The organism is Streptomyces sp. CB00316 (assembly GCF_001905595.1).
In the GTDB taxonomy this organism is placed as follows: Bacteria; Actinomycetota; Actinomycetes; order Streptomycetales; family Streptomycetaceae; genus Streptomyces.
In genome coordinates, this window is sequence record NZ_LIXI01000008.1 from 227803 (window position 1) to 338443 (window position 110641).

Genomic DNA, 110641 nt, shown 5'->3' on the forward strand with positions numbered 1-110641 from the left:
CGATCGCGAAGGCCCGCTCGCCCAGGGTGCGGCCGCTCCGGCGGGTGTACCGGGCCAGCACCTGCTGGGCGATGATGTTGCCGACCGCCCAGATCGCCCAGAACTGGCTGATGAAGGTGGCCGGATGCTCGGGGTCGAGCAGGCTGGAGTAGACCGGCAGCGCGACGTTGTGCGAGGAGGACCCCAGCCCGTCCACGGCTCGCAGGGCGATCATCGCCATCAGCACCGGCGCCACGGCCCGCATCAGCCGGAGGGAACCGCGGCCGGCGCCCGGCGTGCTCTCCCCGGTGCCTTCGCCTTTCCCGGACCGCGCCCTCGTGCGGATCGGCAGCAGCGCGAGAAGGGTGGCGGACACCAGGAAGGTGCCCGCGTCCAGCACGAAGGCCGCCGCGTATCCGAGCTGCGCCACCACGACACCCGCCGACGAGAATCCGGCAATCATCGCCAGTGAACGGGCGGTCACCAGCAGACCGTTGGCGCGGGCCCGGTGCTCGGCCCCCACGATCTCCGGGATGCTGCTCCGCAGAGCCACCTGCGAGAGCGTCGAGCAGCCTCCGGTGACCACAGCGAGGCAGTACAGCAGGGGAAGCCGACCGGCCTCCGGGGCCATGAGGAGAGCCAGCAGAGCCACGGCCTGGCCGAGGTCCGCACAGATGATCAGGCGCTTCCGGTCGTAGGCCGAGACCAGCCGCCCGCTCACGAAGCCCGACGCCACGCTCGTCCCCAGCCGTACGGCCATGAAGAGCCCTGCGGCCAGGGCGCTCCCCGTGACGTCGTAGACGAAGACGCTCAACGCCACCATGTTCAGGTAACTGCCATACGCAGAGAGGCCGTTACCAAGAACAAGCAGCCGGAAGTGCTTCATTCACAACCTTTCGGAGACGCACTCGGCAGCAACGTCGGACGCCCGCCGGACCATCTGCAGATGCCGCGCCGACCCCCGGGCGAGGCTCCCTCTCCCCGGACACGAGCCACTCATGCACCTGCCAAGTCCGTCAAGCTCTGCCCATCCGTCACGGGGTTCACACCAAGCTCCCGAAGCTTCAGGTGCCACAGGCTTCGCCCCCTTCCGCTCGGGGCCGCGGCCGACGTCGGCGGGGCGGAATCGCTCAGCGCCACGGCGAGGACGACGACCCCGCCCCAGCCGGAGTTCAGCTGTCGGTGGCGGCCGGACGCAGGTCGAGCATGGCGGACATGGCAGCGACGACGGAGGGTGCGACCCGGTAGTAGACCCAGGTCCCTCGCCGCTCCGAGGTCAGGAGGCCGGCTTCGCGAAGCTTCTTCAGGTGGTGGGAGACGGTCGGCTGGGAGACGCCGACGTCCATGATGTCGCACACGCACGCTTCGCCTGCCGGATGCGAGGCAACCCTGGAGAACAGCCGCAGCCGCACCGGGTCCGAGAGCGCCTTGAACATCGCGGCCATCCGCTTCGCGTCCGGCACGGACAACTCCCCGGCCGTGATGGGCGGGCAGCACGGCACGACCACTTCCGGGCCCAGGACGGGCAGCGCGACACCCTCATACTTCGACATGTGCCTATGTTGACACTCATCGATACCGGTGACAAGCTCTATACATAGACACTAATCGAAACAGAGGCCGGACCTGCCGCCTCTCCCCGGAGGACATCATCGCCATGACCACCACCACCGCGGATCTGCCGGTCGTCGTGATCGGATCGGGCCCGGCCGGCCTTGCCGCCGCCGCCCACCTCGTCGAGCGCGGCCTCGTTCCGCTTGTCCTGGAAGCCGGGCCCGCCGCCGCCGCGCACCGGCCTTCCTCGCCATGACCGGCTACGAACAGGTCCGCTCCGTCGCCGCCGCCCTCGCCGGCGACCTCGAAGCAGCCGACCGCACCGAACTCACCCTCCCCGAAACCGGAGTCTGTGGCGGAGCCGGACTCTTCGACGACCCGGCCACACCCCAAGCCGACGGCGGCTGCGCGACGCCGGAACCCACCCTGGTCCAGCTCGGTACCGGTACACGGGCCGCTGCCGAAACCGTGGGCGAAGCACCGGCGGGCGGTTGCTGCGGCTCGTGACCGCGACTGCTGAGGTTGGATGCGTGGTGTCGTAGGGAGTGACGGCTGGCCGGTGGCTGAGGTATCACCGGAGGCATGCGGTATCCACAAGGGGGCGGGCTGACCGCCGAACGGCAGCAGTTCCGCGAAGAGTTACGGCTCCAGGCGGCCGAGCGGTTCGCCCGAGGCGAGGGCAGTACCGCGATCGCCAGAGATCTGCGGGTCAGGGTCCGCTCGGTCCAGCGATGGCGTCACGCGTGGGCCGAGGGCGGCCCGCGATCCCTGCGGTCGCATGGGCCGGCGTCACTGCCGAGGCTGAGCGACCGGCAGTTCGCTCAGCTGGAGGCGCAGCTGGCCAAGGGGCCGGCCGCGCATGGCGGTCGCGGGGTGGGTCAAGGAGGTGTGGCCCCGCGCGGAAGGTTGGCGGCGGCCCGACCGTCCTCGTCCCAGACAACCTCAACGTCCACACCTCAACCCCGTCGAAGGCATCTGGTCCCTCCTTCGGCGCGGCTGGCTCTCCAACGTCGCGGGTGCGCAGGGCGGCAGGTAGTGGATGGTCAGCCAGTCCCGGGTTTCGGCGAACTCCCGCAGACCTGCGGCTTCATCATCGTCCCGCTCCATGGCACGACGGGCCGGGACCTGGCAGGACCAGCCGTTACGCACCAACAGCTTCCGCACACCCTGAGGCATCGGTGCTCCAGGCCCGCTCTCTCACAACACTGCTAGCAACCAGTGAGGTGGTCTCCCTGCACCTGCCGCTCACTGCGCAGACCCGAGGGTTGATCGGGCGGGCGGAGATGGCCCTGATGCGCCCCGGGTCGATCCTGCTGAATACCGCCAGGGGCGGGATCGTTGACGAGCAGGCGCCGGCCGAGGCTCTGCGCGACCCCGCACACCCACTCATGGCGGCCGCCATCGACACCTTCGAGCGCGAGCATGCCGCCTTTACCTCGCCGCTCGTCGGTCTACCGCACGCACTGCTGACCCCCCATGTCGCCGGGATGACCAGGAGCGCCATGGCCACGGCAGCCCTTCGCTGCGCGGACCACATCGCGGCCCTGCTCGCCGACCCCCCGGACGGCGTACCCAAGATGGCACGCGGACGCGGCTCCAGGTCGATCTTCGATCTCGGCAACCTTGATCATCTGGCGTCGCGTTCCGTCGTTTCCACCCGGGCATGCCCCCAAGGACCACCGAAGCTGTGCTGTCTGGAGACACTTCCGCGGTGGGGAAATGAGTGCTGACGATGGCACTGACCTCGATCGAGCCCGTCGTGGCGGCCCATACCCGGACGCGGAAGGGGGCGGTGGCGAGCCGTCCCCTTCCACATGGTCCTGGCAGTCACTCCGCTCCCGCCCTGTCCTGGGCAGTCAGTCGGCCAGAGGCAAAGCGGCCGCTATCACGTTCCGCTCCTTGCGGCCGACCAGCGGGAAGATGATTTTCAGGCCTTGCTCACTGTCCGTCGAGGAGATGACGAAGGATGAGTTGAGCACCCGCTCCTTGATCTCCGAGCGGACGAGACCGGCGCGCGGGATCGTCATCAAATGTTCTTCGGGCCGGGCGAACGTCGGGCTCGCTCGGAAGATGAAGATGCGGCGGTCGGTCATCGCCAGGTACATGGGGGTCGGCACCGGGATCACGGCCATTCCACCGCCGCTCAGGATGGCCGAGGCTGCCGCGAACGCTGCCGTCCGGCGCACGGTGACGGAACTCAGGTTCACGATGGTCGTCACCTCAACCTGCTCATCGGGCTCGAGCATGGGGTCGATGGCGGCCAAAAGAAGTCGGCGGCGCTTGCCGTTCACGTGCGTACTCCTGAAAGGTCGGGCGTGACCGTACGGGACTGTCCCGTATGGCTTACGGCTGTCCGGCTCCCCTGGCGCCGCAGGGTCCAGGTCCCGGTGCCCCGAAGACAGGCGGGCCGAAGTCCCGCGCGGAGCCCGGCCGGCGTGAGTCGTCGGCATACCTTGCCATACGTGGTCAGGGACTCATTGAGATACCCCCGACACATGTCTGAGAAAGACGGTGAACGTGATCGTGAAGTGCGACACGCCGACCGGCAGCACCTCGTGGCGCTGGTCGGCCCCGCCTGACGGTGGGCCGACGCAGCAATACCGGCCCCGCGATCACCTTGTTCTCGTCATGGCCACAACCGACAGCCGACGATCCACCTGCAAGCCCAACCACGAGCTTCGTGCAACCGCCTACCCGGCCTTCTCCTCCGGTGCCGGTGCGATACCTGTGGGGCAAGGCGCCCCCAGTTCGTCCCGAACGGGGCCATTAGCTTGATCCTCGTCCTGCCGACCCCGGCGTACCTCTTCATCTCACCACGTGAGAACGCGTCAGCCCTGCCTCACCGTCCGGCGCGGGGAGTTCCTCGCCATTCTCGGGGGTCCAGCAAGGCCAGCAACTACGTGGTGCAGGTCGAGTTCGTCGACGCGTCCGGCACCCGTCTCGGCGAGGCGTCCGCAGCGGCGAGCAACGTCGCTCCGGAGCAGGAGGTGAACACGAAGGCGCAGGGACTGGACCAGATCACCACCAAGGTGACCTGCCGGATCACCGACGTGACCCGGTACGCCTCCTGAGCAGGCCATGCCGCCCCCGGCCCGCCGAGCAGCCCCGGGGGCACCGGAGGACATCCTCTATGGCCCCGAGCTGCACAGTCCGGTACTGACGTCGAGCGGCGGCGCGGGCTACGAGGAGTTCGGCGGCTACACCCAGCCCGACCGGCCCGAGATCCCCCGGCCCACCGCTTTCGCCCGGATCGAGCAGTCGGGCCGGCGGGCACGTGGGCCGCGCACCGTACGAGGTGAGGGGGCCGCCCACGGCGACATCAACGGCTACGGCAGCCGCGTCGGCTTCCTCAAGCTCATCTGGCCCCTCGGCCGGCGCCGGACCCTTCTGGCACCGACCGAGACGACGGAGGTACAGGCAGCCGGCGCCGCAGACCAACCCTGTGCCGCTATCCGAGCGCCTGGCGGTGGTGCGGCCGACGCCGAGTGCGCTCCACCGTGTCCGGAGCTCGGCCGGTGCCGACTCCAGCGCTCCATCGCAGCCAGGGCCGCGGGCGCCACCCCGTCCGGCGCCGCCACCGTGGTCCGCGCCGGGGCCATGCCGGGGAGGGCGGCGGCTGGTTCGGTGCGGACGAACCGGGCTCGACCCGGTGCGGGCCGTGTACCACCAGCAGACGAACATGCCGGAACCATCCGTCCGAAAGCTCACCTGAGGCAGCCCGGCAAGATGTCCGTCTTCGGGCTTGGAGCGATCCCACATGCTCCTTGGGCCAGCGAGCATCCCCGACAGGCCGAACGACCGCAACGCACCCCACATGACGCGTCTGCAGGATCATGGGAGACGGTCAGCAGCTCGCACCTCGCCCGGATCAGCAACTCGCCCCACCTGCTCACCAGGGAAAGCACAGGTCAACAAGGCTCCGCTCGGCTCGCTGCTTCCCTCGGGCTTGAAGGCCGAGTGGGCGTGACGGACATCAAGTTCCCCCAGCTCAGTGGATTGCCCCTTCCGATCTCCAGTGTGCGACAGGTGTCGTGGACGGAGGCGGTCTGATGCTGTTCTTCGAGAGCCTGCTGGCGCATCTGGCCGGTGACTACTGGGTTATCGATGCAAAGGGTGTGTCCGCCTTGCGCTGTGTCTCTTGAGCAGATGTTGCGCATGCCAGTGGAGGGGACGGGACTTGTCTCGCTGCGTCTCTGGAAAGAATCATGGAATCAGAGACCTAGTGACTGCCTGTCGTGACATGATCACTTCTCGTAATGAGCCATCTGCGGTGCAGGAGGAGTAAGCCATGACAGAGATGACGGACGTCAGCGACACGTGGATCACGACGAAGGTGAAGGCCGACTTGGTGACTGAAAGGGGCATCCCCGGTTCGGACATCAAGGTGGAGACGAACAAGGGTGTGGTCAGCCTCTCCAGCACCACGGTGTGGACGGATGCCCAGAAGGCCACGGCCGTAGCCATCACCCGGAAGATCAAGGGAGTTAGGGCCGTCAGTGCTGATGGACTGCGGTCTGAGTAACGACGTAGGACGCGGCAGGAGTGTCTCGGTTGGGTGGCCAGTTGAGGTCCACTCCGGCGGGTGAACGGAGCTCACGGCCGGCGCAGGGGAACGACGTCGAAGACGTCGTTCCCCTGCCGCTGTTCGGGGAGAAGGGCCGGGTTCAGCTGGCGACGGAGCCGCTGGAGCTCGTCGTCCTGGGCCGCCAGCGCGGAGAGGGCGAGCTGGTGCTGCATTTTGAGCTGGCTGAGCTCGGTATGGGTGCGGGCGAGTTTGTGGGTGAGCCTCTGGTTCTGTTCCCGTAGGCGGGTAATCCGGGCTTCACGAGGGTCGGGTTGTTGGCCTGCGGCCCAGGCAGCGGTTCGCCGCTTCTCGAACTCGTCCTTGAGGTGGCCCCAGGTTCGATAGAGGGCAGCGCGGGAGATGCCCGCTTCGCGGGCGAGGGTCTTGACGTCGCAGGCCCCTGCGGCTGGGATCTGCCCGGCGAGGAGCCGGTCGATGGCCGCCCGGATCCGCCGTTCGGTCTGATTGCGTTGCTCAGGACTCAGTGCCATGTCATCTCGCCTTTCCGGCGGCCTTGTCGATCTCTTCAAGGGCTCGCATGGACCGTTCGTGTTCGGCCTGCAACCGGCGCTTCTCGCCGGCCGGGATGCGCGGGCTGGCCAGCAGGGCGGTGCCGTTGTCCGCCGCGGTCTGCCAGACGGGCCGGTGGAGGAGATGGTGAGTGGCCTGCGGGCAACGGGAGCTGTCACACAAGCCCGCCAGCGGAGCCGCCGCTGACTTGGGCAGCTCGGCATCCACGTCGGCGACCTCGGCCTGGGCCGCCTCGATGGCGGCCTGCGGAAACCGCGGCAGGATCTCGGCAGACAGCCGGCGGGCATAGGGCGCGAACACCACGGCGAACTGCTCGCGCGGCATCGCCCGGAACTGACGGGCGAAGTACGCCTTCAACCGCAGCAGATTCGGCAGGTGCCGCGGAGTGAACACGGCAAGCGGACAGAGCAGGCAGACCCACGGCCTGGCAGGACACGGCTTGCCTTTGGGACCGTGGAGCCCGGCCAGCTGGTCCGCGCAGGAAGCGGTGAACACGTCTCGCTCTCCTCTCAGGAGCTCTTCCAGAACACCCTGGCCCAGGCCCAGACGCTCGACTTCCTGCGGCAGCCGTTCCGCGGCCACCGCGTCGTCGACGACCAGCGGCGTTCTTGCGCGCCGCAACAGGTCTCCTTGCGCGTCCGCGATGATCTCGCCGATGACCGCCTGCTGAGCGGGGGTGGCCGCCGACAGATAGTGATCACCTTCGACCTCGGGAGAGTGGTTGGGGTCGATAGTCGCCCGCAGTGACCACGTGCGCTGTCCGCGCTGAGCGATGAACGTGGTCCGCAACCGTCGCCTGTCCAGCCACATCGGTCCGCCGGCATCCGAGCGCACGTTGTGGCGCTTCACCCACGGCCGCAGCAGATACTCGGCGAACGTCGCCGCCTTGAACCGGCAGTGCGAAGTCACCAGCCAGACCTGTCCGGCCAGGTCCTCGGGAGCATGCCTCCTTGCCTGGGCGCTGTGTTCGATCCACTGCTCCAGCAGCCGTGATGCCCCCGCTGAGAGCACCAGACTCTCCTCGCCGGTGCGGCCCTTGGTGTAGGAGAGCAACATCGCCTGCTGCCCCGTCCAGCGGACGTCCTTCGTCTCCAGGCCCGTCAGCCCGTCAGGGACGATGCCCGTCCACGCCCCGAGCAGCAACAGATAGGGGACGGCGTCCACGTGCGTGGGGAACAGGGCATTGCGGACCTCTTCAAGCCCCAGAGTTCCCTGGCGCGCGTCCTTGAGTGCCAGGCCCAGGTGCTTCGCGATCTGAGCCCGGCTGAGGGGGCCCAGACGCAATAGCAACCAGGCCGCGTTCGCCTCGTTCCAGCCCCCGACCGCCGGGTCCTGACCCTCCTCCGCGAACGCGAGCACCTCCCGGTGCCTGGCCCTGAGACGACGTACCTCCGCTTTGCACAAGTCGATCAGCCGGTTCCACTCGGCTGGCTGGTAGGGCGGCAGCGGGGCTCCCACGACCGGCCTGGTGTAGTTCGTGCCGAACACCATCTGCCGCACCGGTTCCGTCAAGGCTCCGTGCCGCTCGTCGAGAGCCCGCAGCATCGTGCGGGTGCGGTACTCGACCAGATACTGCGAGCGCAGCCAGAAGGAAGCCAGCAGCGGCCGGGACAGTTCCCCCGCTGGCCCGGTGAACCCGTCGGCGGCCATTTCGCGGACCATCCGGCGCAGCGTGTAGGTGAAGCTCATCACCGTGGTCCGCTTGGCGAGCGGCCCGTGCGGGTGGACCAGAGCGGCCAGCCCCTCGGTGAGATCGGCGGCCAGCATCGGGTTCGGAAGGTCCCCGATCGCGATCAGCTCGGTCGGCTGGCCGGGCAAGGACAGCTTCAGCGCGAGCGGCTCGCGGACGACTTCGGCCGGCATCAGAGAGCCTCCTCGAACTCGGCCTCGGCCTCGGCCAGCACCGCCGGATCCAGCTGCCCGTGCGCCTTCTCCCAGGCGGCCCGGTAGATCCGGTGCACGTCCAGGCGCTTGAGGTAGACCTCCGTCGTCGTGACGCTGGAATGCCCCAACAGGTCCCGCAAGATCAGCAGCGGATCGGATTTCAGCAGGTAGAGCGCCAGCCCCGGCGCATCACCAGTAGCCGCGGCGACCTGGGCGGATGCCCGGTAGTGGCCCTCCACCAGCTTCTCCAGCGTGGCCATCGCGAAGGTGTGCCGGCAGCGGTGTGGAGCAACGTCCGGGAACCGCGGCTCGAACACCTCCCGGATCGTGCGGGCCGTGCGACGAAACAGCGTCCCCCAGTCCACGAACGGCCGACCGCCGTAGCTCAGCGCTAGCAACAGCGAACCTCCCTGCGGATCCACCAACCGCAGCCGCTCGACCGGAGCCAGCGACGACCAGCTCATCCGCCGGCCGTTGATCCGGCCGCCGAGGAAGTCCGCCTCCTCCACCACCAGCGGCCTCCGGGGCATCCACGAGCCACGGGCCAACTCCCGGTCCAGCGCGATGTAGGTGTGCACCGCCGTCAGCGACGCGTAGTCGATCCACGTCGTGCGGAACTTCCGGCCCTTGGCCCCCAGCTCCGGCACCGCCCACAAGATCGGAACCTCGGTCGGCTCCGCCGGAAGCGGCGGCACCTCGTGCGCGAGCAGATGCGTGAACTCCCGGCTCCGCATCCCGGTGCCCAGCACCAAGCGGCCCATGGCCGCGTTCCGCCCCGGAAACCGGCCCCGAAACGCCGCATCCTCCAGACCATCCGGACCCAGCCCGGCCAGCCCGCGACAGAACAGCTCGGCAAAGTCCGACTCCAGGTACTGCACCTTCACGTGCGGCTTCGCCCGCCGCAGCCTCGCCAGATTCCGCCCCGTCTCAACCAGCCGGCCATCGACCATCCGCATCCCCGAGGCCAGCGTGAACGGCACCGAACTCGCCAGGCCCTCCTCCACCGACCAGGCGTAGAACCGGGACAACGCAGTGACCTGAAGCTCCCACGAAGACGACGCCAACCGCTCATCCAACGGCCCCGACAACCGCCGGTCGGCGTACGTACCCAGCGCGGCCACCAGGTCCTGCGTGAGGCGAACACCCCGACCGCGTGTCGCCTCAGATGAGTCAGCCAATCCCGGGCCGCCAGCGCGTACGCACGCCAAGAATTCGGCGACGGAGCCCCGCTCGACGGCAGCGTACGCAGCCACGTGTTCACCACCCGCGTCGCCCGCGGCCCGTGCCTGTCCTCGAACAGGAAATCGTCGTCGATCAGGACCGGCATCCGCTCGGGGATCAACGGCTCGCCACCGAGCCCCCAGGACTGCCAGCCCTCAGCAGAGAAGAAGTGCACCAACACGCGCCGGGACGCTACGTGCGCGACACCGTTCCCACCAACTGCTAACCCCACACCAGATCAACGGAGATGAGGAATGTGAGACACGCAAAGAAGGCAGCGACAAATCTCATTCAGTCCGACTGGATGGCGACCGAGAAGGTCAAGCGCTGGTGGCCTGCGGTGGTTCACGGAACCACGTATGGACTGCCGTTCTTGCTGATCACGCAGTCCCGCTCGCTCTGTTCGTGATCGTGGTGACGCATATCGTGCTGGACCGCTATCGGGCGGCGAAGTACCTGGTCTGGGCGAGGAACCTACTGGCGCCCGCCTCGCGGTGGGTGAAGTGGGCTGACGTCCAGGTGAACCAAGGCTCGCCGGTGACCGTCCCGTCCGGTCTTGCGAACGCGCTGGTCATCGTCGCGGACAACACGGTGCATCTGGCGATCAACGCCGCCGCCCTGCGTGGTGGGGGTGATGGCGATGATGGGGTGCCGGTAAGAACCCTGTCACCTCACCGTCCGCAAACGGCAGTGACAGGGCAGCCCTCGCGGGCGATATCTCGCGAGGGCATCGACCTGGGTGTTCGCGGTTACTCGATGACTGTCGTCGCCGTTCCAACGGTGGTGGGTGGTGCGGCGAACGTCGCTTTGTACTTCTGGCCCCTCTCGATGCGCGCGTCCTGCCTGTTGTAGTCGTTGTGCGGTACTGCGAACCGGTAGGTGCCCTCTGGCGTACACCGCACCGCCGACGCCATGCCGTTCAGCGCTTCACCCTCGATGAACACGGTGAAGGTCTGGTGAGGTACAGGGCACGTACCGAACCAGTGACTGCGCATGTCGGCCCAGCTGGGAGTGGGGTCCAACCCGTCGAAGTTGAGCGTCCACTCCGCTGCCTCGGGCGCTGCCTGCGCCGTCGTTGGAATGCCAGCGAGGGCGGCAACAGCCGCCATACCAACCACAACGCGTGACGTGCGCTTCATGAAGAATCCGCCCTTCCAGCCCCGGACCACCCAGGGCGTATGAACCAAGATCCCCACATCGCGCGCTCCAAGATCCCGGAGCGGTTGTAGTTCACCCAGGTGAACGACGGGGCACCCAATCCGCTTGACCCTCAGTCGGCAAGGGGCTACCCACCGGTCTTGCGGCTGGTGACAGGATTCTTACCGGCACTGCATGATGCGGTCAGCGGTTGCGCTGAGCCATCAGTTCACGGTTCGCGGCGCGGGCGGCTTCGAGGTCCTCGTCCCGTTCCGCAAGCTCGCCGCGGAGGGCAAGAATCTGCTGTTCCAGCTCGGTGGCGCGGCGTGTGAGCGTCTCGATGTCGGCCGGGGCGCCGAGGCCGGATGCTTCCCAAGCCGTCTGGCCCAGAGCCGCGGACAGGCGCCGTTCGAGCCGGGTGATGTGCGCGGCCAGTCTTCCGTTGCGGGCCGTGAGGTTCGCGACGTCGGCCAGCAGCGACTTGCGGCTGACCTGCGTTCCGGCAGTCGTGCCGGGCGGGGGCTGGCCCGCGCGGGCGATGACGGCGTGTCGGAGAGGCCGTTGGGGATGTTCTTGCCGTAGCGGCGGGGGATCTCACCAGCACCCACGTCTTGCAGGCTCGCCGCATCCACTCCTGGTGCAACGGCGTGAAGTCCATCCGACGCCACTGGCCCAGTCCGAAGGCACCCATGTTCCAGACGTCCTTGATCTGCTCCAGTTCCGGAGTGGAGACGGCGGCCGCGAGCATGTGGCGCATGCGGTTGGCCATGCCGGCCAGGTGGGTGTTGCGGGGCACCTGGACGTCGTCGAACTGCTCGACGCGTTGCTCACGCAGGTGCCGGACGAGGCCTCGCAGCAGGGCGGGAGGGCTTTTGACCTCGGCGTCCGTGCGGGCCTGAAGGACGTAGAGGATCTCGGCAGTCACCAGGGCCGGCAGACCCCGCAGGCTCAGCGCGGTGGACTCCGCCGTGCCGGGCTCGGTGCGGCACCAGGTCTCGAATTCAGCGTCAGGGACTTGTGCCTCCTGCCACCTCACCCAGTGCGGGGGGGCAGAACGGGTTCGAGCTGTTCGGCATCCACCGAGCACAGGCCGAAGCCCGGCAGCGGGCGAACGCGAGGGTCAGCGAAGAACTCCTCCAGCGGGGGGGCGCCCCAGCCTCGTGAAATACTCGCGGTGCCGCATGCACATCCGCGTGCGGGACGACGTCCAGGGCCGTCGGCACTTGGGGACCGCGCATCCGCCCGAGACGTTGCTGATCTGTTTTGGCTCGCTGGCCAGGAAGTCGTCTGGCGTTTTGCCGCTCCGCTTCCAGACGCTGCGGCAGGCCGAGCACAACCCCAGTTCTGTCTTCCGGGCTGCCGCCCAGCAGCCGGAACGGGCGCAGATGTGCATGCCGAGGAAAGGGTGGTCCGGTGAGGGCCGAAGGATTCGGGATTTCTCGTCCCAGTGCAGAACGTCCAGCGTCTCCGGCCGGATCAGAGCGCGTAGCCGTTTCGCGCGGGCAGGCAGCAGATCCGATGCGGGCGCGGGCACCAGTCGCAGGGCCGTGGTCATCGGTTCCTCCTGGGAGCGAGAGCGGCGACCCGTTCGACGGCGGACCGCAGCCGCTGCGGATCGGGATGCAGGTAGACCTGCGAGCTGGCCGCGCTGGCGTGCCCGAGCAGGTCGGCGATCTCGTCCAGGACGGCGCCGGCGTCGGCCGCGTTGCTGGCGAATCCGTGCCGCAGAGCGTGGGGATGAACGCCGTCGGCCAGGCCGGCCCGACGGGAGAGCCGATCGAAGAGGTCGTTCAGGGCGCCCGGCGGCATGGGCGCCCCCAGTGGGGCCCGGAACAGGTTCACCAGCACGAAGTCGCTGTCGCGGGCTTCGCGGCAGGTGTCTCGCTCGACGACGTACTGGTCGTAAGCCTGAACCAGCAGAAAGTCGACCGGGACGGCGCGCGAACGCTTCGACTTCGCCCAGGCGCCGTTGTCGTTGTCCCGTCGCACCACGTGCAGGTGAGAGCCGGAAATCCGGCAGCCCAGCACGCTGGCGTCCAGGATGAAATGGATGTCCTCGCGCCGCATGCCCACGGCCTCGCTGCGGCGCAGCCCGGCCCTGGCGAGCAGGAGGACGATGAACCGGTCCCGGGCCGAGCGGCAGGCCCGCAGCAGGGCAAGGACTTCCTCGTCACTGGCGCGGCCGACCGGCTCTTGTGGTTCGGCGGCCCGGTGCCGGGCCTTGGAGTAGTAGCGAAGGTGGCGTCCCTCGCCGCGGGCCTGCATCGGCAAGTCCCGGTCGTCAGCGACCTCGTAGAGCTGGGACAGCACGAACGTCGGCACCGTGCCGAGCGTCGTGCCGTGAGTGAGGAACTCACGGACGCCGGCCAGCACGGTGTTGATCCGGCGCGGCCCGCGAACGGGTTCACTGCCCGGCCCGGCCGCCACCGGACTGCCGTCACCGGCCGAGTGCCGGAGCCAGAACATGAAGCCGCCCAGCCGGCCCGCCGCCGTCGTCCAATCCCGGCCGGTGCAGCGGCACCACGTCAGATAGAGCACGACCGCCCCGGCATATGTACGCGTAGTCGACTCCGCCTGATCACGGCCGAAGCGCACATGCCGCAAGAACTCGTCCGCTTCCAGTACGGGCGTCAACCGATCGTCGTCCAACACTGTCCAGTACCGCTGCCCCGACGGCATGTGTACCGGGAAGGGCCGTAGCCCTCTGGAGATCACCTGATGAGTCACGAGCCTTCAACGACAACTACGACGTGCACGACACGGCGACGCGAACCGTCGCACACTGCACCCCTCTTGGGCGCGATGCGACAGTGCACGACGCGGTCACAAACCCGAGAGAACACGAGGAGACAGACATGAAGATGCTCATCAACGTCCCGGAGACCGTCGTCGCCGACGCCCTGCGAGGTATGGCCGCCGCGCACCCGGAACTGACCGTCGACGTGGAGAACCGGGTCGTCGTACGGCGGGACGCCCCGGTGGCCGGGAAGGTGGGGCTCGTCTCGGGGGGCGGGTCGGGGCACGAGCCGTTGCACGCCGGGTTCGTCGGGCCCGGGATGCTGTCGGCCGCCTGCCCCGGGGAGGTGTTCACCTCGCCCGTGCCGGACCAGATGGTGCGGGCGGCAGCGGCGGTGGACAGCGGGGCGGGGGTGCTCTTCGTCGTCAAGAACTACACCGGTGACGTGCTGAACTTCGAGATGGCCGCCGAGCTCGCCGAGGACGAGGGCATCCAGGTCACCCAGGTCGTGGTGGACGACGACGTGGCGGTGAGCGACAGCACCTTCACGGCCGGGCGGCGCGGTACGGGGGCGACGCTCTTCGTCGAGAAGATCGCCGGCGCCGCCGCGGACGAGGGCGCGCCCCTGGAGCGGGTGGCCTCGGTGGCCCGGCAGGTGAACGGGTCCTCGCGGAGCTTCGGCGTGGCCCTCAGTGCGGTCACCACTCCGGCGAAGGGCCGCCCCACCTTCGATCTGCCCTCCGGCGAACTGGAGTTGGGCATCGGGATCCACGGTGAGCCGGGGCGGGAGCGGCGGCCGTTGATGGCCTCGGGCGAGATCGCCGACTTCGCGGTGGACGCGGTGCTGGAGGATCTCCGGCCGGCCGGCCCCGTGCTGGCGCTGGTCAACGGGATGGGGGCCACGCCCCTGCTGGAGCTGTACGGATTCAACGCCGAGGTCCAGCGGGTGCTCTCCGAACGGGGTGTGCCGGTGGCTCGTACGCTCGTGGGGAACTACGTGACCTCGCTCGACATGGCAGGCTGCTCGGTGACGCTGTGCCAGGTCGACGAGGAGCTGCTGCGGCTGTGGGACGCGCCCGTGGAGACGCCCGCGCTCCGCTGGGGCCGTTGAGCCCCGCCGGACCCGACCGTGCTCGTCAACCGTACGAACCGTGCCACCGTGCCGGACAGGCCCGGGGAACAGGAGTTCATGTGCTCGACGCCGACTTCTTCCGCCGCTGGATGGCGGCCACCGCGGCCGCCGTGGACCGCGAGGCGGACCGACTGACCGAGCTGGACTCGGCGATCGGGGACGCCGACCACGGCAGCAACCTCCGGCGCGGCTTCACGGCGGTGGCGGCCGTGCTGGAGAAGGACGCGCCCGCGACCCCGGGTACGGTGTTGACCCTGGCGGGGCGGCAGCTGATCTCCACCGTCGGCGGGGCGTCCGGTCCGTTGTACGGGACGCTGCTGCGTCGTACGGGCAAGGCGCTCGGCGAGGACGCCGAGGTGACGCAGGACCAGCTCGCCCAGGCGTTCGCCGCGGGTGTCGCCGCGGTGGGGCAGCTCGGCGGGGCGCAGGCCGGGGACAAGACGATGCTGGACGCGCTGCTGCCGGCCGCCGAGGCCCTGGCCTCGTCGTTCCGGGGGGCCGCGGACACGGCCCGCGCGGGCGCCGAGGCGACGGTGCCGTTGCAGGCGCGCAAGGGGCGGGCCAGCTATCTCGGCGAGCGCAGCATCGGCCACCAGGACCCGGGGGCGACCTCGGCCGCCCTGCTGGTCGAGGCGCTGGCCCGAACCGCGGAGGACGGGGGTGCGGAGGCATGAGCGACGAGCCGCAGGTGGGCATCGTGCTGGTCTCGCACAGCGGTCCGGTCGCGGAATCGGTAGCCGAACTGGCCCGGGGCCTCGCCGCCGGCGGCGTGACGGCCCCCGTCGCGGCGGCGGGCGGGCTGCCGAACGGCGGGCTCGGCACCAGCGCCGAGCTGATCGGCCGGGCCGCCGCGTCGGTGGACCGGGGCGCCGGGGTCGCGGTTCTCGCGGATCTGGGGAGCGCGGTCCTCACGGTGAAGGCGATGCTCGCCGAGGGCGACGAGCTGCCGGAGAACACGCGACTGGTCGACGCGCCGTTCGTGGAGGGCGCGGTCGCCGCCGTGGTGACCGCCTCGTCCGGCGGCGACATCGGCGCGGTGGAGGCGGCGGCCTCGGAGGCGTACGGGTACCGCAAGACGTAGAGAGTCGCGCTGTCTGCGGAAGGGGGCGGAGGAAGGGGGACGGAGTCCGTGCGGCTCCGTCCCCTTCCGCGTGTGTACCGCCCGTCGGTTGGCGTGCCGCCCATGGCAATTGCAGACTTGGCGACATGTCGGCAGGCAAACGCAGTGCGGGGCTTCTCCTCTTCCGGACCACGGGTACCGGCAGCGGCGGCGAGCGGGATGTCGAGGTGCTCATCGGGCACATGGGCGGGCCCTTCTGGGCTAGGCGGGAGGCTGCCGCCTGGTCGGTGCCGAAGGGCGAGTACGGCCATGACGAGGAACCGGCGGCGGCCGCGCGGCGGGAGTTCGAGGAGGAGCTGGGACTGCCGGTGCCGGACGGGGTCTGGCTGCCGCTCGGCGAGTCGCGTCAGCGCAGCGGGAAGACGGTGACCGTGTGGGCGGTGGAGGCCGAGCTGGATGTGGCCTCCGTGGTGCCGGGGGTGTTCACGATGGAGTGGCCGCGCGGCTCCGGCGTGCAGCAGGAGTTTCCGGAGATGGACCGGTTCGCCTGGTGCACGCCGGAGGAGGCCGCCGAGCGGCTGATCGTCGGTCAGCGGATCTTCGTGAAGCGGCTGCGCGCTCAGGTACGCGGAGAGGCTGCCGCTTCCCCGGAGACGTAGGCCTGTTCCGGCTGTGAGACGGGGCGGCCGACCCGCAACTCCAGTACGTCGCCGGTGAAGCGGGCGCGGAAGCTGCGGTCGTGCGACACGACGACGACGGCTCCCGGGTACTGCGCGAGCGCCGCCTCACCCTCCTTCACCAGGCTCAGCGCGATGTGGTTCGTCGGCTCGTCCAGCACCAGCAGGTCGGCCGGGCGGGTCACCGGCCGCGCCAGGGCCAACCTGCGCTGCTGGCCGATGGAGAGGGACGCGACCGGAGCACGGGTGAGCGGTGCAGCGCCTCCAGCCGGGTGCGTGCCGCCCTGACCTGGCCGGAGAGTCTGGCCTCGTGGGAGCGGCGGTGCTTGCCGAACCCCTGCTTCGGGTCCTTGCCGGAGGCCGCGAGCCGCTGTCCGGCCGCGTCCACCAGTTCCGCCGTACGGGCCAGGTCGCTCGGGTACTCCTGGTGCTCCTGCGCCCAGCGGCGACGGGCAGCCGCCTTGGCGGTGCGGCAGCCGTCCCAGCCGTCCCCGTACCGGGTGACCGTGCGCAGGTCACGGTCGCCCTCCAGGATCACCGAGGTGCCTTTTCCCTGGGTGACGGCCCGCGGCGGCGCGTAGGGAGACGCGCGGGGACGGGGCGTGGATGCCGGACGGCGGAGGGACAGCGGCGCACCGGGGCCGGATACGGCCGGATCCCGCCCGGTGAGGTCACGGGCGGTGCTCGGCGGTCGGCCGGTGAGCTCAGCCGGTGACGTCAGGCGTCGCGCGGCGGCTGTCCGGGCCGGGAATCAGCGGAAGAAGTAGTACGGACCCATGGCATCGAGTGCAACGGTGGGGCCGGGGTCGGGGCCGGGGGTCTTTCACCGGCCCCGACCCCGGCCGGCACTCAGCCGTTCGGCAGGATGACCGCGCGGCCGTTGATCCGGCCGTCGTGCAGCCGCCCGGGTGGCGAGCGGCGCCTCGTCGATCGTGTACGTCTCCACGTGGACGTCGACGGCCCCCGCGTGCGCCAGGTCGAGCACCTCGGCGAGCTCCTTGCGCAAGCCCCAGTAGGGGGCGCTGACGCTGGTGCCGTACAGGAGCGCGTCCCGAAGCCGGGTGAAGGGCTCCCCCGTCCGCCACCCGGGCGGTGTCACGGGGCGGAGTAGCCTCCGTCCACCAGGTGGTAGCTGCCGTGGCTGAAGGAGGCCTTGTCGGAGAGGAGGAAGACGGTGAGTTCGACGGCCTCCTCCGCGGTGCCGAGGCGCCCGGCCGGGTGCAGGGAGATCAGGTGCTCGCGAGCCTGCGGGTCGGCGTTCCGCAGGAGGGGGGTGTCGATGAAGCCGGGGCCGACCGCGTTGATCCGGACGTTCTGTGCGGCGTATTCGAGCGCCGCCGTCTTTGTGAGGCCGACGACGCCGTGCTCGGCGGCGACATAGGCGGGCGAGCTCGCGAAGCCGTTGGTGCCGAGGATCGAGGACATGTTGACAACGGAGAGGTCGAAGATCCGGGGGCGGCGGTGCCAGGGCTCCGCGTCGGGGTCGGCGAGCCAGGCGAGGACGGCGCGCCGGTAGGCCAGGATCGGGGGCTCCTCGGCCGGGCGGGACCGCAGGGCCTCGTTGATCCGGTCGCCGTCGCCGCGCAGGGAGTCGAGGGCGGCGGCTTCCTTGCTCGCGAAGTACCGGCTGAAGGTGCGGCGGTCGACGTCGGCGGCCTCCGCGATCTCCTCGACCGTGACGTACCGCAGCCCCCGGTCCAACACCAGCTCGAACGCGGCCTGCGCCAGGGTGTCGCGGGTGCGGCGGGCCTTGCGGCTGCGCCGCTCCGGCGTCTTCCGCTCCGGCGTCGGACCCTCCAGGACGTTCTTCCGGGCTCATATGTGCACCGCACACCTGAACATGTCCCCACGCGACATTAGTCCCGTGGGGACATTCGTCTCGTCCGTACGGGCAGCTCAGTCGCTCACGGCCCCCGCGACCGGTCGGACGTCCTCGGCGGCGGCCGCGGGCAGTGGTGTGCCGTCGCCCGGCACCCTGCCCAGGGCGAGCGCGGCGACGTCGTCGCGGCGGATGCCTCCGGTGAACGTCTCCAGGTCGAGGCGGAGCGCGTCCAGCAGCTCACGCGGGCCGTGTCCGGCCCAGCCCGCCAGCCGCCGGTCCAGCGGGTAGAAGGCGCGGGCCGCGTCGCGGGCCTCCGTCACCCCGTCGGTGACGACGAGGAGGGTGGCACCGGGCGGGAGGGCGAACGACTCCGCCCTGCGGATCTCCCGGCTGAGGGCGGCAAGGCCGAGGGGCACGTAGGTCCGGTCCAGCCGTACGGCGGAGGCGCGGCCCTCGTGCAGCAGTCGCGGCGGCAGATGACCGCAGTTCACCGCCTGTACGCGGTCCTCCTCGTCGAACCCGAGGACCAGCGCGGTCACGAACCGTTCGGCCTCTCCGGTCTGGGCGGAGAACGCGTTGTGCCGGACGACGGCGGCCTCCAGGGCCTCCACCACCCCGGTCAGCGTGGCCTCCCGGACCGCCGCCTCACGGAACGCGGCGATCACCGCGAACCCGGCCCCTATGGCCGCGATCCCCTTGCCCTGGACGTCCCCGATGATGACGCGGGTCCCGTACGGGGACTGGACGACCTCGTAGATGTCACCGCCGACGAAGCGGTCCTCCTCGATCGGCTCGTAGAGGCCGTACGCGAAGACCTGGTCGGTGATGACGGGCAGGGGGCGCAGGATCTGGCGCTGCAGGGCGACGGCGGCGGAGCGGAGCCGGTCCATCTCGGTGGCGTGGCGTATGCGGGCCGCGCAGGCGGCGACTCCGAGGGCGCAGGCCAGCACGGTGAAGCCGATGCCGAACACGAAGTCCCAGAAGGTGCCGTCCCTGCCGAGCCCGGACGCGAGGACGACCACCGTGATCCAGACCGCCACCCAGACCGTCTGCCGGAGGCTGCAGAAGACGGAGGCCAGGGCCGGGACGACCACGAGCAGGGGGATGACCCTGAGGTCCTCGCCCGTGACCAGGTCGAGAAGGATGATCAGCGCGCTCAGCAGGGCCAGCCCGCCGGCCAGCGCCCAGTTCCCGATCCGGCCCGTGGCGGCCGTGGCGCCCGCGTCCGTACCCGAAAGGACCGTCGCCCGGCCCGGGACCCTGCGCCCTTTCCCCAGAGACACGACCTCTCCTCCTGTTCGCCGCTCGGTGCCGCCCGTGGTCCGGACGGTCCCTTCCAGTTGACCGGCATCCGGGCCCCGGCGCAGGGGGACATAGGGCCCGGAGGCTGGGTCGAACGTCCCGACCGGGACGTTCGACCCAGGACCTTCGGCCCCCGGTACGGGTGCCCGTCGGCCCTGATCACCGCTGCGGGAAACTCACCGGGGCCAGGGCGGAGAGGAACTCGGGGTGGGCCGGGATAGCGCAGGATCCGGCCGCGGCGCTCGGCGAAGTGGGCGTGCGGGCCTGTGAGCGAGGCGAGCGCGGGGTCGTCCAGCGGGTGGGGGCCGCGAGGGCGGCGGTCTGTTTCCGCGTCGCGGGGTCGACGGTGCTCACGGGCCCACCTCGGCGATCGGATCGGGCCTTTCGACCGCACCCCGTGCCACCCCTTCGCGGCACTCGTCGTACGCGCACGGCTTGCGCGTGTTCTCCCTCGATCCGCTCCATCGCGCGGTTCCTTCCGGCGGGTACCCCGGTGCCCTGGCGCCGGGGTACCCGCCACCCGCGAAAAGCCGAGGGACGCAGGGCGTATTCCGTGCCGGGGAAGTGTTCACCATGCCGCAATCGACCGGAGTGTCCGGCCGGCTCCACGACCCCGGACGGAGAGGTTCCGGAGCAGCCGGGAACCGGCGTGCACCCGCCCCCAGGAGCGACGAATTCGACTCATCCGTCGGCCAATCCGCACCGGTCTGGTCCCAACTGCCTGCCGGTTGTGGCACTCTGGTGGCGACCGCCCCACCGGGCTCCCCCGTACCGGTGGGGCGGTTCTGTGCTCCCCCTGTGGCCCGGCCCGTCCCCATGACGGTGTTTCAGGGCCGAACTGGGCCCGTTCCCTGCTTTCTCCAGCCGCTTTCGGCCAACTCGCGACAGCCGGCCGGATCGAATCCCTTCCCGCACGCATGAGGACTGGGCGGCCGGGCAGGCGAATAGACCTCATGGCCTACGACCAGGGGAGCGTGACGAGATGACGGCGCACACCGCACAGACCACCGGTACCGAGCAGCGGAGGGGCACCACGGAGGACCTCCCGTGGATCGAGGACGCCGGGAAGGTCGCCCCCATGGACGCGCGAGCCCTGTCGAAGGTCTTCTTCGACCGCCTCCAGGTTCTGGAGGAGGGCACGCACGAGTACCAGTACGCGCGCAACACCCTCATCGAGATGAACCTGTCGCTAGTCCGATTCGCCGCCAACCGCTTCCGCAACCGGGGCAGCGGCGACATGGAGGACATCATCCAGGTCGGCACGATCGGGCTGATCAAGGCGATCGACCGCTTCGACCTCTCGCGGGAGGTCGAGTTCACCTCCTTCGCCGTCCCGTACATCGTCGGCGAGATCAAGCGGTTCTTCCGGGACACCAGCTGGGCCGTTCACGTGCCCCGGCGCCTCCAGGAACTGCGGGTCGACCTCGCCAAGGCGAAGGAGTCCCTCGCGGGCGACCTCGACCGGGACCCCACGGTGCAGGAACTGGCCGAGCACCTGGGGATGGACGAGGCGGAGATCACCGAGGGGATAGTCGCCTCCAACGGCTACACCGCGGGCTCGCTGGACATGCCGACCGACTCCTCGGAATCCGGCCCCCAGAACACCGGCGGGCGGACCTTCGCCGATGTCCTGGGCGAGCCGGATCCCGCAATGGAGACCGTGGAGAACCTGCACACCCTCGCACCCCTGCTGGGCGAACTCGACGAGCGGGAGCGGCGGATCATCGACATGCGGTTCGGCCAGGAGCTGACGCAGGCCCAGATCGGTGCCGAGCTCGGGATCTCCCAGATGCATGTCTCGAGGCTGCTGAGCCGGATGCTGGGCAAGCTGCGCAGCGGGATGCTCGTCCAGGAGTGACGGCGGGATACTCATCCGGGAATCATGAGACCCAACTCTCCGCAGGGGTGTCTGTTCGACGCGGTGGTCCGGCACCCGGTGACGGTCAGCTGAGGTCCCGGGCCGGGCGGGCGCCCTCGAGTACGGCCGTGTGCACGGCGCGGGCGATCCGTGCGCCCCAGGTGGAGCGGGGTCCGGCGAAGGGTTCGCCGCCGTGGGGCCCCGGTTCGGGGGCGGCGACGCACACGGCGTCCGTGGGGGTGCCCGAGCAGTCGAGTCCGGCGTCCAGGAGGGCCTGCACCTTGGCCTCGGTGGCGGTGGCGACGGCGTTGATCAGGGCGGCGTCGGAGAGGGCGGCGGGCAGCGTGAGGACGATGTTGACCGTGCCCGGCCAGTGCGGGGTACCGACTTCCACGTCGGGTACCGCCGCCCAGCCCCGTACGCCGAGACCCGTGGTGACGGTCGCGGTGGCACCGCCGTCGCGGCCGGTCGTGTACGCGGCGACGTCGGCGGCGGTCATCAGCCCGGCGCCGGGGCCGGTGAGCCCCTCGGAGGCGGCGATCTCGGCGAGGTGGCGGTCCGGGTCGAGGCGCGGGTATCCGCCGGGGACCTGGGCGTTGAGGATCCAGCCACGGGGGCCGATGCCGCCGCCGAGCACCGCGCTGCTGCACACCCGCACACCCGGGCCCAGCCGCCACACGAGGTGGTGGAGGCGGTGGCCGTCCTCGTGCCGTTCGTGAAGTTCCGCGCGGGTTTCGCCGCACGGTTCCCCGCGCCGGGCGGGCAGCTGGACGCGTGCGGAATCGATGGCGCACCCCTGGTGGTTCGGCGGGACCGGCGATGGCCCGTCCTCCCGGGGCTGCCGTGCTCCGCCGATCATATGCGGGCCCCGCACCCACTCACCCGATTGGCGTAACTGATCCGGGAGCCGCTCAGCGGCGTCGTACGGGGCCAGCAGGGACCGCGGGGTCTCCGGGGCCCCTCCGGCCGGGTGGCCGGGAGGTTGCGGCGTCCAACCGGATGAGGCGCGATGGAAGCCGGACGTGCCACATCTGGTGGAGCCACCCACAGGGCGCGCCCAGCGAGGAGGGTTCGGTTATGGGAGCCGCTGACGGTTTCACGGATTCCGGAGAGCTCGACGGTCTGACCGTGTACGACAACGACGGCGAGAAGGTCGGCAGCGTGGGCCGGGTGTACGTCGACGACGACACCGGCAAGCCCGACTGGATCACGGTCAAGACCGGCATGTTCGGCATGAAGGAGAGCTTCGTACCGCTCGCCGGAGCCCGTCGAGTGGGTTCCGACCTGCATGTCTCGCACTCCAAGGAAACGGTCAAGGAAGCGCCTCGCGTGGACGCGGACGCGCACCTGTCCGTCGCCGAGGAGGAGGAGCTCTACCGGCACTACGGCCTGACGAGGAAGTCCGGCAACCTCGGTGACACCGGCAAGGGCACCGGTGCCGACGCCCGGACCGTCGCCGGAACCGGTGCCATGGGCGCGGCCGGAGCGGGTGCGGCGGGCACGGCCCGCGGCACGGGCGCAGCGCCGAACGCCAAGGCGACCACGGACACCTCCGCCCGCCCGCTGGCGGGCGCGGGAGCGGGGACCCGGGCGGCCGACATGAGCGGCAAGCAGGAGATGATCCGTTCCGAGGAGCAGCTGCACGTCGGTACGGAGGAGTACGAGAGCGGCCGGGCGAGGCTGCACAAGTACGTGGTGACCGAGGAGGTCACCCGGTCCGTGCCCGTCTCCCACGAGGAGGTGCGGGTGGTCCGCGAGCCGCTGCGCCCCGGCGAGAAGGTGACCGGGACGACGGACTTCGGCGAGCAGGACGTGGAGGTCACCCTGCACGCGGAGCGCGCCACGGTCCGCAAGGAGGCCGTCCCCGTGGAGCGGGTCCGCCTGGAGACCAACAGGGTGACCGAGCAGAAGGAAGTCTCCGCCGAGGTCCGCAAGGAGAAGATCGACTACGGCGACGGGAAGGACATGGACACCGGCAAGGACACCGGTGGCGAGTTCGGGCGGGGACGCCGCCGCTGACGGCGCATCCCCGTTCGGCGGCCGGGAGGCCGCTCCCATGTCCTCGGCCTCCGGGCGGACCCGTGCCAACGGGTCCGCCCGGAGGGCTGTCCGGGACGGGACGGGGGGCGCCGGCGGTCAGCGGCACGGCCCTGGCCTCGCGGTCGGCGGCGCGGCGGGAACCGTACGGAGGGACCTCCGGCCGGCCCGTCCGGGGTGACGACCGCCCGGACCCCGTAGACGTCCTCGATGAGCTCCTCGGTGATGACCTCGGCCGGGGTGCCGCCCGCGATCACCCGGCCGGCCTTCATCACGGTGATCCGGTCGCAGAACATCGCCGCGAGGTTGAGGTCGTGCAGGGCGATGACGCTGGTGAGGGGCAACTCGGCGACGAGGGCCGGCAGTTCCAGCTGGCGCTGGATGTCCAGGCGGTTGGTGGGCTCGTCGAGGAGGAGTTCGCGGGTGCGGTACGGGCTCCGTCGCCGCCGCCGCTGTTGTCCTTGCCGATGCCGTCGGCGGACGAGATGGTGGACCCGCCGCCGCAGGCGGTGAGCAGGACGACGCCGACCGCGAACAGGGCGGCGTCGCGTATCGGGGCAGGGGTGGCCTTGGGCAGCACGGAGGACCTCGGTGTCTCTGGGCCCAGCCGCGGAGCCCGTCGTCCGATTCCCGTGCCCCGGTGCGGGGCGCGGGTGCCGGCAGGTCTTCGGACTCGGGTTCGTCCGGGCGGGACGCCTTCCCGGAGCACGTGTGTGCTCCAGTGGCCGTGGCCCCGCCCGTCCCCCTCACCGCTGCGCGTCAGTTCCGGTCTCGCACCGGATTCCCTGACCCCGTCGCTGGGGTTCGACTTGCCCCGGCGAGCTATCACGGGGCTTCGTGCAGCTCAGTGCCGGTGCGCGGACCACTCCCCCCGTGGGCCGGTGCGGCGCGGGGTCGTCCCGCCGCACCGGCCCGCCGCCCCTTACGGAGCCTGCAGCGCGATCACCGCGTTCTGTCCGCCGAACCCGAAGGAGTGGCTGACGGCCCGTCGTACGGGCAGTTCACGCGGGACCTTGGTGACGCAGTCGATGGCGAACCCGGGGTCGGGCGCGTCCAGGTTCGCGATCGGCGGGACGATGCCGTGCTGGAGCGTCAGCACGGTCAGCCCCGCCTCGATGGCGCCGGCCGCCCCCATGCAGTGGCCCAGTACGCCCTTGGGGGCGGTGACGGGCGGCCGGTGCGGGTAGGCCCGGCCGATGAGGGCGGCTTCGGTCGCGTCGTTCAGGGGGGTCGAGGTCCCGTGCGCGTTGACGTGACCGACGTCCTCGGCCCGCCACCCCGCGTCGGCCAGCGCCGCGTCGACGGCGGCCTGGGCGACCGCCCCGGAGGGGTGCGGGGAGGTCGGGTGGTGGGCGTCGGTCGTGGCGCCGGTGCCGGCCAGCATGGCTCGGGGGGCCGCTCCTCTGGCCCGGGCGTCCTCCGCCCGCTCCAGGACCATGATCGCGGCGCCTTCGCCCATGACGAGCCCGGCCCGGTCGGCGGCGAAGGGGCGGCAGAGGCGGGCGGGGTCCCCGTCTCGCAGGGCCGCCGCGCCGGAGCGGGCGAAGCCGGTCATGGCGACCGGGAAGACGATCGACTCGGTGGCTCCGGCGATCGCGATGTCGCACTGGCCCAGCGCCAGCATGTCGCGGGCAATTGAGAGGGCGGTCACCCCGGAGGAACAGGCCGTGCAGGGGGCGAGGCTGGGGCCCGTGGCCTTCATCTGGATGGCGATCTCGGCCGCGGGCATGCTCGGGATGGTGAGCAGGATGCCCGAGGGCGAGGTGGCCTCGGGGCCGCGCCGCTCCAGGGCGACGGCCTGTTCGGTGAGTCCGGCGGATCCCCCGCTGCTGGTGCCGACGACGACCGCGACCCGGGCGCCGTCCCAGTGGGCGGGGTCGAGCCCGGCGTCGGTCACCGCCTCCCGGGCGGCGAGGACGGCGAACTTCACGTACCGGCCCATGCGGAAGGCGTTGCGGCCACCGACCGCCTCGTCCAGGTCGATGCCGGAGACCGTGCAGGCGAAGTCGACGGCGCAGCCGTGCAGTTCGGGGACGGTGCGCGCGAGGGACTCCCCGCGGCAGACCCCGTCCCAGGTGGTGTCGGTGGTGTGGCCGGCCGGGGTGATCATCCCCAGGCCGGTGACGGCGATGGCGGGTCGGTTCATCGGGTGTTGCTCACCGGCACCGCGCTGCCTGCCGCCTCGCCGCCGATGGCCGCGTCGATGAACGCGGAGATGTCGGCCAGCGTGGCGTCCTTGTAGAGCTTCTCGGAGTCGGCGGCGACCCCCAGGGTCTCCTTGATGATGACGGCGAACTCGGCGACCGCCAGGGAGTCCATCTCCAGGCTGTCCATCGTGGACTCCGGCAGGATTTCGGCTGCGGGCACCTTGAACGTCTCGGTCAGCACCTCGGTGATCTTCGGGTGGATGGTCTGGCTCTTCACGGTGTTTCCTCTCATCGGCGGCCTTATGGACGGCGGGTGGCGGTACGCACAGGCCCACCGCCGAAGTAACTGGATGGCGATCTTCCGGTTACGCCCTGGGGTGAACCGATTCGTCTACGCTCACCTGCGGCTTCTCGAACCATCTCGACAGCACCGACGTGGTTCCCCAGTACGCCAGCAGCACTCCGCGGGTACCGAGCGCCGCCACCTTCTCGCGCAGCGGACGCCGCTTGCTGCCACAGGCGGGCCGCTGGAAATCCGCCGTGCGGGCCCCGGGCCCCCCCGCCCTGCGGTGCTGGTGCCAGGAGCCGTCCGGATCGTCGTAGGCGTCCGTGTAGCCGGGTCCGGCGATCGGCCAGTCCGACATCAGGCGCTCCGGCAGCGCGAACGACTTCACCAGGTCGGGCGCGTGCCGGGCCACGGTCGCGATGAGCCGCTCCACCGCGTCGGGCAGCGAGGACACCTGTTCGGCGGTCAGCCGTCCGGCCGCCAGCAGGTCGCCGCTGTTGCGGGCGATCCACCGGAGGGCGAAGAGCCGGTGCAGCTCGGTCAGCCGCTCACGGGCCGGCCCCGCGGACAGGGAGGCGGCGGCCTGCTCGTACGCCTCGCTCGCCTGCCGGTAGCCGTACGCCTCCACCCCGCGCAGCGCGGGTCCCGAGGCCGCGTTCCACCGGCCGAGCGGGTCGCCGGGCGGGGCGGAGCCGATCCGCTGGCGGGCGCGGTCGAACCAGATGTCCTCCAACGCCGCGAGCAGCCGGCCCAGGAAGCGGGGATCGTCCAGGTCGCCGGGCCCCTCCGTCTCCTCGTCGTCCCGGACCGTGACGCTGAACAGCATCTCGGCGGCGGCCTTGGCGTGGATGGCGAGGTTGTCGCCCTCGGCGGTGATGGCACCCTCGATGCCGGTGAACAGCTCGGTCATGCCGTTGTTCTCCAGCAGGCCCTGCGCCCCGCACCGCTCCCGGCACTCGACGATGACGCCCCGCGCCTGCCAGGTGATCCACCCCTTGGCGACGGCGACCAGGCGCTCGGCCTCGTCCCGGTCGGCGGCGGGGGCGGACTCCCAGCGGTCCAGCGCCCTGCGGTGGAGGAGGCTCATCGCGAAGACGGTGGCCATCGCCGCGGCAAGGGGGCCGTGGTGGGTGCGGTGCGCGTAGACGGGCACCCGTCGCGCCCTCCGCGATCCGGAGACCAGCCGGTGCCCCGCGTACCGGATCGCGATGGCGAGGATGACCCGGGCGGAGCCCACCGCACAGGCGCTCATGGAGAGCTTGCCGGGGGTGACCCGCCCGATGGAGAGGAGGAACCGCCTTCTGCGGTTGGCCAGTTCGCTGGTGAACCGCCCGTCCGTGCCGATGCGTCCCTGCTCCCCGGCGAGCAGGGCCTCACGCGGGACGAAGTACCGGTCGAAGGAGGTGAGGCAGTGGTCGACCGGGGAGCCCATGCGGGCGGGCAGCCGCCGCACCCGTACGCCGGGCAGGGCGCTCACGGCGTCGGTGAGCGGGGCGAGGAAGAGGAAGACCCCGTGGTCGGCACCGTCGGCGAGGAGCCGGGCGGCCACCACACCGGTCTTGGGGCCGCCGGCGGGACTGGTGTTGGGCATGAACTTCTGAGCCCCGGCGTGCGGGGTGTGCAGGACGAAGCCGTCGCGTTCGCGGTCGTACGTCGCGGTCGTCTCGACGGCCGCCGCGTCGTTGCCGTGGGCCACCTCCGTACAGAGGAAGGTGCCGATGGACCGCAGGTCCAGGAAGTCCGAGAGGTCGCGCAGCGTACCCGTGTCGTGGTCGAGGAGGGAGCCGAGGAAGAGGTTGTAGTGGATACCCGCGACGGTGGTCAGCGCCGGGTCGACCGGGCCGAGCCATTCGTGCAGGGCGGCCAGGGCGCGGGGGTCGGCGGCCAGCCTCGCGCCGCTGTCCAGTGCGTCGTTGAGGATGCGGAGCCGGTGGTAGGAGAGCGCGAGCCGTTCGTCGGGAGTGCCGCCACCGGAACGACGAAACGGTTCTGTTGTGAGCAGCCGCCGCCAGAACCCGTGCTCCCGGGAGAAGTTGTCGCCGTAGAGCACTCGGGTGAGCAGATCGTTCGTGTCGGGCTGGCGCGGTTTATGCGTGGATACGGTCACGACAGAGTAACGATCAAGGAACGGCGAGGACACCCCTCGCCGTTCCCGAACGGCCCTGCGGTGTCAGGTTCGTTGGAAGGCGAGCGCCACGTTGTGCCCGCCGAAGCCGAAGGAGTGGCTCACCGCGCGCTCGACCCGCTGGTGGCGCGGCTCCTTCACCACGCAGTCGAGCGGGAAGGCGTCGGGGAGCGAGTCCAGGTTGGCGATCGGCGGGATGAGGGAACGTTCCAGCGTCAGGACTGTGGCGACCGCCTCGATCGCGCCCGCCGCCGCGAGGGTATGGCCGATGACACCCTTGGGTGCGGTGACCGGGGGGTGGTGCGGGAAGAGCCGGGAGATGAGGGTGGTCTCCATGGCGTCGTTGAGGGGGGTGGAGGTGCCGTGGGCGTTGACGTGGTCGACATCGCCCGGCTGCCAGCCCGCCTGGTCGAGGGCCGCCTGCACCGCGCGCTGGGCGCCGCGCCCGTCGGGGGCCGGGGCGGTGGGGTGGTGGGCGTCCGTGCTGGAGCCGGCGCCGGTGAGCAGGGCGCGGGCCCGGCCGCCCCGGGCGCGGGCCGCCTCCTCGCGCTCCAGGACGAGCATGGCGGCACCCTCGCCGATCACGAACCCGTCCCGGTCGTCGGCGAACGGCCGCGACGCGCCCGCCGGATCGGCGGTACGGGTGGAGAGCGCGCCCATCCGGGCGAACGCGGTCACCACCAGCGGAGTCAGCACCGACTCGGCACCCCCGGCCACCACCACGTCGCAGCTGCCGCCGAGCAGCAGATCACGGGCGACGGCGATCGCGGTGGCCCCGGAGGCGCAGGCGGTCGCGGGCGCGAGGGAAGGGCCGCCCGCCTTCAGGGCGATGGCGACCTCGCCGGCCGCGGCGTTGGGGATCATCATCGGGACGAGCAGCGGCGAGACCGCCTCCGGCCCCGAGGCGGCCAGCTTCGCGGCGTTGTCCACGAGGACGGAGACACCGCCGACGCCGACGCCCAGCACGACCCCGACCCGGCCGCCGTCCCACACCGCCGGGTCGAGACCGGCGTCGGCGACGGCCCGCCGGGCCGCGACGACGGCCAGTTTCACGAACCGGGCCATCCGCCACACCGAGCGGCCGCCCACCGCCTCGTCCAGGTCGATGGAGTCGACCGGGCAGGCGAAGTCGACCGGGAGACCGGCCAGTTCCTCGCATCGTCGGGCGGTGGAGTGCCCGGAGCACAGCCCCTCCCAGAAGCTGTGCTCGTCAGCCCCTGCGGGTGTCACCAGGCCGACCCCCGTCACCGCGATGGCGGTGCCGGTGGCGGCTCCGGTGCCCTGATCAGCGGACTGCGACATGCTGTGTTCCTTCCGTAGAATCCGTCGAGATGGTCTGCGGGGTCCCGGGCCACCGAAGTGCCGCGGAACCCCAGGTCAATCCGCCCCCGAACGCGGTGAGCAGCACCCGGTCCCCGCCCCGGAGCACCCCCTGCCCCGCCGCGTCGGCCAGGGCGAGGGGGATGGAGGCGGCGCCGGTGTTGCCGACCCGCTCCAGATGGGTGACGCAGCGCTGCGGCCCGATGCCGACCCGGTCCGCGACGGCACGCAGGATCCGGGCGTTGGCCTGGTGCGGCACGAAGTGGTCGACCTCGGCCGGGTCCCAGCCCACCCGCTCCAGCAGAACGCGGCACGAGCCGGTCATCCGCTCCACGGCGTGCTGGTAGACGGTGTGGCCCTGCATCCGGAAGTACGCGTCCGACAGCGCGGGCGGCTTCCCGTCCGCCCGGGCCCGGGCGCCGCCGCCGGGAACGGTGATCAGGTCGTGGCCGGTGCCGTCGCTGCCCAGGTCGAAGGCGAGCAGCTCACCGGGGTCACCGGTCCGCCCGGCCGCCACCAGGGCCGCGCCCGCCCCGTCGCCGAAGACGACTCCGGCCGAGCGGTCGTCGGGGTCCAGCCAGGTCGAGTAGACGTCGGCGCCGACCAGCAGGACCCGCCCGTAGAGCCCGGAGGCGACCAGCCCGTGGCTCAGGGCGAGCCCGTAGACGAAGCCGCTGCACACGGCGGCGATGTCCAGCGCCGGTACGGTGCCGAGCCCGAGCCGGGCCGCGAGGGCGGGGGCGGTGCCGGGGCAGAGGTGGTCGGGGGTGGCGGTGGCGAGGACCACCGCGTCCACGGGGCCGTCCGCCGGGGAGCCCGCGAGCAGCCGGGAGGCCGCCTCGTAGGCGAGGTCACCGGTGGCGGTCCCGAACGCGGCGCGGTGCCGACTGCCGATGCCGGTCCGGCGGCGGACCCAGGCGTCGTCGATACCCCAGCCGGCCGGAAGCCGGTCGTTGGGGACCGGCTCGCCCGGCACCCAACCCGCCACGCTCTCCAGCACCGCCGTGCGCCCGCCGCCACCGCCCGCTAAGGCACGCTCCTGTGCCTGCGGCCCCGCCCCGGTGCCCACTGCCCGTCTGCTGCTCGCCACCCGCTACCCCGATCCCGTTGTCATACTGCGAACGGTTGACGAACGGCGGGACGCCTGGCGAGGGTGCGTTCGACTGGGCCGAACGGGTCATGACGGTTTGTCAGTTACGGGTGAGCGCCTCCGGAAGCGCCGTCACGGGTAAGCGCCTCCCGGAGCTCCGCCGCGTCGGGCGGGTTGGCGCCGGCCCGGGAGACGGTGACGGCGGCGGAGGCCACCGCGTGGCGCAGTACGTCGGCGACGGTGTCCCGGTCCACGGCGCGCAGCCGCTCCCGCACCCCGGCGCCGAGGAGCCCGTGCGCGGCGAGCGCGTGGAGCGTGCCCGACATGAACGCGTCGCCCGCGCCGACAGTGTCCACCACCTCGACCGGCGCGGCCTCCACCGTGATCCGCCCGCCGGGCAGTACGGCCAGGGCCCCGTCGCCGCCCCGGGTCACGAGGACGGCGGCGGGCCCGCCCTCCAGCCAGCGGGCGGCGACCTTCTCCGGCTCCTCCCCCGGGTACAGCCACGCCAGGTCCTCGTCGCTCGCCTTGACCAGGTCGCTCAGAGCGACGCACTCCTCGACCCGGGCGACGGCCGCCGCGTGGTCGCCCATGAGGGCGGGCCGCACATTGGGGTCGTAGCTGACGGTCGCGGTGGCCCGGGCGGCGCGCACGACGTCCAGGACCGCGCCCGACCCCGGCTCCACCACGGCACCGATCGAGCCGGTGTGCACATGGCCCGGAGCGGGTTCGACGGCGACCGGGGCGAGGGTCCAGGCGATGTCGAACGCGTACGAGGCCTGTCCGGACCCGTCCAGGGTGACGACGGCCGACGGGGTGGTGGTCGCGGAGCCGTCGGTACGGACGGTGACGCCGGCGGAGGCCAGGTGGTCCCGGATGAGCCGCCCGTTGGCGTCGGGGCCGAGCTGGGTGAGGAGGGTGACGCGGCGGCCGAGGCGGGCCAGGCCGTAGGCGACGTTGGCGGGACTGCCGCCGGGGTGGACCTTGTCCTCCTGATCCGGCTGCCTAACGATGTCGGCGACGCATTCGCCGACGACCAGCAGTTCGCTGTGGTCGAGCATGGGGGTGGATCTCCTCAACTGCTGTGACGTGGGTGCCCCGGCCTGTGCACCCATTGAGCCCGATCCGGTCCCTCGGGCGGAAGCCGCCCCGGGCATCGGGCACCGGCCGGTCACCGTTCGGACGCCGATCCGGCCGGAACGGGCAGCGCGGAGGCCAGGTCCCCTTGCGGGCTCCCGTCGGCCCGACGCACCCAGAGCAGGGCTCCACCCAGCACGACGGCGGCGGCCAGCAGCCAGGGCAGCGGGCCGAGCGGCAAAATCCCGACGGCCAGTCCGGCACCGGCGGCGACCAGTTGCAGGGCGAGCGACTGGACGGAGAGGGCGGTGGCGCGGCCCGAGGCGTCGACCCGGCGGTGCAGCAGGTCGTTGGCATTGGGGGCCGCGACACCCAGCCCCAGGTAGACCAGCGCGTAGCCGGTGACGGCCGCCGCCGTGGCGGAGCCGCTCGTCGAGCCGGTGGTGACGCCGAGCAGGGTGAGCCCCAGCACCACCACCCCGCGGCCCGCCAGCACCGCGCGCCCACTGCTGCGGGCCAACCGTGCGGCGAAAGGGCCCAGTTGGCTGCCGACGGCGGAGCAAACGAACCCCGCGCAGGCGAGCCCGGCGAAGACCACGGCACCGGACTCTGCCGTCCCCATGAGGGCGGCGGCCCGGCGCGGGGTGAGCAGTTCGACGGCCGCGAGCGCGGCCCCGGTGGTGCTGGCGGTCAGCAGGAGGCGCCGGATCACGGTGTTCCGGGCGCCGAGCCGGAGCCCGGCGGCGATGGCGGCGGGCACGCCGCCCACGACCCCACGCAGGGTGGCCCGGGGCCGAGGCGGTTCGGGCAGGGCGCTCACCACGTACAGCACGAAGACGATCTCGACGAGCGCGCCGAGGAGCGCGGGCACGGAGAGCGGGATGACGAGCCCGCCGGTCGCGTCGGTCAGCCACTCCCCCACACCGGGGCCGCGGCCCAGCAGCCACGGCAGCCCGCCGCCGAGCAGGGTGCCGAGCGCGAGGGCGGCCGACATGGCGGAGCCGCCGCGCGCCAGGCCCGTACGGATGTCGGCGTCGGGGCCCGCGTGGGCGTGGACGGTGTCGACGTACCAGGCCTCGGCGGGCCCGCTGGACAGGGCGCGGGCGCAGCCCATCAGGGCCATGCCGAGGGTGATGGCCCAGGCGGTCGCGGCAAGGCCGAAGAGGGTGAAGGCGGTGCAGTTGAGCAGCCCGGCGGTGGCCAGGACGGCGCGGCGGCCGATGACGTCGGAGAGGCCGCCGGTGGGCAGCTCCATCGCGGCGGCGGTGAGGGAGTGCACGGCGAAGAAGCCGGCGATGGCGGCGAGGCCCATGCCCCGGTCGGTGAAGAGGAGCACCCCGGTGGCGATGGACATGCCGATGGGGAGCCAGAAGAGGAAGGAGACCATGGCGAACCGGCGGCGCGCGGTCAGCGGGTCGAGGCCACGCCCGGTGGGAGCGGGCGACCTCGGTGTCGACGCGTCGCCGCCGGGCTCCGGGGTTGCGGTTCTGCCGCTCACGAGGCGTTCCCCTCCGCCTCGGGGGCGGGTTCCGGTGCCAGCGGAAGCCCGGCCGTGAAGACCACGACCTGTTCGGCGCGGGGGTCACCCTCGTCGCGGGCGGTCAGTTCGGCCGTCTTCGCCTCGACCGCCTCCCACAGCTCGGCCAGCGACTCGGGGGTCAGCCGGGGCAGGGCGTCGCTCAGACCCGACGGCTCCTGCCAGGCGCTGTCGAGTCGGCCACTCTCCAGGTCGGCCTCGTGGCGGGCCAGCGAGCGCTCCAGGTGTTCGAGCTGGCGGCGGCGGAGCGCGCTGAGCGCGGCCCGGCCGCCGGGTGCGCGGTGCATGGCCTCGTTGCTCCACGAGGTGAGGGTGTGCACGGCCTTCCAGCGGCGTTCGCGGCTGTCGCGGTGGTCGGCCTCGGCGACGAACGCGTACTTGGCGAGCACCCGCAGGTGGTAGCTGGTGGAGGCCGAGGACTCGCCCGTCCGCGCGGCCAGCTCGCTGGCGGTAGCCGGGCCGTGCTGCCGCAGCAGCCCGAGCAACTCGATGCGCAAGGGGTGGGTGAGGGCCTTGAGCGCGGCTCCGTCGCGGTCGGGATCGAGTACGCGGCGGGTGGGTTCGCTGTCCATGGCAGCAGCGTAGGACAGCTCGCAGGCTTTCCCAAAGAATTTTTGCAGAATATTTTTTGGAGAGTTGCGCCGGGCCGTCCCGTCAGGCGGACCGCGCCCGCAGGACCGCGATGACCTCCTGGCACCAGTCATGGTTGGCACGCTCGAAGTCCCGTCCGCGGCGGCACGTGAGATAGGGCCCGATCCGCTCGCCGTGCCGCAGGAACTCCCCCTCCGGCCGGTCGCCGCGCATCCCCTCCAGCAGCGCTTCGAACTGCGCGACCTTGGCCTCGGCGAATTCCGCCCGCTCGGCGAGACGTGCGATCAGCTCAGCGGCGTCGAGATGGTCCGCCGCCTGGACCTTGACGAGCAGATCGTCCCGGATGAACGAGGGCTTGGCGGTGACCGCCGCGAACCGCTCCAGCTCGGCGAGACCGTCGTCGGTGACCCGGAAGAGGCGCTTGTTGGGCCGGGCGTCCTGCACGACCTCGCGGCCGGCGACCAGGCCTTCCTTCTCCAGCTTGGTGAGCTCGGCGTACAGCTGCTGGGGCTGCGCGTGCCAGAAGTTCGCGACGCCCACGTCGAACGCCTTGGCGAGCTGGTATCCGCTCAGCTCCTCGTCGAGCAACGCCGCCAGCACGGCGTGACGCAGGGCCATCGGACCGCCCCCTCTCATGTCCACCCACCCCTGTCCAGGAGTTCGTGGCCCATGATAGTCATGAAAGTGACTACTCATATTCATGACTAGTCACTTTCGTGAACACCAGCCTTCGAGGAGACGTCATGACCGCCGCAGTAAACCGCTTCCGCACGGCCGTCGACACCCGCGACCTCAGCGCCCTGGGCGATCTCTTCGCGGAGGACATCCGGCTCTACAGCCCGGTGAAGTTCACCCCGTTCGAGGGGCGGCCCATGGTGGTGGGGGTCTTCGGGGTCCTCCTGCGCACCTTCGAGGACTTCCGTTACGTCGGAGAGCTCGCGGGCGCGGCACAGACCAGCGTGGACGGCGTCGAGGCACCGGCCGCGGTCCTGCTCTTCCGGGCGACCGTTAACGGCAAGGAGATCCACGGCATCGACCTGGTCCATCTCGCCGAGGACGGGCGGATCAAGGAGTTCACCGTGATGGTCCGACCCCAGTCCGCCGTGCACGCGCTCGGCGAGGCGGTCCTCGCCGGGCTCGTGGCCGACGGGCTGGTGCCGACGGAGTAGGCCCTAACCCTCCAGCGCGTCCGCGACCAGGCCGAGGAAGCGGGCGTGGTCGCGGGGCCCGTACAGCGGCTCCGGGTTCCACGGCACGACCGGCCCCCCGCCGTCCCAGCCCAGCTCGTCGAGCGGGGAGGCGTGGGCGCGGATGTCGGTGAGGATCACATCGGGGCGCAGCGCGAAGGTATCCGACCGGTCGAGGGTGGACCAGTTGGCCCCGGGGCCCGGGGCCGGCTCCACCAGGTGGACGCCGAGCCCGGTGAGGACGCGCAGCTCGGGCCACATCCTGGGGCGTGCGACGTGGGCCTGGTCGGATCCGGCCGGGGAGACGGCGAGCACGCGGGGCGCGCCGGCCGGGCCGGCGGCGGTGATCGTCCGCAGCCGCGCCCGGGCGGCGTCGAGGTCGGCGTCCGCGTCGGCGCGGTCCTCGGCGCCGAGCGAGCGGGCCAGTTCGGCGAACCGGTCGCCGATCTCCTCGAACGTACGGGCCTGGCTCACATCGATGACGACGACCGGGACCCGCTCCTCCAGCGGCTTGGCGGTCTCCGGCGCCAGCCCGTACACAGGGCCGTTGCCGTAGCTCACCGCGACCACCAGATCGGGCCGGCCGCTCAGCAGCCGCTCCACGTCCAGCGAGCTTCCGGCACCGACGTACGGGACCTGATCCAGCGGGAGCGTCCCGGTCTTGGCGCTGTCGGGGTCGGGGCCGTCGTGGTCGGAGCCGAAGATTGCCTGCGGCCGGATGCCGAGGCCCCACAGCGTCGCTCCGGCCTGGACGTAGGCGAGCACCCGCTCGGGCCGCCGGGGTGCCGTCGACAGCTGACCCCGGTCGTCGGAGAAACGCCATTCGCTCTGTTCCGTCACGCCACACACGCCCCTCTACCACCGACTGCCGTACCGCTTGTGCGAGTTCGTACACGTGTACCTGCCCACCTGGTCACCGCCGCACCCCTCGACCCGGCACCCACCTGCGTACCACCCGGTATGCGACGCGACGGGCGGACGAATTCACCGAGTGTTAGAAAGGAGCACGTTCAGTAATCAGGGCAGCCCCCTCCGCCCGCTCTCTCCGGATGGAGACAACTCCCCATGCGTGCACCTCTCTTGAAAGCGACTCTGGCCGTCGGCATCGCCGCGTCCCTGTGTGCCGCCCCGTTCCTCACCGACACGTCGGCGAGCGCCCCGGCCACTCCGGCGGCGGCTTCGACAGCGATGAGATGTCCCGTGATCGACGTGCTGGTGGTCCACACCCCCAAGGCCGCGGAGCGGCTCGGCGGCGAGCACCGGGTCCCTGCGTCGGCCCAGCGGCTCGCGACCCGGATGAACCGCTCGCTGGCCGCGGACGGGCTCTGCGGGATCATCCGGGTCGTCCATCCGTACACGGCGAAGGGCTACGACGGTTCGGAGGAGTTCCGCGCCGCGTACGCCGTGCTCAAGGACCACACCTCGGGGCTCGGGCGCCAGGTGCACGAGCAGCGTGAGCGGTACGGCGCCGATCTGGTGACGCTCGTCGTGGAGCGGTCGGAGCGGGGCGGCGGCACGGCGGACTACACGCCCGCCCTCGACAGCTCGACCCACGAGTACGCGTATGCGGTCGTCGAGGTCGACGGGATCGAGCTGGACTCGGCGAGCCACGAGATCGGGCACAACCTGGGCCTGGCCCACGACCGTACGACACTGGCGTCGGACACCGGCGGGTCGATGAACGTGAGCCGCACCCGCCCGTACAACACCGGCTGGATCACCGAGGACGGGCGGTACTACACGATCATGGCGTACCGCGCCTCGTGCGGCGCCCACTGCAAGCGCATCAGCCGGTTCTCCAGTGCAGTGGGGGGCTGGAAGGGGCACCGGCTCGGCGACGCCTCGAACGACAGTGTGCGGGTGCTGCGCGAGACGATGCCGATCGTGGCCGGATACCGTTCGAAGGTCTGACCGGCCGGGTCCCGCCCGCGACCGGAGTGAACCGTCACGCCGCCACGACAAGGACCCGCCATGGACCGCATGCGCGCCGTGCGCCTGCACCTGCCCACCCGCACGCTCTCCGTCGAGGAGGTGGCGAAGCCGGTGCCGGGCCCGGGCGAGGTGCTGGTGAAGGTGGGCGCGGCCGGGGTCTGTCTCTCCGATGTGCATCTCGTGGACGGCACGCTCACGCCGATGTACCTGGAGGGCGACTCCGTCACCCTGGGCCACGAGGTGGCCGGGACGGTCGAGGCGCTGGGGCCCGGTGCCGGCGGCTGGAGCGCCGGGCAGCGGGTGGTCCTCCAGGCGGGCGAGCGGCGCGGGGGCCGGACCCACACGCGGGGTGTCGACTACGACGGCGGCTGGGCCGAGTACGCCCTCGCCTCCGCCGCCACCCTGGTCGCCCTGCCCCTCACGCTCCCCCTCGACCAGGCGGCGATCATCCCGGACGCGGTCTCCACCCCTTGGGCGGCCGTCACCGTCACCGGTGACGTACGCCCGGCGCAGGCCGTCGGGGTCTGGGGGGCGGGCGGGCTCGGGGCGCACGCCGTGCAGCTGTTGCGGGCCGTGGGCGCGTACCCGGTGATCGCGGTGGACCCGGCCCCCGCCGCCCGCGACCGGGCCCTGCACTTCGGGGCCGACCTGGCGCTGGACTCCGGCGACCCGCTGCTGCACGAGCAGGTGCTCGGGGCGACGGGCGGCGGCGGCCTGGAGGCGGCCTTCGACTTCGCGGGCGTTCCCGCCGTCCGCGAGCAGGCGTTGAGCGTGCTGGCGCCGAAGGGGCGCCTGGTGCTGGTGGGGCTGAGCGACCAGCCGCTGACGGTGACCCACTCCACCCGGTTCAGCTACCTCCAGCACCGGATCCTGGGGCACTACGGCTCCGAGGAGCACCATGTGGCGCAGCTCGTCCGGCTCGCCGAGGGCGGGCGCCTGAACTTCTCCCGGTCGATCACCGGCGTACTGCCGCTGGAGGGGGCGGCGACGGCGGTGCGGCGGATGGAGACCAAGGAGGGCGATCCGGTCCGCCTCATCCTGCGGCCGTAGCGGGCGCCTCCTCCGGCTCGCGCACCGGGTGCGGGCGGTCCAGCTCCACGTTGAACTGGGCGCCGGCGAGCAGGGACAGGTTGGCGAACCAGACCCAGATCAGGAAGACCACCAGGCCGGCGAGGGAGCCGTAGAGCCTGCTGTAGCTGCCGACCTGGGTCGCGTAGAGGGCGAAGAGCGCCGATGCGGTGAGCCAGAGGAACGCGGCCAGCACGCCGCCGGGCAGGCCCCGGCGGACGCCGCGCGCGGAGCGGGGGCCGGTGCTGAAGAGGACCATGATCAGGCAGGCGACGAGGCAGAGCAGCACCGGCCACTTCAGGACCACCCACAGGGTCTCGCCCTCGTGGGGCAGGCCGACGCGGCCGGCGAGCCAGCGGGCCAGGGGGCCGGTCAGGACGAGGGCGAGGGCGCTGGTCATCAGGAGGACGAGCAGGCCGATCGCCGAGACGACGATGACGTGCGCCTGGCGCAGGGGCGGGCGGTTGTCCCGGACGCCGTGCATGGCGTGCATCGCGCGGCGGAAGACCGCGAGGTAGCTGCACGCGGACCACACGGCGCTGACGGATCCGGTCGCGACGAGCAGCCAGACGGCGGAGCGCTTCTCGGTGGCGGCCTCCAGAGGGCGTCGCAAAGCCTCCCCGGACTCGGCGGGGGCGAAGGCGGTGATGTCGGCGATCAGGGCGGTGGTCGCGTCGGGGTTGGCGAGGCCGATCACGGAGACGGTGACGAGGAGGGCCGGGAGCAGCGCGAGGTTGGCGTAGTAGGTGAGGGCGGCGGCCCAGTCGGTGATGTCGTCGTTCCACAGCGAGAGAGGGGTGCGGCGCAGGGCGGTCAGCCAGCGGCGCGGCGCGCGAGGGCCCCCGGCGGCGGGGTCGGTGCGCTCCGCGGCTGTGGCGGTCTGGGTGGGCAAGCTGGTTCTCCGGGGACGTGGTCGGACGCGGCGGGCGGGGTGCTCGTCCGTCGGACGCCCCGGCTTCCCTCGATCCTCTCCTGCCACGTCCCGGCCCGGACACACCTGTCCGGGCCGTACGGCCTTCCCGGATGCTCCGTGAATCGTCTACGGCGGTCAGTTGTTGACGGCCGTGAGCAGGACCACCGCGTCCTGGAGCGCCAGCAGCCCGTGCCGCTCCTGCGGGATCGGGTGGATCGTGCCGGCCGGGAGCTCGGCGTCGCCGGAGTCGGCGGTGAGGCGGACCGTGCCGCGCAGCACGAGGAGGGAGGCGGCGGGCGGGGCGTTGTGCTCGTCGAGCGCCGAGCCGGAGGTGAGGGCGATCACCGTCTGGCGCAGAGGCGGTTCCTGGATGAGGAGATGCGCGCTGCGACCGTGCGCGGACGCGCGGGCGGCGGTCAGGTGCTCATCGGCGAGTGCGTTGAGGTCGTCCATGCTGCCTACTCTGCCGCAACGCCTGCCGCCCCGCGATCGTGCCGGACACGGAGTGACCGTCCGACGGCACCCCGAGGCCACGCGCCTGCGGGCCGCCCGGACCGCGCCCAGCGCCAGTGGGTCACAGGCGCAGGTGATGGCGGTGACGCCCCGCTCCAGCAGCCGGGAGGCGGCGGTCCGGCCGCCCTCCAGGAAGAATTTCGAACGCTCGGTGTCCTCCTCCGCCGGCTGCCCCGGTGGCCTCGGCGACCGAACGGGCAGCGGCCGGATCGCGGCGCGCGGGAGGGCACATTCCGTAGCCGGAGAACGCGACTCTTCACCCAGTACGGCTTGGATTCGCGTTCTACTGTTCGGAGAGAGGCAGGGAAACGAGAGACCGTTTACCGTTCCGCCGACAGCCGGATGGTGCGGGCCGGTGAGCGGATCGTGTACCGCGATCACCGCTCACCGGCCCCACCTGGTGGTGTGTCAGAGGCCTCCGGTGTGGAGCAGCAGATCGGGCGAACCCTGGCCGAGGCCGGAGAGGACGTCCGGGGTGGCGGTGCCGGTAAGCCAACTCGTGACGGCGGCGGGCGTGGCCGAGGGATTGTCCTGCTTGTAGAGGGCGGCGACTCCCGCGACGTGCGGGCTGGCCATGGAGGTGCCGTTCAGGGCGACGGTGCCGCCGCCGAGATTCGCGGAGACGATGTCGGCGCCGGGGGCGTAGAGCGAGAGACAGGAGCCCCAGTTGCTGAACGCGGTCTCCCGGTCCTGGCGGTCGCTCGCGCCCACCGTGACCACACCGTCGGCCGCGGCCGGGGAGACGTCGCACGCGTCGCTGTCGTCGTTGCCCGCCGCCACGACCGGCAGGACGCCCGCGTCCGCGACGGCTTCGACCGCCGCGTCGACGGCCCGGGAGCGGGCCCCGCCGAGCGAGGCGTTCAGAACGGCGGGGGTGGAGCCGGCCGCCGCGTCCTTGGCCACCCAGTCGAACCCGGCGATGATGCCGGCCCAGGTGCCGCGCCCCTGGCAGTTCAGCACCCGCACGCCGACCAGGGACGCGTCCTTCGCCACCCCGGAGGTGGAGCCCCCGACGGTGCCGGCCACATGGGTGCCGTGGCCGTTGCAGTCCTGCCCGTCACGGCCGTCGCCGACCGCGTCGTAGCCCTTGACGACCCGGTCCCCGAACTCGGCGTGCGCGGCGTCGATCCCGGTGTCGACGACGTACACCTTCACGCCGTCACCCGTGGCGGTGGTGGTGAAGGTGTCGTCCAGCGGCAGGGCGCGCTGATCGATCCGGTCGGTGCCCCAGGTGGTCGCGGGCGCCCGGAAGCGACCACCGGCCCGGGGCGCCTCCACGGCCACTTCGGCGTTCTCCTCGACGGCGAGCACGCCGGGGACGGCCCGGACGGCCTCCAGTTCGGTGGCGGTGAGGGTGACGGCGAACCCGTGCAGGACATTCCCGTACGTGAACAACGGGCGGAGCCCGAACTCCTCCAGGACGGCGTCCGGGGAGAGTTCGGGCTCCAGGGTGACGATGTACTGTCCGGGTACGGCGCGGGCGGACCGTTCCACCGGGACCCCTTCCGGTCCGGTGTCCGCGGTGGCCGGGGTGGTGGTGCCGATCAGCGGGGCGATCAGCAGCAGGGCGGCCGGGGCCCAGCGGGCGCGCAGGCGCATACGTGTCTCCTCGGGTGGGGTTCGTTCGCGGTGCGGGTGCGCAGCCGCGAAGCGCGAATACCCGGTCCTTCGTCCCCGCCCGTACGGCGCCTTAACACGGGTTCAGCCGGACAGCGCAACGCCCGTCGTGAGCTCCAGGTCGGCCAGTTCCCGGTCGGGGTCGTGGTTCGCCCAGCTGCCGACCGCCACTTCGGCGGTGATGCCGGGTCCGAATCCGGCGATCAGACCTTGTGCGGACTCGGCCGCGCCGCCGTCGTCGAAGAGGCGGGCGAGCGCGTCGAAGACGACGGAGCTGGCGATGTTGCCGCGTTCGGTGAGGGTGGCCCGGCTGTAGCGGAACATCTCCATCGGCAGGTCGAGGAAGTGGCAGAGGTCGTCCAGGATGCGCGGGCCGCCGGCGTGGACGATGAAGAAGTCCATGTCGGGCACCGACCAGCCGTGCAGGTCGACCAGGTCCTTGAGGACCGGCGCGAGCATCTCCATGGTGCCGGGCACACGCTTGTCGAGCAGGAAGTGGAATCCGGTGTCGCGGACGGCGTAGGAGATCCAGTCCTCGGTGTCGGGCACGAGGTGGGAGCCGTTGCGCTCCAGCTTCATGCCGGTGCCGCCCTGCCCCCGGACGACGGCGGCGGAGATGGCGTCCCCGAACAGGCCGTTGGAGAGCAGCGATCCGACGCCGATGTCGGTGGGCTGGTAGCAGAGCGAGCAGAATTCGCAGGAGACGATGAGGACGTTGGAATCGGGGTAAGCGCGGCAGAAGTCGTGCGCCCGGTTGATCGCCGCGCCACCGGCCGCGCAGCCGAGCTGGGCGATGGGCAGCTGTCTGGTCTCGGGTCTGAACCCCAGGGTGTTGATGAGCCAGGCCGTCAGCGAGGGCATCATGAAGCCCGTGCAGGAGACGTAGACGATCAGGTCGATGTCGGCCGGGGCGGTCTCGGCGTTGGCGAGGGCCTCCAGCACCACTTCGGGGACCCGGGTCTTGGCCTCGGCCTCGTACACCTGGTTGCGGAGCTCGAAGCCGGGGTGCTTGAGAGTCTCCTCGATCGGCTGGACCAGGTGGCGGGTCTGGACACCGGTGTTCCGGATGAGCCTCAGGACGAGGTCGCGCTTGGGGTGTCCGTAGTGGGTCTCCCGAGCCAGCTCCAGGGTCTGCTGCATCGTGATGACGTGTTCGGGCACAGCGATGGCCGGTCGGCACAGGGTCGCCATGGGTTCTCCTCGTATCTGGGAGCGGAGGCTCTCGTCACCATGTGACGGGCAGGGCGAGCGGGTAACGCCAGATGGACGTCGTGTTCCACCGGATGTCCTCGGGCGCGGCGTCGAGACGCAGGGCCGGGAAGCGGGCCAGGAGCGTGGAGAAGGCCACCTCCAGTTCCATGGTGGCGAGCGGCGCGCCGAGGCAGTGGTGGGCGCCCCAGCCGAACGTCATGTGCGGGATGGAGGGCCGGTCGGGGTCCAGCTCGTCGGGGCGGTCGAATTTGGCGGGATCCCGGTTGGCCGTCAGGTACGACACGTGGACCACGTCGCCCGCCTTGATGGCGACCCCGCCGAGCTCCACGTCCTCCATGGCGATGCGGGGGATCCCGACGCCCTTGCGGAAGGGGATGTGCCGCAGCAGCTCCTCGATGGTGCGGGGCAGTCGCTCCGGTTCGGCCTGGAGCGTCTTCAGGAGCTGGGGCCGGGTGAGCAGGGTGTGGGCGATGTTGCCGAGCTCATAGGTCGTGGTGTCCTGACCGGTGATGAGCAGGACCATCGCCATGACGGCCAGTTCTTTGTCGTCGAGGAGCTCCTCGCCGTCGCGGGCCGTGGCCAGGGTGCTGATGAGGTCCTGGCCCGGGGAGCGGCGGCGCTCGGCCGTCAGCTCGGTGAAGTAGCCGCGCAGTTCGGCCTTGGCCCGTACGGCGTCCTCCTTGCCGGCCGCGCCGACGTTCATCATCGTCAGGGCGTGGGCGCGCAGCCAGGGGCGGTCGGCCTCGGGGATGTCGAGGGCCTCGCAGATGGTGATCAGCGGCAGCGGCGAGGAGACCCGGGCCACGAAGTCGGCGGGCGAGCCTTCGTCCTCCATCCCGTCCAGCAGCCGGTCCACGACCCGCTGGGTCCCCTCGCGCATCTGCTCGACGCGGCGCGGGGTGAAGCTCTTGGCGACCAGGCTGCGCAGCCGGCTGCTGGCGGGCGGGTCCATGAGGTTGATGGACTCGGCCTGGACGATCGGCTCCGGGGTCATCCGGGGGAAGTCCCGGCCGAGTACGGCACTGCGGCTGAAGCGCCGGTCGGTGGTGACCGTCCGGACGTCCTCGTACCGGGTGACGAGCCATGCCTCGCCCTCCCCGTACGCCATGCGGATGCGGGAGACGGGCTCCTCGGTGAGCAGTTCCTTGAGCTGGGGGTCGAACTCCAGTTGCTGTGCGAAGTCGAACGGACAGCTCCGTACGGACTCCTTGTCCCGCACCGAGGCGTTCTGGTCCTTGTCGTGCACTGATGCGTGTCGGACCGAGGTGTTCTCCACCGAGGTTCTCCCAATGACCGGTTCGGGGTTTCAGGGCGTCCCGGCTCCGGCCCGGGAACAGACCTCCCCTGTGTCCCCCGTCGAGCCGGGAAACATGTCACTCACCCTCCGCAGTCAGCCGATCAGAGGGGCGTACGCCCCGGCGCTCGGCCGCCCGGCCCAAGCGATCCCTCCCGCACGAGGAAACCGTGCTGAGCTGGCGTTCCGAGCGGTTGGCTCAGGAGACGGAGCCGACCGCCAAGATCCCGGAAGGAGAACGGCCATGACGGAAAGTGACCAGCGCCGGGATGCGTGTCCCGGCCGACGGGACTTCGTACGGGCGGCCGCGAGTGTCGTGGGGGTCGCGGGACTGACCGGCACGGTGGCGGTGGGGGCCGCTTCCGGCACGCCGGCGGCCGGCTCCGGCCACGGCCGGGTGCCGTTCCACGGTGCGCATCAGGCGGGGATCCTCACCCGGCAGCAGCGGTTCGGCGGCTTCGCCGCCTTCGACGTGCTCGCGCACGACCGGGCCGAGCTGGCGGCGCTCCTGAAGAAGCTGACCGAGCGGTGCCGCGTCCTGACGGCGGGGGTCACACCGCTGGACCCGGAAGTGGCGGCGGTGCGGGGCCCGGAGGACCGGCTGACCATCACCGTCGGGGTGGGGGCCTCGCTGTTCGACGGACGGTACGGGCTGGAGGACGCGCTGCCGCCCGGACTCGTCCCGATGCCGGAGTTCCCAGGGGACCGGCTCGAACCGGGAAGCTGTCACGGCGACCTCTCGGTGCAGGTCTGTGCTGAGAATCCGGACGCCGTCCTCCATGTCGTACGGGATCTGGCCCGGGAGACCTCAGGGCTGCTGCGGACGCGGTGGCGGACCGACGGCTTCCTGAACCCGCCTCGTCCCGAGGGCGCGCCGCGGTCGTTCGTCGGCTTCAAGGACGGCACCGCGCACCCGGACACGGCGTCGGCGCGGGAGATGGACCGGCTGGTCTGGGTCGGGCGGCCGGAGGGGCCGGGCTGGGCACGCGGCGGGAGCTACCAGGTCCTGCGCACGATCCGGCTGCGGGCCGAGGCCTGGGACCGGGTCCCGCTCGATGAGCAGGAGCGGATCTTCGGTCGGCGCAAGTCGACCGGGGCGCCGCTCGACGGACGCGAGGAGAGCGACCTGCCCGACTACGGGCGGGACCCGCACGGCCGGATCACACCGCTGGAGTCGCACATCCGCCGGGCCAATCCGCGGACCCCCGGGAGCGAGGACTCGGTCCTGCTGCGCCGGAGCTACAACATCGACCGGGGCCTCGCGCCCGACGGCACGCTCGACGTGGGGTTGGTCTTCTGCTGTTATCAGCGGGACATCGCCAGGCAGTTCGCGACCGTGCAGAAGCGGCTGGAGGGCGAGCGGTTCGCCGACTTCAGCACCACGACGGGCGGCGGCTACTTCCTCGCGCTGCCGGGGGTGGCCGACGCCTCGGACTGGTACGGCTCCGCGCTGCTCGGCTTCTGAGGGCCTGCTCGGGCGGCGGCTGTCTCCCGGGCGTGGTGGCGGCCGATCGGGAGCATCAGGGGCCGGCCCGGGACGGGTCCTCGATGAGGCGGCTCTCCGGACCGAAGACCGCGCGGGCGGTCTCCTCGGTCAGCACCTCGGCCGGGGAACCGGCGGCGTGCAGCGTGCTGGACCGGTGTGGGTGGCGGCCCCGGCCCATGAGGGCGGAGACGGTGACGCCCTCGGCCGCCGCCCGGAAACTGCGGGAGCAGGCCGAGCGTACGGGTCAGTTCCTCGGCGGGGAGGCGGGCAGGGAGGCTGGGCATGAGGCTCTTGACCCTCACGTGGCGTCAGGCCGCATAGTCGGCGCGCGGAAGAACACTGGACCGTGGGACGCGTCGCCGAGTTGGCCGGCGTGAGCGTCCGCACGCTGCATCACTATGACGAGATCGGGCTGGTCCGGCCGTCCGCGCGGACCGCGGCCGGGTACCGGGCCTATGCGGCGGGCGACGTGGAACGGCTGCGTGAGGTGCTGGCCTATCGGCGGCTGGGCTTCGGACTGCGGGAGATCGCGGAACTGGTCGACGACCCGTCGGCCGACGCGGTCGCGCACCTGCACCGGCTGCGCGGAATGCTGCTGGAGCGTCGTGATCGCGCCGACGCGATGGTGACGGCCATCGACAGGGAACTCCTGACACGGGCCAAGGGACTTCAGGTGACACCGGAGGAGCAGCTGGAGATGCTCGGTGCACGGCTGTACGAGCCGGTGCCCGTCCCGTGGGACTGCGCCGACGGCCTGTTCGAGGCGTACTGGCGCCGGCCGGAGGCATATCTGGAGGAGCACGTGCGCCGTGCGATGTCGGTGCGGACGAGGGTCGGGCCGGAGGCGGAGGGGCGTGCGGTACGCAGCCTCGGCGACGACCTCGCCTCCGGCCGGTGGGCCGAACGCAACGGCGACCTCGCCGGCCTTCAGGCGGCGGATCTCGGCCTCCGCCTGCTCAGGGCGTGAACTCCGGTCGGAACGTCCCCGGGGTCAGCCCGGTGATCCGCCGGAAGGCCTCGGTTCAGAGCAGTTCGTCCCCCGGCACGACGCGGTCGTCCACGGCCCGTGCCGGGGCGTGCGGGGGCACTGCGCCTCGCTGCCTGCCTCAACTCGACGTTTACGCGAGGTGGTTACGCCCTTCAGGTGAAAGGGATACGGCTTTCGCCGTGCCCGCCGACCTCCGGCCGGACAGTGGGTGGGCCGACCGGGCTCCGGTCGGCGGGACCGCACGGCGAAAGGTGACGGATTCATGACCACTGAGGCCACCCGACGGGTCGCGCTCGTCTTCTCCCTGTTCGATGCCAACGCCAACGGGGTCCTGGAGGCCGACGACTTCGAACTCATGGCCGACCGCGTCGTACGCGAGGCGCACGCCTCGGACCAGGCGGCGAAGGACGCGATGCGAGGTGCGTTCCGGCGGTACTGGACGACCCTGCTCACCGAGCTGGATGCCAACGGGGACGGCGAGATCAGCTTCGAGGAGTTCACCGCCTGTGTGCTGTCGCCTGAGCGGTTCGACGCGACGATCGCCGTGTTCGCCGAGGCGCTCGCCGCGCTCGGCGACCCGGACGGCGACGGTCTGATCGAGCGCCCCCTGTTCATGGCGCTGATGACGGCGATCGGGTTCGAGCCCGCCAACATCGACGCGCTCTTCGACGCGTTCGAGCCGACCGACGGTGACCGGATCCGGGTGGAGACGTGGGTCGCCGGGATCAAGGACTACTACGCGCCCGACAAGGCCGGCATCCCCGGCGACCACCTGGTCGTCGGCACCCCCGTCTGACCAGGCGCCCCACCGCCGGCCAGCGGTGGACGCCCCGCCCGTGAGGGAAGGGGCGTCCCACCTCGCCCCCGCCCGTGAGGGAAGAGGCGGCCGCCCTCCCCGCCCGGGCTCAGCCCGTCAGCAGATCCGGGTTGCCGGCCAGTGCGGCCAGGCGCCCCTGCGGGTCCGGGACGAGGCGGCGTTCGGTCAGGTCGAGTACGCCGGCCACCCCGGTGATCTCGGCGGCCACCGTGCCGTCCTCCTTGATGACCTGCTGGGCCAGGGTGAACGTCTTCCCCGTGCCGTAGTCGAAGCGGCAGGTGACCCGTACCCTCTCCCCGCCCCGCAGCTCGCGGCGGTACTTCACGGTGACCTCCAGCTGCACGGGGCCGATCCCGTCGGCCAGCAGCTTCTCCTGCGGGAGCCCGGCGGCCCGCAGCAGCTCCCAGCGGGCGTGCTCCGCGTACTGGAGGTAGACGGCCTGGTTCAGATGGCCCTGGGTGTCGAGCTCGTAGCCGCGCACGGTCACATCAACGGAGAAGGTCATGACCGTGCGAACGCCTCCGCCCGGCGGCCCATTCCGAAGAGCCGGTCCTGCCCGATCCCTTTACGGGCCTGTCATGCACCGGTAACTTCCACCCCGCAAGAGTTTGCAGCAATATTCCGGCAGAAATTTCCGCCGGATCGTATTCACTCGCCGAACCCCGAGGCGCGTCAGGGTTCAAGAACTACGAACCTGGGCACCGGGAACATCACCGTCGAGGACGGGGTCGTGGCGCACAGCGACCCGTGCGCGGGCACGGGCCCCGAGGAGCCGGACCCCGCGGGGCCGAACAGCGCCTCGGTCTACTACGCGACATCGAGCGTCGGCTGGTCCACCGTCAACCTGCACTACCGCCCGCACAGTGGAGCCTGGACGACGGTCCCCGGCGTCGGCATGGAGGCGGCCTGCACCGGCTGGGTGCGGCGGACCGTGGACGTGGGCAGCTCCACCGGCCTCCAGGCCGCGTTCAACAACGGCAACGGGGTCTGGGACAACAACGGCGGCGACTACACCCTCCCGGCCGGGCTCACCCAGCTCACCAGGACGGACACCCCGTCGGCCGCGGCCTTCACCGCGGCGGGCGCGGTGGGTCCCTCGGTGTCCGCTTCCTCGGCGGCGCAGGGGTCCTTCGCCGTGGCGGTCACCGTGCGGTCCTTCACCGTGGCTACACGGTCCGGGCCGTCGACGCCGCCGGGAACGTCTCGGCCGAGTCCTCCCCCGCCACCGCCTTGTTCGTGGGGTCGCCGTCGTTGAAGCGGGCGGTCAGCACGAAGTAGATCGGGTCCTTGCGGGGGTCGGTGCCCAGCGGCGTAGATCTACCAGGACGTGATCACAACCACTCCTCGCGCTGGGGCGCCAAGGACCTGTTCACCCCGACGGCATACGGGGTGCGCGACACCCAGTGGAGCTGGTTCTACGACGAGAGGAACGACGGCTTCGCGTACGACGGCCTCAGCATCGAGCCCAAGTCCGGCAAGTCGTACTACAACGGCGACCTGTGGTCCACGGCCGAGCCTACGGGCAACACCTGCGTGGGCTGGGGCACGCCCACCGGGCACACCTCACCGGAGGGCTACCGGATCTACAACTGCCAGTGGCCGAGCCCCACTTCGGGGATGTTCCCCAAAGCTCTCTACCACAACTGCTGGATCGGGAACTGGGAGGGCGAGGACTCCCGCTCCTGATCGGCGCGTACAACAAGTACATCGACATGGGCGTCGACGGCTTCCGGCTCGACACGGCGCGCGGCGGGCCCGTACCTGAAGTAGCGGCCTCAACCGGCGACCCGCCGCACCGTGCGCAGCAGGTACTCCTCGCGGTGCAGCGGGTCGTGGTCGGTGCGCGGTCGGTCCGGGACCGAACAGGTCACCGGGCGGTGGCCGTCGAAGGCCGACTCCAGCATTCCCTCACCCCGGGGCAGCCCCGGAAGCAGCTACTGGAGTTCGTGCACCCGGGCCGCCGGGAGCTCGCCCTGCAGCGTGCAGGGGGCATGGGGCCGGGTTCCACCTCGCAGCGGAGTTCCACTCCGCTGCCGTACGGGGCCGGGTCGACGCGCAGGCCGACGGTGGCGAGGAAGGGGGCGGGGTCCGTGTCGATGATCTCGACGGCCGCCCCCGTGCCGGCCGGCCGTTCCAGGCAGATCGTCGTGGTCTCGCGGAAGGTGACGTCGCCGCTATGGGGTCTGGCCGAGGCGATCTCCGAGACCCTCCACCACGACGCCTGCTGTACCCGCTTCGACGATGCCGTCGGCCGGGGAAGGAAGCGCTTAACGCCCTCGGACGTGGACGCACTGCGGCGCCTCGTCGAGGAGGACCTGCGACTGCACCGTGCGGAGCTCCCCGGCGGCTACCGGACGGCGTACGACGTCATCAGCCGCGGACTCGACGTCCCGGCGGACGTGACCGCCACGGGATCCGCCTCCGTGCGCCGCACCCTGGCCCACCGCGTCCGGCGGGACCGGTTCAGGGGCGCCAGCTGAGGCGTGACCGGGCCGGTTCACCCGCACCGGGGGAGGCGGATCTCCATGAAACGCCGATACGGGGGTATCCGGACTTCAGCCAGAAAGCTCACGCGACGGGGTGACCGCCATGAACGACCGCATGCTGATGACACTTTCGCCGGACGGGGAGACCCGCGCGGACTACGTATGCCGGCCGGAGAAGGCCGCCGACGCACGGGACGCGGTCAGCAGCTTCGTCGCACGGCTCCACCCGGCGCCGGCCGCGCACGTGGTGCAGAACCTGCTGCTCCTCGTGACGGAGCTGGTCACCAACGCCGTCCGGCACGCCGGAGCCGTCACCGCGCTCTGGCTGACCGCGGACCGTACGGGCGTCCATGTGCGGGTCACCGATCCCAGCCCGGCGCACCCGCAGGACCGTACGCCCGACCTGTCGGGCCGCACCGGCGGCTTCGGCTGGCCGATGGTCCAGCGGCTGTCCCACGAGGTCACGGTGCGCGAGTCGGCGGACGGCGGGAAGGTCATCCTGGCCACCGTGCTCCGCTGACCCGCCGACCCGCCGGCTGCGGTGGTCCCGGGCCGCGACGAGCGCCGATCGTGACGTCTCGATAGAATTCGAGCATGGCAGAGCGGCCCGCAGCGCCGACGGCGCCCGAGCTCGTCCTGGAGACCGGTATCGGCTCCACGGTGATGAGTCCGAGCCGGGACTACCATGTCGGGCGCGACCCCGAGAGCGACATCGTCATCGACGACGCCCGGGTCTCCTGGCACCACGCGGTGCTCCACCCCGAGGCCGGTCACTGGACGCTCCAGGACGAGGACAGCACCAACGGCACGTACACCGGCGGTCGCCGCATCCATGAGACGGGTGTCGGTCCGGGCAGCGTCATCCACTTCGGCAACCCGGGCGACGGCCCCCGTGCCGTCCTGCAGGGCCGGGAACCCCCCGTCCACCCCGCCACCGCGGACCGGCCCTCGGCCGTCTCGATGCCCGCCGCCACCGGCACCTTCCGGCAGCCGACCACCGTACGGCCGCTGCCGGCCAGGACCGTGCGCATCGGCCGTGACAGCGGCAACGACCTCGTCATCGACGACCTCGTGGTCTCCCGGCACCACGCCGAGCTGCGGGCGCTCCCCGACGGCCGGCACGAGATCGTCGACCTCGGCAGCCACAACGGCACCTTCCTCAACGGACAGCCCGTCGCCCGGGCCGTCATCGACGCCGGTGACATCGTCGGTATCGGCCACTCCGCGTTCAGCCTCGTCGGCGAAGTGCTTCAGGAGTTCGTGGACACCGGTGAGGTGTCGCTGGACGTCCAGGATCTGGAGGTCACCGTCGGCAAGGCGGGCAAGGGCGGCAAGACGCTCCTGGACGGGGTGTCCTTCCCCGTCGGCGAGAAGTGCCTCCTCGGCGTCGTCGGGCCCAGCGGCGCCGGGAAGTCGACGCTGCTCAACGCCCTCACCGGGCTTCGCCCGGCCGACACCGGCACCGTCCTCTACGACGGCCGTGACCTCTACCGCGACTTCGCCGAGCTGCGCCAGCGCATCGGCCTCGTCCCGCAGGACGACATCCTCCACTCGCAGCTGACCGTACGCAAAGCCCTCGGGTACGCCGCCGAGCTCCGCTTCCCTCAGGACACCGCGAAGGAGGAGCGGCAGGCCCGCGTGGCCGAGGTCATCCATGAACTCGGCCTGGAACAACGGGCGAACCAGCCTATCCACAGTCTCTCCGGCGGCCAGCGCAAGCGGGTGAGTGTGGCTCTGGAGCTGCTGACGAAGCCCTCGCTGCTCTTTCTGGACGAACCGACCTCGGGACTCGACCCGGGGATGGACCGCTCCGTCATGCACATGCTGCGCGGCCTCGCCGACGACGGCCGTACGGTCATCGTCGTCACGCACAGCGTGCTGAGCCTGGAGGTCTGCGACCGGCTCCTCGTCCTCGCGCCCGGCGGCCGCATCGCCTACTACGGCCCACCGGAGGATGCCCTCGCCTTCTTCGGTTTCGCGGAGTGGCCCGAGGCGTTCGAGGCGTTCGAGAACGACCGGGTCCGGGACTGGGCGGCCACCTACGCGGACTCACCCTTCCACCGGCAGTACATCGTGAACGCCTCGGCGCAGCCCCAGCTGCCCCAGGCCTCGCCCGGAACGTCCGTCGCCCCGCCTCCGGAGACCCGTAACTGGGGTGCGCAGCTGGGCACTCTGGTCCGCCGGTACGCCTCCGCGCTCGCCGCCGACCGTACGTTCCTGATCATCATGATCGCGCTGCCCTTCGTCATGGGGGCGATGGCCCGCGCCCTGGCGGGCAGCAGGCTCACCCAGGAGACGGCGATGAACGCGCTGCTCATCCTGTGTGTGGGCGGCGTGCTGACCGGCGCCGCCAACGCCGTACGGGAGCTGGTCAAGGAGCGGGTGATCTACCAGCGCGAGAGAGCCGTCGGCCTCTCCAGATCCGCGTACCTGATGTCGAAGATCGTGGTGCTCGGAACCGTCACCATCCTCCAGGCCATCGTGCTGACCCTGGTCGGGCTGGTGGGTGTCGACCTCAACGCACCAGGTGGTGAAGGTGTGTTCCTGCCACCACTCGTCGAGATCACCCTGGCCGTCGCCCTGTTGTCGTTCACCGCGATGATGCTCGGCCTGCTGGTCTCCGCCCTGGTGCGCAAGGAGGAGGTCACGATGCCGCTGCTCGTCCTCCTCGCCATCGTCCAAGTGGTGTTCTGCGGGGCCCTGCTGAAGCTGAACGGGGTGCCGGGGCTCGAGCAGCTGTCCTGGCTGGTCCCGTCGCGGTGGGCGCTGGGCGCGATGGCCGGCACGATCGATCTGGCCCGGATCGTGCCGGGCGAGCTGACGTCCGACCCCCTCTTCGGCCATTCCGCGGGGGTCTGGCTGCTCAACATGGGCATGCTGGTCGTCCTCTCCGCCCTCTTCGGCTACGTCGTCGCGAAGCTGCTGCGGCGGCATGAGCCCGCGGTCATGCGGAAGTAGGGCGGTTCCATGGCGACTCCGACCCCGCAATTCCGCCCCACCCACGTCGTCCCCCCGGACGGGCTGCCCGCCTGGGAGGCGCCCGATGCCGCCCGGCCCACCGACCCACTGGACGCCCTGCTGCCGGTGCAGATGGCGGAGCGGCGCGGGGACTGGGCGTACGTGGTCTGCTCCAACGGCTGGGCGGCCTGGGTCGACGGGCGGCTCCTCGTGTCCGTACCGCGCACTCCTCCGGCCCCCGGTCAGCCGCTCGCCCGCACGGCAGACCCGCGCCCCCTGCTGGCCCGGGCGGAGGAGACCCTCAACCAGTACCGGCGCGCCGCCCAGGACCTGGCCGAGGGCCGCAGCGACGGGGAGAGCTTCCAGCAGCGGACGCGGGGGATGCGGGTGGGCATGGTCGTGGACGGGGAGTCGGTGTGGCTGTACGACGCCGAGCACGAGCGGTGGGTCTTCTGCGACGGGACACAGCTCAGTACGTACGCGGCGGAGTCGGGGCCGGGATCGGGGACGGCGTTCACGGGGACGGGCACCCCGGGACCGGAGCCGACGCGGGTGGCTGGTGCGGAGGGGCCGCCGGAAGCGACGCGCGTGGTCACTGCGGACGGACCGCCGGACGCGACGCACTTCGTCACCGCGGACAGGCCCGAGCCGACCCAGGTGGTGGCCCCCGACGGGCCCGAGCCCACCCAGCTGATGGTGCCCGAACCGACGCGCGTAGTCACTCCCGACGATGCGCCGGACGGCAGGGGGTGACGAGCCGTGGCGCCACCGCCGCCTCCCCCGTCGCACGACGCCGGGCTGCCGGCCGGCCGGGACGACGAGCTGATCGGCAAGCGGATCGCGGGCTACCTGGTGGAGGCCGAGGTCGGCCGCGGGGGCATGGCGGTCGTCTACCGGGCCAAGGACCTGCGGCTGGACCGGATCGTCGCGCTCAAGCTGCTCGCCCCGGAACTGGCCCGCAACGACACCTTCCGTAAGCGGTTCACCCATGAGTCGCGGGTGGCGGCCGCGATCGACCACCCCCACATCGTGCCGGTCTTCGAGGCCGGTGAGACGGACGGGCTCCTCTACATCGCGATGCGCTACGTGGCGGGCGCCGACCTGCGCGTGCTGATCGACCGGCGCGGGCCGCTCGATCTCACCGCCGCCGTCCGGATCGGCGGGCAGGTCGCGTCCGCGCTGGACGCGGCCCATGACCACGATCTGGTCCACCGCGATGTGAAGCCGGGCAACATCCTGGTGGCGGCGGGGACCGACAGCGACCATCCGGAGCATGTGTATCTGACGGACTTCGGGCTGACGAAGAAGTCGCTGTCGCTGACGGGGTTCACCACGGTCGGCCAGTTCGTCGGGACGCTCGACTACGTGGCGCCGGAGCAGATCTCGGGGAAGCCCGTGGACGGCCGGTGCGATGTGTACAGCCTGGCGTGCGTGGTGCAGGAGACCCTCACCGGAGCTCCGCCCTTCCAGCGGGAAGACGACATGGCCCTGCTGTGGGCCCACCAGTACGATCCGCCACCTCCGCCGACCGGGCAGCGGCCGGACCTGCCGGGCGCGGTGGACGGCGTACTGGCGAAGGCCCTGGCCAAGTCGCCGGACGACCGCTACGACACCTGTCTGCGGTTCGTGGCGGCGCTGCGGGCGGCGGCATCGGGGGTTCCGGCCGGGCACCATGCGCAGACCCGGGTGGACGCGCGGGCAGGTTCCTGGTCCGCGACGCCCGAGCCGCCGCCCCGGCCGCCACGCTGGGCCCGCCCGGTGTTCTCGGACCCCTAGTCGGACCCTTGGGGGGTCTCCGGCGGAATCTCGCCGTGCCGGTGCACCCGGGAGGCGGCGAGCGCGCCCAGGAACCCGGTGACCAGGCCCCACAGGAAGGCGATGCCGAGCGCGGTCCACAGCCGGGGACGCAGCGAGACCTCCCCTCCGAGACCGCCGCCGAGGTCCCCGATGCCCAGGAGGGACAGGCCGTACTGGGCGGAGACCGCCGCGGTCAGGCCGATGAGCAGCACGGTCAGGGTGAGCGCGACCGCCAGGTGCAGGGCGTGCTGCCAGGGCCGCGTGCGGGCGGGCGACCGGACCGCCATGAGGAACGCGGCGCCGAGCACGAGGAGGGCGGTGACGACGAGCAGCCACCACACGCGCCCGTCCTGGGCGGCCAGGGTGCGCAGGTTGACCGTGGACAGGTCCGGCGTACGCAGTACGGAGTCGAGCACCTGGGGCATCGGCAGTCCGAAAGGACCCTGCACCTTGCCCTCCCAGGAGGCGCCGAGTCCCAGGGTGAGCGCGAGCCAGACCAGGTTGGGCAGGCCGAGGAGGATCACCGCGAGGGTCTGGGCGGGGTGCCCGCGCACCACCATCACGACGAGTCCGACGACGACGCCCAGGGCGACGGAGGCGAGGAGCAGCGCCACCATGGCGGACGCCGCCGGGCGCACGGTCTCCTGGAAGCGCACCAGCCGGGCCGGGAGGGGCGCCCGGCGCGAGACGAGGAGCGCCAGCACGAGGACGCCGGCCAGCCACACCAGGCCGATGACGACGGTCAACGGGATGTCGGCCCGGAACCCGACCCGCGCCGTATCACCCAGCACGTCCCCGAGGGCGTCCCCGGTGTCGTCCCCGCTCCGGTCACCGGTGAGGCTTTCGGCCGGGAGGGTGAACGTGTGCCGGGCCAGGAGCGAGAGGACGATCAGCACCACGGCCCAGAGGGCGGCGACCCGGCCCGCCCCGCCCGCCAGTTCGCGGCCGCCGGCGACGGCCCGGTGGCGCAGGGGGCGGAGGAACCCGTAGGCGATGGGCAGCGCGCCTGCCAGGGTCACCGAGAGCGGGAGCACCGACAGCCCCGCCTGCGCCCCCACGAGGGAACCGGCGTCGCCCGCCAGCCCGACGGAACCGCCCGCCGCCATCACGACGACGGCGGCGACCACACGGGGGAAGGCGCCTCCGGGCAGCCCGGCCGCACCGGCGGCCCACAGGCCGAGGGCGGCGGTCACCAGCATGCCCAGGGTTCCGGCCAGCACCGCCACGAGGGCGTCGCGCCAGCCGTGCGGTGCGCGCTGCGCGCTGTTCCTGTCGTTACTCGCCCGGACGTTCACGCTGCCACGCTAAGCAGTGGTCCGGCGCCGCGCTCCCCGGGGAATCGGTTGCTCCCTCCGCTTGCGGGGAGCACACGGGCGGTACACACAATGAGTGCGATAAGGCCCGGACTGCCAAGAGACGCCCCATGTACGGGAGCGGTGATCCGGGACGGGTCCCAACCTCGGGAGCAGAGCCCGTGAGTGATCAACCGCCGTCGTCCGGCCACCCCACAGGACCGCCTTCCGGTCCGCTCTCGGGCCCCTCCCAGTCAGGCCCGACGCCCCCGCCCCCCACCACCGTGTCCGGCACACCGCCCGGTCCGCCCAGCGGTGCGGACCGGGGCGGTTCGGGCGGCTCCGGGGGCTCCGGCGGTGCGGGAGGCGGTCCGGGAAGCGGCGCGGGAGGCGGCTCCGGTTCAGGAAGCGGCTCCGGTGCCGCCCCCGGCTCCGGTCCCGGGCGCCCCTGGTGGCGCTCCGTGCCCCGGATCGCCGCGATCGCGACGGCCGTGGTCGTGGCGGTGGTATTGGTCGTGTTCCTGACCCGTCCCGACGACGGCGGCGGTTCGAAGGCGGGCGGCGAGGTGTTCCTCCAGGCGGCGGGCTCCTCCGGACCGGACCCGTTCACGGAGTCCACGGCGCGCAAGAGCGATCCCGAGCCCGGGACCGCCTCCCCGTCCGCCGTCCCGAGCGCCACGGCGACGGGGTCGCAGGTGACGCGCGGGGTGGACGGCGCGGCCCCCGGTCTCTACGGGGGCACCCGCAAGGTCTCGAGCTGTGATGTGGAGAAGCAGATCAGCACGTTGCGGGCGGCTCCGGACAAGAACCGGGCGTTCGCCTCGGTCCAGGACATCGAGCCGTCCGCCGTACCGGAATACCTGCGCTCCCTCACCCCCGCACAGCTGCGTATGGACACCCGCGTCACCAACCACGGCTTCCGGGACGGGAAGGCGACGCCCTACCAGGCGGTGCTCCAGGCCGGCACGGCGGTCCTCGTCGACGACCGCGGGGTGCCCAGGGTGCGCTGCGCCTGCGGCAATCCGCTGCTGCCGCCCGTCGCGCAGGAGGACCCGAAGCAGACGGGGAAGGCCTGGCCGGGGTACCGGGCGTCGGACGTGGTCGTGGTGCAGCCGGCGTCGAAGCCGGTGGTCGAGTTCGTGATGGTCGATCCCGCGAACGGTGACTGGTTCACCCGTCCGGCGGGAGACACCGGCGCCAAGGACGAGAAGACCGATCCGCCCAAGGACAAGGACAAGAAGAAGGACGAGTCCGGGTCTCCCTGCCCCCCGGGCTCCGGCGACGACTCCTGCCGCCCGAGCCAGGTCGAATCGCCGCCCGGGGACGGATCTCAGCCGCCCGGGGACGGGTCTCAGCCGCCCGGCGACTCCCCGCCCCCGGCCGACGGAGGGACGACGCCGCCGCCGGACAGTCCGCCCGCCAGCGACCCTCCGCCGCCCGACAACCCGCCCGGTGACTCGCCCGGTTCCCAGCCCGCGCCGCCGCAGGAGCAGCAGCCACAGGAAGAGCAGCAGCCGCCGGAGCAACAGCCCAACTCCTAGCGCACGCGGGAACAACCGGCATGACGCGTGAACAACCAGTGCACGCGTGAACGTCTAGCGCACCGCGTCCGGCCGCGGCTCGGCCGACTTCTCGAGCTTCGGGATCTCCACCGGGGCACCGGCTCCCTTGGCTCGCCCCAGGCCGGCCGCCGATGCGGCGGAGTGCAGCGAGCGCAGGGCCAGCAGCAGGAATCCGATGTCGTCGAGGTAGACGGGGTCGGGCAGCAGGTCGACCGGGGAGACGGTGTAGACGACGGCCGCCCAGACGAGGGCCTTGCTGCGCAGCGGGATCCCGGCGTCTACCAGGAGCTTCCTGGCCTTGAAGACGCGCACCAGCAGTACGGCGGCCAGGGCCAGCATGATCAGTGCGGCGACGGCGGCGACAACGAGCCAAACGGTGGTGTCCATGGCTCATCGTCTACCCACTCGGGCGCCGATGACGGGATTACGGGGAAGTCAGCCGGCGGTGTTCCTGGTACGCCGGCGGCTGCGCCGCTTCAGCGCGCGCCGTTCGTCCTCGGCGAGACCTCCCCAGACGCCGGAGTCCTGGCCGTTCTCCAGGGCCCATTCCAGGCACTGGGCCTGGACCGGGCAGGTCCGGCAGACCGCCTTGGCGTCCGCGGCCTGGACGACGGCGGGGCCGGACGTCCCGATGGGGAAGAACAGGTCCGGGTCCTCCTCGCGGCAGGCCGCGTGCGTGCGCCAGTTCTCCATGCTGCTCACTCCCGGTGTCGGATGCGTGCCGTAGGCGCCTGCCGTACGGCCGTACCGTCCGGGTGACCGGCGATCGGCGCCTCAAACACGTGGCCGCCGGAGAACCGCGGCGGCTTGCGGGGCGGGGCGGTGCAGGGCGAGGAGGGCCTGGTCGTCTCGGACCCGGCCGCCGGTGTGGCGCCCGACGTCCTCGATCAGCAGCTGGAGGATCTGCGCGGGGGCCGGCGGGTCGCCGGTGAGGGAGCGGTGGCGCAGGAGGCGGGGCAGCCGTACGGCCGCGTCTTAGGAGGCACCGGCCTCGTCGCGGGCCTCGGTCACGCCGTCGGTGTGGCACAGGAGCGTGGAGCCGTGCGGGAAGGAGAACGTGTCGACCGGGAACGACCAGGTGCCCAGGGCCGCCATGCCGAGCGGCGGGGCCTCCTGGGAGGGTTCGAGGACGGTGGCCGTGCCCTCGGCGTCCAGCAGCACCGGGGGCGGATGGCCTCGGCGGGGACGTACCGGGCGGCGATCGTGAGGTCACCCAGCCGGGACGGGGGCCGGGGCAGTACGGCGGCCTGGGCGACGGCGGCGACCTGGCGGGTGCCGGGCAGGCTCAGCAGGGGTGCGGCGGCGACGGGCGCGGCACCCCTCAGCAGGGGCGCGGAGGTCACGTCGGTCGGGGTCGCCAGGTCGATCAGGACAGCCAGCACGATCACCCGACCGGGATCCACTGGGCCCTGCGCTGCCGCACCACTCCCCCGCGCTGTACGGCCCGGGCACGCGCCGCACCCCGGCGGTGCGCGTCCGGAACCCGGGCCGGGTGTCAGAGCGGCAGCGGGGTCCCCGGCGGCGGGGCGGCGGCGCACGCGGCGTCGAGCCGGATGCGGTGGGCCATCACGGCGTCCGGATCGTCGATGAGGTCGACGCGGACGCCGGGCGTCTCCAGGACCGCCTGGTCGCCGATCTCCGGGGCGGGCACCCGCAGCAGGTGCAGGGGCGGCATGGCGGTCATGGCGTGCGGCGGGTGGTCCAGCGGCACCACCTGGACGGTGATGTGCGGCTGCTCCATCGCCTCGGCCAGCGCCCGGTGCTGCCCGGCCATGGTCTCCGCGTCGCCCACCCGGGTATACAGGGCGGCAGCCGGGAACAGGGCCCACAGGGCCGTACCGCGCTCGCTCAGCCGGCGCCGACGCTCCCTCAGCAGCTCCAGGCGGCGCTCACGACGGGCGGGGGTGTCGTCGGGGTACCGCACCCGGTACAGCCCGGCGGCGTAGGCGGAGGTGCGCAGCAGCTCGGGCACGAGGGCGGGGTGCCAGGTGCGCACCAGGCTGGCCGAGGACTCGACCCCGATGACGTCCTGCTGCCAGCTCTCCATGGCGTCCCGCCAGTGGTGCCACCAGCCGGGCAGGTTCGCGGCTCCGAGCCCGGTCAGGATGGGTTCGGCGACGGCGGGCGGGGCCCCGTAGCGGCGCAGCAGCGCGGCGACCTGCCGGGCGTCGAGGCCGGTCTCGGCCCGCTCGATCCGTCGTACGGTCGCGGGGTGCGCGTCCAGCGCGTCGGCGGCGGCTCGGAGGGTGAGGCCCGCCTGTTCCCGCAGTATCCGCAGCCGGGCCGCCAGGACGCGGTGCTGCACCGTGGGGCCGGAGCGGGGTCGCATGCTCGTACCTCGTTCGTCGAGCCCCGGGGCGGAGCCGTGGACACTCTGTCGCTTGCAAAGTATGCACTTTGCACCGAGAGTACATACATGTCGGAAATAGTCAGTTGCGCGGAACGCGCTCCGGAAAACAGGGGAGCCAGAGGTGCCCACAGCTGGTGGGTCCCCCGGTTGCCCGGGGGCGTTCCCGAAGCCCGTCACCGAGTGCAGGAGGCGATGCACGCGTGGGGAGAACCCTCGGAACGCATCGAGGCCGCGGCGCTGATAGTGACCGAACTGGTCGCCAACGCCGTCCAGCACACCAGCACCCGCCGGATCCGCTGTCGTCTTCTCCGCTCGGCCGAAGGGGTCCGGATCTGCGTGTGGAACCGCGGCCGGGCCCGTATCCCGGCGCCGGCGTCCCCGGCCGACTCCGCGGGGCTGCCCGTCGAGGCGGCTCCACCGGCGAACGGCCCCGACGGCGACGATTCACTCGACTGTCTGACCGAGGACGGCAGAGGCCTCCTGCTCGTGGACGCCCTGGCGGCCCGCTGGGGCACGCGCACCGCACTGGCCGGCCGGCTCGTCTGGGCCGACGTCTGATGCTCCCCGCGTGAACAGGGGTTGGGACTCCCCCATCCCTCCAGGTGATCAGACAGGAGCGGTACGGCACTCCGGGTGACCCCAGCCGTTCGGGTTCTTCGCGATCGGCTCCTTCGCCGCGTACGTCCTACCGCAGTGACACCGCCCTGCGAAACGCGCCTTGATCGTGCCGTTGGACCGCCCGGTCCGGGACGCACCCCCCGCGGCCTTCGCCTCCCCCGCGCCGCCGCCCGTCTCCGTACGCCCCTTCGTGGAGCGCGCCTGGGCGGGTACGGGCAGCGTGGTCGCGCCGTACGCCGTACCGGCCGGCCGCTGCGCCACCGCCGCCTCGCTGGCGGCCTGGTCGGCGAGCGCGTTGAGCGGGTCGCCGTCCACCTGGTGGGCGGGCACGTAGCGGAACGTGACGGTACGGGCGGTGAGCAGGGCGTCGATGCGGGTGACCAGCTCGCGGTTGGCGACCGGCTTGCCCGCCGAGGTCTTGAAGCCGTTGCGCTTCCAGCCGGGCAGCCATTTGGTCACGGCGTTCATGGCGTACTGCGAGTCCATCCGCACCTCGACACGGACCGCCGGGTCGGTGGACTCCAGCAGTTCGGCCAGGGCGGTGAGCTCGGCGACGTTGTTCGTCGCGGTGCCCAGCGGGCCCGCCTCCCAGCGCTGCGGGCTGCCCTGCGCGTCGGCGACGACCCAGGCCCAGGCGGCCGGTCCGGGATTTCCCTTGGACGCTCCGTCACACGCGGCGATGATGCTCTCGTTCATCCCCCGATCATGCCAGCCCGGCATGACCGCTCGGACCGGTGGCCGAGGCCCTCCCCCGACCTTCAAGACACTTCGCTCAGGGCGCGATCGAGTTGACGTACCCGCCGTCGACCCATAGCGCCGCCCCGGTCATCGCCGACGCCTGGGCATCAGATCGATGCGCACCCGCTTCTCCCCTTGCTCGCTCTCTCCGTACCTGCCTCTTCGTCCGTCTGCCGGCCGCCCCCGCAGGCCACCGCGTTCACCCCCGGAATCGCACCGGCCGGGGGCCGGCGCCCGGCGGGGTGCGGCGCGCCCTGTTGACCTCGACCAAACTTGAGGTTCTAGCGTTCTCAGGAGTCCGCATACCCAGGCCGTCAGAGTTCGGAGCGCCCCATGGACATGGAAGTCACCGCATGGACATCGCTGCACAGTGCGATGAACGCCGAGCAGGACCGGCGCCCCTTCTCCAAGGCGACGCTACGCCGCATCCTGGTCTTCGCCCGGCCCCACAAGGCCCGCATCCACCGGTTCCTCCTGCTCAGCACCGTCACCGCGCTGCTCGCGGTGGCCACCCCGGTCCTCGCGGGGCGCGTCGTCGACGCCATCGTGCGGGGTTCGGACTCCGGGACGGTCACCCGGCTCGCCCTGCTGATCGCCCTGATCGCGGTCGCCGAGGCCGGGCTCGGACTGCTCACCCGCTGGCTGTCGGCCAACCTCGGCGAGGGGCTGATCCTCGATCTGCGGACCGCGGTCTACGACCATGTGCAGCGGATGCCGGTCGCCTTCTTCACCCGCACCCGGACCGGCGCCCTGGTCAGCCGGCTCAACAACGACGTGATCGGCGCCCAGCGCGCGTTCAGCAACACACTCTCCGGTGTAGTCTCCAACCTCGTCACCCTGCTGCTGACGCTCGCCGTGATGCTCACGATCTCCTGGCAGATCACGCTGCTCTCACTGGTCCTGCTCCCGGTGTTCGTCGTACCGGCCCGCCGGATGGGGGCCAGGATGGCCGGACTCCAGCGGGAGGCCGCCCATCACAACGCCTCGATGGGAACCCAGATGACCGAGCGGTTCTCCGCTCCCGGCGCCACCCTCGTCAAGCTCTTCGGCCGCCCGTCGCTGGAGTCCGCCGAGTTCGCCGAGCGGGCCCGCCGGGTGCGGGACATCGGGGTCCGCTCCGCCATGGCCCAGTCCGCGTTCATCACCGCCCTCACCCTGGTCTCCGCCCTCGCGCTCGCCCTGGTCTACGGACTCGGCGGCTACTACGCGCTGCGCGGCACCCTGGAGCCGGGGGCCGTGGTGGCGCTGGCCCTGCTGCTGACCCGGATGTACGCCCCGCTGACCGCGCTGGCCGGGGCCCGGGTCGAGGTGATGAGCGCGCTCGTCAGCTTCGAGCGGGTCTTCGAGGTCCTGGACCTGAAGCCGCTGATCGAACAGAAGCCGGACGCCCGTCAGGTGCCGGAGGGCCAGGTCTCGGTCGAGTTCGAGAAGGTCTCCTTCGGCTACCCGTCCGCGGAGAAGGTCTCCCTCGCCTCGCTGGAGGAGGTCGCGACGCTGGACAACCGCGGCGGCACCCCGGTCCTGCACGAGGTGTCCTTCCGCGCCGAACCGGGCCAGATGATCGCCCTGGTGGGCTCCTCGGGCGCGGGCAAGTCGACGATCGCCCAGCTGCTGCCCCGGCTGTACGACGCGGATGCCGGTTCCGTACGGCTGAACGGGATCGACGTACGCGATCTGAGCGCCGACTCCATCCGCGACACGCTGGGGATGGTCACCCAGGACGGGCACCTCTTCCACGAGTCCGTACGCGCCAATCTGCTGCTGGCCCGACCCGACGCCTCCGAGGAGGACATCTGGGACGCCCTGCGCCGCTCCCGGCTGGAGGGGCTCATCGCCTCGCTGCCGGAGGGCCTCGACACGGTGGTCGGCGAGCGCGGCTACCGGCTCTCCGGTGGTGAGCGTCAGCGGCTCACCATCGCCCGGCTGCTGCTGGCCCGTCAGCGGGTCGTCATCCTGGACGAGGCGACCGCGCACCTGGACTCCACCTCCGAGGCCGCCGTCCAGGAGGCCCTGGCCGAGGCGCTGGAGGGGCGGACCGCCGTGGTGATCGCGCACCGACTCTCCACCGTACGGGCGGCCGATCAGATCCTGGTCGTCGAGGCGGGCCGGATCGTGGAGCGCGGCACCCACGGCGAACTGCTCGCGGCAGGCGGGCGTTACGAGGAGCTGTACCGCACCCAGTTCGACCGGCCCTCGGCGGACGAGGCCCAGCCGGTCGGCTGAGCAGAGGCTCCCGTCAGCGGCGGACGAGGCGGAGACGTTCCGTGGTGCGCAGGCGCCGCAGGGCGTCCCCGCCGCAGCTGCGCCACTGCTTCGGCGAGACCCGGGGGCGGTGGGCGCCGTTGGTGACGAGCGCGTTCACCGAGGTCATCGGGTCCGCCGCCATGGACTTGGCGAGCAGCACACCGACCACCAGCGGCAGCAGCGTGACCGCCAGGGCGGTGCCTGCGGTGGTGACGTGCTGGATGTGGGGGCGGCGCTGCGCTGCGGAGTCCATGGCCTCATTCGAACAGCGGGCGGGTGGCGGAACATCGGGGCAGGTACTCAGCGGTGACGTCCGCGCATACTCAGACGCGCGCACGGGGACGCTGGGGACGCGGCCCCGGACCGCGGGGCCACGGCCGCGGTGCGGCCGCCGGACCACGGAAGGACCACGCCGATGAGCGAGCACCAGGCGCAGTCGGCGGAGCGCCCGGACGGAGTCCCGGCCGAAGACCGGGCGGGCACCCACGGGCTCCCCGCCGCGACGGTGTTCGACGCTCTGGGCGCCGAGTACGAGCGGGCGTTCGCCGGTTCGGCCGCCCACCACGCCTCGCTGGACCGGCTGCTGGAACACCTCGCGCCCGGCAGCCGGGTCCTGGACGCCGGCAGCGGGACGGGCGTCCCGACCGCGCGGCGGCTGGCCACGGCCGGACACCGGGTGGTGGGCGTCGACGTCTCCCCGGTGATGACCGCACTGGCGGCCCGGCAGGTGCCGGACGCCGAGTTCCGGTGCGCCGACATCCGGGAGCTGCCGTGGGCGGACGGGGAGTTCGACGCCGCCTGCGTCTACTTCTCGCTGCTGCAGATGTCACGCGGTGAGCAGAGCGAGCTGCTGAGCCGGCTGGGCCGGGCGGTGAAGCCGGGGGGCCGGCTGGCGGTGGCCACCGTGCCGGTGGACGTGGCGGACGTGAGCGCCGTCTTCATGGGCCAGCCGGTGGTGGTGTCGAGCTTCGGCGAGGAGGAGTTCGTCTCCGTGGTGACCGGGGCGGGGTTCGCGGTGGAGGAGCGGCACAGCGTGCTGTTCACCCCGGACCATCCGGCGGGCGCCCCCGAGCCGCATCTCTTCCTGCACGGCCGTCGCATCTGACGCCCCAGCCCCAAGGCTTTCGCAATCACAAAGAACAAGCCGAATGAATGACAAGAATGGCGCATTCGCGTTCCTTCACGAGAAGGTAATGCGATAGCAAAGTTCTGGTCTATATGCTGAGCTGTAGTCGTATCCATTCGGACGCCGACCTTGCGTCCGGATGGGCCACATGTTCGGAAGAACGCGAGGTGAAACACACTCCCCCTCCCGAACATTCATACGGATTCAATCAGCGCATTCGTCAAGATGACCCGACCACACCGCTCCCCGGCCTCGCCGGATGCAGGAGGCAGGCCACCCATGAAGTCCCTTGTCGCACCCGCCCGGACTTTCACCGGGCACGACACCGCGAACGCAAAGGAGGCCGGGCTCCCCACACACGCCCGGCCCCCGAGACCTTTCCGCGTGAGCCGCGGCGTAGTGCCCCCCGGCTCGATCAGCGTTCACCGGCCGGAGAGCGGCTCGTCGTGCGGCCGCCTCTGACGGCTTCCCGCCCCCCACTCGTCCGCGCCCCGGCCCCGCCGGGGCCGGACCTCACCCTCAAGGGAATCGTCACCCGTGATCTCCGTGAAGGAACTCAAGAATCCCCACGTCGTACGACGTGACCTGCTGGCGTCACTCGTCGTCTTCCTGGTCGCCCTCCCCCTCTGCGTCGGCGTCGCCGTCGCCTCCGGCGTACCGGCCGAACTCGGCCTGGTCACCGGCATCGTCGGCGGCCTGGTCGTCGGCATGCTGCCGGGCAGCAAGCTCCAGGTCAGCGGGCCCGCCGCCGGCCTCACCGTCCTGGTCTACGAGGCGGTCACGGAGTTCGGTCTCGCCACCCTCGGGCCGATCGTCCTGGCCGCCGGCCTGCTCCAGGTGGTGCTGGGCGTGGCGCGCTTCGGCCGTTGGTTCCGCGCCATCTCCGTCTCCGTCGTGCAGGGCATGCTCGCGGGCATCGGCCTGGTCATCGTGCTGGGCCAGCTGTACGCCATGGCCGACACCGAGCAGCCGGGAACCGCCCTCGCCAAACTGGCCGGGCTGCCCGGTCTCGCCGCCGAGATCGTCACGGACAACGAGGCCATGACCGCCTTCGGCCTCGGCGCGGGGACCGTCGCCGTCATGCTGCTCTGGCCGAAGCTCCCCGCCGGCGTACGGATGGTCCCCGCGCCCCTCGCCGCGGTCGGCCTGGCCACCGCCGTCGCCGCCCTGGCCGGGCTGCGGCCCCTGGTGGCCGATGTGAACGGGCTGCTGCACGCCATCGACCTGCCCGGTGCGGCGGAGTTCGGCAATCTGGCGAACGTGGCCGTCATCGGTACCGTCCTCGCCTTCGCCCTCATCGCCTCGGCCGAGAGCCTGTTCAGCGCGGCGGCCATCGACCGGATGCACGACGGCCCCCCTACCGACTACGACAAGGAGCTGGTCGCGCAGGGCGTCGGCAACACGATCTGCGGGGCGCTCGGCGCACTCCCCATGACCGCCGTCATCGTCCGCAGCGCTGCCAACGTCCAGGCCGGGGCCACCACCGCGCTCTCCCGGGTCGCCCACGGGCTGTGGCTGCTGCTCTTCGCGGCGCTGCTGCCCGCTGCCATCGGCATCATCCCGCTCGCCTCGCTCGCCGGGATCCTGGTGCACGCCGGGTGCAAGCTGGTACCTGTCAAGGAGTTCGGCCCGCTGTGGCGCGAACACCGCGGGGAGGCCGTGCTGTTGGCGGTCACGGCACTGGCCATCGTGGTGACCAACCTCTTCGAGGGTGTGGTGCTGGGCCTGCTGCTGGCCGTGGTCAAGTCGGCCTGGGAGACCTCCCACGTACAGCTCTCCACCCGCCAGCTCACCGGCGGCCGGGTCGTGGTGACCCTCACCGGCAACGCGACCTTCCTCCGACTGCCCCGCATCCTGGAGCAGTTGGAGAAGCTGCCGCAGGACCAGCCCATAGAGCTGGACCTCAGCGGCCTGCGCCATCTCGACCACGCCTGCCGGGTGGCACTGGAGAACTGGGCCCGCCGGCACAACGACGCGGAGACCGACCCGGTGACGATCCGCCGGTAGCCCGGCCGACGGCACGGCGGTGCCCTCGGCTCGGGGGTGCGCTCTCAGGACGAGCTGGGCGCGCCGGCGGTGCGGGCCGGCCTGCGGGTGCGCCGCTGCGACGACATCGACTGGGACCACCGGCTGTGGGTCCGGCGCACCCGGCGGCGGGGGTGGCAGGAGACGCCGTACGCCGGTCCCTGCGGCGGGTGACGAACACTCCGTTCATCCCGCTCACCGGCCAGGTCCGCGGCTTCGTCTTCGACGTCACCACCGGCCGCCTCGACGAGGTCGTCCGACGGCCGGTGGGGCGGACCGGGCCGGCGCGCTCAGGCCGCCGTGGTGAGCTGCGCGCGGCCGAAGAGCAGGGCGTATCCGGTCGGCAGGGCCCCGATGATCCGGGTGACCAGGGCCGGGTCCATCAGCGCGCCGACCGCGGCCAGTACGGTGCCCGCGTCCCAGCGGGCGGTCGCCGCGGTGCCGCCGGTCCGCACGGCCAGGTCGTCCACGAAACGCGCGGCCGGGGACGGGGCGATGCCGGGAGCCTCGGCGGCGAACACCAGGGCGGCCTCCCTGGGGAGCGCGGCGGCGAACGCGACCCGCTCCTCGCCGGTGATCTGGGCGCCGAGCCCGCCCAGGACGGCACGGAGGGCTTCCTCGGCCCGCTCCCGGGTGGGGTAGGCGCCCTCGTACCTGATCTTCTCCAGCAGCCGGTCGAACGTCATGGCCTTCGGGGCGGCGATGGTCCGAGGCTCAGGAATCATGGCGGCGGCAGCCCTTCTCGTCGTCGTGCGGTGTCGGTTGTCTCTGGCTTCTACTCCGAAAGCGCCGCCGTACACCCCCTGGGGGGGTATTCGGCGGTCAAAGGGGGCCCGGATGGCCGAAGAGGAGGTCGTACCCCGCCGGCAACTGCAACAGGATGCGGCGCAGCAGGTCCTCGCCGGCCGCGTCGGCGGCGACACTGAGGACGGCCCCCACGTCCCACATCGCCGTCCGTTCGGTGGCACCCTCGATCCAGGCCGCCGTGGCGCGGACGAACCGTTCCGGCGTGAGCGGTTCGGCGGCCTGCAGCGGGTCGAGCAGGATCAGGGCCATGGTCTCGGGGAGCCGGGCGGCGAGCTCGGCCCGCTCCCGGCCCACCAGGTGGGCGCCGAGAAGGGCCAGCACGACGCGTGCGGCGCGCTCGGCCTCTTCCCGGGTGTCGTACGTGCCGCGTTCCTGGACCCGGCCCAGGAACGCCTCCCATCGCAGGGTCACGGTGACCGCTCCCTCGGGCTGTCCCCCTTCGGGCGGGGACGGGTGCCGGGCCGGGAAGGGGATAAGGGGAGATCCGGCCCGGCCCCCGTCACGGACGGGCGAACCGGTTCAGCCCTTGATCTGCTTGCGTGAGGAGCCGCCGCCGACGGAGATCTTGCGTGGCTTGGCCCGCTCGGCGATCGGGATGCGCAGGGTCAGTACACCCGCGTCGTAGCCGGCGTCGATGCGCTCGGTGTCCAGGGTGTCCGCCAGGACGATCTGGCGGGAGAACACCCCCAGCGGACGCTCGGAGAGCTCCATCTGCACATCGTCCGTGTTGACGGCCGGCCGGCGCTCGGCCCGGACGGTCAGCATGTTGCGCTCGACGTCGATGTCGATCGCGTCCGGCGAGACGCCGGGAAGATCGAACGCCACCACGTACTCGTCGCCCTCGCGGTACGCGTCCATCGGCATCGCCGAGGGCCGCGACCAGGTGCCGGGGCGCAGGATCTGCTCGGTGATCCGGTCGAGTTCACGGAAGGGGTCGGTACGCATGAGCATTGCGAAAACACCTCCAGTCGGTCGGGCGGAAGCCCGCGCGTTTCACCTGAATCCGTTGTAGCATGTCATCCATTCGATGACAAGCGAAATGTCACCGGAAGGACGACAAGCACGCAGAAGGAGCCACCGTGCCAGCAGCGGAGCAGCCCGATCCGGCCCGCCACCCCGATCCGGACGCCGTCTCCCTCCTCGCCGCCGCTGCGGCGCTGGGGGTCATCGACGACGCGGTCCGCGGGGCCAGGGCCGCCACGGCGGACCGACCCGACGGTGCGGCGGCCGATCCCGACCGCGCCCAGGCACTGGCCTCGCTCCAGCTGCTGCGGGAGGTGCGGGAGCGGCTCGCCGGCTGGGAGACCGGGCTGATCGAGGCGGCCCGCACGGCGGGGGCCAGCTGGGCCGACCTGGCGGACCCGCTCGGCGTCGCCAGCCGGCAGGCGGCCGAGCGCCGCTATCTGCGCCTGCGTCCAGGCTCCCTGGGCTCCACCGGGGAGCAGCGGGTCAAGGCCACCCGGGACCGCCGGGCCGCCGACCGCACCATCACCACCTGGGCCAGGGAGAACGCGGCGGAGCTGCGCTCGCTCGCCGGCCAGGTCACCGCCCTGACCGGCCTCCCCTCCCCCGCCGACCCTCCGCTGGACCACCTGCGCCAGGCCCTCGCCGCCGACGACGCCGCCCTCCTGGTCACCCCACTCGCCGCAGTCCGGCCCCATCTGCCGTCGGGGCAGCAGCAGTTGGCCGACCGGATCGACTCGCTCACCCGCCTCACCGGAGAGCTGCGCGAGGACACCACGGCCCGGCGGCAGAACAGCTGAGCGGCGGAGGGCTTCTCCAGCCCTCCGCCGCTCAGTACACCCTGCCGCTCACCGCCTACGGCTTGCGGGCCACCAGACCCCACTGGTCGACCAGCACCGGGTCGTCCTCCTCGGGGCGCCACAGCGCGATCGACAGGAAGCCCGGCTCGATGATCTCCAGGCCCTCGGCGCAGCCGGTGATCTCCTCCGGCTCCCGGACCAGGTACGGCGGGTTCTCGCCGGAGTCGTACGCCTCCTGCGCGGCCAGCGTCTGTGGTGTCTTCACCGTGTCGCAGAGGACCAGGTAGCTGCCCGACGGCATCCGGGCCATGTACCGCTGGACGACATCGATGCCGTCGGCCGGGGTCAGGTGCCCCAGCGTCGAGAGCAGGAGGACGGCGACGGGCTGGGAGAGGTCGAGGGTCTTCGCCGCCTCGTCCACCACCGCGTCCGTGTCGGACAGGTCGGCGTCCACGTAGTCCGTCCGGCCCTCCGGGGCGCTGGTCAGCAGGGCGTGGGCGTGGGCGAGGACGATGGGGTCGTTGTCCACGTAGACGATCCGCGCGTCGGACGCGATGCCCTGGGCCACCTCGTGGGTACTGTTCGCCACCGGCAGGCCGGTGCCGACGTCCAGGAACTGGCGGATGCCCAGCGAGGCGAGGTGCCGGATCGCGCGGGCCTGGAACGCGCGGGAGGCGCGCGCGATGCCGACCATCTGCGGGTAGGCCGCGCTCACCGCGTCGGCCAGTTCGCGGTCCACGGGGTAGTTGTCCTTGCCACCCAGCCAGGCGTTCCACACCCTCGCCGAATGCGGGACGTCGGAGCGGATCCTGCGGCGGAACTCGACGTCGTCGACGCTCATGTCTCTCCTCTACTCACTGTCCGTGCAAGGCCGTTGACCGCGTAACCGCCGGTGAGAGCCTTGATCTGACCGTACATGGCCATCCCGGTTCCCGCTGACCGCCCCTCCCTCAGACCAGGTCCGCATCCAGGCCCGTCAGGCGCGCCGACTCCTCCCACAGCGCCCGCGCCATGCCTATGTCCCGTGCCCGGGCTGACCTGCGCGCCGGACCCGGGGCTCCCCGGGTCTCGCCCAGGTGCCGGGGGCCGTAGTACGAGGCGCCGGGCGCGTCCGGAAGCGTCGCGGCGTACAGCGTGGGCAGGGCTCCGGCGGAGGCGGGCTGGGTGTACAGGCGCGAGGCCCTCTCCAGCTTCGCCGCCCAGTTCCGGCCGGACAGCTTGGGGCCCGCCTGCCCCAGCTCCGTCGCGGCGAGGCCGGGGTGCGCGGCGAGGGCGAGCAGGTCGCGTCCGGAGGCCCGGGCGCGCCGGTCGAGTTCGGCGGTGAAGAGCAGGTTGGCCAGCTTGGACTGCGCGTAGGCGCCCCACTTGCCGTACCCGCGCTCGGCGTTGAGATCGTCGAGGTCGATGCGGCCGATGCGGTGGACCAGCGAGGAGAGCGTCACCACGCGGGCCGGTCCCGCCACGCCGAGCACCGGCAGCAGCCTGAGGGTCAGGGCGAAGTGGCCGAGGTGGTTGGTACCGAACTGCATCTCGAAGCCGTCCGCCGTGCGCAGGAGCGGCAGGGCCATCACCCCGGCGTTGTTCACCAGGAGGTCGAGGCGGCCGTCCACCTCCTTCGCGATGGTGTCCGCCGCTTCGGCCACCGAGGCCAGGTCAGCCAGGTCCAGACGGACGAGCCGGGTGTCGGAGCGCGGTGCGGCACGGCGTACGGCCGCCAGCGCGCGCCGGCCCCGCTCGGCGTCGCGGCAGGCGAGGACGGTACGGGCGCCGGAGCGGGCCAGGGCAAGCGCGGTGAAGGCCCCGATGCCGCTGTTGGCGCCGGTGACCACGGCGGTCCTGCCGGAGAGGTCGGGCATGTCGTGGAGATTCCAGGAGTGCATGCCACACACCTCCCCGACAGGGGCCGGGTCACACACCGGTCAGCCGAACTGGCCCACCTTGTAGTCGCCCGCGGGCTGCTGGACGATCACGTTCAGTCGGTTGAAGGCGTTGATGAGGGCGGTCAGGGAGACCAGCGCGACGAGCTGGTCCTCGTCGAAGTGCTCGGCGGCCCGTGCCCGGACCTCGTCCGTCACCGGTGGCGACCTTCTTCCCCCCACGAGACGGCCGGGCGGCCGCTGCGCGGCTCGGGGCCTATGGTGGAGACGCCCGAGCAGGCCCCGCAGCTCGTGGCGCGGAGCCGTGCGGCATCGGGGCGGCAGGCGCGGGACGTCTGGCTGCGGGTGCGCCATCTGTGGCGGGGGGCCGGGGACACGTAGGCGTCAGGCGTCGACCGGCGTCGGCTGGAACCAGGCCGGCCCCTCCGTCAGCGCCTGCTTGATCCGGAAGAGGGCGAACTCGGCGAGCGGCGGCAGCCCGTCCAGCGGGAACCAACCGACATCCAGCGACTCGTCGTCGTTGACCCGGGCCTCGCCGCCGGTCGCCCGGCAGCGGAAGGTGATGTCGACGTACTGGCAGCGGTCGCCGTTGGCGTACTGCACGGGCTGCAGCGCCTGGGTGAGCACCAGACGCTCGGCCACGCAGTGCACGCCGGTCTCCTCCAGCACCTCGCGCTCCGCCGTCCGCGCGGGCTCCTCCCCCGGATCCGAGATGCCGCCGATCACCGACCACTTTCCGGTGTCCGCCCGCCGCCCCAGCAGGACGCGGCCCTCGTCGTCGAAGACGATGGCGGTCACCCCGGGGAGCAGGAGCAGCTGGTGTCCGGCGGTGGCGCGGATGGTGCGGATGAAGTCGGGAGTCGCCATGCGTCCGAGCCTACGTGTCCGGTCCGGGCCTACCGCGCGGTCCCCCGCTCCCGCCGCGCCCGTGCCGCCGACACGCCCGCCCAGCCCAGGCCGGCCACGGCCAGCAGGGCGATGACGGCTTCCGGCAGCGGGCCCATCCGGGTGGCGGGGGTGAGCGAGGAGCGCAGCGGGACCTCGGCGACCAGTGCGTCGGGGGTGAACATGTCGCTCCGGTCCGCGATCGTGCCGTCGGGCCGGATGACCGCGCTGACACCGCTGGTGACGGGGACGACCACGGACCGCCCGTGCTCGACGGCCCGGACCTGGGACATGGCGAGCTGCTGGTAGGTCATCTCGCTGCGGCCGAAGGTCGCGTTGTTGCTGGGCACGGCGATCATCTGGCCGCCGTGGAGGACGGTGTCGCGGGCGGCGTCGTCGAAGGCGGCCTCGTAGCAGGTCACCATCCCCACCTTCGTACCGGCGAGGTCGAAGACGCCGACCCGGGTGCCGGGGACGAACTCGCGCTGTACGCGGTCGACGTCCTCGCTGAAGAAGCGGGCGACCGTCCGCATCGGCATGTACTCGCCGAACGGCTGGATGTGCCGCTTGTCGTAGGTGGCGACGGGGCCCTTGTCCGGGTCCCACTCGATCAGGGTGTTGCGCAGGCTGTCGGAGCCCTTCTCGACCACGGAGCCGACGACGGTGGGGACACCGATGGCCTTCACCGCGTCGTCGATGACCTGGCGGGCGTCGGCGTTGAGGTACGGGTCGAGGTCGGAGGAGTTCTCCGGCCAGAGGACGAAGTCGGGCTGCTTCGCCTTTCCGGCCTCGACCTCGTCGGCGAGCTGGGTGGTGCGCTTGGCGTGGTTGTCCAGGACGGCGCGGCGCTGGGCGTTGAAGTCGAGGCCGAGGCGGGGCACGTTGCCCTGGATCGCGGCGACGGTGGCGGTGCCGTCCTCGGCGGAGTCGTCGACGAGCGGGAGCGAGGCGAGCGCGGCCACGACGGGTACGAGGACGCAGGCGGCGGCTCCGGCGACGGCGGCGCGCGGGATCTCGCCGGTGGAGCGGTACGTACGGAAGCGGCGCACGGCCTCGTAGAGCCCGAAGCCGCACAGCACGACGGCGAAGGAGAGCAGCGGGGTGCCGCCGAGCGCGGCGAGCGGCAGGAACACGCTCTCCGCCTGGCCGAAGGCGATCTTGCCCCAGGGGAAGCCGCCGAACGGGATCCGGGCCCGGACCGCCTCGTCCAGGGTCCAGACCGCGGCCGCCCAGAAGGGCCAGTACGCGATCCGGGTCACGGCGGCGATCCCGAGGCAGCCCACCGCGATGAAGAGCGCCTCGGCGGCGGCGAGGGCGAGCCACGGCACCGGGCCGACGTCCTCGCCGGTCCAGTGCAGCAGCGGGAGCATGAAGCCGAGCCCGGACAGCAGCCCGAGGCCGAAGGCGGCACGCGGCCTGCGCCCGTACAGGACCCAGCCGAGCAGGGCGAAGCCGGGCAGGACGAGCCACCAGAGCGGCCGGGGCGGGAAGCTCGCGTAGAGCAGCACGCCGGAGAGGGCTGCGGCGGCCGGACGCAGGAGCCGCTGCGGCAGTCCGGCGGTCGGGGGCGTCGACGCGGGCCGCGGGTCGTCGACGGGGGTCATAGTGGCGCTCACCTGGCGGAGTCTACGGTGGGCGGCTGTGGGCGGGGGGCCGCCCCGGGGCCGCGGGGGCCGCCGAATGGCCGTCCTCCGCCGTGTCCGCGTGGTCAGTCCTGGTCCCGCTCCGCGCCGGCGGCCAGGTGGAGGCGTTCGCGGATGAAGCGTACGGCGGCCTCCGCGTCATCCACCGTGACGGTGAAGGTGCGGCCGTCACCGAGCCGGAGGGCCATGCCCTCGCCCTTGCGCACCACGACGGCGGTGCCCTGCTCGGGGCGCCAGCGGTAGCCCCACCCGCCCCACTGGCGCGGGTTGACCTTGGCCACGTAATCCGCGCCGACCACATGGGTGAGCAGGATCCTGCGGCGCGGCAGCCCGGCGTGGCCGCAGCGGACCTCCAGGGCGTCCCGGTCGACCTTCACGGCCACATGGACGAAGGCGAGCGTCCCGAAGAGGATGAGCAGTCCGACGGCGAGGCAGCCGACGACGGACATCAGCAGCGGGGCGAATCCGGACGACCAGGGCGAGACGACGGCGAGCTCGATGCCCAGAGCCATGCAGCCCGCGCCCGCCAGGGCCAAAAGCCACTGGATGCGGTTGGTCGCGCGGCCGGTCCAGACGGTGGACGGGGCCTGCGACGAGCCGTGGTGCGCGCTCTCGGAGTGGTCCGTCATATTCGCAGCGTACCCACCCTCGGGCCGCCCGGCCCGGGGCTGCGGGGTCAGCGGGCGGGGGCCGCGGCCTGGAGGGCGCGGCCCTCCGCGTAGGCCAGAGCGGGCTCCGGCAGGGTGCCGGGGTGTCCGGCGAGCAGGACGGTGAGCGTGCCGGACGGTTCGGCCGTCGGGGCGGCATCAGCGCCGATCCGACGCAGCGCCTGGGCGGCGACGGCCCCGGCGGAGCCGTGCAGGACGAGCGGCGGGTGGCCCGGCTGCTGGACTGCGGCGCGGATGCGGTCGGCGACCAGCTCGTAGTGGGTGCAGCCGAGGACCATGGCCCGGACGCCCGGCGGCGTGAGGGCGGCGGCAGCGGCGACGGCGCGGTCGATGCCGGCCTCGTCGCCGTGTTCGACGGCGTCGGCGAGACCCGGGCAGGGGACCTCGGTGACATCGACGGCCCCGGCGAACTCGGCGATCAGCCCGCGCTGGTAGGGGCTGCCGGTGGTGGCCGGGGTGGCCCAGATGGCGACCGGGCCGCCGCCCGCGGCGGCGGGCTTGATGGCGGGTACCGTGCCGATGACCGGCAGCGCGGGCTCCAGCGCGGCGCGGAGCGCGGCCAGGGCGTGGACGGAGGCGGTGTTGCACGCGACGATCAGGGCGTCCGGCCGGTGGGCGGCGGCGGCGCGGGCCACGGCCAGCGCGCGGGCGGTGACGTCCTCGGGGGTGCGCGGGCCCCAGGGCATGGAGCCGGGGTCCGAGGAGATGACCAGCTCGGCGTCGGGCCGCAGCCGGCGAACGGCGGCCGCTGCCGCCAGCAGGCCGATTCCGGAGTCCATGAGCGCGATCTTCACCCGGTCACCCTAGCCGACAGTCCTTGCGGACCGGGCTCGGTGGGGCAGACTGCGGCGAATGAGCGCCGTTGCCTGGATCGCCGTGGGTTCACTGATCGCGTGGGTGTGGCTGCTGCTGGGGCAGGGCTTCTACTGGCGGACCGACCAGCGGCTGCCCCGGCTCACCGACCCGGCGCGCTGGCCGTCGGTGGCGGTGGTCGTACCGGCCCGCGACGAGGCGGACATGCTGCCGGTGAGCCTGCCCTCGCTGCTGGTCCAGGACTACCCGGGCGAGGCCCGGATCATCCTGGTCGACGACTGCTCCAGCGACGGTACCGGGCAGCTGGCCCGGGAGCTGGCCGCCCGTTTCGGCGGCCTGCCGCTGACCGTCGCGGAGCCCGGGGAGCCGGAGGCGGGCTGGACGGGCAAGCTCTGGGCCCTGCGGCACGGCATCGCGCTGGCCCGGCTCCACAAGCCGGACTTCCTGCTGCTGACCGACGCGGACATCGCGCACGAGCCGGACAGCCTGCGGGACCTGGTGGCCGCGGCCGGGACCGAGGGCCCGGCCGGTTACGACCTGGTGTCGCAGATGGCGCGGCTGCGGGTGGAGAGCTTCTGGGAGCGTCTGGTGGTGCCGGCGTTCGTCTACTTCTTCGGGCAGCTCTACCCGTTCCGCCGGGTGAACCGGGCCCGGTCGCGGACGGCGGCCGCGGCGGGCGGCTGTGTGCTGCTGCGGACGGAGGCGGCCGAGCGGGCGCGGATCCCGGAGTCGATCCGGCAGGCGGTGATCGACGACGTGTCGCTGGCGCGGGAGGTGCGGCGCGGCGGCGGCCGGATCTGGCTGGGGCTCGCGGACCGGGTGGACAGCGTGCGGCCGTATCCGGGGCTGAGGGACCTGTGGCGGATGGTGGCGCGGAGCGCGTACGCGCAGCTGCGGCACAGTCCGCTGCTGCTGGCGGGGACGGTCCCGGGGCTGGCGCTGGTCTACCTGGGGCCGCCCATGACGTTGGTGGCGGGGGTGGCGACCGGCGACGGGGTGGCGGCGTGGGCCGGTGGCGCGGCCTGGGCGGTGATGACGGCGACGTACCTGCCGATGCTGGCGTACTACCGGCAGTCGCCGTGGCTCGGGCCGCTGCTGCCGTTCACGGCGGTGCTGTACCTGTTGATGACGGTGGACTCGGCGGTGCAGCACTACAGGGGGCGGGGGGCCGCCTGGAAGGGCCGTACCTATGCCCGGACCGATCCGGGCGGGACGGCCGACGCCGCGCCCGGCCGGTGACCCCACGCGGGCGCCGGGTCCGGCCGGGCGGGCTCGCCGGTCACTTGGGGCTCATTTGCGGCCGGGGGTCCAGTTCATGCCCCAGCCGTAGGCGGCGTCGATGGTGCGCTGCGGGCTGACGCCACGGTCGGGTACGAGGTAGCGGGCCTCGCGCTGCACGGTGAGGTCGCCGCCGTTGTTGGTGATCAGGGCGAGCGCGCAGACCGTGGAGGGCACGGTGCACTCGTCGAGGGAGAAGTCGATCGCCGCGCCGTTCTGCGGCTGGAGGGTGACCGTGGCGTGCAGATCGGCGAAGCTCCGGGCGCCCTCGTAGATGGTGACGAAGATCAGGACGCGGCGGATCAGGTCCTTGCGGTCGAGGTTGACGGTCATGTTCTCGCCGGTGGAGAGCGCGCCGGTGCGGTCGTCGCCGTCGAGTTGGATGAAGGGCGGCTGGGCCAGTGAGCCGAAGGCGTTGCCGAGGGCCTGCACGACTCCCTTGCGGCCGTCGGTGAGTTCGTACAGCGCGCAGAGGTCGAGGTCGAGGTCTCCGTGCATGGCGACGGCCCGGCCGAGTTTCGCTCCCCAGCCCTTGAACTGCTTGCGCACCTCCCAGTTGAGGTTGACGCGGAGCGCGCCGGAGGTGCCGCCCTGCTTGGCGAGGGAGACGGACGGGGCCTCCTTCGTCAGCGTGACCTTGGACAGCCGCACGGGCTGCGGGGGCGCCGGGGCGGGCGGTACGGGAGGGGCCGGCGGGGCGGGTGGGGCGACGTGGAGCGTCGGGTTGGGGGCCGGAGGCGTGGGCGGTACGAGGGCGGGGGCGGCGGGCCTGGTCGGCGCGGACGGCGCGAGGGCCTGCTGCGGTTCGCCGACGGAGATGCCGAAGTCCGTCGCCAGGCCCTCGAGCCCGCTGCTGTAGCCCTGCCCGACCGCGCGGAACTTCCAGGCGCCCTGACGCCGGTACAGCTCACCGAGGATGAACGCGGTCTCGATCGTGGCGTCCGTGGAGTCGAAGCGGGCCAGTTCGGCGCCGCCGGCCGCGTCGACGACCCGTACGTGCAGTCCGCTCACCCGGCCGAAGGTGCCGCCGTCCGCCGAGGCCGCGACGATGACGCGGTCGATCGCCGGCTCGACCCTGCCGAAGTCGACGAGGAGGGTGTCGGTGACTCCGTCACCGGCGGTCCGCCTGCCCTCGTGGCGGACGGCGCCGGAGGCGTGGGACGGCTGGTTGTAGAAGACGAAGTCGGCGTCGTCGCGTACCTTGCCCGACACCAACAGCAGTGCGGAACCGTCGACATCAGGGGTGCCCGCGGCGGCCCGCCACCCCAGTTCGACGCGCACGGTGCCCGCAGGCACCGGAACATTGGTTCCCTTTTGCATGGTCATGCTCGCCCCCATCACGGTTCCGGCTGCCCGCAGGCCTTTCCGCACAACCTAATCCCTCCGTCGAGCGGCCACCGGAAGGGTCCGACGACTACTCCTCGCCCCTGTGGGGCGCAGGACCATGAGGGAGTCCTCCGAGGTCGCCACCATGGCGAAGGGGAACCGGTCGAGTTCGAGACAGAGCGCGATGTCATCAGGATGCACTCCTTGACGCACCCCCTCCGCCGGCTCGCGGGCGACGCCGACGCGGCGGCGCGGCGGCGCGGCGGAGGAAGCCGTCCGCGTCCGTCGCGTCCTCGGTGACCCTCCGGGCGATGTACTGGGCGCACGCCAGATCCTCATCGGCGCGCCCGTCCTCGCCCGTGACCACGAACGTGACACCGTCGCGCCCGCGTTCGCGCAGGAGCCGGGCTGTGGCCTCCGCGACGACGAACCCGCGCACAGCACCAGCGACGCCTCCTTCACCGCGAGCGCGCCGACCGTCCCTGCCGTGGTCTTCTGCACGACGGTCCGTCCGCCGAGGTCCAGGGAGCGCAGCAGGCCCGGCGAGTTGACGGCGTCGAAGCCGGGCGCGGGAGGACCGTCCTTGAGTGCCACCCGGTCCGGGTGGCGGGCCTTGAGCGCCAGGGCCTGGTCGAGCGACTCGGCGAGAACGATCTCCTCCGCCCCCTGGGCGAAGGCCCAGGCAGCCACGGTGTAAGCACGCATGACGTCGACCACCACCGCGACGGGCGGGGTCTCGACCAGTTCGGGGATGCCGAGGAATCGAGCTTTCATCCGATCATGATCGCGGATACCCGGCCCGGAGCACCGGGACGGCTGCGCGGCAGTTCACCGGCCGGGCATTCCATCAGGCCGAAATTCAACGAAGCCGAGCGTGCCGCCGTGGGCGCCGCCCTCTTGTCTTTTACCGGCCGGACCCGGCAATGGGCGACGAACAGGCTCTGATACGACGCCGTGTGACTGTCTATGAGTTCGGCGGCCGCAAGCCGGGAACGCGGGCGAGGGCGGCTGAGCCGGGCCGTCTCGCCGAAGCGCCCGGCGACCGGGGACACGGGGTCGTGGCCGAATCCGAGCAGGCCACCGGGGTCGGTCGGGCCGGTGCCGGTCGCGCCGGTCCTCCAGCCCGTCGCAGCGGCCGGGCGGAAAGGTGACGCCCGTGGAGTGGCCGGTGACCCGCAAGCCGCCGGCCGCGAAGAGGTCGCCGAAGGTGGGCGGCCCGTGGAGGGACGAGCCCGGAGCCGTGGCCGCCCTGGCAGGCGGTCTCCGCCGGGGTCGGTGCCGTTGCCCCCGAAGCTGACCTGCTGTCGCCCTTTGCCACCCGCCCGCCACTTCTCGTCGACAATGGCCCGCCGAGAGGGAATGCCGCTGATAGGCGAGGGATTACCGATGTTCTGGTGGTCCCGGCCGACAGAACAGGCGTAAAAACGGATAACCCTAAGATTGGGGCTCCCCAACCGGCACATCGTGGGCTTAACTTAGGTGCCATGACCTCCCCTCGCTCCGCCTTCGGCGGCGGCTACTACGCCGCGTCGTTCCCCGACACTCCGATCTACGACTCCCTGGTCGCGGAGCGGGGCACCCCACAGATCGCACCGATCCGCGTCCCTGCCGCGTACGACACGTCCAGCAGCTATCTGCCGGCCCTGCCGTCGGCGCTGCCGGCCCTGCCCGCGGCCCCCTCGCAGCCCGTCGGTTCCTACGGCTATCCGCAGCAGCCCCAGCCGATGCCGCAGTACCAGCAGGCCCCTGCGCAGCAGGCGCCGATGTACGCGGCCGGGCTGCAGAACGCGCCGGCGCCGTACATCCCGCAGCAGCCCTCGGCGGTCCGCGGCTATCCGCAGCAGCCCCAGCAGCAGCGCCCCGCGCCCGGCACCGGGTACGAGTCGATGCGCCCGGCCTCGCCGCGGCCCGCGCCGGCCCCGTCGCCGTACGAGGACCCGTACAACCGGCCTTACCAGAGCCGGGGATACTGACCCCTCCGCCCCGCCGCGGGCTCCGCGAACAAATCGTGCGTACGTGTGGATAGGTGACTGGCAGGATGGGCGCATGGCATCTCCTGTGCTCCGGTCCGTCCACCTGTATCCGGTCAAATCGCTGGGCGCCCTGACATCCGACGAGGTCGCCGTCGAGCCATGGGGACTCGACGGCGACCGCCGTTGGATGCTGGTCGACAAGACGCCGCGGGTGATCACCCAACGACAGCGGCCGTTTCTGGCGCGGATCTCCGCGGTGCTGCTGTCCGGTGGCGGGATCGCCCTCTCCGCCCCGGGCCGTCCGCCCCTGCGGGTGGAGGTGCCGGGGCCGGAGCGCCTGGTCGATGTGGAGCTGCACCGGGACACCGTCACGGTCGCCGAGGCAGCGGACGAGGCACACGCCTGGTTCAGCGAGGTCCTCGGCTCGGAGACCCGGCTCGTGCATCTCGACGATCCGGCGCGCCGCAGACCCGTCGACCCCGCGTACGCGCGCCCCGGGGATGTGGTCTCCTTCGCCGACGGCTATCCGCTGCTGCTGACCACCACCGCTTCCCTCGACGCCCTCAACGCCCTGATCGCGGCGGGCGACCGGCCGGACGAGGGGCCGTTGCCGATGGACCGCTTCCGGCCGAACGTCGTGATCGACTCCACCGAGGCATGGGGCGAGGACCACTGGCGGCGGATCGCCATCGGCGATGTGATCTTCTCCGTGGTGAAGCCCTGTGGCCGCTGCGTGATCACCACCACCGACCAGCGGACCGCCGAGCGCGGCAAGGAGCCGCTGCTCACGCTGGCCCGACACCGCCGGGTCGGCAATCAGCTGCTCTTCGGCCAGAATCTGATTCCGGACGGGACCGGGGTGATCCGGGTCGGGGACCCCGTCAAGATCCTCGACTGAGGACCCGGGGACCCGGGGGGACCGGAAGGACGCGTGGGGGGGAGAACATGGGAGTCGGAGTCCTGCGATGGCGGGGGCCGTGGCGGTGGCGGTGGCGGCGCAATCCGCTGTGGCGCGCCACCGACCGCCGCGAGGCGTGGGTGACGCTCGGCGCGCTGGTGCTCCTGGCGCTGGGGGCGCCGGCGGCCGGATGGGCGGGCGGTGCGCTCGCCGACGCCTCGCTCCGGCAGGAGATACGGGCCCAGCACGAGGAGCGGCGGCCCGTCACCGCGGTCGTGGTCGGCCCGGCGCCGGAGGCGCGGCGGTTCGCCGGTGACCCGGGCGCCGGGTCGGGGCGGACCTCGGTGGTGGCGGCCTGGCGGGCGCCGGACGGCACCCCGCGCACGGGCGAGGTCGCCACGGGGTCGGGGGCCCAGGAGCCCGGTGCGCCGGTGCGGGTCTGGACGGACGCGTCGGGCCTCCCCGTACCGCCGCCGATGGACGCGGGCTCGGCCCGTACGCACGCCGTGCTCGGCGGGCTCGGCGTCTTCCTGCTCGCCGCCGGGTGTGTCGAGGCGGGCAGGCGGCTGATCGTAGGGCGCATGATGCGGCAGCGGTACGCACTCCTGGACCGGGAGTGGGCCGAGGCGGGCCCGGACCGGGGCCGGGCCGGAACGGGCAGCTGACGGCGGGCGGCCACCTCGGCGACGTACGGCAGGCGGCGACATCACCCCGGCGGCCCGAGTCGTCAACTCCAGCCCCTCCCGCGCGCTACGGTGGTCCGACCGCGTCCGCCTCCTCGACAGACGGACGGACGGGCCCGGGCCATCACGGCCCCAGGGCTTCACAGCACGACCCGAGGCAGCACAGCACGAGGTGGGGGCAGAGCAACTCCATGGCACAGGGCACGGTCCAGGTGACGCACACCGGCACATCGCGATGGCGCCGCCGCACGGGCGAGTACGCCTCCCTCTCCGCGGCCCTGGAAGCGGCGGCCGACGGTGACGTCCTCACCGTGGCGCCCGGGACCTACCGGGAGAACCTCGTCCTCCACCGCGCGGTGACCCTGCGCGGCCCCGAGGGGTCGGTCGGCTCCGTGCGGATCGCGCCGGTCGACGGCGTACCGCTGACGGTGCGCGCCTCCGCGATCGTCCAGGATCTGCACATCGAGGGGCAGGACTCCGCCGCCCCGGCCGTGCTGGTGGAGGACGGCACCCCCGAGTTCTCGGATCTGCGGATCGTGACGCGGTCGGCCGCCGGCATCGAGGTACGGGCAGCGGCCCGGCCCACCGTGCGGCGCTGCACCGTCGACAATCCGGCCGGGGTCGGCATCGCCGTACTCGGCGGTGCGGGCGGGGTCTTCGAGGAGTGCGAGATCGTCTCGGCCGGGCAGTTGGGCGTCTCGGTCCGCGAGGGCGGCCACCCCCGCCTCGACCGCTGCCGTATCCACCACTCCTCCGGTGCGGGCATCGGCGTCACCGGCGAGGGCAGCGGTCTGGAGGCGATCGGCTGCGAGGTGTACGAGATCAAGGGCAGCGGCGTCCAGGTCACCGCCCGCGCCACCGCGCACCTCACCGACTGCACCGTGCACCGCACGTCGGGCGACGGTGTCACGTTGGACACCGACGCGGTGCTGACGCTCGCCGACTGCGACATCCACGACATTCCGGAGAACGCGATCGACCTGCGGTCACGTTCGGTGCTCACACTGACCCGTTCCACGGTCCGCCGCTTCGGCCGCAACGGCCTCTCGGTCTGGGACCCGGGCACCCGCGTGGACGCCAACCAGTGCGAGATCCACGACAGTACGGGCGACTACCCGGCGGTCTGGGTCAGCGACGGGGCGACGGTGATACTGGACGCCTGCCGGGTCCACGACGTGCCGGACGCCCTCTTCGTCCTCGACCGGGGATCGCGCGCCGACGTGGTGGACAGCGACCTCTCACAGATCCGCAACACCGCCGTGTCCGTGAGCGACGGCGCCACGGCCCAGCTGGACGACTGCCGGATCCGGGAGGCCTCCACCGGCGCCTGGTTCCGCGACCACGGCAGCGGCGGCACGCTGAACAACTGCACCATCGACGCGGCCCAGACCGGAGTCATCGTCACCAAGGGCGCCGACCCCGTCATCGAGCGGTGCACGGTCACCAACCCCGCCGAGGCCGGGTTCTACGTCTCCGCCGAGGGGCGCGGCACCTTCGACAGCTGCCGCGTGACGGGCAGCGAGGGGTACGGCTTCCACGTCATGGACGGCTGCCGCACCACGCTGACCCGCTGCCGCACCGAGCGGTGCGCGCGCGGCGGTTACGAGTTCCCCGAGGGCTTCGCCGGGCAGACGGGCGACGGGGCCGGGGGCTCCGGCCCGGTGGTCACGGACTGCACGAGCGACGAGAGCGGTCTGCGTACGGCACCGGCTCCGGCTCCCGCCGTACTGACAGCCACGCAAGCGACGCCCGGCCTGCTCTCCACCATGCCCGGCCAGCGGGCCGTGGAGCCCGAACCGGTGACTCCGGCCGCCGAGCCCGCCCGTGACTCCGCGGCGGTCCTCGGTGAACTGGACGCGCTGGTGGGCCTGGAGAGCGTCAAGCGCGAGGTGCGGGCGCTGACCGACATGATCGAGGTGGGCCGTCGCCGCCAGGAGGCCGGGCTCAAGGCCGCCTCCGTCCGCCGCCACCTCGTCTTCACCGGCTCCCCCGGCACGGGGAAGACCACGGTCGCACGGCTGTACGGGGAGATCCTGGCCTCGCTCGGGGTGCTGGAGCGCGGCCACCTGGTCGAGGTCTCCCGGGTGGACCTGGTCGGCGAGCACATCGGCTCGACGGCGATCAGGACCCAGGAGGCGTTCGACCGGGCGCGCGGCGGGGTGCTCTTCGTCGACGAGGCGTACGCGCTCTCCCCCGAGGACTCCGGGCGCGACTTCGGCCGGGAGGCCATCGACACGCTGGTGAAGCTGATGGAGGACCACCGGGACGCGGTGGTGGTGATCGTCGCCGGGTACACCCACGAGATGGAGCGGTTCCTCACCGTCAACCCCGGTGTGGCCTCCCGCTTCTCGCGGACCATCACGTTCAGCGACTACCTCCCCGAGGAGCTGCTGCGGATCGTCGAGCAGCAGGCGGAGGAGCACGAGTACAGCCTGGCGGAGGGGACCGGGGAGGCGCTGCTGAAGTACTTCACCGCGCTTCCCAAGGGCCCCGCCTTCGGCAACGGACGCACGGCCCGGCAGACCTTCGAGTCGATGGTGGAGCGGCACGCGGGCCGGGTCGCCCAGTTCGCCGAGACGAGTACGGACGACCTGACCCTGCTCTATCCGGAGGATCTGCCGGAGCTCGTCCGACCCTCCTGACTCCTCCGAAGCGTGTCCCCGCCTTCCGCCTGCCGGGGCAGCCGTGTTCCGAGCTCTTCGAGGAGGGCGGCCCGTTCCTTCGCGAAGACCGGGTCGGCCTGGTAGTCGGAGTGGCCGAGGATCGGTTCGGGCAACGGGAGCGCGGTGGTACGCCCGTACGCCAGCGGGTCCTTCAGCGGCCCCCGGTCGACGCCGGGGTCGGGGTCGGTGCTCAGCCGGACGGGCCCGCCGATCGGGTCGGTGGCCCGGAAGAGGTTGCGCCAGCAGTGCACCGAACGGTTCAGCCCGAGCAGCGGTACGGCTCCGAAGTAGGCCGGGAACCAGCGCCCGTACAGCCGCTCGATCGGGGAGCCGTAGGTGAGCAACCCGACCCGGCGGCGGGCCGCGCCGGGGAGCTGCCAGACCGCGGCGGCCGCGAGGACGCTGCCTTGGGAGTGGCCCGAGATGATGAGCCGGCCCCTGGTCGTCGCCGTCCAGGCGCACATCCGCGACGCCAGGTCGGGGACGGCGCGTTCGGCGTAGCAGGGGGGCGCGAAGGGGTGGGCGGCGCGCGGCCAGAAGGTGCCCACGTCCCAGAGGATGCCGATGGTGCGCCGGGCGGAGGCGTCCCGGTAGGCGCGGCGCCCGCCCGCGACGAACAGTATGAAGCCGAAACCGATGAGCCAGGAGCCCGTCGACTGGGCGGCCTCGGCGAGGGATTCGACAGGGGCCGCGGCCCCGTCCGTCGCGAGGCCGGGCACCTCGCCGCTGGTCCAGGAGCCCGCGACGGCCGCCGCGCCGAGGAGCAGGGTGGCGGCGGAGACCACGCCGACGATCCAGGGGGCCGAGTCGGTGAGCGCCGCCGTGGCGCGGATGCGGGCGATCCGCCGGGTGCGGGCGGGGTCGGGCGGCTCGGGGGCGTACTCCGCCTCGATGTCCGGGCCCATGCGGCGGGCCCGGCGCGCGGTACGGACGGTCAGGAAGAGGACCGGGACGAGCAGCAGGAGCAGGAGAACGGGGATGACGGAGGCCTGCCAACTGAGCAGGACGGGCGGCCCCTCGATGATGGAGCCGCGCCCCATGCCCGGGGTGCCGGGGCCGTCCAGCCAGTCGGCGACGCGCTGGGCCACGCCGCCGGTCATCACACCGCCCAGGGCGCAGGCGAGCATCGCGACGGACGGGCCGCCGAGGCCGTACAGCGTGGTGCGGGGTTCGGGGGTGCGCCGGTGGAGGCTGCGGGCGACCAGCGCGAGGATCACCACGAGGAGGCCCTGGCCGAGGGCGAGGAGCCGGAAGGCGGTCTCGCCGGGGAGGCTGCCGGTGGACTGCCATTCCGGGCGCGACCACCCGGCGTGGAGGACGGCGAGGCCGAGCAGGGTGAGCGCGGAGCCCGGCAGATAGGTGATGAGGGCGCCGTCGACGCGGGTGTCCCGGACGCTCTCGCTGCGGCCGCGGCGGCAGATGACCCAGACGGTCACCGCCGCGCAGAGCACGAGGGCCCCTTCGATGACCAGGCCGAACATCTGCGGCACCGGGCTGTCGGCGGTCCGGTCGTGGCGGGCGGCGGCGCCGGTGACCGCGGCGGCGACGGTGAGGAAGCCCGCCGCGGTGTGCGCGGCACGGAGCCGGGCGACGAGCCGGCGGCCGTACCAGAATCCGGGCCTGCTCAGCGCGGGCGGCACCGGGCGCGCGGACTCCGGATCGTCGGCGCTGTCCGGGGCGCCCGGGCCGTGGGCCTCCTCCGTCCCGTCCGGGTCGCAGGCGTCGTCGTCCGTGGCGTCCAGGGGGCTCTGGGACTCGTAGGCGCTCCAGGTCTGGTTGGAGAGGTACCACAGGAGGCCCACCAGGGCGGCGGGCACGGTGGCGGCGAGCGCGAGCCGCCGTCCGGGCTGGGACCACCAGCCGCCCTGACTGCTCGACAGGAAGCCGAGCCAGGAACGGCGTTCGGAGCACGCGGAGGTGCCCGCGCACTGCCAGGCCACCAGGTCCAGCGCGACCTCGCAGGCGGCCGCGGTGAGCAGCACGGTGAGGCTGAGCGCGACGAGCCGCACCACCACGCCGTACAGCCGGACCGCGCGGGTGCGGCCGGCGGCGGTGGGGCGCATCCAGTGGGCGAGGTTGACCACCATGAACGGCAGGAGGAGCAGCCACAGGGCGCGGGAGCCGTTGCCGGAGGTGAGCCCGGACCAGCAGTACGCCTCGGCGACGGGCTCGTCCCGGTAGCGCTCGGGGTGCTTCTCGCCCTGGGCGTCCTCGGTGCGCCGGTACACGGCGGCGGTCGCGTCCCCGGTGACCCGGACGGTCCGGGGATCGCCGAGCATCTCCTGCGGGGTGGCGCCTCCCACGCCGTGGACCAGCAGTTCCAGGGCCGCCCCCGTGTTCTGCGGGGGTCGCGGCGGGGGCGGGATGGCAGGAGGCAAGGCAGCACTCTCTCTCGGGTGCGCCGGCCGCGCGGGACCGACGAAGTCAAGGCAGGGGTCGGGCGAAGTCAAGGCAGGGGTCGGGCGAAGGCATGGCAGGGGTCGGGCGGAGGAATCCCGGGGGCCGTGGACTCCGGCCCGTGCCCCGGCCCCGGAATCCCGGAGGCGGGGCGGGTGCGTGAGCGGTCTCACGGAATCTCCCCAGGTGGTACGCCGGACATGCCTGCGTGGCAGGATGAGCCTGTCTCGCAGGCCGCTGCGGACCGTAGGAGCAGAGGGAAGGACCGGGCGACGGCGTTGAGCGAGAATCAGAACCTGCTCGCGGAGCAGCGGCGTGCCCTGATCCTCGACGAGGTGCGCAGGCGCGGCGGGGTCAGGGTCAACGAGCTGACCCGCAGGCTGAATGTGTCCGACATGACGATCCGTCGGGACCTGGACGCGCTGGCACGTCAGGGGGTCATCGAGAAGGTCCACGGCGGTGCCGTCCCGGTGGTCGAGGCGAGCACCCACGAGCCCGGCTTCGAGGTGAAGTCGGCGCTGGAGCTGAGCGCCAAGGAGGACATCGCGCGGACGGCGGCGGCGATGGCCCGGCCCGGCAGCGCGATCGCCCTCTCGGGCGGTACGACGACCTACGCGCTGGCCCGGCACCTGCTGGACATACCAAATCTGACGGTGGTGACCAACTCGGTGCGGGTCGCCGACGTGTTCCACGACGCGCAGCGTCCGGCGGCCGGGCGGGGGGCGCGGCCGGGGACGGCGACGGCGACGGTGGTGCTGACGGGCGGGGTGCGGACGCCTTCGGACTCGCTGGTGGGGCCGGTCGCGGACCGGGCCATCGACTCCCTCCACTTCGATCTGCTCTTCCTCGGGGTGCACGGGATCTCGGCGGAGGCCGGTCTGTCGACCCCCAACCTCGCCGAGGCGGAGACCAATCGCCGCTTCGTCCGGTCGGCCCGCCGGGTCGTGGTGGTGGCCGACCACACCAAGTGGGGCACGGTGGGGCTGAGTTCCTTCGCCACGCTGGACGAGGTGGACACCTTCGTGACGGACGCGGGGCTGGCTCCCGGGGCGCGTGAGGAGATCGGCGAGCATCTGCCGGGCCTGGTGGTGGCGGGCGATTCGCCGGAGGAGACCGTCTCCCCCGGCTGACGGGGACGCGGCTCGCCACTGATCGGCTGACCGGGGTGCGGCTGTCCGGGTTCCGTTCGGGTCGCCGTACGGCCGTGACGTCCTAGGATCGAGGAATGGCCGTCTTCCGGATCGAGCGCTTCTCCCCTCTCCCCGCAGCCGAGGCCTGGCGCCGGGTGACCGACTGGGAACGGCATGCCGCGCATGTCCCCTTGACCGCCATCTCGGTGGCGGGCGGGGCGCCGACCAGGGTCGGCACGGTGTTCACGGCGCGTACGGGGGTGGGCCCGCTGGCCTTCGACGATCCGATGGAAGTGGTCCGCTGGACGCCGCCCGCCGGTGGCCGGGCCGGGATCTGCCTGCTGGAGAAGCGCGGCTCCCTGGTGCTGGGCCGGGCCTCGATCGACGTACTGCCGACGCATTCCGGTTCTCATGTGGTGTGGGTGGAGGAGCTGCGGGTGCGGGCGGTGCCGCGGTGGGGTGACCCGCTGCTGGCCTCGGCCGGGAGGCGGCTGTTCGGCGGGGTGCTGGACTCCCTGCTCGCCCGGCGGTGATCGGCGGAGACGCCTTTCCGCACCACCCGCCCGTGTCGTTCCGGCAGCGTGATCAGGACCTCGTCCACGCCCTCAGGCGCGAGGAGCGCCGCACCGGCGGCCGCACCGGACTGACCCTCACCACCTGCGTCGGCTACGGCGTTCGCGACGAGATCACCCGGACCGCCGCAGCGCTCGCCCAGGCGGCCCGGGAGGGCGAGGTGGACCCCCACCTCCTCGACGAGGACGACTCCGCCCGCCATCTGCCCCACCCCGACATGCCGGACGTGGACCTGCTGTGGCGCACCGGCGACGAGCAGCGCGTCTCCAACTCTCCTCCCTGGCAGGCCGCCTACGCGGGGTCGCATTTCACCCGGGACCACTGGCCGGACGTCGACCGACGTCATCCGTGGCAGGCCATCGATGAGTACAGCCGACGCCAGCGCCACCACGGTGCGGCCGTTCCCGCCCCCTCGCCGGAGCGGGTGATGTGACCGTCACACGATTGACTCGTTTGTCGGTATGACACTCGCCCGCCACGGCCTCGGAAGGCACCGAACCCATGCCGATCCATCAACCGCAGCAACGTTCCGCCGCCAGTCCCGCCGCTCCCCGGAAGCGGCACGGGCAGCGCAGGCGGCGGGGCCTGGCGGGCACGCGCTGGAAGGCCGCCTCCGGCCGGTGGTACGTCCCGGCGGCGGGCGGCCGGGCCGTCGACCGGATCGAGGCCACCGGCCAGGTACGGGGCGCGGCGGGCGGCCCGACGCCGGCGGTACGGGCGCCGCGCGACGCCTCCGTACAGCTGACGGCCAGGCTGCGCGAGGGCGGGACGCTGGCGGCGGTGCGTTGAGCCGAGCCGATCTGAGCCGCTGACCACGCGCGCTCCGCCGTACGGAGTCCTCGTCCCGACCTCGTACGCCATCGGGTGCGACACTCGGACAGGTGACGGATCTTCCTGAAGAACCCGGTGTACGCGATTCCTCCGCCGAGCCTTCCGCCCCGGCTCCCGCCCCGGCTCCCGCCCCGGCCCGGCTGCGCTGCCTGGTCACCGGGGCCACCGGCTACATCGGCGGCAGACTGGTGCCCGCCCTCCTCGACGCCGGCCATCAGGTACGCGCGGTGGCCCGGACGCCGCAGAAGCTGCGCGACCACCCCTGGGCGGACCGGGTCGAGGTGGTGCGCGGCGATGTCACCGACGCAGACTCACTGACCGAGGCGATGCGGGACGTCGACGTGGCGTACTACCTGGTGCACGCGCTCGGCTCCGGCTCGGACTTCGAGGAGACCGACCGCCGGGCCGCGCGGAACTTCGGCGAGAAGGCACGCGCGGCCGGAGTGCGGCGGATCGTCTACCTGGGCGGGCTGACCCCGGAGGGGGTGCCGGAGAAGGAGCTGTCGCCGCACCTGCGGTCACGGGCCGAGGTGGGGCGGATCCTGCTGGACTCCAAGGTGCCGACGGCGGTGCTGCGGGCGGCGATCGTGATCGGTTCGGGGTCGGCCTCGTTCGAGATGCTGCGCTATCTGACCGAGCGGCTGCCGGTGATGGTGACCCCGAGCTGGGTCTCCACCCGCATCCAGCCCATCGCCGTACGGGATGTGATCCGGTACCTGGTGGGGAGTGCGACGCTGCCGCCCGAGGTGCACCGGACCTTCGACATCGGCGGCCCGGACATCATGACGTACCGGGACATGATGCAGGGCTACGCCCGGGTGGCGGGGCTCCCCCGACGGGTGATCGTGCCGGTCCCGGTCCTCACCCCGACCCTCTCCAGCCACTGGATCGGGCTGGTCACCCCGGTCCCCCGGTCGATCGCCCGGCCGCTCGCGGAGTCGCTGCGCCACGAGGTGGTCTGCCGGGAGCACGACATCGTGCGGTACGTCCCCGATCCGCCGGAGGGGCCGATCGGCTTCGACCGGGCCCTGGGGCTCGCCCTCCAGCGGATCAAGGACGCCCAGGTGGCCACCCGCTGGTCCTCCGCCTCGCTGCCGGGGGCGCCGAGCGACCCGCTGCCCACCGACCCGGACTGGTCGGGCGGCAGCCTCTACCGGGACGAGCGCGAGCTGGCCGTGCCGGTGGACCGGGCGGACCTGTGGCGGGTGATCGAAGGCATCGGCGGCGAGAACGGCTGGTACTCCTTCCCGCTCGCCTGGGCGGTGCGCGGCTGGATCGACCGGATCGTCGGCGGGGTCGGGCTGCGGCGCGGGCGGCGGGACGCCCACCGGCTGCGGGTCGGGGACTCGCTGGACTTCTGGCGGGTGGAGGAGATCGTGCCGGGCGAACTGCTGCGGCTGCGGGCGGAGATGCGGCTGCCTGGCGCGGCCTGGCTGGAACTGTCGGTCGGCGCCGACGACCAGGGGCGCACGCTCTACCGCCAGCGCGCCCTGTACCACCCGCAGGGACTGCTCGGCCACGCGTACTGGTGGGGCGTGTCGCCCTTCCACGCGGTGGTGTTCGGCGGGATGGCCCGCAACATCGCCGAGGCCGCCAGGACCGCCGCCCGGACCCGGATGGAGGGCCGGGAGCCGGTGGCCGGCAGTGGTACAGACAACTGACGTCCCGGCCGCTATGGTGTGCCTCCCCATAAGCGCAGACCGCCGGGAGGTGCACAGGATGGCACGCCGACTCCGTACCGTAGGAATGGAGTTCACCGAGTCCGCGCCGATTCGTCTGGTGTTCGCCGCCGAGGTGTCCGTACCCCCGGACGTGGTCTACCGGGCGCTCGCGGACGATGTCGCCTCCTGGCCCACCTGGTTCACCGCCGTCACCCGGGCCACGCCCACCGACGGGGGCGCGGGCCGGGAGGTGCGGCTGCGCGGCGGGGTCCGCTTCCGCGAGACCGTCGTGGCCGCCGAGCCGGGCGAGCGGTACGCCTACCGGGTCGACGAGACCAACGCCCCAGGGCTGCGGGCCCTGGTGGAGGAGTGGCGGCTCACCGCGGACGGGACCGGGACCCGGGTGCAGTGGACCTTCGCCGCCGACGGGACCGGCCCGTTCCGCTCGGTGCTGGGGGTCGCGCGGCTGGGGATGGGCCGGTCCTTCCGGGACGCGGTGCGCCGGCTGGACGGGCGGCTGACCGCACCGGCGGCCTGAGCGCTGCTCCGGGCACTCAGCCGGTCAGGGTTCCGGAGGCGAGAAAGCCGTCGATCGCCGCGCTGTACGGGGCGATGTCCAGGCCCTGCTCCTCCAGCCAGGAGTCGGAGTAGTACTTGTCCAGGTAGCGGTCGCCCGGGTCGCACAGCAGCGTGACGACGCTGCCCCTCTCCCCCTGCCCCACCATCTCGGCGATCAGCTTGAAGGCGCTCCACAGCCCGGTGCCCGTCGAGCCGCCCGCCTTGCGGCCGATGGTCCGCTCCAGGGCCCGTACGGCGGCGACGCTCGCCGCGTCGGGCACCTTCATCATCCGGTCGATGGCGCCGGGCACGAAGCTGGGCTCCATGCGGGGGCGGCCGATGCCCTCGATCCGGGAGCCGCAGTCGCTGCTCGCGTACGGGTCGTTGCGGGTCCAGCCGTCGAAGAAGCAGGAGTTCTCCGGGTCGGGCACGCAGACCCGGGTGTCGTGCTGGAGGTAGTGCACATAGCGGGCGATGGTGGCCGAGGTGCCGCCGGTCCCGGCGGTGGCGACGATCCAGGTGGGTTCCGGATAGCGCTCCAGCCGGAGCTGCTGGTAGATCGACTCGGCGATGTTGTTGTTGCCACGCCAGTCGGTGGCGCGCTCCGCGTAGGTGAACTGGTCCATGTAATGCCCACCGCTCGCGGCGGCGAGGGACGCGGACTCCTCGTACATCTTGCGGGAGTCGTCGACGAAGTGGCACTGCCCGCCGTGGAATTCGATGAGCCGGCACTTCTCCGGGCTGGTGGTGCGCGGCATCACGGCGATGAACGGCACGCCGATCAGCTTGGCGAAGTACGCCTCGGAGACGGCGGTCGACCCGCTGGACGCCTCGATGACCGGCTTGCCCGGCCGGATCCAGCCGTTGCAGAGCCCGTAGAGGAAGAGTGAGCGGGCGAGCCGGTGCTTGAGGCTGCCGGTGGGGTGCGTCGACTCGTCCTTGAGGTAGAGGTCGATGCCCCACTCCTCGGGCAGCGGGAAGCGCAGCAGGTGGGTGTCGGCGGAACGGTTGGCGTCGGCCTGGACCTTGCGGACGGCTTCCTTCAGCCAGGCCCGGTACTCCGGGTCGCTGCGGTCGACGTCCGCCGTCCCCATGACCGCCCCCGTGGCCCCGCGGTCACGTCCCAGCTCATCGGTGTCCATCGCCGTGCCCCTGTTCGTCCGCCGTGCGTCGCTGCTCGTCCGCCCGGTGCTCCTGCCTCCACGATATGCCGCCGACCTGCACAAACGTTGACTTTGATGGTCTATAGCCCTGCCTTTGAGCCGGTCTTCCGGGGGCAGTTGGGGCGGGCGGTGCGAGCAGCGCGCGGCGGGCTCCCGTGCCCTCTGGCGGCCAGGGGCGCGGCCGGGCACACTGCAACAGGAGAAGTGGTGACGAAGGGGGGCGAAGCCGCGATGGCGGACGTCGAGTTCAGTGCGTCGGGGGTCAGGATCGAGCGGTTCACCCGGTCGCTGACCAGGGCCGGTCAGGTGGTCGTCAAGGACGGCCGGCTGTCCTTGCTGATGAGCAACGGGCGGGAGATCGACAGCGCCCCGGTGAGCACGGTTAGCGCGGGCAAACGGTGGTTCTTCGCGGCGGATTCGGCCATCGCCCGGGTGAACGGCGTGCGCTACCGGTTGACGATGGGGCAGCGCAACCGCAGACGCGACGGAGCGGCCCCGCTGCGCCGCTTCCTGGAGGCGCTGCGCAGCGCGGGCGGCCGCCGGGGCTGAGCCCAGGTTCCTGTTCCTCAGGCGCCGTACGCGGCTCCGCGAGTTGCGGAGCCGGTCGGGCTGGGCCACGCTGGACCCACGTCACTGAAGGTGCACCATCGGTGACAGAGCGATCCGCCCCCGCGGGACAGCGCGGGACCGGATCGTGCGACGTGAGAGACACGACAAGAGCAGAGCGGATTCGGCAGTCAGTCGTCCGCCGGCTCCGTTCGTCCGTCTTCTTCTTCCGGACCTATTTCGGGGAGTCGCAGCCGTGATCAGCGAGCCAAGCAGGCACTGCACGGTGGAGCTCCAAGCCCTGCCGTCGCGGATCGGTCAGGTCCGCAGAATCATCTCGGCGCAACTGCGCTACTGGCATCTCGATCCTCTGATCGACCAGGCAGCCCTGGGCGTCACCGAACTCCTGACCAATGTCCACCGGCACGCACAGCCGGACAAGTCATGCACCGTCGACATCGAGCTGCTGCTCGACCGGTTGACGGTCTCCGTCCACGACCACGACCCCCGTGTCCCCACGGTGAACGAGGCGGATTCCTTCGCCACCTCGGGCCGGGGTCTGGCCCTGATCGCCGCGGTCAGCGAGAGCTGGGGCGTACGGCCGAGCGGCGCGGCCGGGAAGGCTGTCTGGTTCACCTTGCCGGCGGTCTGCGACACCTCGACCCTGCCGCCGCTCGCGGTCTACGGGTCGACCACCGACGGGCCGTTCGGGTCCGTCCCCATCAGCCCCGAGGCCCTCGCGGCCGGACCCGCCAGGTCGGCCGTGGTCGGCTGACGTTCGGCGGGGGGCGAACCGGGAAGGTCCTGGGGGCGGCGGTGCGGTGAGCGTGATGCCCAACCGCCGCCCCCAGGACCGCCGGCTTCCGGCTTCCGGCTTCCGGCTTCCGGCTCAGGCGAGTACCGCGAGCGGGTCGTCCAGGACAGGTTGCCAGGCCAGCTCGGCCGCGCCGACGAGGCTGTTGTGCGTCAGGGTGCAGGGCAGGATCGGCACGCTGCCGCTGCGGCCCCAGAGGCTGCGGTCGGCGACGACGGCGCGCAGCCGCTCCGGGTCCGCCTCCAGCAGGTCGCGGTGGAGCCCGCCGAGGATGATCCGGTCCGGGTTGAGGATGTTGACGAGCCCGGCGAGGCCCAGACCCAGGCGGTCGATCAGCGCCTCGGCGGCGTTACGTACGTCGGCGTCCTCGTACTCCGTGCGCAGCAGATCGCCGGCCTGCTTGAGGAGCGACTCCTCCGGGCCCGGGTCGCGGCGCGCGGTGGTGAGGAAGGCGAGCGGGTCGGTCTCCACGTCGAGGCAGCCGCGTCCGCCGCAGTGGCAGGGCCGCCCCTCCGGGTTCACGGTGAGGTGACCCACCTCCAGGGCCAGCCCTGAACTCCCGCTGTGCAGGCGGCCGTCGAGCACCAAGGCCCCGCCGACGCCCCGGTGTCCGGTGGCGACGCAGAGGAGGTGCTGGGCGCCGCGTCCGGCGCCGTGCCGGTGTTCGGCCAGCGCGGTGAGGTTGACGTCGTTGCCGGTGAAGGCAGGGCCGGTGATGCCCGCTTCCCGGACGCAGGCGGCGAAGATGTCGCGGACCGGCGAGCCCGCGGGCCAGGCGAGGTGCAGCGGGTTGAGCGCCGTGCCTTCGGGTTCGGCGACCGCCGACGGTACGGCGAGCCCGGCGCCGACGCAACGCAGGCCGGCCTCCCGCAGCAGCTGCGCCCCCGCGGCCACGACCTCACCGAGGACCTGCGCGGGGTCGGCCATCACCGCGACGCAGCCCGGCGACGTGGCGACGATCCGGCCGCCGAGACCGACGAGTGCGGCCCGGAAGCCGTCGGCGTGGACCTGGGCGGCGAGGACGACGGGGCCGGCCTCCAGGACGGACAGCCGGTGCGAGGGGCGGCCCTGCGAACCGGCCGCGGAACCGGGGCTGGAGTCGACGCGGATCAGCCCGAGCGCCTCCAGCTCCGCGGCGACCGCCCCGGCGGTGGCCCGGGTGACACCGAGCTCGGAGGTGAGGACGGCGCGCGTCGGGGCGCGCCCGGTGTGGACCAGTTCCAGTGCGGGCCCGAGCGCACTGCGGCCCCTCTCCAACTTCGTCCGGGTGGTGGTCGCCTTGCCGTTCATGAGGGCGAGTCTCCCATGATCCGGAGGTGTCCCGGACGCCGAGGGAGCCCGCCGGGGCGGGGGGAACCCGCCTCCGTCAGCCATGTTGCGACTGCCCTCCACCCACCCCTATGCTGAGTTTGTGCCGCAACTAAACAAACTGCGGACGGCCCTACCGGGGGGACCTGGCGGAGACACCGCCCCACCCTCGTCGGCCCGCCTCCGTACCGCGCTGACCGTGTTCTTCGCCCTCGATGGCTTCCTCTTCGCCGGCTGGGTGGTCCGCATCCCGGCCATCAAGCAGCAGACCGGCGCCTCCGCCTCCACCCTCGGCCTCGCCCTGCTCGGCGTCTCCGCGGGCGCCGTGATCACCATGATGGTCACCGGCCGCCTCTGCCGCCGCTACGGCAGCCACGCCGTGACCGTGGCCTGTGGGGTGCTGCTCCCGCTGAGCATCGCCCTGCCCGCGCAGACCCATGCGGCGCTCTCGCTCGGCCTCGTCCTGCTGGTCTTCGGAGCGGCGTACGGCGGGATGAACGTGGCGATGAACAGCGCTGCCGTCGACCTGGTCGCCGAACTCCGCCGACCGGTGATGCCGAGCTTCCACGCCGCCTTCAGCCTCGGCGGCATGGTCGGTGCCGGACTCGGCGGGCTGGTCGCGGGCGGCCTCTCCGCCTCGACGCACCTGTTCCTGCTGGCCGGTATCGGCCTGCTCGTCACCGCGTTCGCGGGGCCGGCGCTGCTGCGCCACCGCCCGGCCCGTACGCCCCGTACGACCCACGGGCCGCACACGCCTCAGCGGCAGCCCCAGCGGAGACTCGACCCGCGGGCCCGCCGGATCGTCGTGCTGTTCGGCCTGATCGCCCTGTGCACGGCGTACGGGGAAGGTGCGCTCGCCGATTGGGGCGCACTCCACCTGGAGCAGGACCTGGACGCCCATCCGGGCCTCGCCGCCGCCGGATACGCGCTGTTCGCCCTGACGATGACCATCGGCAGGCTCACCGGGACGCTGCTGCTGGAACGGCTCGGCCAGACCCGCACCCTGGTCCTCGGCGGTGCGGTCGCGGCGGCCGGAATGCTGCTGGGCGCACTGGCGCCGACCGTCTGGCTCGCTCTGGCCGGCTTCGCGGTCACCGGCCTGGGGCTGGCCAACATCTTCCCCGTGGCCGTGGGCCGGGCCGGCGAACTGGCCGGACCGAGCGGGGTGGCCGCCGCCTCGACGCTGGGCTACGGCGGCATGCTGCTGGGCCCGCCCGCGATCGGCTTCCTGGCCGACTGGTTCTCACTGCCGATGGCGCTGACGACCGTGGCCCTGCTGGCCGCGGCGGCAGCCGCCCTGGGGTACGGGGCCCGCAACGCGACGCACGCCTCATCGGACGGATGCACCTGACCCGACCACGCACCCCCAAGCCGCCACCGCCCCCTGGCACAATCCGGCCATGGAGATCACCGAGTACATCGCCTCCCTGTCCGAGGAAGGCCGCCTCCTCGCGGCGGCCGCCGAACAAGCGGGCCCCGGGGCCTCGGTCCCGACCTGTCCCGGCTGGCAGATACGTCACCTGCTGCGCCACACCGGCATGGTGCACCGCTGGGCGGCCGGGTTCGTCACCGAGGGGCACACCACGCCCCAGCCCGACGGCGGAGAACCGGATCTCGACGGCGAGGAACTCCTCGACTGGTTCCGGGCGGGCCACCGCAACCTGGTCCGGTCACTGGAAAACGCCCCCGCCGACCTGGAGTGCTGGAGCTTCCTCCCTGCCCCCTCGCCCCTGGCGTTCTGGTCCCGCCGCCAGCTGAACGAGACGACCGTGCACCGGGTCGACGCGGAGTCGGCGCTCGGCGGACCACTGACGACGGTCGACGCCGACCGGGCGGCCGACGGCATCGACGAACTCCTGACCGGCTTCCACGCCCGTCCCAAGAGCCGGGTGCGCTCCTCCGTCCCGCGCGCCCTGCGGGTGCGGGCCGTGGACACGGACGCGGTGTGGACCGTACGGATCTCGGACGAGCCGCCGCAGACCGTACGTACGCCCGTCGCCAGGGACGGGAGCGGCTCGGCCGCCAGCTCGGACGGCGGCGCCGACGACCGCGTGGACTGCGAACTGAGCGGAACGGCGGAGGGTCTCTACCTCACGCTCTGGAACCGCCTGCCGCTCGCCGCCGTGACACTGCGCGGCGACCGCTCGGTGGCCAGGATCTGGACGGACAACTCCGCGGTCACCTGGTGAAGGTGGGCCGGACGCGGAGCCTGTGGTCCGGCGACCGGCGTGGGGCCAGGCGCGGGGCCGCACGCTTGCCGGGAGTGCGACGGGCCTGTGACACTGCCGCCATGGGGGCACGGCGGACACAGGCGGAGCGGGACGCGATGACGGTCGAGATCGGCTACGCGCTGATCAGTTCCACCGTACTGGCCGGCCTCACCTTCGCGGCAGCCTCCGCACCCGCCCTCCTCCTCTTCGACCTCGGCCGCACAGCGCGGACGGCGGTCCTCGGCCTCGCCGGCGCGGCCGCCGTACTGGCCTTCGCCGCGCGGGTCATCCATGTCCTGGGGCGCTTTCCGCGGCGGGACGGCCGCCGGCTGGGCGGCCCGGCCCCGGACCGACCGGACCGCTCCGGCTCCGCCGACTCCACCCCGTAGGACGGGGCGTCCCGCGACTCAGCCGGCGCCCTGGCTCCCGCGCAGCCCGACCGAGCGGGCGAGCTCCCCGGCCGCCTGCCGGAAGAGCTGCTCGCGCGCCTCGACCATCCGGTTGAACTGGCCGAAGATCTCGAACGAGATCAGGCCGAAGAGCTGGGCCCAGGCGGCCACGAGGGCCGGGGCGACGGCGGGCGGGAGGTCGGGGACGATCTCGGCGGCGAGCCGCTCGGCCTCGGCACGCAGATCCGCCGCGAGCGGCGGCACCGCGAGCCCGTCGTCCCGGAACGCGTCGCGGATGAGGCCGATGAGGACCATGCCGACCCGGGAGGCGGGGCCCACCGTGTCCATGGGGGCGCTGTAGCCAGGGACGGGTGAGCCGTAGATCAGGGCGTACTCGTGGGGGTGGGCGAGGGCCCACCCCCGTACGGCACCGGCCACGGCGACCCAGCGGTCGGCGTACGGGGCGGGGCGGGGGCGGGCCCCGTCGGCGGTGGCGCGGGCGGTCTCCGCGGCCTCGCCGATGGCGTCGTACGCGTCGACGATCAGCGCGGTGAGAAGATCGTCGCGGCTCGGGAAGTAGCGGTAGAGCGCCGAGGATGCCATGCCCAGCTCGCGGGCGACCGCGCGCAGGGAGAGCTTGGCCGCGCCCTCCGCCGCCAGCTGTTTTCTGGCCTCGTCCTTGATGGCGGCGGTCACTTCTCTGCGGGCGCGCTCCCTGGCCCCTCTGATGGTGCTCATGGCGGTCAGTCTGCCACGCGTTCAGAGCACCGAACAGTAACGAGAGCACTGCTCTTGCTTTTGAGCATCAACCTCTTGCACACTGATCTCAAGCGAGAGCGCCGCTCTCCCATCTGGAGCACCGCTCTCCCACCACCGGGATCATCCCGCCGCGTCCACGCCCCTGGGGGTCACCATGTCGCAGCCGCAGCCGTACTACCTCCGGGCCGGCGCAACCGCCACCCGCCTCAACAGCGCCATCGGCCGGCTCGCCCGGCACGGCATCAGCCTCATGGGCTCCGCCGAGATGTCGGTACGTGGACGCACGAGCGGCCGGATGCAGCGCATCCCCGTCAACCCGCACTCCTACGCGGGCGCCCGGTACCTCGTCTCGGCCCGGGGCCACTCCCAGTGGGTGCGCAACATGCGCGTCGCGGGCGGGGGTGAGCTGCGGGTGGGGCGCAGGAACCGGGCCTTCACCGCCGTGGAGATCGCCGACGACGCAGCTAAGGCACGCATCCTCCGCGCCTATCTGAAGCGGTGGGGCTGGGAGGTCAACCAGTACTTCCAGGGCGTCACCGCGAAGTCCACGGACGCCGAACTCCTGGCCGCCTGCCCGGACCACCCGGTCTTCCGCATCACGTTCGAGGGCTGACCACGCCGAGCAGCTGCGCCACCAGCTCCACCACGAGCGCGGGCCGGGACACGAACGGCGAATGGCCCGTCCGCCACTCCCGTACAGCGGTGCAGCGGGCGGCCGGCGTCCGTTGCAGGGCGGGGTCGATCGCCCGGTCCCCGGCGCAGACGGCATAGGTCGAGGGCGTCCGCTTCCAGCTGTGGCGCTCGGGGATCCCCCGCCCGCACCCCGGGGCCTGCGGCCGCAACAGGCCGACCGCGCGGGCCGCGAGAGGTCAGGGGCAGTCGTCGTGGAGGACGTCGGCCGCCCGGCCGGGATCCAGATGTGTCGTACCGTCGGGCCCCTCCCCCGGCACGACCGCGTCTCGCAGCTGTGGGGACGTCCCGCCGAGTGCGGCCGCGCTCTCGCCCGGGCGCCCCGGTGGAGCTCGGGGACGAGCACCGCTGCGGCCCGGCCGCCCATGCCCCTCGCCCCGTCGCTCAGCGGTCCATCGCGCTCAACGCCCGCTGCGCCAGCGGGTGCGTACGGACCAGCTCGGCGAGCGACGTCGTGCCCCGGGTGATCCCCGCGAACGCCTTCCAGGCCGGCCGGAAGCCGGTCAGGACCGCGTGCAGCACCCCCGGGCGGCGCTCGAACAGCTTGAGCATACGGCGGCCGACGCCCATCTCCACTCCGAGACCGGCCTTGATGGCGAAGGCGTAGTTGAGGGCCTGGCGGCGGGCGTCCACCGCGTCGTGCGCCTCGGCGATCCTGACGGCCCATTCGCCCGCGAGCCGGCCCGAGCGCAGCGCGAAGGAGATGCCCTCCCGCGTCCACGGCTCCAGCAGTCCCGCCGCGTCACCGCAGACCACGACCCGGCCGCGCGAGAGCGGCGAGTCGTCGCTGCGGCAGCGGGTCAGATGGCCCGAGGAGATGGACGGCTCGAACCCGGCGAGGCCGAGGCGGGCGATGAAGTCCTCCAGATACCGTTTGGTGCCCGCGCCGTCGCCGCGCGCCGAGATCACCCCGACGGTCAGCGTGTCGCCCTTGGGGAAGACCCAGCCGTAACTCCCGGGCATCGGGCCCCAGTCGATGAGGACCCGGCCCGCCCAGTCCTCCGCCACCGTCGCCGGAACGGGGATCTCCGCCTCCAGACCGAGGTCCACCTGGTCGAGCTTCACCCCGACATGTGCTCCTATCCGGCCCGCGCTGCCGTCCGCGCCGACGACCGCCCGCGCCAGCACCGTCTCACCGCCGGCCAGCACCACGGCGACCGTACGCCGGTCGGGCACGGCGGGCCCGTGCTGCTCCACCCGCACCACCGAGGCACCGGTGCGCAGTTCGGCACCGGCCTTCTGCGCCTCCTCCACCAGCCCGGCGTCGAACTCCGGGCGGTTGATGAGCCCGAAGAGCATGCGCCGGGATCTGCGCGTACGGGAGAACTTCCCGTCGAGGGAGAAGGTGACCGCGTGGATACGGTCCTTCAGGGGCAGTTCGAACCCCGGTGGCAGCGCATCCCGGGAGAACCCGATGATGCCGCCGCCGCAGGTCTTGTAGCGCGGCAGTTCCGCCTTCTCCAGCAGCAGGACCCGTCGGCCCGCCACGGCTGCCGCGTACGCCGCCGATGCGCCGGCCGGTCCGGCGCCGACGACGACGACGTCCCATACCGCCGACGACTCTTCGTTTTCCCGCCCGGCGTCTGCGTTCTCGCTGCTCACGATGTGCTTCTGCTCCCGATCCGACCAGTGGCCCCAAGCTGCTCACGGCATCCTACGGCGCGTCCCGGCCGAGCCCCCCTGTGGGAGGATCGGCCATGATCTGTTCCTGCCCGGGACACCGCACCCACGGTGTCGCCGGCGGGCGCGTACACACCGTGCCCTACCCATAACGTCGCACCCACGAGGAGCGTGCCCATGACCGCCCGCCCGATTTCCGAGACCGTCGCGTCGCTGATGCCCCGTGCGCGGGCGGAGCTCGCCGAGCTGGTCGCGTTCCCGTCGGTGGCGGACCCCGCGCAGTTCCCCAGGAGCGGGTGCGAGGCCGCGGCGAACTGGGTCGCGGACGCCCTGCGCGCCGAGGACTTCACGGACGTCGCCCTCCTCGACACCCCCGACGGCACGCAGTCGGTCTACGGTTTCCTGCCCGGCCCGGCCGGTGCTCCGACCGTACTGCTCTACGCCCACTACGACGTGCAGCCGCCGCTGGACGAGTCGGCGTGGCTCTCCCCGCCGTTCGAGCTGACCGAGCGCGACGGGCGCTGGTACGGCCGGGGTGCGGCGGACTGCAAGGGCGGGTTCATCATGCACCTGCTCGTGCTGCGCGCCCTCAAGGCGAACGGGGGTGTCCCGGTGTCGGTGAAGGTGATCGCCGAGGGTTCCGAGGAGCAGGGCACCGGCGGTCTGGAGCGGTACGCGGAGGCGCACCCGGAGCTGCTGGCGGCCGACACGATCGTCATCGGCGACACGGGGAACTTCCGGGTCGGGCTGCCGACGGTCACGGCGACGCTGCGCGGGATGACGATGCTGCGGGTGCAGCTCGACACCCTCGAAGGGAACCTGCACTCGGGGCAGTTCGGCGGCGCCGCCCCCGACGCGCTGGCCGCGATGATCCAGCTGCTCGCCTCCCTGCGTGACGAGAACGGGACGACGACGGTCGACGGCCTGACCGGGGACGCCGACTGGGACGGACTGCACTACCCGGAGGCGGAGTTCCGGCAGGACGCCAAGGTGCTGGACGGGGTCGAGCTGATCGGTACGGGGACGGTCGCCGACCGGATCTGGGCGCGCCCGGCCGTCACCGTCATCGGCATCGACTGCCCGCCGGTCGTCGGCTCCACGCCGTCCGTGCAGGCGAGCGCGCGGGCCCAGATCAGCCTGCGGGTACCGCCCGGCCACGACGCCGCCGAGGCGACGAAGCTGCTCACCGCCCACCTGGAGTCGCACGCCCCGTGGGGCGCGCGGGTCGCGGTGGAGCAGGTGGGCCAGGGCCAGCCGTTCCGCGCCGACATGAGCAGCCCGGCGTACGCGGCGATGGCGGCCGCGATGCGGGACGCCTACCCGGGTCAGGAGATGCAGTCCTGCGGCATGGGCGGCTCGATCCCGCTCTGCAACACCCTGGCGTCGCTCTACCCGCAGGCGGAGATCCTGCTCATCGGCCTGAGCGAGCCCGAGGCGCAGATCCACGCGGTGAACGAGAGCGTGTCGCCCGAGGAGCTGGAACGGATGTCGGTGACCGAGGCGCTGTTCCTGCGCAACTACGCGGAGTCCAAGAAGGCCTGAACCTCGCGCACGCCCCCGCGACGGCCTCTCTCGGCCGCCGCCGGGGCACCAGCCACTACGCCCTCGGCGAAGTCGCCGGAAGCGTAGTTCCGCAGGGCGGGTGCACGTGTCTGCGTACGTTCGCGGCATGGATCTCATCGAGGTACTCACCGGGCACCTGCACATGTTCCGCTTCCGGATCGGCCAGGCCTATCTCTGGCGCGACGGGGCGGACCTGACGCTCATCGACGCCGGGGACACCGGGGCGGCGTCCGCGATCGAGGACGCGGTTCGGGGTCTGGGGCTGGACCCCGCCCGGATCGGCCGCATCGTCCTCACCCACGGCCACCGCGACCACTACGGCGCGGCTCAGGAGCTGGCGGACCGCCACGGCGCCGAGATCCTCGCCCACCCGCTCGACGCGCCGGTGATCCGGGGCGAGCTCAGCGCACCGGAACCTGACCTGCTCGACTGGGAACGGCCGCTGTACGAGAACGGGCTGACGGTCCCCGAGGCGCCGCCCACCCGGGTCGACCGCGAGGTGGCCGACGGCGAGGTGCTGCCGTTCGGCGGCGGCGCCCGGGTGGTCCATGCCCCCGGCCACACGCCGGGCTCCATCGCCCTCCATCTGCCGCGTCACGGGGTCCTGTTCACCGGGGACTGTGTGGCGAGCGTGGAGGAGGTGATGCTCGGCGTGTTCAACGTGGATCGGGCGCAGGCCCGGGAGACGTTCCGGCGGCTGGCCGCGCTGGAGGCCCCCACGGTCTGCTTCGGGCACGGCGACCCGCTCACCCAGGACGCGGTGGAGGCCATGCGGGCGGCGGCGGGCGGGGGAGTATCGGCGGCCTGCCCAACGCGTCATCCATGCGGGGCGTTGAACCCCGTCCCGGGCGTACGCGGACAGCGGTCGAGGGGCGGGCGCTCAGGTGTGAGCCGACCGCAGCGCGGGGCGTCCCTCAGCCCACCGGGACGCCCGCCTCCAGGTTGAGCACCGTGGACCGCTCCCGCGCCCGTAGGGCCCAGCGCAGTCGCTCGTAGCGGGTGGGGGGGAGCATCCCCCTCGCCTCCTCCTCCGTGACGAAGCGCCAGCCGCGCAGTTCGGAGCCGGGGAGCAGGAGGCGGCCTGCGTCCTCGGAGCGCAGCAGGCCGCCGTCGAAGAGGAAGCGCAGCCCGCCGTAGCCGGGCGGGGCGGGCGGCTCCCAGTCGACGAGGAGCAGCGTGGGGAGCCGGTCGAGGCGGAGCCCTATCTCCTCGGCCACCTCCCGTATCCCGGCCTGCGCCGGGGCCTCGCCCTCCTCCACGACCCCGCCGGGGAACTCCCAGCCGGGCTTGTACGTGGGGTCGACGAGGAGCACCCGGTCCTGTTCGTCGAAGAGCAGCACCCCTGCGGCGACGGTCGCGGCGGTCGGCTCGGGGCTCTGGACGATCTCGCACGCCCCGGCCGCACCGCTGCGAACGGCTTCGGCGATCCTCTCGGCGGTCTCGCGCGGGGTGAGAGCGCCGTTGTCGACGACATGGGCGTCCTCGGTGATCCAGCCGAGCGCGTCCCGGTAGGGGCCGATGTGGTCGTACGCCCACCGGTTGACCCGCTCGCTCTGCTCACGGTCGCCGGGGTACTCCATCCGGCCCGCTATCCGGCTACGCAGGATCGTTTCCTCAGGTGAGAGCAGCACATGCCGGACCGGGATGCGCCGGGAGGCGAGGCCGCCGAATATCTCGTCCCGGTACTCCTGTCTCAGCAGGGTCATCGGCACCACCAGCACCCCGGGCACCTCGGCCAGCAGCGCGGCCGCCGTGTCCACCACGAGCCGGCGCCAGATCCTCAGGTCCTGGAAGTCGCCCACCTCGGCCAGCGTCTTCTGGGGCAGCAGTCCGCGCAGCCCCGCCCCGGTGAGCTCCGGGTCGTACAAGGTGCTGTTCGGGATCAGATCGATCAGTTCGCCCGCGACGCTGGTCTTGCCCGCGCCGAACGCACCGTTGATCCAGACGATCACTCGTACTCCAGGATGGGAAGGCCGCTGAACAGCGGCGGAGCCGGATTCGCAGGGCCGTCCAGGAGAGGCATGGGAAAAGTCGGCGTCCACAGCCCGGCCCCCTGCCTTCTCCCACACTCTCTGGAGATACCCAACTATCCGCTCCTCCATCGCGAGTGCTACCTCGCTGTAGGTGCCTCCACTCCGGGCAGCTCATGGCCCATCCGCTCCTCGGCCGCCGGCAGGGCAGGCCGGGCCCGCCGCGCGTACCGGGGCCGGGACGCGCGCTCCTCGGTGCCGTCCCGGACACGATCCGACAGGCCGTCCGCACCGCGGGACCCAATTCCCCGCGCGATCTCCCTCGATGGCTGCGCGCAGCTGCCCTCGGGGGTGCTCAGCCGCACCGAGGGTCGGTCACAGACGGTGCCGTTCCGTACCCACGTACCGGGGTCGGTACCGTCCAGCTCCCGGCGGGCGAGCGTCCGGGGCGCCCTCCGCGATCACCGCCGGCGGTCTCGTCACGGTCGGCGACACGGGACGCTCCCTGCCGGAACACGAGCCTGCTCAGTGCGTGCTCACCCGGAACGTGCTCAGTACGGCCTTGTGGTCGGTCGGCCAGGTCCAGGTGGGCTCCCAGAACGGGTCCCTGCCCGATTCCTTCACCCGCCGGCCGCGCACGATGGTGCTGGACGGTCCGACGATCACACTGTCGAGCAGCCGTATCCGGCGGTCGGGGTGGTAGAAGACGAAGTCGATGCGGTCCCGCTCGTCCGCTTTCGGCGCCCAGGTGAGCTCTCCCACGTCGGCGCCCGGATTGTCGCTCGGCCAGGTGAAGCCCGGGGTGCGCACAGGGTCGGGGTGGACCACGCGGTAGCTGTCACGGAAGCCGGCGTCCTCGATGGCCTTCGTCGTCGACCACTCGACGACGGTGCCGTTGTGGTCGAACAGGTTCCGGGTCCGGTGGTTCCAGTCACGGTGCGAGGGCTCGTTGAAGTCGCCGGCCAGTAGGGTGAGCCGCCCTTCGGCGCGCTCTCTCGCAGCGTCCGCGAGCACCGTCCTCGTCACCTTCGTGCGCCCCGAAGCCTCGTTGAGCCGCTCGATCAGGCCGACATCGGTGATCGGGCCGGTCGGAATCTCGTTCCAGCCGTATTCGGAGGTCTCCAGGGGCGCGGGGGTGCCGCCGCCGTATCCACGCGGGAGGTAGTTGGCGTAGTAGCGGTACTCCAGATGCCCGGAGTAGGCCGCGACCTCAGTGCCGTCGACCGAGATGACCGCCTTCGACCAGGAGGGGAAGGACGCGTGCTCGATGATCGGGTAGCGCGAGATCACCCCGGGGTCGGTCGGATTCCTGTTGTCGAAGTACGTCAGTCCGCGCGCGGCGAGATCAACCAGGAGGTGGCCCACCCGCTCCGGGTTGGACTCGCTGAGCATCACCACGTCCGGCTCCACCGCGGCGACGGTGTCGGCGATACCCTCCCGCCCACCGGGTACCCGGCTGCCGCCGAGCCAGATGTTGAACTGCATGACCTTGAGCGTTCGCTTCGTCGGACGGCGGCGGCTGTGCGCATCCTGAGGCCTGGCCTCGGCGGCGCCCGTTCCCAGCACTCCGGCTCCGACGGTCGCGCCGACCATCCCGAGCAGTTCACGACGCTTGACCATGCACGACCTCCAGTAGTTGCCATCCCTCCAGGCGCGAGGGCGATGCGGCACGAGCAGGACAAAGTGTCCGGGGCGTTCATGCATGCCGCGTGAACCTGAAGGCAACCTTCGGAGATGTCCCGTTCAACAGCACTGGCGACCGCTGGAGGTGGGTCAGCGACGGCCCACAGCGACCCGTCGATCGTCTCTCATGCCTCGGGGCGCCGTGGAGTCGCCGTACCTGCTCGACAGAAGCGCAGCAACCTGGGAGCGGCGCGAGTCATCGACTACACCCGGACCGAACTGACCGGGACAGCCGACCGGTTCGACGTGGTGCTGGACGTGATGGGCAACCTTTCGATCGCGGCAGGCCGACGCCTGCTGAGCCCCGGAGGGGTGTTGCTGCTCGCCGTCGCGGACCTGGGCGACACGGTCCGCGCCCGGGGCAATGTCTTCGCGGGTCCCGCACCCGAACGGGTCGCGGACTTCGAGTTCCTCCTGCGGCTGGCTGCCGAGGGCTCGATCTCCGTCGTGATCGACCAGGTCTACGATCTGCGTGACATCGCTGCGGCACATCACCGCGTCGACAGCGGTCGCAAGATCGGCAACATCGTCGTACGCCCGTAGCCCTCGCAGGCGCACACGTCGCCCCCTGCGGCTGATACGAAATCCGTGGCCAGCGCACCCCCGCCACCACCGGCCTTGTCGTCGAGACCGCGACACGAGTGGCCGAGGCGTCAGCCCCCCGTGTGGCGGGTGGACCGCGTCCGTTCGCCCCGTTCACACCCGCCGAGCCCGCCTGCTCCGGGACCCAGGAGGGCCCGCACCCCGCGATGGCGCTGAAGTCCAGGTCCAGTTGGGCGCCTGTCGCACCGGACTTCCGGTGGCGACTCCACCAGGTCCTTCGGCTCGGAACCGTAGCCCGCTGCGCTGCCAGGCACTACTCCATCCCCCGGGCGAAGCCCGGAAAGGGCACGTCCTGGACCTGTGCCTCGACCACCTGGAGTCAGGTTCGCCGTCCCTGCCGTCATCGGAAGCCCGCCATCCCCGGCGCGCGGACAGACCGTGCGGGAAGCCGTGTAAGCGATGGTGGAAGCGCTGGAGGGCGGCGGTCGAAGCGCGCCCGCCAAAGGTGCGCACCCCCTCGGCACGCAGAGGCACTGACGCGCGCCCCCGAGAACTGCCGCGGGACGTCCAGAAGAGTAACGCCCCGCGGCAGCCGCTCTTCACGGCCCTTCCATCGCGAAGAACGGTGCGGCTCCCCAACTCCAACGGCTAGCCGCAGCCCGTGCGGCGCCTCCTCCAAAGAGCCACACACCGGTCATTCGCGACCGGGCGTGCCCCGGATCGGTCGGACCACGAGGAACCCACCGGACGGGCCAAGCCGGCCGTCGGGAGCCACGGCAGAAGGCCCGGCTGAATCTCTCTCGCCCAACACACCAATCCGGAGTGCCGGTTGCCACGAATAGCGGTCATGACGATCAAAGAGGCGCTCGTGGCCCGACGCGGACCCGGCGACGCCCCCACCACACCGGGGCGGAACCCGCTGATCGCCTCCCCTCCGTCCCACCGCACTTCCTGACATGAACCTCACTGCACCGGGAGCCCCTCCCGCAGCCCTCGGTCAGCACTGAGAGCGATCACCCGATTACACAGGAGAATTTCCGTGAACGCCTTCCGCTTCCGCCGCGCCGCCATCGCCGTCACCGCAGCCGTCACCCTGCCCCTCGCAGTGACCGCCTGCGGCGGGGACGACAGATCTTCCGACGCGGCCGCCGACAAGGTCAGCAGCTCCGCGCCCGCCGAGGAGAAGTCGAGCCCGGCGACGGACGAAAGCACTTCCGTGGACGGACCGTTCGGACCGGCATGCGCATCGGTTCCGCAGGACGGAGCAGGGTCCTTCGACGGCATGGCCCAGGACCCGGTCGCCACCGCCGCCTCCAACAACCCGGCCCTGTCGACCCTGGTCACCGCGGTGAAGAAGGCCGGGCTCGTCGACACCCTCAACAACGCCCAGGACATCACCGTGTTCGCGCCGACCAACGACGCCTTCGCCAAGATCCCGAAGGCCGACCTCGACAAGGTCCTGGCCGACAAGGAGATGCTCACCAACATCCTCACCTACCACGTCGTCGGCGAGAAGCTCACCCCGCAGCAGTTGGAGAGCGGCACCTACGAAACCCTCCAGAAGTCCACCCTCGCCACCAAGGGCTCCGGCGAGGACTACACGGTCAACGACAACTCCAAGGTCGTCTGCGGCGACGTCCCCACCGCCAATGCCACCGTCTACATCGTCGACACCGTCCTGATGCCCAAGGCATGACCCCTGATCCCCGCGCCTGACGTGCGGAAATGCGGCCAGCTCCCTCCCTGCGACGTAGCCGAAACCGAAACCGTGGCCTCGTCGATGCCGCCACTGGTGGCGCAGCCGCACGTTGCAGCACGCGCCCCGGGTCACCTCGTGCGACTCGGGGCCCGCGTAGCCGAAGCCAGGAAGCTCAGCCAGGCCGATGAGCGCGTCGTTCCCGCGATCCGCCGAGGGCCCGTGCGGCGGCTCCGGAGCCCAGTATCGCCAGTCCCACCACGAGAAGAGGGAGGCCGGGGCCCGGAAGGACGTACATGAGAGCTCCGGCCGCCGTGGCGACTGCGCCGCCTGACATCAGCACGACGCCCACGGACGATGGGTTCACGTTGATCTCCTGACTGGTGTTGCTGGAACCTGCCGGCAGGCGACCGGCGCCGTCAGACCGGCGGGCCGGTCAGTATCCCGCGAGAACTTCGATGAGGGAAACGCAGATCATGTGCTGGATCACCGTCCACCAGGAGGGCCGACGCGGCGGTTACGCCGCTACCGTTCCTGCCAGCCAACAATCGCGCCGAGGAGCTGGGGGCAAGCGGCGCCCTGCCACCGCTACTACGCCTTGCTGCCACCGCCCTCCGGTAAACCGCACGTACTCCCGTTGCCGCTGTGGCCGAGTCGGCTTCGGCGGCCCGGGCATCCGGCCCGATTCGGGAGAGCCGGCGGTACGAAGCCGGGTTTCGGGGCAGCCGTATCGATGACGAGCGGATCTCGTCGAGCGGACGATCGCCGGGCCCGAAGCACGGGCCGGCGGCACAGTGCAACTGGGGGTGCGCCGTGCGGCGGACGATTCTCGAACGGTTTCCGGCCGGAGATCCGCGCGGCAGCCGGGCGGCCGAGGAGTTCGCGGCCGCGCGCCGCGGGGAGGGCCTGGCGGCGGAGGTCGTGATGAACCTGGACCAGGACGTCTTCCTCGTGGTCGTCCCGCAGCAGCCGGCGGACGCGGGTCGCTGAGGGGGCGCCGTACGGCTCCCGGAGGGAGCCCGGCCTGACGAACCGGGCACCCTCCGGGAGCCGTACGGAGGTTGTGCTAGCGGAGCGCGATCGCCGCCGCCGCCGCGCCGACCAGCCCCGCGTCGGTGCCCATCACGGCGGGCGCGACGGTCAGCCCGCGGACGAACGAGAGCGTGGCGTAGTCGCCCAGGCTGCGGCGCAGCGGCGCGAAGAGCACTTCTCCGGCGCCCGCCACTCCCCCGCCGATCACCGCGATGTCGATCTCGACCAGGGTGGCGGTGGCCGCGATCCCGGCCGCGAGCGCCTGCGCAGCCCGCTCGTACGAGGCGAGGGCCACCGGGTCCCCGGCGCGCGCGGCGGCGGCCACCGCGGCGGCGGTGGTGTCGCCGCCCGGGCCGGGGAGCCAGCCGCCGTCCAGGGCGCGGCGTGCGATGTTCGGGCCGCTGGCGATGCGCTCGACGCAGCCTCGCGCGCCGCAGGGGCACAGGTCGCCGTCCAGGTCGACGCTGATGTGGCCGATGTGGCCTGCGTTGCCGGAGGGACCCGGATGCAGCGTGCCGCCCAGGACCAGGCCGCCGCCGACGCCCGTCGACACGACGAGGCAGAGCGCGTTGTCGTAGCCGCGCGCCGCCCCGAGCCAGTGCTCGGCCGCCGTCATCGCGACCCCGTCGCCGACCAGGGCGACGGGCAGCCCTCCGATCGTCTTCTGTACCCGCTCCACCAGCGGGAAGTCGCGCCAGTTTGGAACGTTGACCGGGCTGACCGTGCCCGCGGCCGCGTCGACGGGTCCCGCGCTGCCGATCCCCGCGGAGCCCGCACGCTCCCACAGCGGTGAGGCCGTCAGCTCGCCCAGCACCTCGTCCACGGCGCCCATCACCGTCTCGGCACCCTCCCGGGCGGGCGTCGGCCGCTGCGCCCGTAGGAGGAGGTTCCCACCGCCGTCGACCAGCGCGCCGGCGATCTTGGTGCCGCCGATGTCGAGCGCGGCGACGAGGTCGGTATGCATCGGTGTGGCTTCTCCGGATGAGTGAAGGGCGGGACCTGCGGGTTCAGTCAACAGTCTGCACAGTCTCCATCGCGTTGACAACGTTGTCCAGGGCCTATGCTCGACCCCACAGCCTCCGTTCGTCTCCGCAGCAGGCTCCGCGGGCCGTCCGGAGGTGCCCGTATGCCGCCCGAATCACCGGCGTCACTGCTCTCCCCCCGCCCGTTTACGACGACAGGACAGCGCACCGTGGACCGGACCACCCGTCACTCCGAGACCCGCTACGGCAACCGGCCGACCATGAAGGACGTGGCGGCCCGCGCCGGAGTGGGCCTCAAGACGGTCTCCCGGGTGGTGAACAGCGAGCCCGGCGTCACGCCCGACACCGAGCGCCGCGTGCAGGAGGCGATCGACGTGCTGGGCTTCCGCCGCAACGACAGCGCCCGGGTGCTGCGCAAGGGGCGCACGGCCTCGATCGGCCTGGTCCTGGAGGATCTGGCGGACCCCTTCTACGGCCCGCTGAGCCGCGCCGTGGAGGAGGTCGCCCGCGCGCACGGGGCCCTGCTCATCAACGGCTCCAGCGCCGAGGACCCCGAGCGCGAGCAGGAGCTCGTGCTGGCCCTGTGCGCCCGCCGGGTGGACGGCCTCATCGTGATCCCGGCGGGCGATGACCACCGGTATCTGGAGCCCGAGATCAAGGCGGGCATCGCCACGGTCTTCGTGGACCGCCCGGCGGGCCGGATCGAGGCGGACATGGTGCTCTCCGACAGCTTCGGCGGCTCCCGGGAGGGCGTGGCCCACCTGATCGCGCACGGCCACCGCAGGATCGGGTTCATCGGCGACCAACCCCGGATCCACACCGCCACCGAGCGTCTGCGCGGATACCACGCGGCCATGACGGACGCGGGGATCACCGTGGAGGACGGCTGGGTCTCGCTGGGCACCACCGACCCGCCCCGGGTCCGGGCGGCCGCCGAGGCGATGCTCGGCGGGCCCGAGCCGGTCACCGCTCTCTTCGCGGGGAACAACCGGGTGACGGTGACGGCGGTCCGGGTGATCGCGGAGCAGGAACGCCCGGTGGCCCTGGTCGGGTTCGACGACATCGAGCTGGCGGACCTGCTCGGCATCACCGTCATCTCGCAGGACGCGGCGGCCGTCGGCAGGACCGCCGCCGAGCACCTCTTCCGCCGGCTCGACGGCGCCGACCACGCCCCGGCGCGGGTGGAGCTGCCTACCACCCTGATCCCGCGCGGTTCGGGCGAACTGCCGCCCGCCTGAGCCCCGTCCGGGCCGCCCACGTGAGCCCCGCCGGGCGCCCGCCTGACTCCCGTCAGGCCCGCGCGCGGAACTCCCGCGTCAGCAGCGCCAGCAGCCGCGCGGGCGCGTCCTCCGGG

The 110641-nt window shown here is 72.3% G+C and carries 105 protein-coding genes, 15 pseudogenes and 1 riboswitch (2 of these 121 running past the window's edge); of the genes and pseudogenes, 58 read left to right on the top strand and 62 right to left on the bottom strand.

Features of this window, described 5'->3' with window-relative positions; genetic code table 11:
* Together AMK21_RS23140 and AMK21_RS23145 are read right to left on the bottom strand one after the other, a co-directional pair.
* On the bottom strand, positions 1 to 865 hold the 5' portion of the coding sequence (locus AMK21_RS23140) for an MFS transporter (protein WP_073880955.1). It extends 389 nt beyond the left edge of the window; only the first 865 of its 1254 coding nucleotides appear in the window; the start codon lies at positions 863 to 865; its stop codon lies beyond the left edge, outside the window.
* A 286-nt stretch (positions 866 to 1151) separates the two neighbouring features.
* Positions 1152 to 1532: an ArsR/SmtB family transcription factor gene (locus tag AMK21_RS23145; protein WP_073880957.1), complete on the bottom strand. Its 381-nt coding sequence runs from the start codon at positions 1530 to 1532 to the stop codon at positions 1152 to 1154.
* A gap of 104 nt (positions 1533 to 1636) precedes the next feature.
* On the opposite strand from AMK21_RS23145, the gene AMK21_RS34450 reads away from it, so the two are divergent.
* From AMK21_RS34450 to AMK21_RS37155, 3 genes and pseudogenes are all read left to right on the top strand, one after another.
* A complete protein-coding gene (locus AMK21_RS34450) occupies positions 1637 to 1789 on the top strand; it encodes an FAD-dependent oxidoreductase (protein ID WP_107429973.1) in 153 nt (50 codons plus the stop codon).
* A pseudogene (locus AMK21_RS23150) lies at positions 1765 to 2040 on the top strand (flavoprotein); the annotation flags it as partial. The gene AMK21_RS34450 and the pseudogene AMK21_RS23150, both read left to right, overlap by 25 nt.
* 75 nt (positions 2041 to 2115) lie before the next feature.
* Positions 2116 to 2397, top strand: a pseudogene (locus AMK21_RS37155) (helix-turn-helix domain-containing protein); the annotation flags it as partial.
* Between the two features lie 225 nt (positions 2398 to 2622).
* Here the strand turns inward: AMK21_RS37155 and AMK21_RS37160 are convergent.
* Positions 2623 to 2703 (bottom strand): annotated as a pseudogene (locus AMK21_RS37160) (winged helix-turn-helix domain-containing protein); the annotation flags it as partial.
* Positions 2704 to 2756: 53 nt separating this feature from the next.
* Between AMK21_RS37160 and AMK21_RS23165 the strand changes: the two are divergent.
* Positions 2757 to 3263: an NAD(P)-dependent oxidoreductase gene (locus AMK21_RS23165; protein ID WP_234422017.1), complete on the top strand. Its 507-nt coding sequence runs from the start codon at positions 2757 to 2759 to the stop codon at positions 3261 to 3263.
* A gap of 126 nt (positions 3264 to 3389) precedes the next feature.
* Here AMK21_RS23165 and AMK21_RS23170 read toward each other — a convergent pair whose 3' ends face one another.
* Positions 3390 to 3824, bottom strand: a complete 435-nt coding sequence (locus AMK21_RS23170) for a hypothetical protein (RefSeq protein ID WP_073880959.1) — start codon at positions 3822 to 3824, stop codon at positions 3390 to 3392.
* A 480-nt stretch (positions 3825 to 4304) separates the two neighbouring features.
* On the opposite strand from AMK21_RS23170, the gene AMK21_RS36695 reads away from it, so the two are divergent.
* On the top strand, positions 4305 to 4604 hold the full coding sequence (locus AMK21_RS36695; RefSeq protein ID WP_267893931.1) for an FxLYD domain-containing protein: 300 nt from the start codon (positions 4305 to 4307) through the stop codon (positions 4602 to 4604).
* Between the two features lie 1217 nt (positions 4605 to 5821).
* Positions 5822 to 6055: a BON domain-containing protein gene (locus tag AMK21_RS23175; protein WP_079181233.1), complete on the top strand. Its 234-nt coding sequence runs from the start codon at positions 5822 to 5824 to the stop codon at positions 6053 to 6055.
* 71 nt (positions 6056 to 6126) lie between these two features.
* On the opposite strand, the gene AMK21_RS23180 is transcribed toward AMK21_RS23175, so the two are convergent.
* From AMK21_RS23180 to AMK21_RS23190, 3 genes are read right to left on the bottom strand one after another with little or no spacing between them, the layout of a single operon-like run.
* Complete coding sequence (locus tag AMK21_RS23180) at positions 6127 to 6588, bottom strand: hypothetical protein (RefSeq protein WP_073880961.1); 462 nt, start codon at positions 6586 to 6588, stop codon at positions 6127 to 6129.
* Position 6589: 1 nt separating this feature from the next.
* Complete coding sequence (locus AMK21_RS36200; protein WP_234422018.1) at positions 6590 to 8491, bottom strand: hypothetical protein; 1902 nt, start codon at positions 8489 to 8491, stop codon at positions 6590 to 6592.
* Positions 8491 to 9633, bottom strand: coding sequence for a site-specific integrase (locus AMK21_RS23190; protein WP_234422019.1), 1143 nt, complete (start codon positions 9631 to 9633; stop codon positions 8491 to 8493). Before AMK21_RS23190 ends, AMK21_RS36200 begins: the two co-directional genes overlap by 1 nt.
* A 505-nt stretch (positions 9634 to 10138) precedes the next feature.
* Here AMK21_RS23190 and AMK21_RS35490 point away from each other — a divergent pair.
* Both AMK21_RS35490 and AMK21_RS35160 read left to right on the top strand, forming a co-directional pair.
* A complete protein-coding gene (locus AMK21_RS35490) occupies positions 10139 to 10585 on the top strand; it encodes a hypothetical protein (RefSeq protein ID WP_199863265.1) in 447 nt (148 codons plus the stop codon).
* A gap of 480 nt (positions 10586 to 11065) precedes the next feature.
* Positions 11066 to 11452, top strand: a complete 387-nt coding sequence (locus tag AMK21_RS35160; protein ID WP_158070728.1) for a hypothetical protein — start codon at positions 11066 to 11068, stop codon at positions 11450 to 11452.
* 969 nt (positions 11453 to 12421) lie between these two features.
* On the opposite strand, the gene AMK21_RS23205 is transcribed toward AMK21_RS35160, so the two are convergent.
* Positions 12422 to 13504, bottom strand: a complete 1083-nt coding sequence (locus AMK21_RS23205) for a tyrosine-type recombinase/integrase (RefSeq protein WP_234422020.1) — start codon at positions 13502 to 13504, stop codon at positions 12422 to 12424.
* A gap of 221 nt (positions 13505 to 13725) precedes the next feature.
* Here AMK21_RS23205 and dhaK point away from each other — a divergent pair, with 221 nt between their 5' ends.
* The 4 genes from dhaK to AMK21_RS23225 all read left to right on the top strand — a co-directional run bounded on the left by dhaK (position 13726) and on the right by AMK21_RS23225 (position 16458).
* Complete coding sequence (dhaK, locus tag AMK21_RS23210; protein WP_073880967.1) at positions 13726 to 14718, top strand: dihydroxyacetone kinase subunit DhaK; 993 nt, start codon at positions 13726 to 13728, stop codon at positions 14716 to 14718.
* 80 nt (positions 14719 to 14798) lie between these two features.
* Positions 14799 to 15413 carry a dihydroxyacetone kinase subunit DhaL gene (gene dhaL / locus AMK21_RS23215; RefSeq protein WP_073880969.1) on the top strand — a complete coding sequence of 205 codons (615 nt, stop codon included), beginning with the start codon at positions 14799 to 14801 and terminating at the stop codon, positions 15411 to 15413.
* Complete coding sequence (locus AMK21_RS23220; protein WP_073880971.1) at positions 15410 to 15820, top strand: PTS-dependent dihydroxyacetone kinase phosphotransferase subunit DhaM; 411 nt, start codon at positions 15410 to 15412, stop codon at positions 15818 to 15820. The genes dhaL and AMK21_RS23220 overlap by 4 nt, the downstream gene beginning before the upstream one ends.
* A 125-nt stretch (positions 15821 to 15945) precedes the next feature.
* Entirely contained in the window at positions 15946 to 16458 is a 513-nt protein-coding gene (locus tag AMK21_RS23225; protein ID WP_073880973.1) for an NUDIX domain-containing protein, read from the top strand.
* On the opposite strand, the pseudogene AMK21_RS33835 reads toward AMK21_RS23225, so the two are convergent.
* From AMK21_RS33835 to AMK21_RS36210, 5 genes and pseudogenes are all read right to left on the bottom strand, one after another.
* Positions 16419 to 17020 (bottom strand): annotated as a pseudogene (locus AMK21_RS33835) (ATP-binding cassette domain-containing protein); the annotation flags it as partial. The gene AMK21_RS23225 and the pseudogene AMK21_RS33835 sit on opposite strands and share 40 nt — an antisense overlap.
* A 305-nt stretch (positions 17021 to 17325) precedes the next feature.
* Positions 17326 to 17541 (bottom strand): annotated as a pseudogene (locus AMK21_RS23240) (zinc-binding dehydrogenase); the annotation flags it as partial.
* Between the two features lie 30 nt (positions 17542 to 17571).
* Complete coding sequence (locus tag AMK21_RS36205; protein ID WP_073880985.1) at positions 17572 to 18276, bottom strand: SDR family oxidoreductase; 705 nt, start codon at positions 18274 to 18276, stop codon at positions 17572 to 17574.
* Positions 18277 to 18372: 96 nt separating this feature from the next.
* Positions 18373 to 19581, bottom strand: a complete 1209-nt coding sequence (locus AMK21_RS23250; protein WP_073880987.1) for a PP2C family protein-serine/threonine phosphatase — start codon at positions 19579 to 19581, stop codon at positions 18373 to 18375.
* Positions 19582 to 19814: 233 nt separating this feature from the next.
* A pseudogene (locus tag AMK21_RS36210) lies at positions 19815 to 19895 on the bottom strand (GNAT family N-acetyltransferase); the annotation flags it as partial.
* 687 nt (positions 19896 to 20582) lie between these two features.
* Between AMK21_RS36210 and AMK21_RS23255 the strand changes: the two are divergent.
* Positions 20583 to 21458, top strand: a complete 876-nt coding sequence (locus tag AMK21_RS23255; RefSeq protein WP_073880989.1) for an RNA polymerase sigma factor SigF — start codon at positions 20583 to 20585, stop codon at positions 21456 to 21458.
* 85 nt (positions 21459 to 21543) lie between these two features.
* Here the strand turns inward: AMK21_RS23255 and AMK21_RS23260 are convergent, their stop codons facing one another.
* Complete coding sequence (locus AMK21_RS23260) at positions 21544 to 22317, bottom strand: adenosylcobinamide amidohydrolase (protein WP_073880991.1); 774 nt, start codon at positions 22315 to 22317, stop codon at positions 21544 to 21546.
* A gap of 218 nt (positions 22318 to 22535) precedes the next feature.
* On the opposite strand from AMK21_RS23260, the gene AMK21_RS23265 reads away from it, so the two are divergent.
* Positions 22536 to 23477, top strand: a complete 942-nt coding sequence (locus AMK21_RS23265; protein ID WP_073880993.1) for a PRC and DUF2382 domain-containing protein — start codon at positions 22536 to 22538, stop codon at positions 23475 to 23477.
* A 146-nt stretch (positions 23478 to 23623) separates the two neighbouring features.
* Here AMK21_RS23265 and AMK21_RS36215 read toward each other — a convergent pair.
* From AMK21_RS36215 to AMK21_RS23315, 10 genes and pseudogenes are all read right to left on the bottom strand, one after another.
* Positions 23624 to 23920: pseudogene (locus AMK21_RS36215) on the bottom strand (ABC transporter ATP-binding protein); the annotation flags it as partial.
* A 236-nt stretch (positions 23921 to 24156) separates the two neighbouring features.
* Positions 24157 to 24282: riboswitch (cobalamin riboswitch) on the bottom strand.
* A gap of 135 nt (positions 24283 to 24417) precedes the next feature.
* Positions 24418 to 25641 carry a beta-ketoacyl-[acyl-carrier-protein] synthase family protein gene (locus tag AMK21_RS23275; protein ID WP_073880995.1) on the bottom strand — a complete coding sequence of 408 codons (1224 nt, stop codon included), beginning with the start codon at positions 25639 to 25641 and terminating at the stop codon, positions 24418 to 24420.
* Positions 25638 to 25919, bottom strand: coding sequence for an acyl carrier protein (locus AMK21_RS23280; protein ID WP_234422021.1), 282 nt, complete (start codon positions 25917 to 25919; stop codon positions 25638 to 25640). Before AMK21_RS23280 ends, AMK21_RS23275 begins: the two co-directional genes overlap by 4 nt.
* Before the next feature lie 88 nt (positions 25920 to 26007).
* Positions 26008 to 28035, bottom strand: a complete 2028-nt coding sequence (locus AMK21_RS23285) for an acyl-CoA dehydrogenase (protein WP_073880999.1) — start codon at positions 28033 to 28035, stop codon at positions 26008 to 26010.
* Positions 28036 to 28098: 63 nt separating this feature from the next.
* Complete coding sequence (locus AMK21_RS23290; protein ID WP_073881001.1) at positions 28099 to 29355, bottom strand: beta-ketoacyl-[acyl-carrier-protein] synthase family protein; 1257 nt, start codon at positions 29353 to 29355, stop codon at positions 28099 to 28101.
* Positions 29339 to 30373: a beta-ketoacyl-ACP synthase 3 gene (locus AMK21_RS23295; protein ID WP_073881003.1), complete on the bottom strand. Its 1035-nt coding sequence runs from the start codon at positions 30371 to 30373 to the stop codon at positions 29339 to 29341. The genes AMK21_RS23290 and AMK21_RS23295 overlap by 17 nt, the downstream gene beginning before the upstream one ends.
* 194 nt (positions 30374 to 30567) lie before the next feature.
* Positions 30568 to 31524, bottom strand: a complete 957-nt coding sequence (locus AMK21_RS23300; RefSeq protein WP_073881005.1) for a carbohydrate kinase family protein — start codon at positions 31522 to 31524, stop codon at positions 30568 to 30570.
* A 110-nt stretch (positions 31525 to 31634) separates the two neighbouring features.
* The gene (locus tag AMK21_RS23305) at positions 31635 to 33038 is read right to left on the bottom strand and encodes an MFS transporter (RefSeq protein ID WP_073881007.1); all 1404 of its coding nucleotides are present in this window, start codon (positions 33036 to 33038) and stop codon (positions 31635 to 31637) included.
* Entirely contained in the window at positions 33035 to 33649 is a 615-nt protein-coding gene (locus tag AMK21_RS23310; protein WP_073881009.1) for a winged helix-turn-helix domain-containing protein, read from the bottom strand. Before AMK21_RS23310 ends, AMK21_RS23305 begins: the two co-directional genes overlap by 4 nt.
* 82 nt (positions 33650 to 33731) lie before the next feature.
* A complete protein-coding gene (locus AMK21_RS23315; RefSeq protein WP_073881011.1) occupies positions 33732 to 34286 on the bottom strand; it encodes a PadR family transcriptional regulator in 555 nt (184 codons plus the stop codon).
* Between the two features lie 125 nt (positions 34287 to 34411).
* On the opposite strand from AMK21_RS23315, the gene AMK21_RS23320 reads away from it, so the two are divergent.
* Positions 34412 to 34837, top strand: a complete 426-nt coding sequence (locus AMK21_RS23320; RefSeq protein WP_073881013.1) for a nuclear transport factor 2 family protein — start codon at positions 34412 to 34414, stop codon at positions 34835 to 34837.
* A 3-nt stretch (positions 34838 to 34840) separates the two neighbouring features.
* Here AMK21_RS23320 and AMK21_RS23325 read toward each other — a convergent pair whose 3' ends face one another.
* Positions 34841 to 35695, bottom strand: coding sequence for an ABC transporter substrate-binding protein (locus AMK21_RS23325; RefSeq protein ID WP_073881015.1), 855 nt, complete (start codon positions 35693 to 35695; stop codon positions 34841 to 34843).
* Between the two features lie 225 nt (positions 35696 to 35920).
* Here AMK21_RS23325 and AMK21_RS23330 point away from each other — a divergent pair, with 225 nt between their 5' ends.
* On the top strand, positions 35921 to 36766 hold the full coding sequence (locus tag AMK21_RS23330) for a M12 family metallo-peptidase (RefSeq protein WP_073881017.1): 846 nt from the start codon (positions 35921 to 35923) through the stop codon (positions 36764 to 36766).
* 60 nt (positions 36767 to 36826) lie between these two features.
* Complete coding sequence (locus AMK21_RS23335) at positions 36827 to 37837, top strand: zinc-binding dehydrogenase (RefSeq protein ID WP_073881019.1); 1011 nt, start codon at positions 36827 to 36829, stop codon at positions 37835 to 37837.
* Here AMK21_RS23335 and AMK21_RS23340 read toward each other — a convergent pair.
* From AMK21_RS23340 to AMK21_RS23360, 5 genes are all read right to left on the bottom strand, one after another.
* On the bottom strand, positions 37821 to 38747 hold the full coding sequence (locus tag AMK21_RS23340; RefSeq protein WP_073881021.1) for a YihY/virulence factor BrkB family protein: 927 nt from the start codon (positions 38745 to 38747) through the stop codon (positions 37821 to 37823). The genes AMK21_RS23335 and AMK21_RS23340 overlap by 17 nt on opposite strands.
* Positions 38748 to 38903: 156 nt before the next feature.
* The gene (locus AMK21_RS23345; protein WP_073881022.1) at positions 38904 to 39221 is read right to left on the bottom strand and encodes a cupin; all 318 of its coding nucleotides are present in this window, start codon (positions 39219 to 39221) and stop codon (positions 38904 to 38906) included.
* A gap of 468 nt (positions 39222 to 39689) precedes the next feature.
* Positions 39690 to 40880 carry a S8 family peptidase gene (locus tag AMK21_RS23350; protein WP_073881023.1) on the bottom strand — a complete coding sequence of 397 codons (1191 nt, stop codon included), beginning with the start codon at positions 40878 to 40880 and terminating at the stop codon, positions 39690 to 39692.
* 102 nt (positions 40881 to 40982) lie between these two features.
* Positions 40983 to 42104: a type III polyketide synthase gene (locus tag AMK21_RS23355; RefSeq protein ID WP_267893933.1), complete on the bottom strand. Its 1122-nt coding sequence runs from the start codon at positions 42102 to 42104 to the stop codon at positions 40983 to 40985.
* 19 nt (positions 42105 to 42123) lie between these two features.
* Positions 42124 to 43386, bottom strand: coding sequence for a cytochrome P450 (locus tag AMK21_RS23360; RefSeq protein WP_079181234.1), 1263 nt, complete (start codon positions 43384 to 43386; stop codon positions 42124 to 42126).
* Between the two features lie 262 nt (positions 43387 to 43648).
* Here AMK21_RS23360 and AMK21_RS23365 point away from each other — a divergent pair, with 262 nt between their 5' ends.
* Positions 43649 to 44869, top strand: coding sequence for a Dyp-type peroxidase (locus tag AMK21_RS23365; RefSeq protein WP_420712519.1), 1221 nt, complete (start codon positions 43649 to 43651; stop codon positions 44867 to 44869).
* A gap of 55 nt (positions 44870 to 44924) precedes the next feature.
* On the opposite strand, the gene AMK21_RS37165 is transcribed toward AMK21_RS23365, so the two are convergent.
* Positions 44925 to 45068, bottom strand: a complete 144-nt coding sequence (locus AMK21_RS37165) for a hypothetical protein (protein WP_374194592.1) — start codon at positions 45066 to 45068, stop codon at positions 44925 to 44927.
* Positions 45069 to 45236: 168 nt separating this feature from the next.
* On the opposite strand from AMK21_RS37165, the gene AMK21_RS23370 reads away from it, so the two are divergent.
* Positions 45237 to 45857 (top strand): MerR family transcriptional regulator, encoded by a 621-nt coding sequence (locus AMK21_RS23370; RefSeq protein WP_073881025.1) that lies wholly within the window; start codon positions 45237 to 45239, stop codon positions 45855 to 45857.
* 283 nt (positions 45858 to 46140) lie between these two features.
* Positions 46141 to 46674 (top strand): EF-hand domain-containing protein, encoded by a 534-nt coding sequence (locus AMK21_RS23375; RefSeq protein ID WP_073881026.1) that lies wholly within the window; start codon positions 46141 to 46143, stop codon positions 46672 to 46674.
* 109 nt (positions 46675 to 46783) lie between these two features.
* Here AMK21_RS23375 and AMK21_RS23380 read toward each other — a convergent pair whose 3' ends face one another.
* Positions 46784 to 47200 carry an acyl-CoA thioesterase gene (locus tag AMK21_RS23380; protein WP_073881028.1) on the bottom strand — a complete coding sequence of 139 codons (417 nt, stop codon included), beginning with the start codon at positions 47198 to 47200 and terminating at the stop codon, positions 46784 to 46786.
* Positions 47201 to 47425: 225 nt separating this feature from the next.
* Here AMK21_RS23380 and AMK21_RS37170 point away from each other — a divergent pair, with 225 nt between their 5' ends.
* Positions 47426 to 47950, top strand: a complete 525-nt coding sequence (locus AMK21_RS37170) for a carbohydrate binding domain-containing protein (RefSeq protein WP_073881030.1) — start codon at positions 47426 to 47428, stop codon at positions 47948 to 47950.
* Positions 47951 to 47994: 44 nt separating this feature from the next.
* Positions 47995 to 48381 carry a hypothetical protein gene (locus tag AMK21_RS37175; RefSeq protein WP_420712520.1) on the top strand — a complete coding sequence of 129 codons (387 nt, stop codon included), beginning with the start codon at positions 47995 to 47997 and terminating at the stop codon, positions 48379 to 48381.
* A gap of 89 nt (positions 48382 to 48470) precedes the next feature.
* Here the strand turns inward: AMK21_RS37175 and AMK21_RS33840 are convergent.
* Positions 48471 to 48865: pseudogene (locus AMK21_RS33840) on the bottom strand (GTP-binding protein); the annotation flags it as partial.
* Here AMK21_RS33840 and AMK21_RS23400 point away from each other — a divergent pair.
* From AMK21_RS23400 to AMK21_RS23420, 5 genes are all read left to right on the top strand, one after another.
* The gene (locus tag AMK21_RS23400; protein WP_199863271.1) at positions 48786 to 49175 is read left to right on the top strand and encodes a hypothetical protein; all 390 of its coding nucleotides are present in this window, start codon (positions 48786 to 48788) and stop codon (positions 49173 to 49175) included. The pseudogene AMK21_RS33840 and the gene AMK21_RS23400 overlap by 80 nt on opposite strands.
* Before the next feature lie 109 nt (positions 49176 to 49284).
* Entirely contained in the window at positions 49285 to 49701 is a 417-nt protein-coding gene (locus AMK21_RS23405; RefSeq protein ID WP_073881162.1) for an ATP-binding protein, read from the top strand.
* Between the two features lie 74 nt (positions 49702 to 49775).
* Complete coding sequence (locus AMK21_RS23410; protein ID WP_073881034.1) at positions 49776 to 52139, top strand: FHA domain-containing protein; 2364 nt, start codon at positions 49776 to 49778, stop codon at positions 52137 to 52139.
* A gap of 9 nt (positions 52140 to 52148) precedes the next feature.
* Positions 52149 to 52892, top strand: a complete 744-nt coding sequence (locus AMK21_RS23415; protein ID WP_073881036.1) for a hypothetical protein — start codon at positions 52149 to 52151, stop codon at positions 52890 to 52892.
* Between the two features lie 6 nt (positions 52893 to 52898).
* On the top strand, positions 52899 to 53915 hold the full coding sequence (locus AMK21_RS23420) for a serine/threonine-protein kinase (protein ID WP_199863267.1): 1017 nt from the start codon (positions 52899 to 52901) through the stop codon (positions 53913 to 53915).
* Here the strand turns inward: AMK21_RS23420 and AMK21_RS23425 are convergent.
* Complete coding sequence (locus tag AMK21_RS23425) at positions 53912 to 55231, bottom strand: streptophobe family protein (protein WP_073881038.1); 1320 nt, start codon at positions 55229 to 55231, stop codon at positions 53912 to 53914. The genes AMK21_RS23420 and AMK21_RS23425 overlap by 4 nt on opposite strands.
* Positions 55232 to 55410: 179 nt before the next feature.
* Here AMK21_RS23425 and AMK21_RS23430 point away from each other — a divergent pair, with 179 nt between their 5' ends.
* On the top strand, positions 55411 to 56769 hold the full coding sequence (locus AMK21_RS23430; protein WP_234422022.1) for a DUF6777 domain-containing protein: 1359 nt from the start codon (positions 55411 to 55413) through the stop codon (positions 56767 to 56769).
* Between the two features lie 54 nt (positions 56770 to 56823).
* Here the strand turns inward: AMK21_RS23430 and AMK21_RS23435 are convergent, their stop codons facing one another.
* From AMK21_RS23435 to AMK21_RS23450, 4 genes and pseudogenes are all read right to left on the bottom strand, one after another.
* The gene (locus AMK21_RS23435; RefSeq protein ID WP_073881040.1) at positions 56824 to 57177 is read right to left on the bottom strand and encodes a YkvA family protein; all 354 of its coding nucleotides are present in this window, start codon (positions 57175 to 57177) and stop codon (positions 56824 to 56826) included.
* Between the two features lie 48 nt (positions 57178 to 57225).
* Complete coding sequence (locus AMK21_RS23440) at positions 57226 to 57483, bottom strand: WhiB family transcriptional regulator (protein ID WP_073881042.1); 258 nt, start codon at positions 57481 to 57483, stop codon at positions 57226 to 57228.
* An 81-nt stretch (positions 57484 to 57564) separates the two neighbouring features.
* Positions 57565 to 58216, bottom strand: a pseudogene (locus AMK21_RS23445) (PP2C family protein-serine/threonine phosphatase).
* 69 nt (positions 58217 to 58285) lie between these two features.
* The gene (locus AMK21_RS23450) at positions 58286 to 59119 is read right to left on the bottom strand and encodes a Scr1 family TA system antitoxin-like transcriptional regulator (RefSeq protein WP_073881044.1); all 834 of its coding nucleotides are present in this window, start codon (positions 59117 to 59119) and stop codon (positions 58286 to 58288) included.
* Positions 59120 to 59332: 213 nt separating this feature from the next.
* Here AMK21_RS23450 and AMK21_RS23455 point away from each other — a divergent pair, with 213 nt between their 5' ends.
* Complete coding sequence (locus AMK21_RS23455) at positions 59333 to 59698, top strand: ATP-binding protein (RefSeq protein WP_234422023.1); 366 nt, start codon at positions 59333 to 59335, stop codon at positions 59696 to 59698.
* A gap of 48 nt (positions 59699 to 59746) precedes the next feature.
* Here AMK21_RS23455 and AMK21_RS23460 read toward each other — a convergent pair whose 3' ends face one another.
* On the bottom strand, positions 59747 to 60454 hold the full coding sequence (locus AMK21_RS23460) for a ribonuclease H family protein (RefSeq protein WP_073881048.1): 708 nt from the start codon (positions 60452 to 60454) through the stop codon (positions 59747 to 59749).
* Between the two features lie 375 nt (positions 60455 to 60829).
* Here AMK21_RS23460 and AMK21_RS23465 point away from each other — a divergent pair, with 375 nt between their 5' ends.
* Positions 60830 to 62719: an ABC transporter ATP-binding protein gene (locus AMK21_RS23465; RefSeq protein ID WP_073881050.1), complete on the top strand. Its 1890-nt coding sequence runs from the start codon at positions 60830 to 60832 to the stop codon at positions 62717 to 62719.
* Between the two features lie 13 nt (positions 62720 to 62732).
* Here AMK21_RS23465 and AMK21_RS23470 read toward each other — a convergent pair whose 3' ends face one another.
* Positions 62733 to 62993 carry a hypothetical protein gene (locus tag AMK21_RS23470; protein ID WP_073881052.1) on the bottom strand — a complete coding sequence of 87 codons (261 nt, stop codon included), beginning with the start codon at positions 62991 to 62993 and terminating at the stop codon, positions 62733 to 62735.
* Between the two features lie 162 nt (positions 62994 to 63155).
* Here AMK21_RS23470 and AMK21_RS23475 point away from each other — a divergent pair, with 162 nt between their 5' ends.
* The 3 genes from AMK21_RS23475 (at position 63156) to AMK21_RS35165 (ending at position 66065) form a co-directional block, all read left to right on the top strand.
* Positions 63156 to 63845, top strand: coding sequence for a class I SAM-dependent methyltransferase (locus tag AMK21_RS23475; protein ID WP_073881054.1), 690 nt, complete (start codon positions 63156 to 63158; stop codon positions 63843 to 63845).
* Positions 63846 to 64403: 558 nt separating this feature from the next.
* Positions 64404 to 65873: a SulP family inorganic anion transporter gene (locus tag AMK21_RS23480; protein ID WP_073881056.1), complete on the top strand. Its 1470-nt coding sequence runs from the start codon at positions 64404 to 64406 to the stop codon at positions 65871 to 65873.
* Positions 65874 to 65909: 36 nt separating this feature from the next.
* Complete coding sequence (locus AMK21_RS35165) at positions 65910 to 66065, top strand: hypothetical protein (RefSeq protein ID WP_158070729.1); 156 nt, start codon at positions 65910 to 65912, stop codon at positions 66063 to 66065.
* 116 nt (positions 66066 to 66181) lie between these two features.
* Here the strand turns inward: AMK21_RS35165 and AMK21_RS23485 are convergent, their stop codons facing one another.
* The 3 genes from AMK21_RS23485 to AMK21_RS23495 all read right to left on the bottom strand — a co-directional run bounded on the left by AMK21_RS23485 (position 66182) and on the right by AMK21_RS23495 (position 67649).
* On the bottom strand, positions 66182 to 66616 hold the full coding sequence (locus tag AMK21_RS23485) for a DUF2267 domain-containing protein (protein WP_073881058.1): 435 nt from the start codon (positions 66614 to 66616) through the stop codon (positions 66182 to 66184).
* A 97-nt stretch (positions 66617 to 66713) separates the two neighbouring features.
* A complete protein-coding gene (locus AMK21_RS23490; protein WP_073881060.1) occupies positions 66714 to 67109 on the bottom strand; it encodes a DUF2267 domain-containing protein in 396 nt (131 codons plus the stop codon).
* Between the two features lie 108 nt (positions 67110 to 67217).
* A complete protein-coding gene (locus AMK21_RS23495; RefSeq protein ID WP_073881062.1) occupies positions 67218 to 67649 on the bottom strand; it encodes an Hsp20/alpha crystallin family protein in 432 nt (143 codons plus the stop codon).
* 128 nt (positions 67650 to 67777) lie between these two features.
* On the opposite strand from AMK21_RS23495, the gene AMK21_RS23500 reads away from it, so the two are divergent.
* The gene (locus AMK21_RS23500; RefSeq protein ID WP_073881064.1) at positions 67778 to 68461 is read left to right on the top strand and encodes an HSP18 transcriptional regulator; all 684 of its coding nucleotides are present in this window, start codon (positions 67778 to 67780) and stop codon (positions 68459 to 68461) included.
* Positions 68462 to 68516: 55 nt separating this feature from the next.
* Here the strand turns inward: AMK21_RS23500 and AMK21_RS23505 are convergent, their stop codons facing one another.
* From AMK21_RS23505 to AMK21_RS23515, 3 genes and pseudogenes are all read right to left on the bottom strand, one after another.
* Positions 68517 to 69302: an SAM-dependent methyltransferase gene (locus AMK21_RS23505; RefSeq protein ID WP_073881066.1), complete on the bottom strand. Its 786-nt coding sequence runs from the start codon at positions 69300 to 69302 to the stop codon at positions 68517 to 68519.
* Between the two features lie 109 nt (positions 69303 to 69411).
* The gene (locus AMK21_RS23510; protein WP_073881068.1) at positions 69412 to 70341 is read right to left on the bottom strand and encodes an oxidoreductase; all 930 of its coding nucleotides are present in this window, start codon (positions 70339 to 70341) and stop codon (positions 69412 to 69414) included.
* 39 nt (positions 70342 to 70380) lie between these two features.
* Positions 70381 to 70536, bottom strand: a pseudogene (locus AMK21_RS23515) (carboxymuconolactone decarboxylase family protein); the annotation flags it as partial.
* 21 nt (positions 70537 to 70557) lie between these two features.
* Here AMK21_RS23515 and AMK21_RS36235 point away from each other — a divergent pair.
* Positions 70558 to 70719 (top strand): annotated as a pseudogene (locus AMK21_RS36235) (MFS transporter); the annotation flags it as partial.
* Between the two features lie 3 nt (positions 70720 to 70722).
* On the opposite strand, the gene AMK21_RS23525 reads toward AMK21_RS36235, so the two are convergent.
* The 4 genes from AMK21_RS23525 to AMK21_RS23540 all read right to left on the bottom strand — a co-directional run bounded on the left by AMK21_RS23525 (position 70723) and on the right by AMK21_RS23540 (position 74328).
* Positions 70723 to 71205, bottom strand: coding sequence for an NUDIX hydrolase (locus AMK21_RS23525; RefSeq protein ID WP_073881072.1), 483 nt, complete (start codon positions 71203 to 71205; stop codon positions 70723 to 70725).
* 29 nt (positions 71206 to 71234) lie between these two features.
* Positions 71235 to 72827 carry an apolipoprotein N-acyltransferase gene (gene lnt / locus AMK21_RS23530; RefSeq protein ID WP_073881074.1) on the bottom strand — a complete coding sequence of 531 codons (1593 nt, stop codon included), beginning with the start codon at positions 72825 to 72827 and terminating at the stop codon, positions 71235 to 71237.
* Between the two features lie 104 nt (positions 72828 to 72931).
* Positions 72932 to 73495, bottom strand: coding sequence for a hypothetical protein (locus tag AMK21_RS23535; RefSeq protein WP_073881076.1), 564 nt, complete (start codon positions 73493 to 73495; stop codon positions 72932 to 72934).
* Between the two features lie 47 nt (positions 73496 to 73542).
* A complete protein-coding gene (locus tag AMK21_RS23540; RefSeq protein WP_073881078.1) occupies positions 73543 to 74328 on the bottom strand; it encodes a glutamate racemase in 786 nt (261 codons plus the stop codon).
* 58 nt (positions 74329 to 74386) lie between these two features.
* On the opposite strand from AMK21_RS23540, the gene AMK21_RS23545 reads away from it, so the two are divergent.
* Positions 74387 to 75586 carry a glycosyltransferase gene (locus AMK21_RS23545; protein ID WP_073881080.1) on the top strand — a complete coding sequence of 400 codons (1200 nt, stop codon included), beginning with the start codon at positions 74387 to 74389 and terminating at the stop codon, positions 75584 to 75586.
* A 51-nt stretch (positions 75587 to 75637) separates the two neighbouring features.
* Here the strand turns inward: AMK21_RS23545 and AMK21_RS23550 are convergent, their stop codons facing one another.
* Together AMK21_RS23550 and AMK21_RS23555 are read right to left on the bottom strand one after the other, a co-directional pair.
* A complete protein-coding gene (locus AMK21_RS23550) occupies positions 75638 to 76963 on the bottom strand; it encodes a TerD family protein (RefSeq protein ID WP_073881082.1) in 1326 nt (441 codons plus the stop codon).
* Between the two features lie 36 nt (positions 76964 to 76999).
* Positions 77000 to 77725 (bottom strand): annotated as a pseudogene (locus AMK21_RS23555) (2-phosphosulfolactate phosphatase).
* Positions 77726 to 78435: 710 nt separating this feature from the next.
* Between AMK21_RS23555 and AMK21_RS23560 the strand changes: the two are divergent.
* The 4 genes from AMK21_RS23560 (at position 78436) to AMK21_RS23575 (ending at position 83147) form a co-directional block, all read left to right on the top strand.
* The gene (locus AMK21_RS23560) at positions 78436 to 78924 is read left to right on the top strand and encodes a DUF6643 family protein (RefSeq protein ID WP_073881084.1); all 489 of its coding nucleotides are present in this window, start codon (positions 78436 to 78438) and stop codon (positions 78922 to 78924) included.
* A gap of 73 nt (positions 78925 to 78997) precedes the next feature.
* Positions 78998 to 79822, top strand: a complete 825-nt coding sequence (locus AMK21_RS23565) for an MOSC domain-containing protein (protein ID WP_073881086.1) — start codon at positions 78998 to 79000, stop codon at positions 79820 to 79822.
* 47 nt (positions 79823 to 79869) lie between these two features.
* A complete protein-coding gene (locus AMK21_RS23570; RefSeq protein WP_073881088.1) occupies positions 79870 to 80487 on the top strand; it encodes a hypothetical protein in 618 nt (205 codons plus the stop codon).
* Positions 80488 to 80696: 209 nt separating this feature from the next.
* Positions 80697 to 83147, top strand: coding sequence for a right-handed parallel beta-helix repeat-containing protein (locus AMK21_RS23575; protein WP_073881090.1), 2451 nt, complete (start codon positions 80697 to 80699; stop codon positions 83145 to 83147).
* On the opposite strand, the gene AMK21_RS23580 is transcribed toward AMK21_RS23575, so the two are convergent.
* Positions 83108 to 85546: a hypothetical protein gene (locus AMK21_RS23580; RefSeq protein ID WP_107429976.1), complete on the bottom strand. Its 2439-nt coding sequence runs from the start codon at positions 85544 to 85546 to the stop codon at positions 83108 to 83110. The genes AMK21_RS23575 and AMK21_RS23580 overlap by 40 nt on opposite strands.
* A 297-nt stretch (positions 85547 to 85843) precedes the next feature.
* Here AMK21_RS23580 and AMK21_RS23585 point away from each other — a divergent pair, with 297 nt between their 5' ends.
* The 6 genes and pseudogenes from AMK21_RS23585 to AMK21_RS23610 all read left to right on the top strand — a co-directional run bounded on the left by AMK21_RS23585 (position 85844) and on the right by AMK21_RS23610 (position 90298).
* A complete protein-coding gene (locus tag AMK21_RS23585; protein ID WP_073881092.1) occupies positions 85844 to 86695 on the top strand; it encodes a DeoR/GlpR family DNA-binding transcription regulator in 852 nt (283 codons plus the stop codon).
* Positions 86696 to 86790: 95 nt separating this feature from the next.
* On the top strand, positions 86791 to 87228 hold the full coding sequence (locus AMK21_RS23590) for an SRPBCC family protein (RefSeq protein ID WP_073881094.1): 438 nt from the start codon (positions 86791 to 86793) through the stop codon (positions 87226 to 87228).
* 32 nt (positions 87229 to 87260) lie between these two features.
* Positions 87261 to 87701, top strand: a complete 441-nt coding sequence (locus tag AMK21_RS23595; RefSeq protein WP_234422024.1) for an undecaprenyl diphosphate synthase family protein — start codon at positions 87261 to 87263, stop codon at positions 87699 to 87701.
* Positions 87702 to 87850: 149 nt separating this feature from the next.
* Positions 87851 to 88057, top strand: a pseudogene (locus AMK21_RS23600) (hypothetical protein); the annotation flags it as partial.
* 92 nt (positions 88058 to 88149) lie between these two features.
* A complete protein-coding gene (locus AMK21_RS23605; RefSeq protein ID WP_073881096.1) occupies positions 88150 to 89760 on the top strand; it encodes an SDR family oxidoreductase in 1611 nt (536 codons plus the stop codon).
* Positions 89761 to 89818: 58 nt separating this feature from the next.
* Complete coding sequence (locus AMK21_RS23610) at positions 89819 to 90298, top strand: SRPBCC family protein (protein WP_073881098.1); 480 nt, start codon at positions 89819 to 89821, stop codon at positions 90296 to 90298.
* A 16-nt stretch (positions 90299 to 90314) separates the two neighbouring features.
* Here the strand turns inward: AMK21_RS23610 and AMK21_RS23615 are convergent, their stop codons facing one another.
* Positions 90315 to 91460 (bottom strand): PLP-dependent cysteine synthase family protein, encoded by a 1146-nt coding sequence (locus AMK21_RS23615; RefSeq protein WP_073881100.1) that lies wholly within the window; start codon positions 91458 to 91460, stop codon positions 90315 to 90317.
* Positions 91461 to 91712: 252 nt separating this feature from the next.
* Between AMK21_RS23615 and AMK21_RS23620 the strand changes: the two genes are divergently transcribed.
* Together AMK21_RS23620 and AMK21_RS23625 are read left to right on the top strand one after the other, a co-directional pair.
* Entirely contained in the window at positions 91713 to 92030 is a 318-nt protein-coding gene (locus AMK21_RS23620; RefSeq protein WP_073881170.1) for a hypothetical protein, read from the top strand.
* Between the two features lie 253 nt (positions 92031 to 92283).
* Entirely contained in the window at positions 92284 to 92802 is a 519-nt protein-coding gene (locus AMK21_RS23625) for an ATP-binding protein (RefSeq protein WP_199863268.1), read from the top strand.
* Between the two features lie 114 nt (positions 92803 to 92916).
* Here the strand turns inward: AMK21_RS23625 and AMK21_RS23630 are convergent, their stop codons facing one another.
* Positions 92917 to 94131 carry an ROK family protein gene (locus AMK21_RS23630; protein ID WP_073881102.1) on the bottom strand — a complete coding sequence of 405 codons (1215 nt, stop codon included), beginning with the start codon at positions 94129 to 94131 and terminating at the stop codon, positions 92917 to 92919.
* 217 nt (positions 94132 to 94348) lie between these two features.
* Between AMK21_RS23630 and AMK21_RS23635 the strand changes: the two genes are divergently transcribed.
* From AMK21_RS23635 to AMK21_RS23645, 3 genes are all read left to right on the top strand, one after another.
* Positions 94349 to 95500: an MFS transporter gene (locus tag AMK21_RS23635; RefSeq protein ID WP_073881104.1), complete on the top strand. Its 1152-nt coding sequence runs from the start codon at positions 94349 to 94351 to the stop codon at positions 95498 to 95500.
* A 49-nt stretch (positions 95501 to 95549) separates the two neighbouring features.
* Positions 95550 to 96338, top strand: a complete 789-nt coding sequence (locus AMK21_RS23640) for a maleylpyruvate isomerase family mycothiol-dependent enzyme (protein ID WP_073881106.1) — start codon at positions 95550 to 95552, stop codon at positions 96336 to 96338.
* A gap of 101 nt (positions 96339 to 96439) precedes the next feature.
* A complete protein-coding gene (locus AMK21_RS23645; RefSeq protein ID WP_073881108.1) occupies positions 96440 to 96748 on the top strand; it encodes a DUF6332 family protein in 309 nt (102 codons plus the stop codon).
* An 18-nt stretch (positions 96749 to 96766) separates the two neighbouring features.
* Here the strand turns inward: AMK21_RS23645 and AMK21_RS23650 are convergent, their stop codons facing one another.
* Positions 96767 to 97486 (bottom strand): TetR/AcrR family transcriptional regulator, encoded by a 720-nt coding sequence (locus tag AMK21_RS23650; protein WP_073881110.1) that lies wholly within the window; start codon positions 97484 to 97486, stop codon positions 96767 to 96769.
* 175 nt (positions 97487 to 97661) lie between these two features.
* On the opposite strand from AMK21_RS23650, the gene AMK21_RS23655 reads away from it, so the two are divergent.
* Positions 97662 to 98120 carry a nitroreductase/quinone reductase family protein gene (locus tag AMK21_RS23655; protein ID WP_073881112.1) on the top strand — a complete coding sequence of 153 codons (459 nt, stop codon included), beginning with the start codon at positions 97662 to 97664 and terminating at the stop codon, positions 98118 to 98120.
* Here AMK21_RS23655 and AMK21_RS23660 read toward each other — a convergent pair.
* Positions 98104 to 98511, bottom strand: a pseudogene (locus tag AMK21_RS23660) (alpha/beta fold hydrolase); the annotation flags it as partial. The gene AMK21_RS23655 and the pseudogene AMK21_RS23660 overlap by 17 nt on opposite strands.
* A gap of 70 nt (positions 98512 to 98581) precedes the next feature.
* Positions 98582 to 99799, bottom strand: coding sequence for a geranylgeranyl reductase family protein (locus tag AMK21_RS23665; protein ID WP_073881114.1), 1218 nt, complete (start codon positions 99797 to 99799; stop codon positions 98582 to 98584).
* A 195-nt stretch (positions 99800 to 99994) separates the two neighbouring features.
* On the opposite strand from AMK21_RS23665, the gene AMK21_RS23670 reads away from it, so the two are divergent.
* Positions 99995 to 101359 (top strand): dipeptidase, encoded by a 1365-nt coding sequence (locus AMK21_RS23670; RefSeq protein ID WP_073881115.1) that lies wholly within the window; start codon positions 99995 to 99997, stop codon positions 101357 to 101359.
* 127 nt (positions 101360 to 101486) lie between these two features.
* A pseudogene (locus AMK21_RS23675) lies at positions 101487 to 102170 on the top strand (MBL fold metallo-hydrolase); the annotation flags it as partial.
* Between the two features lie 124 nt (positions 102171 to 102294).
* On the opposite strand, the gene AMK21_RS23680 reads toward AMK21_RS23675, so the two are convergent.
* Complete coding sequence (locus tag AMK21_RS23680) at positions 102295 to 103332, bottom strand: NUDIX hydrolase (RefSeq protein ID WP_073881119.1); 1038 nt, start codon at positions 103330 to 103332, stop codon at positions 102295 to 102297.
* A 543-nt stretch (positions 103333 to 103875) separates the two neighbouring features.
* Positions 103876 to 104970, bottom strand: coding sequence for an endonuclease/exonuclease/phosphatase family protein (locus AMK21_RS23685; RefSeq protein ID WP_107429977.1), 1095 nt, complete (start codon positions 104968 to 104970; stop codon positions 103876 to 103878).
* 114 nt (positions 104971 to 105084) lie between these two features.
* On the opposite strand from AMK21_RS23685, the gene AMK21_RS23690 reads away from it, so the two are divergent.
* From AMK21_RS23690 to AMK21_RS35510, 3 genes are all read left to right on the top strand, one after another.
* Positions 105085 to 105576: a zinc-binding dehydrogenase gene (locus tag AMK21_RS23690; RefSeq protein WP_073881121.1), complete on the top strand. Its 492-nt coding sequence runs from the start codon at positions 105085 to 105087 to the stop codon at positions 105574 to 105576.
* A 1039-nt stretch (positions 105577 to 106615) separates the two neighbouring features.
* Entirely contained in the window at positions 106616 to 107272 is a 657-nt protein-coding gene (locus tag AMK21_RS23695; RefSeq protein WP_073881123.1) for a fasciclin domain-containing protein, read from the top strand.
* Between the two features lie 813 nt (positions 107273 to 108085).
* A complete protein-coding gene (locus tag AMK21_RS35510; protein WP_176727615.1) occupies positions 108086 to 108262 on the top strand; it encodes a hypothetical protein in 177 nt (58 codons plus the stop codon).
* A gap of 76 nt (positions 108263 to 108338) precedes the next feature.
* Here AMK21_RS35510 and AMK21_RS23705 read toward each other — a convergent pair whose 3' ends face one another.
* On the bottom strand, positions 108339 to 109268 hold the full coding sequence (locus tag AMK21_RS23705) for an ROK family protein (protein WP_073881128.1): 930 nt from the start codon (positions 109266 to 109268) through the stop codon (positions 108339 to 108341).
* Positions 109269 to 109496: 228 nt separating this feature from the next.
* Here AMK21_RS23705 and AMK21_RS23710 point away from each other — a divergent pair, with 228 nt between their 5' ends.
* On the top strand, positions 109497 to 110525 hold the full coding sequence (locus AMK21_RS23710; RefSeq protein ID WP_107429978.1) for a LacI family DNA-binding transcriptional regulator: 1029 nt from the start codon (positions 109497 to 109499) through the stop codon (positions 110523 to 110525).
* A gap of 52 nt (positions 110526 to 110577) precedes the next feature.
* On the opposite strand, the gene AMK21_RS23715 is transcribed toward AMK21_RS23710, so the two are convergent.
* Positions 110578 to 110641: the 3' end of an alpha/beta fold hydrolase gene (locus AMK21_RS23715; RefSeq protein ID WP_073881130.1), read on the bottom strand. 761 nt of this gene lie beyond the right edge of the window; only the last 64 of its 825 coding nucleotides appear in the window; its start codon lies off the right edge, out of view; it ends in the stop codon at positions 110578 to 110580.

Excerpts from the sequence above, each read along its gene's own strand:
- AMK21_RS23145 (WP_073880957.1), bottom strand. The coding sequence starts at position 1,532 with ATGTCGAAGTATGAGGGTGTCGCGCTGCCCGTCCTGGGCCCGGAAGTG.
- AMK21_RS34450 (WP_107429973.1), top strand. The coding sequence starts at position 1,637 with ATGACCACCACCACCGCGGATCTGCCGGTCGTCGTGATCGGATCGGGC.
- AMK21_RS23175 (WP_079181233.1), top strand. The coding sequence starts at position 5,822 with ATGACAGAGATGACGGACGTCAGCGACACGTGGATCACGACGAAGGTG.
- AMK21_RS23180 (WP_073880961.1), bottom strand. The coding sequence starts at position 6,588 with ATGGCACTGAGTCCTGAGCAACGCAATCAGACCGAACGGCGGATCCGG.
- AMK21_RS36200 (WP_234422018.1), bottom strand. The coding sequence starts at position 8,491 with ATGCCGGCCGAAGTCGTCCGCGAGCCGCTCGCGCTGAAGCTGTCCTTG.
- AMK21_RS35160 (WP_158070728.1), top strand. The coding sequence starts at position 11,066 with ATGATGCGGTCAGCGGTTGCGCTGAGCCATCAGTTCACGGTTCGCGGC.
- dhaK (WP_073880967.1), top strand. The coding sequence starts at position 13,726 with ATGAAGATGCTCATCAACGTCCCGGAGACCGTCGTCGCCGACGCCCTG.
- AMK21_RS23220 (WP_073880971.1), top strand. The coding sequence starts at position 15,410 with ATGAGCGACGAGCCGCAGGTGGGCATCGTGCTGGTCTCGCACAGCGGT.
- AMK21_RS23225 (WP_073880973.1), top strand. The coding sequence starts at position 15,946 with ATGTCGGCAGGCAAACGCAGTGCGGGGCTTCTCCTCTTCCGGACCACG.
- AMK21_RS23255 (WP_073880989.1), top strand. The coding sequence starts at position 20,583 with ATGACGGCGCACACCGCACAGACCACCGGTACCGAGCAGCGGAGGGGC.
- AMK21_RS23260 (WP_073880991.1), bottom strand. The coding sequence starts at position 22,317 with ATGATCGGCGGAGCACGGCAGCCCCGGGAGGACGGGCCATCGCCGGTC.
- AMK21_RS23265 (WP_073880993.1), top strand. The coding sequence starts at position 22,536 with ATGGGAGCCGCTGACGGTTTCACGGATTCCGGAGAGCTCGACGGTCTG.
- AMK21_RS23275 (WP_073880995.1), bottom strand. The coding sequence starts at position 25,641 with ATGAACCGACCCGCCATCGCCGTCACCGGCCTGGGGATGATCACCCCG.
- AMK21_RS23290 (WP_073881001.1), bottom strand. The coding sequence starts at position 29,355 with ATGTCGCAGTCCGCTGATCAGGGCACCGGAGCCGCCACCGGCACCGCC.
- AMK21_RS23300 (WP_073881005.1), bottom strand. The coding sequence starts at position 31,524 with ATGCTCGACCACAGCGAACTGCTGGTCGTCGGCGAATGCGTCGCCGAC.
- AMK21_RS23310 (WP_073881009.1), bottom strand. The coding sequence starts at position 33,649 with ATGGACAGCGAACCCACCCGCCGCGTACTCGATCCCGACCGCGACGGA.
- AMK21_RS23315 (WP_073881011.1), bottom strand. The coding sequence starts at position 34,286 with ATGGCCCTGCGTCACGCCGTGCTGGCGGCGTTGCTCGACGAGGAGCTG.
- AMK21_RS23320 (WP_073881013.1), top strand. The coding sequence starts at position 34,412 with ATGACCGCCGCAGTAAACCGCTTCCGCACGGCCGTCGACACCCGCGAC.
- AMK21_RS23330 (WP_073881017.1), top strand. The coding sequence starts at position 35,921 with ATGCGTGCACCTCTCTTGAAAGCGACTCTGGCCGTCGGCATCGCCGCG.
- AMK21_RS23335 (WP_073881019.1), top strand. The coding sequence starts at position 36,827 with ATGGACCGCATGCGCGCCGTGCGCCTGCACCTGCCCACCCGCACGCTC.
- AMK21_RS23345 (WP_073881022.1), bottom strand. The coding sequence starts at position 39,221 with ATGGACGACCTCAACGCACTCGCCGATGAGCACCTGACCGCCGCCCGC.
- AMK21_RS23350 (WP_073881023.1), bottom strand. The coding sequence starts at position 40,880 with ATGCGCCTGCGCGCCCGCTGGGCCCCGGCCGCCCTGCTGCTGATCGCC.
- AMK21_RS23365 (WP_420712519.1), top strand. The coding sequence starts at position 43,649 with ATGACGGAAAGTGACCAGCGCCGGGATGCGTGTCCCGGCCGACGGGAC.
- AMK21_RS37165 (WP_374194592.1), bottom strand. The coding sequence starts at position 45,068 with ATGGGCCGGGGCCGCCACCCACACCGGTCCAGCACGCTGCACGCCGCC.
- AMK21_RS23375 (WP_073881026.1), top strand. The coding sequence starts at position 46,141 with ATGACCACTGAGGCCACCCGACGGGTCGCGCTCGTCTTCTCCCTGTTC.
- AMK21_RS23380 (WP_073881028.1), bottom strand. The coding sequence starts at position 47,200 with ATGACCTTCTCCGTTGATGTGACCGTGCGCGGCTACGAGCTCGACACC.
- AMK21_RS23405 (WP_073881162.1), top strand. The coding sequence starts at position 49,285 with ATGAACGACCGCATGCTGATGACACTTTCGCCGGACGGGGAGACCCGC.
- AMK21_RS23410 (WP_073881034.1), top strand. The coding sequence starts at position 49,776 with ATGGCAGAGCGGCCCGCAGCGCCGACGGCGCCCGAGCTCGTCCTGGAG.
- AMK21_RS23415 (WP_073881036.1), top strand. The coding sequence starts at position 52,149 with ATGGCGACTCCGACCCCGCAATTCCGCCCCACCCACGTCGTCCCCCCG.
- AMK21_RS23435 (WP_073881040.1), bottom strand. The coding sequence starts at position 57,177 with ATGGACACCACCGTTTGGCTCGTTGTCGCCGCCGTCGCCGCACTGATC.
- AMK21_RS23440 (WP_073881042.1), bottom strand. The coding sequence starts at position 57,483 with ATGGAGAACTGGCGCACGCACGCGGCCTGCCGCGAGGAGGACCCGGAC.
- AMK21_RS23450 (WP_073881044.1), bottom strand. The coding sequence starts at position 59,119 with ATGCGACCCCGCTCCGGCCCCACGGTGCAGCACCGCGTCCTGGCGGCC.
- AMK21_RS23455 (WP_234422023.1), top strand. The coding sequence starts at position 59,333 with ATGCACGCGTGGGGAGAACCCTCGGAACGCATCGAGGCCGCGGCGCTG.
- AMK21_RS23460 (WP_073881048.1), bottom strand. The coding sequence starts at position 60,454 with ATGAACGAGAGCATCATCGCCGCGTGTGACGGAGCGTCCAAGGGAAAT.
- AMK21_RS23465 (WP_073881050.1), top strand. The coding sequence starts at position 60,830 with ATGGACATGGAAGTCACCGCATGGACATCGCTGCACAGTGCGATGAAC.
- AMK21_RS23470 (WP_073881052.1), bottom strand. The coding sequence starts at position 62,993 with ATGGACTCCGCAGCGCAGCGCCGCCCCCACATCCAGCACGTCACCACC.
- AMK21_RS23475 (WP_073881054.1), top strand. The coding sequence starts at position 63,156 with ATGAGCGAGCACCAGGCGCAGTCGGCGGAGCGCCCGGACGGAGTCCCG.
- AMK21_RS23485 (WP_073881058.1), bottom strand. The coding sequence starts at position 66,616 with ATGATTCCTGAGCCTCGGACCATCGCCGCCCCGAAGGCCATGACGTTC.
- AMK21_RS23495 (WP_073881062.1), bottom strand. The coding sequence starts at position 67,649 with ATGCTCATGCGTACCGACCCCTTCCGTGAACTCGACCGGATCACCGAG.
- AMK21_RS23505 (WP_073881066.1), bottom strand. The coding sequence starts at position 69,302 with ATGAGCGTCGACGACGTCGAGTTCCGCCGCAGGATCCGCTCCGACGTC.
- AMK21_RS23510 (WP_073881068.1), bottom strand. The coding sequence starts at position 70,341 with ATGCACTCCTGGAATCTCCACGACATGCCCGACCTCTCCGGCAGGACC.
- AMK21_RS23525 (WP_073881072.1), bottom strand. The coding sequence starts at position 71,205 with ATGGCGACTCCCGACTTCATCCGCACCATCCGCGCCACCGCCGGACAC.
- lnt (WP_073881074.1), bottom strand. The coding sequence starts at position 72,827 with ATGACCCCCGTCGACGACCCGCGGCCCGCGTCGACGCCCCCGACCGCC.
- AMK21_RS23535 (WP_073881076.1), bottom strand. The coding sequence starts at position 73,495 with ATGACGGACCACTCCGAGAGCGCGCACCACGGCTCGTCGCAGGCCCCG.
- AMK21_RS23545 (WP_073881080.1), top strand. The coding sequence starts at position 74,387 with ATGAGCGCCGTTGCCTGGATCGCCGTGGGTTCACTGATCGCGTGGGTG.
- AMK21_RS23550 (WP_073881082.1), bottom strand. The coding sequence starts at position 76,963 with ATGGGGGCGAGCATGACCATGCAAAAGGGAACCAATGTTCCGGTGCCT.
- AMK21_RS23560 (WP_073881084.1), top strand. The coding sequence starts at position 78,436 with ATGACCTCCCCTCGCTCCGCCTTCGGCGGCGGCTACTACGCCGCGTCG.
- AMK21_RS23565 (WP_073881086.1), top strand. The coding sequence starts at position 78,998 with ATGGCATCTCCTGTGCTCCGGTCCGTCCACCTGTATCCGGTCAAATCG.
- AMK21_RS23570 (WP_073881088.1), top strand. The coding sequence starts at position 79,870 with ATGGGAGTCGGAGTCCTGCGATGGCGGGGGCCGTGGCGGTGGCGGTGG.
- AMK21_RS23575 (WP_073881090.1), top strand. The coding sequence starts at position 80,697 with ATGGCACAGGGCACGGTCCAGGTGACGCACACCGGCACATCGCGATGG.
- AMK21_RS23590 (WP_073881094.1), top strand. The coding sequence starts at position 86,791 with ATGGCCGTCTTCCGGATCGAGCGCTTCTCCCCTCTCCCCGCAGCCGAG.
- AMK21_RS23610 (WP_073881098.1), top strand. The coding sequence starts at position 89,819 with ATGGCACGCCGACTCCGTACCGTAGGAATGGAGTTCACCGAGTCCGCG.
- AMK21_RS23615 (WP_073881100.1), bottom strand. The coding sequence starts at position 91,460 with ATGGACACCGATGAGCTGGGACGTGACCGCGGGGCCACGGGGGCGGTC.
- AMK21_RS23620 (WP_073881170.1), top strand. The coding sequence starts at position 91,713 with ATGGCGGACGTCGAGTTCAGTGCGTCGGGGGTCAGGATCGAGCGGTTC.
- AMK21_RS23630 (WP_073881102.1), bottom strand. The coding sequence starts at position 94,131 with ATGAACGGCAAGGCGACCACCACCCGGACGAAGTTGGAGAGGGGCCGC.
- AMK21_RS23640 (WP_073881106.1), top strand. The coding sequence starts at position 95,550 with ATGGAGATCACCGAGTACATCGCCTCCCTGTCCGAGGAAGGCCGCCTC.
- AMK21_RS23645 (WP_073881108.1), top strand. The coding sequence starts at position 96,440 with ATGGGGGCACGGCGGACACAGGCGGAGCGGGACGCGATGACGGTCGAG.
- AMK21_RS23650 (WP_073881110.1), bottom strand. The coding sequence starts at position 97,486 with ATGAGCACCATCAGAGGGGCCAGGGAGCGCGCCCGCAGAGAAGTGACC.
- AMK21_RS23655 (WP_073881112.1), top strand. The coding sequence starts at position 97,662 with ATGTCGCAGCCGCAGCCGTACTACCTCCGGGCCGGCGCAACCGCCACC.
- AMK21_RS23670 (WP_073881115.1), top strand. The coding sequence starts at position 99,995 with ATGACCGCCCGCCCGATTTCCGAGACCGTCGCGTCGCTGATGCCCCGT.
- AMK21_RS23685 (WP_107429977.1), bottom strand. The coding sequence starts at position 104,970 with ATGGTCAAGCGTCGTGAACTGCTCGGGATGGTCGGCGCGACCGTCGGA.
- AMK21_RS23690 (WP_073881121.1), top strand. The coding sequence starts at position 105,085 with ATGTCCCGTTCAACAGCACTGGCGACCGCTGGAGGTGGGTCAGCGACG.
- AMK21_RS23705 (WP_073881128.1), bottom strand. The coding sequence starts at position 109,268 with ATGCATACCGACCTCGTCGCCGCGCTCGACATCGGCGGCACCAAGATC.